This window comes from Pseudoalteromonas sp. 31A1 (assembly GCF_011378815.1).
In the GTDB taxonomy this organism is placed as follows: domain Bacteria; phylum Pseudomonadota; class Gammaproteobacteria; order Enterobacterales; family Alteromonadaceae; genus Pseudoalteromonas; species Pseudoalteromonas arctica.
Genome location: NZ_WTKY01000008.1, coordinates 57,672 through 142,714, shown reverse-complemented (window position 1 = coordinate 142,714; position 85,043 = coordinate 57,672). Strand labels below are relative to the sequence as shown.

At 40.3% G+C, this 85,043-nt stretch carries 73 protein-coding genes, 1 pseudogene and 1 riboswitch (1 of these 75 only partly in view); of the genes and pseudogenes, 39 read left to right on the top strand and 35 right to left on the bottom strand.

Annotated features, from left to right (window positions below; translation table 11 throughout):
- From GQR52_RS10155 to leuD, 5 genes and pseudogenes are all read left to right on the top strand, one after another.
- Positions 1-491: pseudogene (locus GQR52_RS10155) on the top strand (hypothetical protein); the annotation flags it as partial.
- Positions 492-1,084: 593 nt separating this feature from the next.
- Positions 1,085-2,638 carry a 2-isopropylmalate synthase gene (gene leuA, locus GQR52_RS10150; RefSeq protein WP_165728346.1) on the top strand — a complete coding sequence of 518 codons (1,554 nt, stop codon included), beginning with the start codon at positions 1,085-1,087 and terminating at the stop codon, positions 2,636-2,638.
- On the top strand, positions 2,635-3,711 hold the full coding sequence (gene leuB / locus GQR52_RS10145) for a 3-isopropylmalate dehydrogenase (protein WP_165728345.1): 1,077 nt from the start codon (positions 2,635-2,637) through the stop codon (positions 3,709-3,711). Before leuA ends, leuB begins: the two co-directional genes overlap by 4 nt.
- Positions 3,712-3,771: 60 nt before the next feature.
- On the top strand, positions 3,772-5,172 hold the full coding sequence (leuC, locus tag GQR52_RS10140; protein WP_165728344.1) for a 3-isopropylmalate dehydratase large subunit: 1,401 nt from the start codon (positions 3,772-3,774) through the stop codon (positions 5,170-5,172).
- Positions 5,172-5,771, top strand: a complete 600-nt coding sequence (gene leuD, locus GQR52_RS10135) for a 3-isopropylmalate dehydratase small subunit (RefSeq protein ID WP_010555450.1) — start codon at positions 5,172-5,174, stop codon at positions 5,769-5,771. The genes leuC and leuD overlap by 1 nt, the downstream gene beginning before the upstream one ends.
- Positions 5,772-5,862: 91 nt before the next feature.
- Here leuD and GQR52_RS10130 read toward each other — a convergent pair whose 3' ends face one another.
- Positions 5,863-7,362 (bottom strand): DUF3360 family protein, encoded by a 1,500-nt coding sequence (locus GQR52_RS10130; RefSeq protein ID WP_165728343.1) that lies wholly within the window; start codon positions 7,360-7,362, stop codon positions 5,863-5,865.
- Between the two features lie 418 nt (positions 7,363-7,780).
- On the opposite strand from GQR52_RS10130, the gene GQR52_RS10125 reads away from it, so the two are divergent.
- Complete coding sequence (locus tag GQR52_RS10125) at positions 7,781-8,767, top strand: hypothetical protein (protein ID WP_165728342.1); 987 nt, start codon at positions 7,781-7,783, stop codon at positions 8,765-8,767.
- Positions 8,768-8,854: 87 nt separating this feature from the next.
- Here the strand turns inward: GQR52_RS10125 and GQR52_RS10120 are convergent, their stop codons facing one another.
- Positions 8,855-10,480 carry an endonuclease gene (locus GQR52_RS10120; RefSeq protein WP_165728341.1) on the bottom strand — a complete coding sequence of 542 codons (1,626 nt, stop codon included), beginning with the start codon at positions 10,478-10,480 and terminating at the stop codon, positions 8,855-8,857.
- A gap of 303 nt (positions 10,481-10,783) precedes the next feature.
- On the opposite strand from GQR52_RS10120, the gene GQR52_RS10115 reads away from it, so the two are divergent.
- From GQR52_RS10115 to GQR52_RS10100, 4 genes are all read left to right on the top strand, one after another.
- Entirely contained in the window at positions 10,784-12,598 is a 1,815-nt protein-coding gene (locus GQR52_RS10115) for an assimilatory sulfite reductase (NADPH) flavoprotein subunit (protein ID WP_165728340.1), read from the top strand.
- A 61-nt stretch (positions 12,599-12,659) separates the two neighbouring features.
- The gene (cysI, locus tag GQR52_RS10110; protein WP_165728339.1) at positions 12,660-14,357 is read left to right on the top strand and encodes an assimilatory sulfite reductase (NADPH) hemoprotein subunit; all 1,698 of its coding nucleotides are present in this window, start codon (positions 12,660-12,662) and stop codon (positions 14,355-14,357) included.
- A gap of 43 nt (positions 14,358-14,400) precedes the next feature.
- Positions 14,401-15,141: a phosphoadenylyl-sulfate reductase gene (locus GQR52_RS10105; protein WP_007582191.1), complete on the top strand. Its 741-nt coding sequence runs from the start codon at positions 14,401-14,403 to the stop codon at positions 15,139-15,141.
- Between the two features lie 142 nt (positions 15,142-15,283).
- The gene (locus GQR52_RS10100; protein ID WP_008166491.1) at positions 15,284-15,832 is read left to right on the top strand and encodes a DUF4124 domain-containing protein; all 549 of its coding nucleotides are present in this window, start codon (positions 15,284-15,286) and stop codon (positions 15,830-15,832) included.
- On the opposite strand, the gene GQR52_RS10095 is transcribed toward GQR52_RS10100, so the two are convergent.
- The 4 genes from GQR52_RS10095 to GQR52_RS10080 all read right to left on the bottom strand — a co-directional run bounded on the left by GQR52_RS10095 (position 15,833) and on the right by GQR52_RS10080 (position 20,081).
- Entirely contained in the window at positions 15,833-16,087 is a 255-nt protein-coding gene (locus GQR52_RS10095; protein WP_165728338.1) for a hypothetical protein, read from the bottom strand.
- 133 nt (positions 16,088-16,220) lie between these two features.
- A complete protein-coding gene (gene acnA, locus GQR52_RS10090) occupies positions 16,221-18,965 on the bottom strand; it encodes an aconitate hydratase AcnA (protein ID WP_165728337.1) in 2,745 nt (914 codons plus the stop codon).
- Between the two features lie 202 nt (positions 18,966-19,167).
- Positions 19,168-19,596, bottom strand: coding sequence for a hypothetical protein (locus GQR52_RS10085; protein ID WP_165728336.1), 429 nt, complete (start codon positions 19,594-19,596; stop codon positions 19,168-19,170).
- A 101-nt stretch (positions 19,597-19,697) separates the two neighbouring features.
- Positions 19,698-20,081 (bottom strand): RNA-binding S4 domain-containing protein, encoded by a 384-nt coding sequence (locus GQR52_RS10080; RefSeq protein ID WP_165728335.1) that lies wholly within the window; start codon positions 20,079-20,081, stop codon positions 19,698-19,700.
- A gap of 257 nt (positions 20,082-20,338) precedes the next feature.
- On the opposite strand from GQR52_RS10080, the gene GQR52_RS10075 reads away from it, so the two are divergent.
- Together GQR52_RS10075 and GQR52_RS10070 are read left to right on the top strand one after the other, a co-directional pair.
- Entirely contained in the window at positions 20,339-20,626 is a 288-nt protein-coding gene (locus GQR52_RS10075; RefSeq protein WP_165728334.1) for a hypothetical protein, read from the top strand.
- Between the two features lie 56 nt (positions 20,627-20,682).
- Complete coding sequence (locus GQR52_RS10070) at positions 20,683-21,345, top strand: hypothetical protein (RefSeq protein WP_165728333.1); 663 nt, start codon at positions 20,683-20,685, stop codon at positions 21,343-21,345.
- A gap of 9 nt (positions 21,346-21,354) precedes the next feature.
- Here the strand turns inward: GQR52_RS10070 and GQR52_RS10065 are convergent, their stop codons facing one another.
- The 5 genes from GQR52_RS10065 to glnA form a co-directional block, all read right to left on the bottom strand.
- Positions 21,355-21,813 carry a cyclic nucleotide-binding domain-containing protein gene (locus tag GQR52_RS10065; RefSeq protein WP_165728332.1) on the bottom strand — a complete coding sequence of 153 codons (459 nt, stop codon included), beginning with the start codon at positions 21,811-21,813 and terminating at the stop codon, positions 21,355-21,357.
- 29 nt (positions 21,814-21,842) lie between these two features.
- Positions 21,843-23,228 carry a nitrogen regulation protein NR(I) gene (gene ntrC / locus GQR52_RS10060; protein ID WP_165728331.1) on the bottom strand — a complete coding sequence of 462 codons (1,386 nt, stop codon included), beginning with the start codon at positions 23,226-23,228 and terminating at the stop codon, positions 21,843-21,845.
- Positions 23,229-23,242: 14 nt separating this feature from the next.
- Positions 23,243-24,313 carry a nitrogen regulation protein NR(II) gene (gene glnL / locus GQR52_RS10055; protein ID WP_010554790.1) on the bottom strand — a complete coding sequence of 357 codons (1,071 nt, stop codon included), beginning with the start codon at positions 24,311-24,313 and terminating at the stop codon, positions 23,243-23,245.
- An 82-nt stretch (positions 24,314-24,395) separates the two neighbouring features.
- Positions 24,396-24,917 carry a DUF4124 domain-containing protein gene (locus GQR52_RS10050; RefSeq protein WP_024589531.1) on the bottom strand — a complete coding sequence of 174 codons (522 nt, stop codon included), beginning with the start codon at positions 24,915-24,917 and terminating at the stop codon, positions 24,396-24,398.
- Positions 24,918-25,030: 113 nt separating this feature from the next.
- A complete protein-coding gene (gene glnA / locus GQR52_RS10045; protein WP_024594310.1) occupies positions 25,031-26,437 on the bottom strand; it encodes a glutamate--ammonia ligase in 1,407 nt (468 codons plus the stop codon).
- Positions 26,438-26,944: 507 nt separating this feature from the next.
- Between glnA and typA the strand changes: the two genes are divergently transcribed.
- Together typA and GQR52_RS10035 are read left to right on the top strand one after the other, a co-directional pair.
- The gene (gene typA, locus GQR52_RS10040) at positions 26,945-28,768 is read left to right on the top strand and encodes a translational GTPase TypA (protein WP_024589533.1); all 1,824 of its coding nucleotides are present in this window, start codon (positions 26,945-26,947) and stop codon (positions 28,766-28,768) included.
- A gap of 252 nt (positions 28,769-29,020) precedes the next feature.
- On the top strand, positions 29,021-29,794 hold the full coding sequence (locus GQR52_RS10035) for a hypothetical protein (protein ID WP_165728330.1): 774 nt from the start codon (positions 29,021-29,023) through the stop codon (positions 29,792-29,794).
- Between the two features lie 262 nt (positions 29,795-30,056).
- Here the strand turns inward: GQR52_RS10035 and GQR52_RS10030 are convergent, their stop codons facing one another.
- The 3 genes from GQR52_RS10030 to GQR52_RS10020 all read right to left on the bottom strand — a co-directional run bounded on the left by GQR52_RS10030 (position 30,057) and on the right by GQR52_RS10020 (position 32,662).
- Positions 30,057-30,785, bottom strand: a complete 729-nt coding sequence (locus GQR52_RS10030) for a CBM9 family sugar-binding protein (protein ID WP_165728329.1) — start codon at positions 30,783-30,785, stop codon at positions 30,057-30,059.
- A gap of 67 nt (positions 30,786-30,852) precedes the next feature.
- A complete protein-coding gene (locus tag GQR52_RS10025) occupies positions 30,853-31,932 on the bottom strand; it encodes an MBL fold metallo-hydrolase (RefSeq protein WP_165728328.1) in 1,080 nt (359 codons plus the stop codon).
- Positions 31,933-32,005: 73 nt separating this feature from the next.
- Entirely contained in the window at positions 32,006-32,662 is a 657-nt protein-coding gene (locus GQR52_RS10020; protein WP_010554796.1) for a DUF2959 domain-containing protein, read from the bottom strand.
- 87 nt (positions 32,663-32,749) lie between these two features.
- On the opposite strand from GQR52_RS10020, the gene GQR52_RS10015 reads away from it, so the two are divergent.
- Positions 32,750-33,655 carry a virulence factor BrkB family protein gene (locus tag GQR52_RS10015; protein WP_007582159.1) on the top strand — a complete coding sequence of 302 codons (906 nt, stop codon included), beginning with the start codon at positions 32,750-32,752 and terminating at the stop codon, positions 33,653-33,655.
- Positions 33,656-34,093 carry a D-aminoacyl-tRNA deacylase gene (gene dtd / locus GQR52_RS10010; protein WP_024589537.1) on the top strand — a complete coding sequence of 146 codons (438 nt, stop codon included), beginning with the start codon at positions 33,656-33,658 and terminating at the stop codon, positions 34,091-34,093.
- On the opposite strand, the gene GQR52_RS10005 is transcribed toward dtd, so the two are convergent.
- On the bottom strand, positions 34,082-34,795 hold the full coding sequence (locus GQR52_RS10005; protein WP_007582154.1) for a fused MFS/spermidine synthase: 714 nt from the start codon (positions 34,793-34,795) through the stop codon (positions 34,082-34,084). The genes dtd and GQR52_RS10005 overlap by 12 nt on opposite strands.
- Positions 34,796-35,042: 247 nt before the next feature.
- Between GQR52_RS10005 and GQR52_RS10000 the strand changes: the two genes are divergently transcribed.
- Positions 35,043-35,936, top strand: coding sequence for a bifunctional GNAT family N-acetyltransferase/hotdog fold thioesterase (locus GQR52_RS10000; protein WP_024589539.1), 894 nt, complete (start codon positions 35,043-35,045; stop codon positions 35,934-35,936).
- Positions 35,937-36,008: 72 nt separating this feature from the next.
- Here GQR52_RS10000 and GQR52_RS09995 read toward each other — a convergent pair whose 3' ends face one another.
- The 5 genes from GQR52_RS09995 to dapA form a co-directional block, all read right to left on the bottom strand.
- Positions 36,009-37,043: a phospholipase A gene (locus tag GQR52_RS09995; RefSeq protein WP_165728327.1), complete on the bottom strand. Its 1,035-nt coding sequence runs from the start codon at positions 37,041-37,043 to the stop codon at positions 36,009-36,011.
- A 380-nt stretch (positions 37,044-37,423) separates the two neighbouring features.
- Positions 37,424-38,545: a succinylglutamate desuccinylase/aspartoacylase family protein gene (locus GQR52_RS09990; RefSeq protein ID WP_165728326.1), complete on the bottom strand. Its 1,122-nt coding sequence runs from the start codon at positions 38,543-38,545 to the stop codon at positions 37,424-37,426.
- 5 nt (positions 38,546-38,550) lie between these two features.
- Entirely contained in the window at positions 38,551-39,756 is a 1,206-nt protein-coding gene (locus GQR52_RS09985; protein ID WP_165728325.1) for a PLP-dependent decarboxylase, read from the bottom strand.
- Entirely contained in the window at positions 39,756-40,496 is a 741-nt protein-coding gene (locus GQR52_RS09980) for a 2,3,4,5-tetrahydropyridine-2,6-dicarboxylate N-succinyltransferase (RefSeq protein ID WP_165728324.1), read from the bottom strand. The genes GQR52_RS09985 and GQR52_RS09980 overlap by 1 nt, the downstream gene beginning before the upstream one ends.
- Positions 40,497-40,511: 15 nt before the next feature.
- A complete protein-coding gene (dapA, locus tag GQR52_RS09975; RefSeq protein ID WP_165728323.1) occupies positions 40,512-41,396 on the bottom strand; it encodes a 4-hydroxy-tetrahydrodipicolinate synthase in 885 nt (294 codons plus the stop codon).
- 190 nt (positions 41,397-41,586) lie between these two features.
- Positions 41,587-41,786, bottom strand: a riboswitch (Lysine riboswitch).
- A gap of 192 nt (positions 41,787-41,978) precedes the next feature.
- Here dapA and GQR52_RS09970 point away from each other — a divergent pair.
- From GQR52_RS09970 to GQR52_RS09945, 6 genes are all read left to right on the top strand, one after another.
- Positions 41,979-42,674: a DNA-3-methyladenine glycosylase I gene (locus GQR52_RS09970; RefSeq protein WP_165728322.1), complete on the top strand. Its 696-nt coding sequence runs from the start codon at positions 41,979-41,981 to the stop codon at positions 42,672-42,674.
- 11 nt (positions 42,675-42,685) lie between these two features.
- On the top strand, positions 42,686-44,095 hold the full coding sequence (locus tag GQR52_RS09965; protein WP_165728321.1) for a protein adenylyltransferase SelO family protein: 1,410 nt from the start codon (positions 42,686-42,688) through the stop codon (positions 44,093-44,095).
- A 389-nt stretch (positions 44,096-44,484) separates the two neighbouring features.
- Positions 44,485-45,540 carry an OmpA family protein gene (locus tag GQR52_RS09960; RefSeq protein ID WP_165728320.1) on the top strand — a complete coding sequence of 352 codons (1,056 nt, stop codon included), beginning with the start codon at positions 44,485-44,487 and terminating at the stop codon, positions 45,538-45,540.
- Between the two features lie 283 nt (positions 45,541-45,823).
- Complete coding sequence (acnB, locus tag GQR52_RS09955; protein WP_165728347.1) at positions 45,824-48,421, top strand: bifunctional aconitate hydratase 2/2-methylisocitrate dehydratase; 2,598 nt, start codon at positions 45,824-45,826, stop codon at positions 48,419-48,421.
- Positions 48,422-48,621: 200 nt separating this feature from the next.
- Positions 48,622-49,254: a 2OG-Fe dioxygenase family protein gene (locus GQR52_RS09950; protein WP_165728319.1), complete on the top strand. Its 633-nt coding sequence runs from the start codon at positions 48,622-48,624 to the stop codon at positions 49,252-49,254.
- Between the two features lie 9 nt (positions 49,255-49,263).
- On the top strand, positions 49,264-50,499 hold the full coding sequence (locus GQR52_RS09945) for a cysteine desulfurase-like protein (protein WP_165728318.1): 1,236 nt from the start codon (positions 49,264-49,266) through the stop codon (positions 50,497-50,499).
- A 19-nt stretch (positions 50,500-50,518) separates the two neighbouring features.
- Here GQR52_RS09945 and GQR52_RS09940 read toward each other — a convergent pair whose 3' ends face one another.
- Positions 50,519-51,223: a 2OG-Fe(II) oxygenase gene (locus GQR52_RS09940; protein ID WP_165728317.1), complete on the bottom strand. Its 705-nt coding sequence runs from the start codon at positions 51,221-51,223 to the stop codon at positions 50,519-50,521.
- Positions 51,224-51,256: 33 nt separating this feature from the next.
- Between GQR52_RS09940 and GQR52_RS09935 the strand changes: the two genes are divergently transcribed.
- From GQR52_RS09935 to GQR52_RS09905, 7 genes are all read left to right on the top strand, one after another.
- Positions 51,257-51,655, top strand: coding sequence for an acyl-CoA thioesterase (locus tag GQR52_RS09935; RefSeq protein WP_165728316.1), 399 nt, complete (start codon positions 51,257-51,259; stop codon positions 51,653-51,655).
- Between the two features lie 200 nt (positions 51,656-51,855).
- Positions 51,856-52,830 carry an aldose epimerase family protein gene (locus tag GQR52_RS09930; protein ID WP_165728315.1) on the top strand — a complete coding sequence of 325 codons (975 nt, stop codon included), beginning with the start codon at positions 51,856-51,858 and terminating at the stop codon, positions 52,828-52,830.
- A gap of 187 nt (positions 52,831-53,017) precedes the next feature.
- Positions 53,018-55,765 carry a TonB-dependent receptor gene (locus GQR52_RS09925; RefSeq protein WP_165728314.1) on the top strand — a complete coding sequence of 916 codons (2,748 nt, stop codon included), beginning with the start codon at positions 53,018-53,020 and terminating at the stop codon, positions 55,763-55,765.
- Between the two features lie 192 nt (positions 55,766-55,957).
- Positions 55,958-57,484 carry a tryptophan halogenase family protein gene (locus GQR52_RS09920; protein WP_165728313.1) on the top strand — a complete coding sequence of 509 codons (1,527 nt, stop codon included), beginning with the start codon at positions 55,958-55,960 and terminating at the stop codon, positions 57,482-57,484.
- A 12-nt stretch (positions 57,485-57,496) separates the two neighbouring features.
- Complete coding sequence (locus GQR52_RS09915) at positions 57,497-58,258, top strand: SapC family protein (RefSeq protein WP_165728312.1); 762 nt, start codon at positions 57,497-57,499, stop codon at positions 58,256-58,258.
- 52 nt (positions 58,259-58,310) lie between these two features.
- Positions 58,311-59,795 (top strand): SLC5 family protein, encoded by a 1,485-nt coding sequence (locus GQR52_RS09910; RefSeq protein ID WP_165728311.1) that lies wholly within the window; start codon positions 58,311-58,313, stop codon positions 59,793-59,795.
- Between the two features lie 324 nt (positions 59,796-60,119).
- Positions 60,120-62,252 (top strand): alpha-galactosidase, encoded by a 2,133-nt coding sequence (locus GQR52_RS09905; RefSeq protein ID WP_165728310.1) that lies wholly within the window; start codon positions 60,120-60,122, stop codon positions 62,250-62,252.
- 149 nt (positions 62,253-62,401) lie between these two features.
- Here the strand turns inward: GQR52_RS09905 and recG are convergent, their stop codons facing one another.
- Genes recG through asnC form a run of 3 tightly spaced genes read right to left on the bottom strand, consistent with a single transcriptional unit; the run spans position 62,402 to position 65,728 of the window.
- Entirely contained in the window at positions 62,402-64,483 is a 2,082-nt protein-coding gene (gene recG / locus GQR52_RS09900) for an ATP-dependent DNA helicase RecG (protein ID WP_024593435.1), read from the bottom strand.
- Positions 64,484-64,541: 58 nt separating this feature from the next.
- Positions 64,542-65,228 (bottom strand): tRNA (guanosine(18)-2'-O)-methyltransferase TrmH, encoded by a 687-nt coding sequence (gene trmH, locus GQR52_RS09895; RefSeq protein ID WP_024593434.1) that lies wholly within the window; start codon positions 65,226-65,228, stop codon positions 64,542-64,544.
- Between the two features lie 41 nt (positions 65,229-65,269).
- Positions 65,270-65,728, bottom strand: coding sequence for a transcriptional regulator AsnC (gene asnC, locus GQR52_RS09890; protein WP_002958822.1), 459 nt, complete (start codon positions 65,726-65,728; stop codon positions 65,270-65,272).
- Between the two features lie 197 nt (positions 65,729-65,925).
- Here asnC and asnA point away from each other — a divergent pair, with 197 nt between their 5' ends.
- Positions 65,926-66,921, top strand: a complete 996-nt coding sequence (gene asnA, locus GQR52_RS09885) for an aspartate--ammonia ligase (protein ID WP_101164414.1) — start codon at positions 65,926-65,928, stop codon at positions 66,919-66,921.
- Between the two features lie 49 nt (positions 66,922-66,970).
- On the opposite strand, the gene GQR52_RS09880 is transcribed toward asnA, so the two are convergent.
- The 5 genes from GQR52_RS09880 to gmk form a co-directional block, all read right to left on the bottom strand.
- The gene (locus GQR52_RS09880) at positions 66,971-68,578 is read right to left on the bottom strand and encodes a FapA family protein (RefSeq protein WP_007580013.1); all 1,608 of its coding nucleotides are present in this window, start codon (positions 68,576-68,578) and stop codon (positions 66,971-66,973) included.
- Between the two features lie 151 nt (positions 68,579-68,729).
- On the bottom strand, positions 68,730-69,122 hold the full coding sequence (locus GQR52_RS09875; RefSeq protein WP_007580015.1) for a RidA family protein: 393 nt from the start codon (positions 69,120-69,122) through the stop codon (positions 68,730-68,732).
- A 12-nt stretch (positions 69,123-69,134) separates the two neighbouring features.
- Positions 69,135-71,240 carry a bifunctional GTP diphosphokinase/guanosine-3',5'-bis pyrophosphate 3'-pyrophosphohydrolase gene (gene spoT, locus GQR52_RS09870; RefSeq protein WP_007580016.1) on the bottom strand — a complete coding sequence of 702 codons (2,106 nt, stop codon included), beginning with the start codon at positions 71,238-71,240 and terminating at the stop codon, positions 69,135-69,137.
- 388 nt (positions 71,241-71,628) lie between these two features.
- Positions 71,629-71,904 (bottom strand): DNA-directed RNA polymerase subunit omega, encoded by a 276-nt coding sequence (gene rpoZ, locus GQR52_RS09865; protein WP_007378835.1) that lies wholly within the window; start codon positions 71,902-71,904, stop codon positions 71,629-71,631.
- 125 nt (positions 71,905-72,029) lie between these two features.
- Positions 72,030-72,650 (bottom strand): guanylate kinase, encoded by a 621-nt coding sequence (gene gmk, locus GQR52_RS09860; protein ID WP_165728309.1) that lies wholly within the window; start codon positions 72,648-72,650, stop codon positions 72,030-72,032.
- Between the two features lie 249 nt (positions 72,651-72,899).
- Between gmk and GQR52_RS09855 the strand changes: the two genes are divergently transcribed.
- Complete coding sequence (locus tag GQR52_RS09855; RefSeq protein ID WP_165728308.1) at positions 72,900-74,372, top strand: NAD(P)H-hydrate dehydratase; 1,473 nt, start codon at positions 72,900-72,902, stop codon at positions 74,370-74,372.
- A 22-nt stretch (positions 74,373-74,394) separates the two neighbouring features.
- Here the strand turns inward: GQR52_RS09855 and GQR52_RS09850 are convergent, their stop codons facing one another.
- The 5 genes from GQR52_RS09850 to GQR52_RS09830 form a co-directional block, all read right to left on the bottom strand.
- Positions 74,395-74,826 (bottom strand): VOC family protein, encoded by a 432-nt coding sequence (locus GQR52_RS09850; RefSeq protein WP_165728307.1) that lies wholly within the window; start codon positions 74,824-74,826, stop codon positions 74,395-74,397.
- Positions 74,827-75,026: 200 nt separating this feature from the next.
- On the bottom strand, positions 75,027-75,440 hold the full coding sequence (rnk, locus tag GQR52_RS09845) for a nucleoside diphosphate kinase regulator (protein WP_010555031.1): 414 nt from the start codon (positions 75,438-75,440) through the stop codon (positions 75,027-75,029).
- A 193-nt stretch (positions 75,441-75,633) separates the two neighbouring features.
- Positions 75,634-77,280, bottom strand: coding sequence for a chaperonin GroEL (groL, locus tag GQR52_RS09840; RefSeq protein WP_165728306.1), 1,647 nt, complete (start codon positions 77,278-77,280; stop codon positions 75,634-75,636).
- Positions 77,281-77,328: 48 nt separating this feature from the next.
- Positions 77,329-77,616 carry a co-chaperone GroES gene (locus tag GQR52_RS09835; RefSeq protein WP_007580032.1) on the bottom strand — a complete coding sequence of 96 codons (288 nt, stop codon included), beginning with the start codon at positions 77,614-77,616 and terminating at the stop codon, positions 77,329-77,331.
- Positions 77,617-77,726: 110 nt separating this feature from the next.
- Positions 77,727-78,203 carry an FxsA family protein gene (locus GQR52_RS09830; RefSeq protein ID WP_007580034.1) on the bottom strand — a complete coding sequence of 159 codons (477 nt, stop codon included), beginning with the start codon at positions 78,201-78,203 and terminating at the stop codon, positions 77,727-77,729.
- Between the two features lie 178 nt (positions 78,204-78,381).
- On the opposite strand from GQR52_RS09830, the gene cutA reads away from it, so the two are divergent.
- The 5 genes from cutA (at position 78,382) to accC (ending at position 83,078) form a co-directional block, all read left to right on the top strand.
- The gene (cutA, locus tag GQR52_RS09825; protein WP_165728305.1) at positions 78,382-78,702 is read left to right on the top strand and encodes a divalent-cation tolerance protein CutA; all 321 of its coding nucleotides are present in this window, start codon (positions 78,382-78,384) and stop codon (positions 78,700-78,702) included.
- Positions 78,702-80,531: a protein-disulfide reductase DsbD gene (locus tag GQR52_RS09820; RefSeq protein WP_165728304.1), complete on the top strand. Its 1,830-nt coding sequence runs from the start codon at positions 78,702-78,704 to the stop codon at positions 80,529-80,531. Before cutA ends, GQR52_RS09820 begins: the two co-directional genes overlap by 1 nt.
- Before the next feature lie 228 nt (positions 80,532-80,759).
- Positions 80,760-81,212, top strand: a complete 453-nt coding sequence (aroQ, locus tag GQR52_RS09815) for a type II 3-dehydroquinate dehydratase (RefSeq protein WP_165728303.1) — start codon at positions 80,760-80,762, stop codon at positions 81,210-81,212.
- A 40-nt stretch (positions 81,213-81,252) separates the two neighbouring features.
- Positions 81,253-81,711 carry an acetyl-CoA carboxylase biotin carboxyl carrier protein gene (gene accB / locus GQR52_RS09810; protein WP_007580042.1) on the top strand — a complete coding sequence of 153 codons (459 nt, stop codon included), beginning with the start codon at positions 81,253-81,255 and terminating at the stop codon, positions 81,709-81,711.
- Positions 81,712-81,737: 26 nt separating this feature from the next.
- Entirely contained in the window at positions 81,738-83,078 is a 1,341-nt protein-coding gene (accC, locus tag GQR52_RS09805) for an acetyl-CoA carboxylase biotin carboxylase subunit (RefSeq protein WP_165728302.1), read from the top strand.
- Positions 83,079-83,308: 230 nt separating this feature from the next.
- Here accC and GQR52_RS09800 read toward each other — a convergent pair whose 3' ends face one another.
- Positions 83,309-84,010, bottom strand: coding sequence for a FadR/GntR family transcriptional regulator (locus GQR52_RS09800; RefSeq protein ID WP_165728301.1), 702 nt, complete (start codon positions 84,008-84,010; stop codon positions 83,309-83,311).
- Positions 84,011-84,196: 186 nt separating this feature from the next.
- Between GQR52_RS09800 and GQR52_RS09795 the strand changes: the two genes are divergently transcribed.
- Together GQR52_RS09795 and GQR52_RS09790 are read left to right on the top strand one after the other, a co-directional pair.
- On the top strand, positions 84,197-84,955 hold the full coding sequence (locus tag GQR52_RS09795) for an SDR family oxidoreductase (protein WP_165728300.1): 759 nt from the start codon (positions 84,197-84,199) through the stop codon (positions 84,953-84,955).
- Positions 84,956-84,958: 3 nt separating this feature from the next.
- Positions 84,959-85,043, top strand: the start of a protein-coding gene (locus GQR52_RS09790) for a 2-dehydro-3-deoxygalactonokinase (protein ID WP_165728299.1). Its footprint extends 866 nt past the window's final position; the window shows 85 of its 951 coding nt (coding positions 1-85); its start codon is at positions 84,959-84,961; the stop codon falls past the right edge of the window.

Genomic DNA, 85,043 nt, shown 5'->3' with positions numbered 1-85,043 from the left:
ACTCAGAGGAGTTGTTTTTACTCCCGGGCAATAAAGAATTTTTAGCCATAAAGCACGATGGCTTTTGGATACATAAGTTTAATGGTGAAGTGGTTCGCAAAGTTAATTTTGGTTTTCCTAAAGCGTGGGAAATGAAAAACCACCGTATTTCACCTGATGGTAAGTATTTAGCGTTTATGACTCACTTAAGGCCAAAAGCACATTTTCATTGGGTTAATATTGCTAACCCTGAAATAGAAAATTCGGAAGAAGGAACTGGCGGCGGGATAATTTTCTCTCCAGAGGAAGATTATCAATCAGAGTATAGAATAAAGCACTCGCAAGAACGTGATGAAAATGGGTTTTATCTTTCTGAGCGTGTCATCAGAACAAAAAAAATACTAACAGGTGAGCAAACAGAGGCGTTAGTTAAAGAAAAAGGAATCTGGGGCATGAGAACTTTAGTCCCAGTAGCAATTACTAACTTAGCAGTTCAAGATGTGAGGCGTTAACAATGAATGAATTAAGCAAAGGATCTGTAAGCCCATTGGTTTATTTACTAACTGGATATGTTGAAAATAATAAATCGATTCTATCGATATGCAAGTAGGCTCAATATAGCTCAAATCACTTTGACTATTTTGTCGATAAAGTGAGTAATGGCACTTTTTAATTATTAAACATGGGATTACTTTATAAGCCCAGATAAAAATAATAAAACTTATCTAATCGGGGATCACTTTAAAGCCGATTTGATTATGGTGACAAGAAGCGTGTTTGGTATTTTTAATCTTGTTATTTAAGGTTTATTGGTTTTTATTTTCTTTATGGTTGTGTTTTAAAGGTGTTTTGTGGAATTTTTATGCTTGCTTCTGTCGCTTTGTAATGTTAAAAATAGGCTTCACTGAACACACACACAAGAAAACAAGATGCATATTATTCGTTTAATTACACTAAAACTTAACCTCTTACTGCTATGGCAAGTAAGCGGGGATTAGTGTGTTTGCATCGAGTTAAACACTAAAAACCCCGCAATTGCGGGGTTTTTTTTATCTCGCGGCTGGGATTAATTGAAATTTGGGTAACATAGGAATGAGGGGCAGTTATGCAAGAGCAAGATAAAGTATGGATTTTTGATACCACCTTACGTGATGGCGAACAGGCGCTTAAAGCAAGCCTTACTGAAGATGATAAAATTCAATTAGCACATACAATTAGCCGCTTGAATGTGGATGTGATGGAAGTGGGTTTTCCGGTTTCGAGTCCTGCTGATTTTCGCTCGGTGCAACGTATTGCAACCGAAGTAAAAGGCCCGATTATTTGTGGTTTAGCACGCTCAGTTGCTAAAGACATTGAAGCCTGTGGCGAAGCACTTCGCACAGCTAAGCAAAGCCGTATTCATACTTTTATTGCTACAAGCCCTTTGCACCTTGAACATAAATTACGTATGAGCCTAGACGATGCAACGGCAATGGCTGTTAAATCAATTAAATTGGCACGTAACTACACTGATGATGTTGAATTTTCGTGTGAAGATGCCGGTCGTACGCCGCATTGGGATTTATGTAAAATTGTTGAGCAGGCAATTAATGCCGGAGCTTCAACTATTAACTTGCCAGATACCGTTGGTTTTGTAACGCCAGACGAATACGCCGCGATGATTCGCCATTTAATGAACAACGTGCCAAATATTGATAAAGCCCGTTTAAGTGTGCATTGCCACAACGATTTAGGTTTAGCAGTAGCAAACTCGGTGGCTGCAGTGCAAGCCGGCGCACGCCAAATTGAGTGTACTATTAATGGCATTGGTGAGCGTGCTGGTAACTGCTCGCTTGAAGAAGTGGCGATGATCATGAAAATGCGCCACGACCACTTAAAAGTATACACCGACATAAAAAGTGAAGAAATTTACCGCGCATCTCGTCAAGTGGCTAAAATTTGTAATATGCCAGTACAACCAAATAAAGCGATTGTTGGCGAAAACGCCTTTGCACATAGCTCAGGCATTCACCAAGATGGTGTATTAAAAGCGCAAAATACTTATGAGATTATGTCGCCAGAAAGCGTGGGTGTGCCAAGCAACCAATTAAATATGACTTCGCGTTCGGGTCGTCATGTTATTGAGCATCGCTTAGAAGAGTTGGGCTATCAAAAATCTGATTACGATATGGATGGCTTATATAAAAGCTTTATCGAATTGGCTGACCAAAAAGGCACAGTATACGATTACGACCTTGAGGCGATGATTTACTTTAATCAAATTAACGACAAAGACGAAAAATACCAATTAGAATTTGTTAACTCAGCCTCTAACTCACAATCGGTAGCAAGCTCTACTATTGGAATGCGCATTGATGGCGAAGCTAAACAAGAAGCCGCGACAGGTAATGGCCCAGTTGAAGCTTCGTTTGCAGCTATTGAGCGCTTAACCGGTATGAGCGTTGAAATGATTGAATACAACTTAGAAGCGACAGGCCAAGGTGCAAGCTCATTAGGGCAAGTAAATATAATAGCTAAATATAATGGCCGACCTTATCACGGTGCGGGCATTGCAGCGGATGTGGTTGAAGCGTCGGTACGCGCCATGATCCGTGTTTATAACTTAATTTATCGTGCACAGAAAGTGTCTGATTTAAAACAACAAAGGAAAGCAGGATGAGTAAAACAAACTACAGCGTTGCCGTATTAGCTGGCGACGGTATTGGTCCAGAAGTAATGGCAGCAGCAGAGCAAGTATTGGATGCTGTGAGCGATAAGTTTGGTTTTACCCTAAACCGTCAGCATCATGCAATTGGCGGTGCAGCAATTGATGAATTTGGTGAAGCATTACCACCAAAAACACTAAGTGCTTGTGAAAACGCCGATGCTATTTTATTTGGTTCGGTAGGCGGTCCTAAATGGGAAAACTTACCACCAAATGAGCAACCTGAGCGCGCATCGTTATTGCCGCTTCGTAAGCACTTTGGTTTGTTTTGTAATTTACGCCCTGCACAGTTATTACCTGCATTAAGTGCAGCGTCGCCACTTCGCGCAGATATTAGCGAAAAAGGCTTTGATATTTTATGTGTGCGTGAGCTTACTGGCGGCATTTATTTTGGCGAAAAAGGCCGCAGTGGTGAAGGCGCAGAAGAGTTTGCATTTGATACGCAAACATACTCACGAAAAGAAATTGAACGTATTGCACGCTTTGCTTTTGAAGCTGCAAAACTACGTAGTAACCATGTTACCTCTGTTGATAAAGCCAATGTATTAGCATCAAGCGTATTATGGCGCGAAGTAGTAACCGAAGTAAGCAAAGACTACCCAGGAGTAAGCTTAGATTACATTTACGTAGATAACGCCGCTATGCAGTTAGTTAAGCAGCCTAGCCAATTTGATGTATTACTTTGCGATAACTTATTTGGCGATATTTTGTCAGATGAGTGCGCCATGATCACAGGCTCAATGGGCTTATTACCATCGGCAAGCTTGAATCAATCGGGTTTTGGATTGTACGAGCCAGCAGGCGGTTCAGCACCAGATATTGCAGGTAAAGGCGTTGCAAACCCAATAGCACAAATTTTAAGTGCCGCATTAATGCTACGTTACTCGCTAGGGCAAGACGAAGCTGCACGCACCATTGAAAAAGCAGTAGCAGAAGCCGTAGAAGCAGGCGTTGGCACACCAGATATATATCCAAATGCAGGTTACAGCACAAGCGATGTGGCAGCAGCCATCGTTTCACGCATTTAATAACATATTAAAGTTGCAGCACCGTTATGCTGCAACTCAAACAGATTAGGGAATTAGCAAGTGGCCCAAACGTTATACGAAAAAATTTGGCAATCACATACCGTTGCCAGCATAAACGAGCAAACCGACTTACTTTATATTGACCGCCATTTAGTGCATGAAGTTACTTCTCCGCAGGCTTTTGCTGGTCTACGTGAAAAAAACCGTACTGTACGTTGCCCAGAAAAAACCTTTGCAACGATGGATCACAACGTATCGACTAAGAGCCGATCACTTGATGCGGCAAGCGAAGTATCTAAAAACCAATTAATGGCGCTTGATAAAAACTGTAAAGAGTTTGGTATTGTGCTTTACGATTTAAACTCAATTAATCAAGGTATTGTGCACGTAATGGGCCCAGAGCAAGGTATTACTTTGCCTGGCACAACCATTGTATGTGGCGATAGCCATACCTCTACGCATGGTGCGTTTGGCGCATTAGCGCATGGTATTGGTACGTCTGAGGTTGAGCATGTATTAGCAACGCAAACGCTACAGCAAAAAAAGGCGAAATCGTTAAAAATTCAAATTAACGGTGTATTGCGTCCAACGGTTACGGCTAAAGATTTAATTATGGCGGTAATTGGCAAGCTAGGTACCGCTGGTGGCACAGGTTATGTAGCAGAGTTTTGTGGTGAAGGCATTGAAGCGCTTTCAATGGAAGCCCGTATGACGCTATGTAATATGAGCATAGAAATGGGTGCAAAAGCGGGTTTAATTGCATCTGACCAAATTACTTATGATTACTTAAAAGGTCGTCCGTTTGCACCAAAAGGCGCAGATTTTGATGCAGCCGTTGAATATTGGGAAACATTAAAAACGGATGAAGGCGCACACTTTGATTTAGTTGTTGAGCTAAATGCCGACGACATTCAGCCGCAAATTACCTGGGGCACAAGCCCAGAGCAAGTAATTGGTGTTGATGAGTGCATACCCGATCCAGATAAAGAGCCAGATTTAATTAAAGCCGATGCTATTCGCAGCGCGCTTAAGTACATGGATTTAAAAGCGGGTGATAAATTATCAAGCGCGAAAGTAGACACGGTATTTATTGGCTCATGTACAAATAGCCGCATTGAAGATTTACGCGCAGCTGCAAAAATTGTTGAAGGCAAACATGTGGTAGCAGGCATTGAAGCGTTAATTGTACCGGGCTCTGGCTTAGTTAAAAAACAAGCCGAAGACGAAGGCTTAGCTGATATTTTTAAAGCCGCTGGCTTTGAATGGCGCGAACCGGGTTGTTCTATGTGTTTAGCGATGAACGATGACCGCCTAGGAGCAGGCAAGCGTTGTGCATCTACTTCTAACCGTAACTTTGAGGGCCGCCAAGGTCGTGGCGGGCGTACCCATTTAGTTAGCCCTGCAATGGCCGCAGCTGCTGCAATACATGGTCACTTTGTTGATATTAGAGGAGAAGCCTAATGAGCGTATTTTTTAGTGGCTTAATGGCCCCACTTGATAAAAACAATGTAGATACTGACCAAATTATTCCTAAGCAGTTTTTAACATCAACTAGCCGCGAAGGCTTTGATGCTGCATTGTTTTATGATTGGCGTTACCTAGATAACGACGAGCCAAACCCTGACTTTATTTTAAACCGCCCATGCTACCAAGGCGCGCAAATATTATTAACGCGCGACAACTTTGGTTGTGGCTCATCACGTGAGCATGCTCCTTGGGCGCTTAAGCAATACGGCTTTGAAGTGATTTTAGCTGAAAGCTTTGCAGATATTTTCTTTAATAACTGTGGTAACAACCAAATGTTAGCCATTGCGTTACCTGCCGACACGCTTGAGCAATTGTTTGTACTTAGCGAGCAGCACGACGATATTAACATTGAAATCGATCTTGAAAATCAAACACTAACAAGCAGTAAGTTTGCACCAATTAGTTTTGATATTAGTAAAGAGGTAAAAGAACGTTTGTTAAGTGGTTTAGACTTTATTGGTGTAACCGAAACGCTAAACCCACAAATTGATGCGTTTGAAAAACAACTAGCGACTGAGCGTTCTTGGCAGTAATTTCTTAACCTGTAATTAAGAATCACGTATTAAAAAGCACGGCAATTGCCGTGCTTTTTTATGGGTAAATATTAGATGTGGTAGCTAAAGGTTAATGCCTAAAGTCAGCCATTAACGCAGGTATACCGGGTAACATGCCTACAATTGCCATTACAGTGGTAAGTAACACAAACATAATAAGTGGAATCACCCAGCGGCTCATTTTAGTTAGCTCAGCGCTGCGCTCTTTACAGCCAATCAGCCCTAAGTTATCAAGTAACATAGTAAGCGACCAACCAAAAGCCGGATTAACTAAGGTCGAAGCAAATACCACAATAGCGGCTGATTGCGTTGTTTTACCTTCGCGCGTCATTTCCATGCCAGCTTCAAGTAGTGGGATAAACACGCCCACAATAAGTGCTACACAGAGCACAGGCTGCCAAATTGCTAAATCCATAGGGTAGCCCCATAAACCAGCAATAATACAAAATAATGCAGTTAAAATAGCGCCAGCAGGAATAGGGCGCTTAGCAATAGCGGCAGGCACAATATAAGTACCCCAAGACGAGGCAAAGTTAGCACCACCGGCAAGTGAGCCGAATGTTTGCCTAACCGATGCGCTTAGCATGGTGTCGTCTATATTCATTTGTACTTTTTCGGTGCGTTGCGGATAGCTTATTTTTTGAAATACTTGATGACCTAAAAAATCAGGTGACCACATAGCGACAGCAAGTACAGCGAAAGGTAGTACAACAACAAAGCTTTCAAGTGTTGGTAGGCCAAGCATCCAACCTGTGTTTTCGCCCCACCAGTATGCTGGGTTCATATTTGGTAAACCCGGTGCAGTATGAAACTCAAACGGTGCACCTAAAGCAAAGGCAACCACGCCACCAATAAGGCAGCTTAACGGTACCGCTAACCAGCGCTTTTTAAAGTGCTCTAAAAGTGCATACAATAAAATGGTGGCTAAAATAACAATAAATGCAATGTGTGCCATATCAATGGCTTCAGCCCAAGCAAACAGCTTTTTAACTTGCGAAATAGTGCCAATAAAGCCCAAATAAATAAGTAGTCCGCCACACACCCCTTTACTGGTTAGGCGCGCGAGCATACTTCCCCCTTTGGTTATGGCTAAAATAAATCCAAAGGCACCAATGAGTAAGCCAAATGCCATAGGATGGCCGCCAGCTGCAACTACAATAGGAATTAACGGAATAAGCGGGCCGTGAGTACCGGCTAAGTTGGCTGTTGGTAAAATAAAGCCTGAAAACAAAATTATAAAAATAGAAACAATGAGTAATTCGTAACGCACATTTTCTAAAACAAACGCATCGCCTAAACCAAGAGGTGCCGCGAAGGTTGCTGCAATAGCGCCCACCATAACCACTTTACCAATAGTGCCCGCCATTGCAGGAATGGTGTCTTCAAATTCAAATCGGTAATCTCTAAACGGTAAATTAGGACGCCAGCGCTTAGGCTGCATAATTTGTAATTCATGTTCGAGATACTCGTCGCGAGTATTAAACTCTGAACTCGGCTTGTGAAGTTGCTCGTAGCTTTGAGCATCCTTGTGCGTGTTTGATGGTGCATCACCGGGTGGTGTAGTTTGCATGCGTTCTCCTGCAACATTGTTGCTTAATCAAATAAATACGGCTTTTGTTAAAGCAAATGAATATTGAACATGCAGGGTAAATCAGCTCTTAGGCTGGGATGTATAGGCAAAAGGTCGTGCATGGTTGTTTTTAATACAGTTAATCTGACAATCAGCTTTACGTTAAAAATTATAAAACTACACAAAATGATTTAAAATTATTATAAATCAATGGCTTGTTTTTATTTTTAAAGAATTTGATCACTGTTTATAGCGGGAAGTAGTGTTAATGGCAGGTTATTATCCTTTAGTCTTAGTGGTTGTAAAAGTCGCTTTGTTTGAAAAGCTTATTGGTAGCAGCCGTTAATTTCGTTTTATTTGTGGTGAAATAATACTTCTGTTACTTTCGGATTGTTAATAACAACAATAAAGAATAGAGATGCAACTCAACTCCCCTAAATCAATTGGTATTTTACTTGGTACGCTTTACGGCATATTTATGCGGCTGTTTGTAGAGCTAGTCAATGCTTACAATTTAGGTAGCTTAGTCTCTATATCATTTATGTTTTTAGTGCCCGTTGCAATTGGTTATATTCGTATTCACTTTGAGTACAACGAATCAAAAACATTAACTAAAAGGCAAATGATCACGATTGCTTGGCAGCCTATTTTTGTTTTTTTATTTGTAAGTATAATTACTTTGCTTGAAGGGAGCATTTGTGTGGCAATGGCTTTGCCTGCTTTTATGTTTTTTGCCAGCATTGGTGGGTTACTTGCGGGCTTTGTTAGAAAACGTAAAATAAAAAAAGCGAATAGTTCTTTATTATCAATCGCGTTGTTACCTATATTGCTCTCACCTATTGAAGTTAACTTTTTACATTTATCAAAAACATACGAAGTAACAAATTCAATAGCTATTAACGCGCCCATCAATGTTGTGTGGCAGCAGTTAGCTAATGTGAGTGACATAAAACCACAGGAAGTGCCTTTTTCACTCACTCAATTAATTGGTGTACCAAAGCCATTAAGGGCAAGTATGAATGCTAGCGGTATAGGCGCTGTTCGCACAAGTACTTGGCAAAAAGGCGTTGTGTTTAAAGAAGTAATAACCGACTGGCAACCAAATAAACAGATGCATTATAGATTTGATATAGACCCAGATGCTATCCCCGATGACGCACTCGATAAACACGTAAAACTAGGCGGTGAATACTTTTCACCTCTTTACGGTGGATATGAGTTAAGTGAAGATAAAAGCGGCAATACGATTTTAACGTTAAAAACGACCGTGCAAGATAATACAAATTTTGGTGTTTATTCGCGAATATGGGGTGAGGTGATATTTCAAGATTTTCATCATTCACTTTTAACGTTGATGAAAAACAGAGCTGAAAAATCACTTATCGCAGCTGTTTCTTATAATTAGCTTAAACCATTGTGACTATAAAAAATATTACACGCTAAAAGTTAAAGCCTTTGCATTTGCAAAGGCTTTTGTTTTAACTGCTAACTTTTACCAGATCATTTCTACAAATTCAGGGTGGTCGATATACGGGTTACGATTACCTTGAAATTCAAAGGCTGCTTGGTTACGGTCAAGTTCCATTTGGCTTACAGGATCGCTGTTATGCCAGTTAAGCAGCATGGCTACAACCCAGCTTTCAAACACTTGGTTGCTTGAACCATTAAGTACAGCATTACTTGAGGTCGTTTTGGTTTGCCAAGTGCCTATTACATTTTCGTAGCGCGTTGCCATGTAAAAATAAGCGCGAGCAAAGTCACCTTTAAATTCGTCAATTGGCTCAAATACAGTACCTGAGTAATTTAATGAACTTGCGGCAGAACCTAATTTACTTCCGTTAGTTGATGTAAATGAAGCGCTTGCTACTTCACCAAATGGGAAGTTACTACGTTTTGAGTTTACATAACCGTCGGTTGCGTAAATATGATGCACATCTGAGTTCATTGGCTCAATAGTGCCGCCAAACCAGCTTTTAGGAAATGAATGTTCACGGTTGTAACAGCCGCCTTCTCCACTATAGTTACCACATTGATCGCTCACCGCAGCATAATTGTAGCTATCTGAGCCGTTTGGTTTTTCGCTATACATATCTAAAATGCTGTTATCGTTTTCAAAGTATGTATCACGTGCTGATGAGTCGTAAAAATTCCAAATAGCCGAGTAACCCTGTGCATTATGATCTTTAATAATATTATAAAGCTCAGTTTTTAGTGCATAACCCGATAACCCTTGAGCAGTAACATAGTAGCCAGTGGGTGTTGGGTTGGTCCCGCCGCCATCACCAGAGCCACTACCTAAAGTAAATGCTGTGCTGTCTGTATTATTAAAACTTGCACCGCTAGCAAATGTGGTAGAGCCTTGCTTAAGTGCATAACTGCCATTACCTGTTGAACAACACATGCCATCGCCGTAGCTGTCGTTAATAACAAGTGTGTAAGTTCCATCAGTTAGGCATATTTGCTCATCATACTGAGTGTTTGATGCGTAACCACTGCCGTTAGCAACAGCACTACCTTGATTGTTATTAACGGCCCAGCTAGTTTCGCTACCGTAATTATCGGTACTAAGCGTTAAGATGAGGCTATTGTCAGTACAGCTTGTTGATGCGCTGCCATCAGCGTTTGGTAAAAAGTTATCTACGTATACGGTTTCGCTGCCATCAAATCCACTTACATCGTAAAACCTAAGGCCAACACTAATTGTTTTATTACTGCTTGCTGTATAGCTATGGCTAACTGTTTGCCATTGGTTAGTTTGTGCTTGATTTGAATAGCCTTGATAACCATCTACATACAAGCGAGCTTTAATTTTACCTTCGGTGTGGTAAACATCAGCCGAAAAGTTATAGGTTTTACCTGCTTCTACAGCAACTTGTTGTAGTAAATCAGTGTTACTTTGCGATCCTGTTGTTACATTGACAGCAGCAGAGCTACTACCACTTTTAACTGTACTGGTTGAGCGAGATAAAGCAATTCCGCTATCTATCGTAGTCCATGCATCAGGTGTATTACCTGACCATTGTTCAAATCCGCCATTAGCTACATTGGCCATTACAGGTAATGAGCCAAGTAACAATGCGGTACTAAGTAGTTTATTTTTATATTTCCCGTGTAACATAGTTGTTCCTATTTTTATTTTGAATGAGGAATATACCCTACATTAGTTAGGTTACAAAATTGTTAATTTAAAGCACTGTAAAAGGCAATAATCGTCCTTTAATCTGTTTTTGAAGGTATTTTTATAAATTAATAACTAAATGGAATATCAAAGCAGATTCTATTCTTTTTTTATCTATGCAGAGCCCGTTATCCTACATACTTAGAAAACCTCAACAGATACGCTCTGGATGAGGTAAAACTCATTTTTAACAATACACAAAGTGTGTTGTGTTTAATTTTCAGGGTTATGGGGAATCGATTCATGTTGTTAGGTCAACTAAATGCTGCGGCAAGCCCGCTATCGCAAGATCAAGTACAAAAGCTGCAAGGTTTAGTGGCTGAACTTAATCCAATTCAACAAGCATGGGTAAGTGGTTACTTAGCTGCTAATGCTAACTCAGCTGCATTAGGTGCTCCTACTGCTGGCGTACCGGCTGCGGGTGATGCAGCAGCGCTAACTATTTTATATGGTTCGCAAACGGGTAACGCAAAAGGCGTAGCAAGCAAAATGAAAGAGCAGGCTGAGTCGCGCGGCTTAGCAGTTAAGCTTGTTAGCATGTCAGATTACAAACCAACAGCCCTGAAAAAAGAAAAGTTTTTAACTATCGTTGTATCTACTTACGGCGAAGGTGAGCCACCTGAGGACGCAGAAACACTTCACGAATTTTTAGCTACTAAAAAAGCGCCAAAACTAGACGATGTAAAAATAGCGGTCATTGGTTTAGGTGATTCTAGCTATGAGTTTTTCTGCCAAACAGCAAAAGACTTTGAAGAGCGTTTAAATAAACTCGGTGCGCAAACTATATATCAACGTGCTGATTTAGACGTAGATTATGAAGAAGAAGCTGCAATATGGATTGCGGGCGCAATTGATGCATTTGAACCTGATTTAAAAGCGCAACAAGATGCAGCTGGTGGCCAAGTTGTATCAATGCCATTTGGTGCACCAACAACAGCTTCAAGCCAATATACAAAACAAAATCCATTTGAAGCAGAGCTATTAACCGTTCAAAAAATTACCGGTCGCGACTCAACTAAAGATGTACGCCACGTTGAAATTTCACTTGAAGGGTCAGACATTACTTACACACCAGGTGATTCATTAGGTGTGTACTTTTTAAATGATGATGTATTAGTTGATGAAGTACTTACACTTACTCAAATAGATGCAACAAGCATTGTAAAAGTAGGTGATGAAGAGCTAAGCGTACGCGGCGCACTTATTGAAAAACTAGAGCTGACTCAGTCATACCCTGGTTTTGTAGAAAAATACGCAATAGCAACTGGTACGCCTGAATTATTAAAGCTTGTAGAAGATAAAGCCGCAATGCGTGCGTATATTGAACCTCGCCAAATATTTGATGTAATTCGCCAAAACCCTGCAAAAATTGATGCACAAACATTAGTAGATTGCCTACGTAAACTACAAGCTCGTTTGTACTCAATTGCATCTAGCCAAAGCGAAGTTGAAGACGAAGTACATTTAACTCTGGGCTTAGTTGAGTTTGATGCATTTGATAGCGAGCATTTAGGTGGCTGTACTGGTTACTTAACTCGCCGTGCTGAAGAAGGTTGTAAAGTTAAAGTATTTAGTGAACATAACGATAATTTCCGCTTACCAACTAACGATGATACACCGGTGATTATGGTTGGCCCTGGTACGGGTATTGCGCCGTTCCGTGCATTTTTACAAGAGCGTGACTCGCGTGAAGCACAAGGCAAAAACTGGTTGTTCTTTGGTAACCCACATTTCACTCAAGACTTTTTATACCAAGTAGAAATACAAGGTTATTTAAAATCGGGTTTACTTAACAAGGTAGATGTTGCATTTAGCCGCGATCAAGCCGAAAAAGTATACGTACAAGACAAGTTACGCAGTAACAGTAAAGACGTGTTTGAATGGTTAGAGGCTGGCGCCCACTTTTATATTTGTGGCGATGCAAATCGTATGGCAAAAGATGTACACAACGCCTTGCTTGATATCGTTAAAGAAAACACAGGTAAGAGTAACGAAGACGCAGAGCAATATTTAAAAGATTTGCGTAGCGCAAACCGCTATCAGAAAGACGTGTATTAATCACGTTTCTTATTTTATTTAACAGCTAACAGCCGTCACTGTAACAAATTTAGGATTTAAAATGAGCGAACAAGATAAAAACGTAAAACTTTCTGATAACGAACGTTTGAAAAGAGAAAGTAACTTTTTACGTGGCACCATAGAAAAAGATTTAACAGACGAAATTACCGGTGGTTTTACTGCCGATAACTTTCAGCTAATTCGTTTTCACGGTATGTACCAACAAGACGACCGCGATATACGTGGTGAGCGTGCTAAGCAAAAGCTAGAGCCGCTACATAACGTGATGTTACGTGCACGTATGCCTGGCGGTATTATTAAGCCAGAGCAGTGGCTAGCAATCGACAAGTTTGCAGATGACAAAACAAGCTACGGCAGCATTCGTTTAACAACGCGTCAAACGTTTCAGTTTCATGGTGTATTAAAGCCAAATATTAAAGGCATGCACCAAATGCTTGATAGCGTAGGTATAGACTCTATTGCTACTGCAGGTGATGTTAACCGTAATGTGCTTTGCACTACTAACCCCGTTGAGTCTGAGCTACATCAAGAAGCTTACGACTGGGCTGCAAAAATTTCTGAGCATTTATTACCTAAAACGAAAGCGTATGCCGAAATTTGGTTAAATGGCGAAAAAGCAGAAACCACAGAAGAGCCAATTTTAGGATCTAATTACTTACCGCGTAAATTTAAAACAACGGTAACCATTCCGCCTAATAACGAAGTTGATGTTCACGCTAACGATTTAAACTTTGTGGCAATTGCTGATAACGGCAAGCTAGTTGGTTTTAACGTATTAGTGGGCGGTGGTCTAGCCATGACTCATGGCGATACAGCAACGTATCCGCGTAAGGCTGATGACTTTGGCTTTATTACGTTAGAAGATACTTTAAAAATTGCAGAGCATGTTGTATCTGTGCAGCGCGATTGGGGTAATCGTTCAAACCGTAAAAATGCAAAAACTAAATACACATTAGACCGTGTAGGTGTTGATGTATTTAAAGCAGAAGTTGAAAAGCGCTCAGGCGTTACGTTTGCACCAAGCCGTCCGTTTGAGTTTACTCACCGTGGCGATCGTATTGGTTGGGTTGAAGGCATTGATGGTAAGCACCACTTAACGCTATTTATTCAAAGTGGTCGTATTTTAGACTATCCAGGCAAGCCGCTTAAAACAGGTTGTCGTAAAATTGCAGAAGTTCACCAAGGTGACATGCGTATGACGGCAAACCAAAACTTAATTATTGCTGGCGTACCTGCAGATCAAAAAGCCGTGATTGAAGAAATTGCTCGTAGCCATGGCCTGATTGATGACACAGATTCGCAGCAGCGTAAAAATTCTATGGCGTGTGTTTCACTGCCAACGTGCCCACTTGCAATGGCCGAAGCAGAGCGTTACTTACCAAGCCTAGTAGAAAAAACTGAAGCATTACTTGCTAAGCACGGTATACCCGATGACAGCATTATTATGCGCGTTGTAGGTTGCCCGAACGGCTGTGGCCGCGCAATGCTTGCAGAAGCAGGTTTAGTAGGTAAAGGCCCAGGTAAGTACAACGTTTACTTAGGTGGTAATTTAGAAGGCACACGTATTCCTAAATTGTACCTTGAGAACGTAGGCGAAGACGTTTACCTAGAAGCATTCGATAAGCTAATTGGCCAATGGGCTAAAGAGCGTAACGACGGTGAGTGTTTTGGTGACTTTGTTATACGCAAAGGCATTGTTGCTGAAGTAAAAGTATCAGTAACCGATTTTCACGCTTAATTAAATACCAGCGCTTTGGCGCTGGTGAGGTTTGGAATTTACCATGAGTGAATTTAAAAACATTTTACAGCTAGATAAACAAAGCCAAACGGCTATGTTAGCTGATGCTAATGGTTTACTAGCGAATATGAGCGCAGAACAGCGTGTTGCATGGGCGCTTGATAACTTGCCTAATACGGCTTTTTTATCATCTAGCTTTGGTATTCAAGCGGCAGTAATGCTGCATTTAATGACCTCACAACGTCCAGATATTCCCGTTGTATTAACCGATACAGGCTATTTGTTTCCTGAAACGTATCAGTTTATTGAGCAAATGAGTGAGCGTTTATCACTTAACTTAAAGGTGTATAGAGCGCCGCTTAGCCCAGCATGGCAAGAGGCTAAATTTGGCAAACTATGGGAGAAAGGCGAAGACGGCATTAAGCAATATAATCAGCTTAATAAAGTAGAGCCGATGACCCGTGCGTTAAAAGAAATAGAAGCGGGCACGTGGTTTAGTGGTTTGCGTCGCGATCAATCATCTACACGTGCTGATAAACAGTTTGTAGAAATTAGCCGTGGTACCGTTAAAGTGTACCCGATTATTGAATGGTCTAACCGCGACGTGTATCAGTATCTTACCAAGCACGATTTACCTTACCACCCATTATGGGAGCAAGGTTATGTGTCTATGGGAGACGTACATACAACACGTAAGTTAGAACCAGGAATGACAGAGGAAGAAACTCGCTTTTTTGGTTTAAACCGAGAATGCGGACTACACATGGATGGTGACGGTATTTAACGCGACTACGGTGTAGTTAAATTGCAAATAAAAACGCAGCTTCGGCTGCGTTTTTATTTTTTATTAGGGTACAAAAAATTGCCTAATTAAGTATTTTTTATTAGACTCAAGGCAATAAAGGATTAATTAAAGCAGGAACGCTATGAAATACTTTACCTACTTAGCTATATCAATCATGGCTATTGCAGTCATTTCTTTGTTTTATCTAAAAAAGCCTGACGGTCAAACATGGCTTTCTGCATCATCAATTAGCAGTGAATCTCAGCAAATTAAAGAAAAAATGGTTGCTCTTTCAAGCAATACTTTGGACCAAGCAGTGCAGGGCGTTAAGCAAGCAGGCGATAAAATTGCGAGCAGTATTTCTGATGAACCAATGCCTGAAAGTACTACCTCAAGCAGCAAAATTTTTAAGTGGCAAGACGAAACAGGCCAATGGCACTTTTCTGATACACCTAACCCGCATGTAAAAAGTATTGAAGTAAAACTCGATCCTAAAGATATTACTGTTATTGCTGCAGAAGACACGTCTATTTTAAATACCTCTCCAAGTACAAATACAATGTCGGCTGCACCAGAGGGGATCAGTATTTTGAACCCAGACTCTGTTAAAAAGCTATTTAATGATGCCGAAAATGTAAAAGACAAACTAGAAAAACGTAATAAAGAAATTAATAATTTAAGTGCACTTTAATTATTTAGAGTGCGTGCTTTTATGGTTTTTTAAATAACGTTTTTCGGCTTCCATCAATAATACGGTTAAATATATTTTAGTGGGAAGCGACAGCAGTACACCTACAGCAATGCATGCCGCGGCTATAATTATTCCTTTAATACCATGATTAACAGTGAAGTAACTCGACACAATTAAAGTGTGGCCAGTCACGATAAGGCACAACCCAAGCACTATTGATGTTTTAAGCAGCCTAATTATAATTGTTTGCGACATAGTTACCTCACTAATAGTCGCTATAGTGTAGGCACGCTTTAAATGCTTAGCATTGATTTAAGACAACAAACAGCACACATAAAAAAGCCCAGCTTAGTAGCTGGGCTTTTAAATGCACTAATTACAGCGCGTATTAATCAAGCATATTACGCAGTACATATTGTAAAATACCGCCGTGTTTGTAGTAATCCCACTCTTTAGGGGTATCAATACGTACATCAGCACTCAAGGTTACTTTTTTACCTTCGGCATTGGTTGCAATAACGGTTACTTCATCGGTTTTATCGTACAAGCCATCAATATCAAATTGTTCTTGCCCTGTTAACCCGTGTGACTCGTAGCTTTCACCTTCTTTAAATTGCAGCGGTAATACACCCATGCCAATTAAGTTAGAACGGTGAATACGCTCATAGCTTTGTGCTACAACGGCTTTTACACCAAGTAATAGTGAGCCTTTAGCCGCCCAGTCACGAGATGAACCTGTACCGTACTCTTTACCCGCTAAAATAATAAGTGGAGTATTATTTTTTTGATACTCCATAGCAGCATCGTAAATGCTTGCTAAATCGTTTTCTGGTTGCGTACGTGTTACGCCGCCTTCAGTACCTGGGGCAAGTAAGTTTTTAAGGCGAACATTGGCAAACGTTCCGCGCATCATTACTTCGTGATTACCACGGCGTGAGCCATACGAGTTAAACTGCGATTTTTCTACACCTTTCTCTTGCAAGTATAAACCTGCTGGCGCTTCTGCTTTAATAGCACCCGCTGGAGAAATATGGTCAGTGGTTACTGAATCCCCAAGCTTAGCTAAACAACGTGCACCTTCAATAGTAGGGATGCCCGGTGGTTCTACTTTCATACCATCAAAAAATGGTGCTTTTTTAATGTAGGTAGAAGCATCGTTCCAATCGTAAAGTTTGCCATCCGGTATTTTAATTTGCTGCCAGCGGCTATCGCCTTCGTAAACGTTAGCGTAGCTTTTTTCAAACATTTCTTTAGTTACTGTTTCTTTAACTAGGTCACTAACTTCTTTAACACTTGGCCAAATGTTTTTAAGGTAAATATCGTTACCGTTAGCATCTTGCGCAAGGGGTTCGTTGTATACGTCAATATCTGTTCTGCCGGCAATGGCGTAAGCAACAACAAGCGGAGGAGACGCTAAAAAGTTCATTTTAACATCTTGGTGAATACGCCCTTCAAAGTTACGGTTACCCGATAAAATAGAACTAACCACTAATTTGTGCTTTTGAATGGCATCTGATATTTCAGTTGGAAGTGGGCCTGAGTTACCAATACAAGTTGTACAACCGTAGCCAACAAGGTTAAAACCTAAGCTTTCTAGGTCATCCATCAAACCTGCTTTTTCTAGGTAATCAGTAACTACTTTAGAGCCTGGCGCAAGTGATGTTTTAACCCAAGGTTTTACATTAATGCCTAACTGTTTTGCTTTTTTAGCGACTAAGCCTGCGGCTAAAATAACACTAGGGTTAGAAGTATTAGTACAGCTGGTAATTGCAGCAATTACACATGCGCCATCGTTTAGCTCAAACTCTTGGCCTTTAAATTTAACCTTAGCGGCACCCATAAACTGCGCTTCGTCTACTGGCTCATCTGGATTTGTTGCTGGGCCTTCACTTTCAATACGAGCTTGTTCTTCATCGCTTTTATCGCGACGAGCCATACGCTCATCCTGAAAGCCTTTTAAATGATCGCCAATAACTTTGCCAGCTTCGTTTAGGGCAATTCTATCTTGTGGACGTTTAGGGCCTGCAAGGCTTGGTACAACATCGTCTAATTTAAGCTCGAGTGTATCGGTATAGTTAGCTTCGTCGCCATCGTTACGCCATAGGCCTTGATGCTTAGCATAATCTTCAATCAGTTTTAGGTGGTTTTCGTCGCGGTTTGTTAAGCGAAGGTAGTTAATGGTTTCATCATCAATCGGAAAAATACCACATGTAGCACCGTACTCTGGTGCCATATTAGCAATGGTAGCTCTGTCTGCAAGTGGTAAGTCAGCAAGGCCGTCACCATAAAACTCTACAAATTTACCCACTACGCCGTGGTTACGCAGTATTTCGGTTACTGTTAACACTAAATCGGTTGCGGTCGTACCTTCAGGTAAACGGCCGCTTAGCTTCATACCTACTACTTGTGGAATGAGTAAGCTAATTGGCTGACCAAGCATGGCTGCTTCAGCTTCAATACCGCCTACACCCCAACCAAGCACACCTAAGCCATTAATCATGGTGGTGTGAGAGTCAGTCCCTACAAGCGTATCTGGGTAAGCGAATTTTTTGCCGTCGCGCTCTTCATTAAAAACAACGCGCGCTAAGTATTCTAGGTTTACTTGGTGAACAATACCGGTTGCTGGTGGCACTACTTTTAAATTATCAAAAGCGGTTTGTCCCCAACGTAAAAATTCATAACGTTCTTTATTTCGGTCGTATTCAAGTTTTGCATTTAAATCAAATGCACCCTCATTACCGTATCCATCTACCTGCACTGAATGGTCAATAACTAGTTCTGCGGGTGATAACGGATTTATTTTTGCAGGATCGCCACCTAGCTTTTCCATTGCGTCACGCATCGCGGCTAAATCAACAATAGCGGGTACGCCGGTAAAGTCTTGCATAACTACGCGAGCGGGGGTAAAGGCAACTTCAGATGCAGGTTTCGCTTGAGGGTCCCAATTAAGGAGGGCTTGAATGTCTTGTTCTTTAATATTTGCGCCGTCTTCGTTACGAAGAAGGTTTTCAAGTAATACTTTTAAGGAGAAGGGCAATCGTTTCGCTTTGTCGCCAAGTCCTTTTAGAGAATGAATATGATATTGCTCACCATTTATTGTGAGCTGATGTTGGGTATCGAAACTATTATTCATTATTTGCCCCTTTATGAATTAGAAAAATATTTTGAAGAGTGACCTCTGTAGTGTTCGAATTGCAAAGTACATACCAGTGTAAAAAATCGTGTTTAGAGAACGAATTTTATACAGTTAATATAGTAGAGATGATGCTGAAAAGTTTAATTTCAAGAGATGATTTGAAAGAGGTAGGGTCAAAAGTTATTTCGACCCTTATTAATTACTGTAACCAACCTTGTTGCTTACCTTTAATACTTAAACAAAGTAGATATATGGCAATTATGATTACAAATATAGGCATAAATACAGCACTTGTACCAAGTAGCTCAATACTGTTTATGACCACAAAATTATAATATTGCTGAATTAAAATAGCGCTGAGCGATAGCGCAAAAGTAGGTGTTGCCAGCGCGTTTTTAGCAAGTAAAAAAATACAACCCAAAGTGCTTCCAAATACAGCTATAGCAAATGCAATAGTTGACCAAATAGGAGCGTTAGAGTAGGCAGCTTGTTGATCTAGCGGAAGTTTATCTATCATTTCGGGTGTCATCATTATGTGCATAGCAAATGCAATAACGCCAAGTAAGTTCCATACGAGTGCCGCCCATACAGCGGGCTTAAACCAATTTTTAGGTGTTTTAACAGACATTTTATAACCTTGTTTTTATTATTATTAACTAGGTTATTAAAGAGTAAAAAGGCCAACTATACAAGTTGACCTTTTTATATAAAAAGAGGGTTTTTAAATGCTTAACCAAACGAAATAGGACGACGACCTGTTTTATCATCTACTTTTGGCTTTTTAGTTCGCTTGCGCTTAGCTTTAGCTGGCTGATTTGTTGGCTGTGGTGCAGCTTGCTTTGACTCTGTTTGAGTGTGTACCGCAGGTTTTTCTGCAGGAACTGCATCTTCACTTAACGCTAGTTGAAAAAACTCACCATCGAATTCTAGTACATCGCCACTGTATAATTTTTTCCGCTTTATTGTACAAATTTCATGGTTAACACCCACATAGCCTTCAGTAATTAGGTTTTTAGCTTGGCCGCCACCTTCAACTAAGTTTAATACTTTTAATAATTTACAAAGCTCAATCGGCTCTTCTTCTAACTCTATTTCTATATATTCTTCGTTCATATTTGCTCTCGGTGGGGGTAACGCACAGGCTTTAGTATAAAGGCTTACAGCGACTTTTGCACCAAAGCAAGTAACTTTAGATAGCGGTAATACACAATTAGTTATGAAAGTTTTTAGGTATTTTATCTGTCTTTAAAAAAACTGAAGCAATTAAAAGTTAAGCTTCGTTGCAATCTTTTTTACGTATGGCTCGCTAATTGCTAAAACTCTGGCGGATTAATCAATGTGTAATGAATACATATAAAACGGAGTAGAAAATGGGCGTAAGATTAGCAATGAAAAAAGAGCTAATGGGCTTAGATAATTCAGATATGCTGACCGCAGACGATGTTAGGTCACATCTTACTAATCAAGTAAAAGAGCAAAAGGAAAATGCTGAACGTGGTTTTTCTGTGATTTCAAAATTTAACGATCACCATAGCCGCTTAGTGAGTGGCGATATGAAAAAAAAATCGGTACTTGAATTTCAACGCCATCGCTTATTTAAAGAAGTTTTATACACTCGTAAAAGTGTTGATGCGTGGTTAAATAGCCAAATTAGCTGATTTGCTATTTATCAAAAATCAAATAGACTACACTTGTAATCTATCTGAGGTTGATAATGAAAAATATAGTTTTAGTGTGCTGGGTTATTTTACTAAGTGCGTGTCAGCAGCCAACTGTGTATGTTTATACACAAGCATTGAATGCAGATCAAAAGCAGCAGCTAGAAACTAAACTGGCTGCTCAAACTCTACCTTATAAATACCAAAATATTGCAGTACCAAAAGCATATAAAAATGCGACGTTAATAGTCTCTTATAACGACTTTGGTAGCGGGCAGCTAGAACAGTTAACGCTAATAATGCAAAGCATGGGATTTGAGCCTGACATTATTTACAGCAAAGCAGAGAATCATTATTACACTAATGGAAATATAGGTTTTTATTTACGTTCAGCTTCACAAAGCACCGAGCTAAGTATGCCAAGTATTATGCTTACAACGGGTTGCTTAAACGATAGATATAACAATATGCGCGTTTCATTTGACGAAAAAAAGGCGCAATTTACATTACCAAGTAGTGCTAAAGTGGTGTTGGATTGGGAGCGTATTGAACCGTACTTAGTTATTTATTATCAAAATACATCGCAATCTTATACGCGTACTACGCCAAAAATAAGCACACCTTTTGGGCAAAAGCCGTCAGATACTTTTATTTACAATACACATATAAACAAACCAGATTGGCTTAACTGTTCATTACAAATTGTTTATATGGATTGAGTGATAAAGTTAACCGTGGGCTTCTATATGCTCGCTAAGTTTTGCAATACGCAGACTCATACCTTCTATAATTCGGTCTTTAATTTTTTCACGGATAACGTTAGGTAAACGGGTGAGTGCCTCAGGGGTAATGGCAAGGACTATACTGTCGGTTTTAGCGCGTGCGCTAGTGCTACGCTCTCGGTTATTTATAAAAGCGCCTTCACCTATAAATTCACCAGGCTCAATAGTACCCAGTTCTAGCAAATGATTATGTTTAAATACTAACAACGCACCGCTAAGTACAATATATAAGCGCTTGTCGTTATCGTATTGCTTAAATAAAAACTGATGCTGGCTTACTAAATATAACAGGCCGAACGACTCCAATAAGACTTGGCGCTCGCTGAGCGTAAATTCTTTAAAAAAGTGCAGCCTGTTTATAATTTCCATTTGTTTGAATAATGGAATATGTTCGATTAGCTTCATCAATAACCAAATGTGTTAAAAACGTTTAATTAGCTAATATTGCGCTCTTTTAATTTTCGGGTCAACGTGTTGCGTCCCCAACCAATTTTTATAGCGGCATCTTGCTTATGGCCAGAGCAATTAGCCAGTGCCGTTTTTATTAAGCGGGTTTCTAGCTGAGCTTGAATGTCAGGCCAAATATTTTCTTTGCCTTGTTTAAGTTCTTGATTAAGCCATTGCTGAAACGCATCTAACCAATCACCTTCTTCTTGAGCTGGTGTGGCATCAAGAATTTCAGGCGGTAAGTCTTGCTCGCTCACAAGCTCACCCGGTGCCATAACTGTCAGCCAGCGACATGTGTTTTCTAATTGGCGCACATTGCCTGGCCAATTAAATAAACGTAACTGCTCAGTTGCTTTAGGGCTCAGTACTTTGCTTTCTACCTGCAGCTCTTTAGCGCTTTTATGTAAAAAGTGTTGCGACAAGCTTTCTATATCTTCAGTACGTTCTCGAAGAGCAGGTAAACGTAGGCGCACAACATTAAGACGATGAAATAAATCATCCCTAAATTTGCCCTGCTTAACTAAATCTTCAAGGTTTTGATGCGTAGCCGCAATAATACGTACGTCTACTTTTATACTTTGATGACCACCAACGCGATAAAATTCACCATCGGCGAGTACGCGCAATAAACGTGTTTGCACATCAAGTGGCATATCACCAATTTCATCTAAAAACAGTGTGCCACCATTGGCTTGCTCAAAACGGCCTTTACGTACGCTGTCAGCACCGGTAAATGCGCCTTTTTCGTGGCCAAATAACTCTGACTCAACAAGCTCTTTTGGAATGGCTGCCATGTTAAGTGCAATAAATTGATTTTCTTTACGTGGGCTATGATTGTGCAGCGCACTGGCGACAAGTTCTTTACCTGTTCCAGATTCGCCATTTATTAATACGCTCATGCTGGAGGCCGATAGCTTACCTATCGCTCTAAATACTTCTTGCATGGCGGGTGCTTCACCAATTATATGCGCACTTTTTGGTGGAGCTTGCTTACGCTTAGTTTTTTTAGTGGAATTTGCTCTGCATGCGCTTTCGACTAGTGCTACCGCTTCGTTTAAATCAAACGGCTTAGCTAGGTATTCAAAAGCACCTTTTTGAAATGCATTAACGGCAGAGTCTAAATCTGAATGCGCGGTCATTATAATAACGGGCAATCCAGGGTTTTGCTCTGCAATAAGTTCAAGCAACGCCATACCATCCATACCTGGCATTCGTACGTCCGAAACTAAAACAGTAGGTTGGCTAAACTTCAATGCGCTTAATACATCTTGCGCGTTAGAAAAGCTTTCTGCGTTAAACCCTGCACGGGTTAGTGCTTTTTCGAGTACAAATCGAATAGAAGCATCATCATCTACAAGCCAAACTGTTTTCATGCAAACTCCAAACATTAATCTGCAAAGGGCAGATAGATATTAAATTCAGTATGTCCAGGCCAGCTATCACATTCTATATAGCCATCATGTTGATCAATCAGTGTTTGCGCTATTGAAAGGCCCAACCCAGAGCCACCTTCTTTATTGGTGATCATAGGGTAGAACAGTGTTTCGCGTACACTGGGATCAATACCTGGTCCGTTATCAGATATTTGGATCAACAAGGCTTTTTTAGGTGCTTTACCCGGGCGACGATGCTGATGATTTATGCGGGTTTTTATTGTTATTTCACCGCCATCTACAAGCGCCTGTTGGGCATTTCGAACAATGTTTAATACCACTTGCTGAATTTTGCCTTGATCAATGTATACATCAGGAATACTCGGGTCGTAATCTTTAACTAAGCTAATGTTAGAACAATTATCTAACGTACTTAGCCTTGCAACTGATTCAAGTGATTGATGTATATTGCCATACGATTTTTGAGGAAGTTGATTGGGCCCCAAAAGCCTATCTACTAGCTCGCGTAATCGGTCGGCTTGCTCAATGATGAGCTCAGCACATTGATCTCTTTCTTGTTGATCAACCTCATACTGCAATAACTGCGCCGCTCCGCGAATTCCACCTAAAGGATTTTTAATTTCGTGAGCTAACCCTCTAATTAGGTTTCGGGCAGCTTGATATTGATGCATTTGATTAGACGCTTGGTCGTGCTTAATTTCGTCATCGGTTTGGCGCCACTCAAATAAAATATAAAGCGAGCCATTAAACTTAATTTGTCGTGTACTTACGGCTACTTTTGCATGGCGAGAATCGCTAAAAACCACGTCAGCTCTATGCTGCTGGCAATCTACGCCTTCAACTAGTGAGTATTGTTCTATACGCTGTAAATCGATTGAATGGTAGTTAAAAAGGCTATCAAACGGTTGATCTAATAGGCGCTTATTACCAAGGCCAAGCAGCTCGCTGGTACTGGTATTGGCATATACAACGGTGAAGTTTTTATCAAGTAACATGATAGCGGTTGTTTGATTTTGCCAAATGGCATCGAGTAGCTCAGGGCTAAAGTTTTTATTATTAATCATAGCTGCACCATTTTAGTGCGTGGATGTTTGCAAGCAAGTTATATGGTTAAATACACTGCTGCACGTTTAGTAATGCCCCAATTTAGTTACCTAGGTTTAGCCCTTTTCGGTGCATAAAAAATATGCAGGGTTCGCTTGTAGCAATAACTTGGTTTTTACTATTAAAAAGCTTTAATTGTAGTGTGTGCTGACCACGTTCTACATCTCTAATTGCAAAGGTTGAGCTGTCACTGGCTGGGCCGTGTGCTTTACCATCAATAAAAAGTTGTATAGTAAAACCAGTTTCAAAGCGTGGTTTTATTCGGCTAGTTACATAAACAGTGCCGGTATTTTCACGAATAGTCTGGTTATGATCAGGTGAGGAAATAGCAATACTAAAGGCCGCTTGTTGAGGCTGAGGTTGCTCGTCAAAAATGTCAGTATTTGTTGCAGGCATATTAAGATCTTGGCTGGTGAGCTTTACCTCTTGGGCCCCTTTATGAGGGGTGTCTGAGAACACTAATACGCCATTTTTATCTTTCCAAGCGTATATTTTTGTTTCACCGGCATAACCATAATTACTTAATCCTAAAGTAATTAATAGTAATAAAATCTTGTTATTCACTCTGCAGCCCTGCATTTTTATCGGTAACTTAACTTTAGTGGAGATTGACTAATTTTACCATTAAAAAAGCCCGCAAAGCGGGCTTGAGAACACACATATTTTTTACAGCTTAATTAACAGCTGTAGTACATTTCAAACTCAACTGGGTGAGTTGTCATGTTAAGCTTTTCAACTTCTTGAGACTTAAGTGAGATGTAAGCATCGATTAAGTCATCAGTGAATACGCCACCTTGAGTTAAGAATTCACGGTCTGCGCTAAGTGCAGATAGTGCTTCGTCAAGTGATGCTGCAACAGTTGGAATTTCTGCTGCTTCTTCAGCTGGTAAGTCGTATAAATCTTTATCCATAGCATCGCCAGGATGGATCTTGTTTTTGATACCATCAAGGCCAGCCATAAGCATTGCTGAGAAAGCAAGGTATGGGTTAGCAGTTGGATCCGGGAAGCGTACTTCAATACGACGACCTTTTTCAGATGGAACCACTGGGATACGGATTGATGCAGAACGGTTACGTGCAGAGTATGCAAGCATAACTGGTGCTTCAAAACCTGGTACTAAACGTTTGTACGAGTTAGTAGACGCATTTGCGAAAGCGTTAATTGCTTTAGCATGCTTGATGATGCCGCCAATGTAGTAAAGCGCATCTTCAGAAAGGCCGCCGTACTTATCGCCAGCAAAAAGGTTAACACCGTCTTTAGCTAAAGACTGGTGACAATGCATACCAGAACCGTTATCACCAACAACTGGCTTAGGCATAAACGTTGCTGTTTTACCGTATAAGTGAGCCATGTTATGGATAACATATTTCATTTCTTGAATTTCATCCGCTTTTAATACCATTGTATTAAAGCGAGTAGCGATTTCGTTTTGACCTGCTGTTGCTACTTCGTGGTGATGTGCTTCTACTACTTGACCCATTTCTTCTAGAACTAGACACGTAGCTGAACGCCAATCTTGGAAGTCATCAACTGGAGCAACAGGGAAGTAACCGCCTTTAACACCTGGACGGTGACCAGTGTTGCCATCTGCATATTCTTTATCTGAGTTCCAAGCAGCTTGCTTAGAATCAATTTTGTACATAGAACCAGACATATCTGATTTGTATTTAACATCGTCAAATACGAAAAATTCTGGCTCAGGGCCAAATAAAACAGTGTCTGCAATGCCTGTAGAACGCATGTAATCTTCAGCACGCTTAGCAACAGAACGCGGGTCGCGCTCATAGCCTTGTAGTGTAGAAGGCTCTACTACGTCACAACGTAAAATTAATGTCGCTTCTTCAGTGAAAGGGTCTAGTTTGATTGACTCAGGAACTGGCATTAATACCATGTCTGATTCGTTTATGCCTTTCCAGCCTGCAATTGAAGAACCGTCGAACATTTTACCGTCTTCGAAAAAATCTTCATCAACTTGGTGATGAGGAATCGATACATGTTGCTCTTTACCCTTAGTGTCAGTAAAGCGTAAATCAATGAACTTGACGTCATTTTCTTTAATAAAATCTAAAACCGATTGTGACATGTGTCCTCCAACTATTGGGTTTTGTTATTGCTGCATAATTGCTTTGGTATTTACTAAGCTGATTTTGTGCCATTATTGTAACTGGCTGTTTATAAATTAAAAAAATATCATTGCATCAAAATGGAATATATAAACGCACCATATTGGTGCGTAAATATTCCATTTCGGTGCAAAATTTACAGAGCGTAATTTGTTGTTAATTTAATCAGCTGAAATTAGCATAACCTAAATGTAAAAGAGTAACAAAAAGATCGGAAAAATAGCCAAAAAGACTGTTTTTCAAAAAAATATTGAAATTTAATTCATATAATTGTCATATATAAAACAGATACTTAGTAAAAGTATTGAGAAAGTTTTAAAATATGTATTGGATAAACTTTCATCCATGTCATTAATGAGGGATAATATGCGCCCTTTTAAATCCTATGCTGGGACATCTCGCGAAAGCGTGGATGAGTGCGTAGATCTTGCAGGATCATTGAGAATTTAATTTCTCTGAGTAAATATATGAGCATCGAAAAGTTAAGAAATATAGCGATTATCGCGCACGTTGACCACGGTAAAACAACTCTGGTTGACAAACTACTTGAGCAATCAGGTACATTAGAAACACGCGGCGGTAACGAAGAGCGCGTGATGGACTCAAACGACATTGAGAAAGAACGTGGTATTACCATTTTGGCTAAAAACACAGCCATCTCTTGGAACGACTACCATATCAATATCGTAGATACTCCGGGACACGCCGATTTCGGTGGTGAAGTTGAACGCGTACTTTCGATGGCTGACTCAGTATTATTACTTGTTGATGCTCAAGAAGGTCCAATGCCACAAACGCGTTTCGTTACGCAAAAGGCATTCGCGCAAGGCTTAAAGCCAATCGTAGTTATCAATAAAATTGATAAGCCAGGTTCACGTCCTGATTGGGTTATGGATCAAATCTTTGATTTATTCGACAACCTTGGCGCAACTGACGAACAGTTAGACTTTAAAGTAATCTACGCTTCAGCTATCAACGGCTGGGCAACACTAGATTTAGACGAGCCATCAGACAACATGGAACCTATGTTCAAGATGATCGTTGACGAAGTATCACCACCGGATGCAGATCCTGAAGGTGACTTCCAAATGCAAATTTCTCAACTAGATTACAACTCTTATGTTGGTGTAGTTGGTATTGGTCGTATTAAACGTGGTTCTGTTGCTCCTAACCAACAAGTTACTATTATCAGTGCTGATGGCACTACACGTAATGGTAAAATTGGCGCAGTACAAAGCTACCTAGGTCTTGAACGTATCGAAACTGATAGAGCTTACGCTGGTAACATCGTAACTGTAACAGGTATTGGTGAGCTTAAGATTTCTGATACAGTTTGTTTCCCAGGAAACGTTGAAGCATTACCACCATTAAGTGTTGATGAGCCAACTGTAACAATGACATTCTCTGTAAATAACTCACCTTTCTGTGGTAAAGAAGGTAAGTTTGTAACGTCACGTAATATCCGTGAACGTTTAGACAAAGAATTAGTACACAACGTAGCACTTCGCGTTGAAGATACTGGTAGCCCAGATAGCTTCCGTGTTTCTGGTCGTGGTGAATTACACCTAGGTATCTTAATCGAGAACATGCGTCGTGAAGGTTACGAGCTTTCAGTTTCTCGTCCAGAAGTTATCTTACGTACTGTAGATGGCGTTCTAGAAGAACCGTTTGAAACAGTTACTATTGACTGTCAAGACGAGCATCAGGGTTCTGTTATGGAACAAGTTGGCCTACGTAAAGGTGAACTTACTAACATGACTCCAGATGGCAAAGGCCGTATGCGTTTAGATTTCATGATCCCTAGCCGTGGTTTAATTGGTTTCCAAACTGATTTCATGACGCTTACTTCGGGTTCTGGTCTTATGTACCATACGTTCGATCATTACGGTCCTCACAAAGGTGGCGACATCGGTGTTCGTAAGAACGGCGTAATGATTGCAAACGCAACGGGTAAAGCACTTACTAACGCATTATTCAACTTACAAGAACGCGGCCGTTTATTCATCGGTCACGGTGTTGAAGTATACGAAGGTATGGTTATCGGTATTCATAACCGTGATAACGACCTTACAGTTAACGCCCTTAAAGGCAAGCAGTTAACTAACGTACGTGCATCTGGTACTGATGAAGCGCAAACGCTTTCTCCACACCTTAACTACTCACTTGAGCAAGCGCTTGAGTTCATCGATGATGACGAGCTAGTTGAAGTAACTCCACTAAACATTCGTATTCGTAAGCGTTACCTTACAGAAAACGAACGTAAACGTGCAGGTCGTGGACCAAAAGCATAATCTATTAATTTAGAATTATGATTTTAAAAGCCGCTGTATTGCAAAATACAGCGGCTTTTTTGTGTTTGGAAAGTCAATCCAAATGTCAACGTTAAGAGTTCTACTACTGGGTGATCAATCACTAAGGCTATAGGATTGGTAAATTTATAATATTAAAATTAATTTTTAGATATAGATGATAATATTGCTAGTAAAAGTAGGATACTTCAAAGTTAGAAAATTATATTCAGTTTGCTATGAGAGAGCGCGCGAATGGAAACGATTGAGGAAAAAGTTACTAGATTCAGAACATATAATAGGACTATGATTGCAGCTGCTTTTTCAAAACCAAATCGCCGGCATCAAGGTATTCCAGCTAAGCTATTATTATGCTCAGTCTTTGATTCTCTCTCGATTGCTGCTTTTCCGAATGAAAATAAAGTAGGTCATCGATATCGAAAAACGATATCAGAGCATTCTGGTTGGGAACATAATAATAGAGTTAGCTTATTACAGCTCTGTAGTGTTTTAGAAAGCCACCCTCAATTACCAAGTTCATTCTTGACCCTTAATTCTTGGGCTAAATCAGAGAAAAAGAAACGGTTTTCTAATTCAAATAGCCTGCTATCAATTAACAAAGGGCTAGAGTTAGATCCAACTTTTGAGGAACTTTTAGATAAATGGCCGAAGCAAAAAAATAAGCACCCAGAAACACTCGATAGATTATCTCCAGAGAGGTTCACTCATAAGAATTTGCTCTACATGTATCGGAATAAACTTGCACACGAGTTTAGATTGCTAGGCAATGGTGCTGAATCGCCTTTCAGAGTTGAATTTAAACCTTATTATCAAGAAGTATCAACTGTAACCGATTTGAGCTCTATGGGTGGATTAGTATCCACAAAGACATGGAGACTAGTCTACCCAATTGGCTTTTTTGTGAAAATTGCTAAGAATAGTCTCGAAAGTATATGTATTGAGTACAACTCTAAAGGGACTAGCCCTTTCCTTAATTATAAAGAGAGCGACTTATGGTTAGAGCAATAATAGCTTTACTATGAGAACTTTTTTTCGTTTAAAGTTATCGACTTCTTCAATAGTAATATAGGAATATCTCTAAAAGCGCAGCGCCTCTTTGTGAATAATTTACTTAAAGATTTTTTGCACAAGGAGAAGGGAATGAGAAGTGAAAGAGGGAGAACTGAAACAGCCGATAATGCGAAGTATCAATGTTTGTTGGTGGGATGTTTTTGCGTTGGGTTTCGCTTCGCTCAACCCAACCGACTTCAATTATTTTATTGGTAGTTACTTACTTTTTAGGGAGTAGGGTGATTTTGCCAAATACATCTGCGTCTATAAATCCACGGTTTCTGTCACCATTTACTGGCTGTACTTCGTGTGAACCCATAAAGTGTTCGCGCACTTTGCTGCCGTCGTTATCGCAATACGCTAACATAAAGCCAATGACTTGTTTTTCGCTCAGTGTAATTGGTGTATTTACAGCGCCTTCTTTGTAGTCGTTAGGGTAGAGCTTTATCGCTACTTCCCACGTGATGTTAAAAGGTGCAGCGGTGTTGCGCTTCCAGTTACTGACTAGGTGGTCGGTGTACAAATGGGCTTTTTTATCAGGGCCGTAATCGGCAGCTTGGTTATCAAGGCCAATGTGGTACGCCAAAGCGGTGTGATTAAATTGGTGGTTTCCGCCCGATGCATCGCTGTCTATAAACACTTCTAGCGCATCGTCATCCCAATATTTATAGGTTGGATCGGCGTGTGTATCAATTAAAACGTCATCCACAATATCGGCTTGTAGATATAAATAGTTTTGATCCCACAGTAAACGATAACGCCCTTTAAAGTCGGCATCGCTTGATGGCAGTGTGCCATCCATTAAATAAGGCATATCGTGCCAAGCGGCTTTATCCCATGCGCTTTCTGATACGCCATCGACAGTAATTGGGGTTGATGTATGTTCAACATCAATAGCCATTGCTGGCGTGCTTAATAAAAAGCTTAAGGCGAGTGCTAATTTTTTCATTAATTTCTCAATTTTATTGTGTGCTTGTCTTAATGTAATAACAATCTTAAAACAGCTAAGTAAATAGTTACAGTGAAATACTTTCGCCTTCGTTTAAAATATACAGCGGTGTTTTAGCATCCATTTTTTTAACCATGTGTAATAAACGTAGCAAAGCAGAGTGGCTAGTATGGTCGCCCATTTTCCAGCTAGAGTTACCGTATCCCCAAGGAATCATTACTTTGCAGTTAAGTTCTTGTGCTGCGTTGAGCGCATCCTCTGGTGTGGTGTGAACGTAGCGATAAAATTTACCACTTTCTTTACTGTAGTAAGATGCGATTGGTATTAAGCACACATCTATATCGCCATATTTTTGCTGTATGTCTTTAAAGTGTTTTGAGTAGCCCGTATCGCCTGCAAAAAATAAGGTACTGCCGTTTTGTTCAAGCAGCCAGCCATTCCATAAGTCTTTATTGTTATCTTCGTAAATAAGGGGCACCAATACACGAGCGCTAAAATGATGAGCTGGCACGGCATTAATAACTAAGTCGTCAATGTTGGTTGTTGAGTACCACGGCATTTCGGTAATATTAAAACCGCCGGTAGGGAAGTTGTCGGCCATACCGAGTGGTGTTAAATAGCGAGGTTTACTGCCAATGCTTTGTATGTCGGTCTTATTAAAGTGATCGTAATGAATATGTGAATACATTACCGCATCAATATTTTCCAGTTCTTGCTCACTAGGCCAAGCGCCTGCTTTACGATAAATACCACCGCCGAGTTTAAAGCCAAGTGCGACTGGAGAATCAAACTGATTTTTTACCGGATCAAACAGCACACTTTGCCCATTTGGAGTGTTAATTACAAAACTAGCGTGGCCAAGCCAGCGTACGGTATAACCGGTGCTAAGTTGTGGTTTAGTTTGCTGGCCTTGGTACTGGCAGTTTTCGCTGCCGGTTTTGCATAGTAAGTCTGGGTGGGCTGGGTAGCAGTTTTCAGTGCAGGTAGTGGGATATGTTTTTTCACCTGTGTATAAATTTTTATAACGACCGTTCTTATCATTAATAACAACAACTGAGTCAGAGCTGGTAATACGATTAATATTATTAGGTGCACCGCAGGCAGTTAGTATACATAAGAGCATTGTTGCGGTTAAAAAGCGTTTCATTGTAAATCCCTTTTAGCATGCCTTTAACATAAAAAAGCCTGCAATTAAGCAGGCTTGTTAAAGTAACAAATAATTAGCCAGCGCTATTCATTTGTTCAATAAATTTGTTTGAATCGGCAATCGATTTGTTCATGTCGTTCATCAACAATTGAATATCGCGCTTAAGGTTAGTGAATTCACCTTTAATAGCCGATACCGCTTGTGCATTTAAGTTATGCTTTAGGTATAAAACGTTATCATGAAGCGAGGTTAATACTGGCTCCATTTTACTCTCTGCGCTGCGCATTGAGCGTAATAGCTGATCAAATTGACGCTTAGTCGCGGCTAGCTTTTTGCTGCTTTCACGCTTAAGTGATGCGCTTTTGTATTGCTCTAGCTCATCGCCCCACTCATCAAATAGCGCTTCTGCCACGTCTTCTACTTTATTGATGTTAGTTGACACTTCGTTAGCGGCATTTAAGCTCGACTCGTAATCATCGTTTAGTTGATTGTAAGTGTCTTGTAGTTCGCCACCATTAAAATCGATTAGAGTAGTTAAGCGCTCTAGTGCCGATTTAAATTCTTCTTGTGACTCTTGTTGCGAGTCTTTGGTTTCTTCTACGCGGTCAATTAGAATATCGCGTTTGTGAACACCCACTTTTTCCATCGCAGAATAATAAGCTGATTGGCAGCCAGTTAAAGTAAGTGTTACTACAAGCATTGAAACACTGAGTAATGTTTGTTTTTTCATTTGAATTCCTGTTTACGAGCGTTAGTGCTGTAAATTATGGCGCTGATTGTTATTATAATCAAAACTATATAAGCACAAGTCAATTGTATGAATGATAAGCTCTCACATTACAAACAGCAAGTTAAGTCCTTTATACGCCAGCAACCTGGTTGGTGGATGCAGTATTTTAATCGTTGTATAGACGATCAAATAACGGTTAATGCAGGTTACCTTGCTTACGTGACACTTCTTTCTTTAGTGCCATTAATTGCGGTGGGTGTTGCTATATTTTCAGCCTTTCCGGGCTTTGAATCTACTCGCATGGAAATTGAGAGCTTTTTGTTTACCAACTTTGTCCCTACCTCTACCGATGTTATTAGAGAGCATATTAGCTCCTTTGCGGGCAATGCCAACCAAATGACGGCGGTAGGTATTGGCTTTCTAGCTGCAATAGCCTTGCTGTTAATACGTAATGTAGATGCCACATTGAACCGAATTTGGCGCATAAAGAAAAAGCGCCCAATGATGATCTCATTTGCTGTGTACTGGATGGTTTTGAGCTTAGGGCCTATGTTGCTCGGTGCCAGTATTGGTGTTACCTCTTATATTGTATCTTTGGTGTCGTTTGCTGATCAGGGAATTCCGGGGTTTAGCGGGTTTTTGTTAAAGCTATTGCCGTATGGAATTTCGATGGTGGGCTTTATTATGCTCTACACCTTAGTGCCTAATACACGGGTGTCGTTTAGAGCGGCAATACCTGGCGCTTTTTTTGCGGCACTTTTATTTGAGCTGACCAAAAAAGGGTTTGCACTTTATATTAGTCATTTTCCGTCGTACGAAGTTATTTATGGCGCAGTAGCAACCATTCCTATTTTATTTGTATGGGTGTATTTGTCGTGGGTCGTTGTTTTGCTTGGCGCTGAATTTACTGCGTGCATTAGCCCAAATGATATTCCAGAAACACCAGAGCTTGAACTAGAAGATGATGAACCAGCAGTAAAGGACACAGTTTAAATGCAAGGTTTAATACAACGTGTAAAGCATGCCAAAGTAGAAATTAACAACCAAGTGGTAGGCGAAATTAGCCAAGGTATATTGTTGTTGCTGGGCGTTGAAAAACACGACGACAAACAAACGGCCGATAAGCTTTTACACAAGGTAAGTAATTATCGTATTTTTACTGACGAAAACGACAAAATGAACCTAAGCCTTAAAGATATTAAAGGTGAGTTACTTGTTGTTTCGCAATTTACGCTAGCGGCTGATACTAAAAAGGGTATGCGCCCTAGTTTTTCATCTGCGGCAACGCCAAGCCAAGCTAACGAGCTTTACGAATACTTTGTAGCTCAAGCTAAAGAGTTGGGGCTTACAATAGCCACAGGTGAGTTTGGTGCTGATATGCAAGTAAGCTTGTGTAACGATGGGCCCGTTACGTTTAACTTATCTGTTTAAGTTTTTGGTTACCACGACAATATGATTTACATAGCCCGTAATTTTTTGCGGGCTAACATTACAACCAAATACATCGAGTAATAGCTGCTGAAGTTGCTTTAATTGCGACTCATGCTGCGATAAAAAGTTAATAAATAGCACGCCGTTGTTATTTAAAGCCGAGTAGATTTTTTTATAAAATGCCTCTTCAAATAAAAATCGAGGCGCGTCTATTTGGCTAAATAAATCTAGAATAATCCAATCAATATTTTGCACACTTTCTAAAATCTGTTGCGCATCGGCGCACAGCAGTTGCTCATTCTTATTTGACGAAAAAAACTGGGTATAGCAATCAATAATATCGGCGTTTTTTTCAACCGATGTTATTTGTGCTTTAGGGTATTTGTGTTGTAAATAATTACGAATTGCACCGCCGCCAAGGCCGAGTTCTAACACTTTTTGTGGCGGCTTAAGAGCTTGCCAGTGCTTATCTAGGTACAATAAGTGTGGAAAAAGTAATAAATCCGGGTTATTTAAATCAATAACAGATTGAAGAGTGTCGTTAATAAGTAACCAGCGTAACTGCTCGTGCTCACGTACTTGAATGTGATCGCCACTGCATTTATGCCAATAGATTAACTGACCAATGCTGTGGCTATTTTCAATAAATTGATCGCTCAGCAAACCCGTCAGTGAATTTATATAATTGATTTTTTCAGTCATATTCTCAGCATAAACTAGCAACGTTAAAGCGCAATGGCCTTTGTCATTATTTTTTTACGTTATTTTACAGCCATCACCAAAGTCGTATTTGCAGTTTTTTTAAGATGGAGTATGGTATTTGCCATAATAATGCCAATCAATTTAATTATTTTATTTTTTTAGCTTGGTAGATAACCAATACTATTAGTATAGCGCCGTAGCCTTTTTTTGACTTTTATTTACGGCTTATATAACAACAGGAGTATGTATGTTTCAGGTAAGCACCCCACAAAGTAGCGAAGATTGGCAAGCGTATTACCAATTGCGTTGGCAGGTATTACGCGCGCCTTGGGGCGAGCCTCGTGGCTCTGAACAAGACGATATGGAACAAGACTCTGAGCACCGCTTTATAAAAAATAAAGAAGGCGAAGTACTAGGCGTAGCACGTTTGCACTTTAACAGTCATGAGCAAGCACAAGTGCGTTACATGGCCGTTGCTGAAGGGAATCGTAATCAACATATTGGTAGTCGTTTATTACATGAGCTTGAGAAAATAGCATGGACACAAAATGCTGATGAACTGGTTTTATTTGCTCGCGAACGTGCGCTTGAGTTTTATAAACGCCATGGTTACGAATTAAAAGAAAAAGCGCACTTAGCGTATGGCGATGTACAACACTTTAAAATGGTAAAGCAAAAACCGTGTGAGCCAGGCTGGTTCCGTCATCCAAATTGGACGCAAGTACTACAAAATACGTGGCGTGAGTCTATTCCAATTAGTGACGCGATGGGTATTAAGGTAGAAAGCTATACCGATTGGCAATTTACAACCAGCGCCGACCTAGACGCTAACTTAAACCTACATAACACCATGTTTGCAGGCTCTATTTATAGCTTGGCTACGCTAACAGGTTGGGGCGCTACGTACTTAGCACTTAAAGAAGCTGGGCTTGAAGGTAATATTGTATTAGCCGATGCTAACATTAAGTACTTAAAACCGCTTACTACTGACCCACGTGGCTGTGTTGATATACAAACCTGTAAGGGCAAGTTAAGCGATTTAGAAACCGATGGTAAAGCAAGTTACGTAGTGCCAGTAACTATTTACGATGGTGATAACGTGGTTGCCGAATTTGAAGGACAGTTTGTAGTAAAAAAATAACTGTTTAGCTGTTCAAAACACAAAAAAGCCAAGCGATGCTTGGCTTTTTCGTGCGTAAAACTTAGGGAAGTATCACAGCAGATCGGTTAATAATATACCTACACCAATACGTTCTACATCCGCATTGTAATCAATTAAGCTTTCGCCATAACCGTTAAAGTATTGTGCATAACCACGAACGCGGCCCCATAAAGGAAACGACCAGTCGAGTTGAATTGCACCACGATTATCTGAATTTAAGTTGTTACGTGTCATAAAGCTAAATTCATGGTCATGAAAACGATACGCGCCGCTAAACTCAAAGTAACCCATGTATTTATATATGTCTGGGTTGTCGTCGCCATTGGCTTCTAAAATATCTTCTTTTTCGTCCTCAGCTATTCGGTACCAAGGTTTAAAGCTAAAAACAAAGCCTCTGTTTTCCCAAATAAAGTCTGCATAAATACGGTTCCACGAACGTGAGTTTGGTTGGCTTCGACCATTTGACTGATGCGAAATACCTAAAGCAATTGCCATTTCGTCGCCCCATAATACGTTTTCTGGGTCGAGGTAATTTATCCAAAATATCTCTGGTTCGTAGTTGGTCTCACGAAATGGAGAAGAAATTTCTGAGTTATAAAGCTGCCAATACGATTGCAGTGTAAAGCCAAAAAATATGGCTTGGTCTTTATCCGAAAAATCATCGTAAAGAGGCACTTTTATCGATAGCTGGTATTTTGCTTCTAAGTTGTCGAGCGGTTCACCGTCGTTGTCGTCGGTTAGTGCATCAAAGCCATCAAATGGGCGATCGTTTGGGTGTGATACGTACGAAAGCGGTAAAATATAGTTACGCTTATGTGGCGTAATTACATTTCTATTTTTTTTACCTACTTCTTCACGAGCTTGGCGTTTATCAAGCGCGGTAAGTTGTTTGTTTTCTTCAAGAGCTGAACACTTTTTACGAAGATCGTCTAATGTTTGTTTACCATCCCCGCCAATTACTTCATTTAAAATACACTGCTTTACAAGTTCGATGTCGTTGTCTTGCTCATTTGTAGCAACTTCTTCTTGTGCGAAGGTAGCTGTACTTATTAAGGCAGAAAGTGTGATCCAGTGGCGCCAGCTCATTGTAATTCCTTGTGGGTTCGGGTTGTGTTGTATGCGTTAATTTAATTATAACGTCTTTTTACATATGTAACGGTGAACTTTTACTGAATTTGTATTTATAACGAGGACACTACGTATACAAAGTAAATATAGATCAGAAAAAAAGCGGCCTAGGCCGCTTTTTTAATGCAAATTAACTATTTTAGTTAATTTATACCAATTTTATTAAAAACATGATCATTCTAGCGTATTAAATAACTCACTAACTACGTTAAAAATTATTTATATAGAACAACTATGTACCATAATTTTAGCCTTGTTATTAAGCTATTTTCTTATCGCTATAATAGATCACTAATTTAATGCAATTGGTATTACTCTCACGCAATGAGAAGGGTGAGCTAAAGCTCAAATATGTTAGTAAAAAACTTATAAAGTTCGGTGCCTTGGTTAACACTCGCCGAGGCAAAGTGCAAAATGGCAATTGCATCGCAATCGAGAGTAAGTGTTTGCAGTGGTTGCTCGCTTAAGTAGCGCTCCATGCGTAAAATATTAGCAATAGGCTCACCGGATTTAATGTGCCCACCAAGTGGGGCTATGTATTCAACCATGCCGCCAATGGGGGCGTAATAAGCAAAGTAGTTATCTAAATTACATGCATAGCGAGTGATATTAGCTGGCGTATGTGGTGCGTTTTGTAAAACACCTTTGTGATTTAAGTAACTTAAAATGCTGTTAGCATCGTTTAGTGCTTCTTTTAAGTCTATTTTTTCTTGGCTGCCTAGCTCTACAGTAAATGCTTCTACAGGTATTGATAATTCACGACCTTGCTCGCTAAGTGCATCACTTAAATGCCACCATGGGCAAAAGTTAGCTTCATCCATAGCACCGTCAAAATCACTAGGAATAAGCAATACATGCTCAATATTAAAGTAACGTGCGCTGTCGGTTGCATAGGTTGGGCAGTACAAATGCTTGCTTGAAATAGGGCCTGTGTGTAAATCGAGTACTATATCAGCCTGATGAGCGAGCTTTTGTAAGTTAAGCGCAATGCGTTTACCCGTATTAAGTAAATAAGCCGGGCCGTTAAGTTTGCTGTCTACTTCGTCAATAAGCGCCTGTTTGAAGTTACTTTTTAATGTAGCGTCGTCATACTGGGTATGATTTTGTGCAAACTGTGCCACTAAATTTTTATTGTAGTGATACATGCGATTCCAATTAGTGCCCGTAATCGGATCGAACCTGCCAAGGGTAAACTCGCCAGATTTTTGATTACAACCAATCGGATTTGCATAAGGTACAAGGGTAATATCGCCACTAAGGTTAAGATGTTTTAATTGCTCAAGTAGCTGAAAAATAACAGCGTTGCCTTGTACTTCAGCGCCATGCATATTGGCCTGAACATAAACACTAGGCCCTGTGCCATCGCCTTTTAAACGATAAACAGGAATTGTAAGCGGTAAGCCGTTTGCAACTTCCCCTACTACAATGTTCTCTTGGCTGATGTGTGTTGTATTACTCATGCTTATTACCTTAAGTAGTGGCTGGCATTTTCGGCTTGGCGAACACAGGTAAGTTCACCGTTTTGCAATGTGTACTCGCCGGCGAGCTCATGGCATAAAAAATACGGCATACTTTCGGTAAAGCCGTAAGCACCGCATTGGCTAAATACTAGCCAGTCGTGCTCATTTAAATCGCTTGGTAAGTTATGTTCACCCAAGCAATCAAGCGCTGTACAAAGTGGGCCGTATAAAGTGACCGCTTGAGTTTTAGCACTGGATTCACGCAGTAACGCAGCAGGAAAATCTTGGCTGGTAACAGCAGGGCGTAATAAATGATTTATGCCACCGCTCAAAATAACCTGTTCTTGGTTATAGTTTTGTTTGCGCTCTACCACTGGGTTTGCGTAATGACCACATTCGCCTACGGCATAACGGCCAAGCTCCATCCATAACTCTTCTACACCCGCATCATGCTTTATTTTAGCGAGAGCAGCTATTAAGTCATCCCAATCAAGCGTTGCTTCATTTTGTGTATAAGGAATGCCTAAACCACCGCCTAAATCTAAAATTTTAAGGCTAATATTTAAATCGTTGGCAAGTTGGCTAAGGGGGGCAATCATTTGTGACCACAAGTCGCTTAGCTTTTGTGTGCTAAGCATGTTGCCCCACTGAAAAATATGCAAACCATCAAAACTAAGAGCTGAATAATCAGATATATTTAAAGCTTGCCACTCATTACAACCCAAACCAAACGGCGTAAGGCTGTCGCCGCCCAGTGGATTTTTTTCACCTTCAGGCCAGCGTAATTGCACTCGCAGTAACACTTGTAACTGCGTATTTTGCAGTTGCGCTTGTTGGTTTAACCAACGTACTTGATTGAGGCTTTCGGCTACGAATATACGTACTCCGCGCTCAATAAAGTGTTTAATTTGTTTAGGGCTTTTTGCAGGCCCTGTGTTGAGCACGCGCTGTGAGCTAATACCTTGTGCTAGCACTTGCTCAAGCTCACCTTTACTTGCTACGTCAAAATTAAAGCCAGCACTGTCTAAGCTTTGAATAATTTTAGACAGTGGATTTGCTTTTACCGCGTACCACAGTTTTACATCGGTTTGCGCAACTAAACGTGCAAGATGCGTGTTTAGTTGATCTAGGTCGTAAACAAAAAAAGGTGTATCAAGTTGTTGTGTAATTGTATTTACAGCGGTTTTGATAGGCGTGCTCAAAAAGCTCATTATCGTAAAACCTCTTCTAGCAATAACGATGCATCGCTTTTCTCGTCGCGGTATTTAACAATTAACGCACACGACATGCTTAAGCCTTGCTCGCGCGCCCACTCGTTTGACGCAGGGCGAGAGCCTGGTATTACGATCGCGAATTCTGGGATTGGCTCGCCTTTATCGAGTTGGCGCTCGTTTACGCAGTCGTATACCGGAATAGTTGCTGATAAACGCACGCCTGGGGCAAGTACTGCGCCTTTTTTAATGACTACGCCTTCAACAATAATACAGCCAGCGCCAATAAAGGCGTCGTCTTCTACAACTACTGGGCTTGCACCAATTGGCTCAAGTACACCACCAAGCTGCACTGCAGCACTTAAATGTACGTTTTTACCTACTTGTGCACACGAGCCAACTAATGCGTGGCTATCTACCATTGTGCCTTCGTCGATGTATGCACCAATGTTTACATACGCTGGTGGCATAATAATCGTGCCTTTAGCAACATAAGCACCACGGCGAACACTAGAGCCACCCGGCACCATACGTACGCCATCGTCAGTACTAAATTCTTGCGGAGCTAAGTTATGTTTATCAACAAAACCACCTGCAAACTCAGTATTAGTGCCATTTTTGAAGGCATCCAAAATGCCTTGTTTTACTTCTACGTTAGCTTGCCATTGGCCGCTTTCGTTTTGTGATGCTGCGCGTACTGCGCCCGATTCTAAATTATTTAATAGCTCTAACCAGCTCATTATAAAAACCTGTATTTAATGCCAAGATAAAATGGTGTTGTTTGCAGTTGTGATGCAATCGGTTTGAGTTAACTCAAGGTGTGTTAAAGGTGGACGAAGTTGCGGGCTGCTTAAGCGACCTTGCAAATGCATCAATACCTTTACGGGAATAGGGTTTGCAACAGCAAATAGGCTATTAATAGCGCTTGACCACTGGGCAAATAAATTAGGGTGTTGACCACTTAAGCTGCGTTTAACAAACTCGTGAGTTTGTGCGGGCCATGCATTTGCAGCTACCGACACCAAACCTTTTGCGCCAGCTTGAGCAAAATAAGGCATTAGCGCATCGTCGCCACTAAAAATAGCTAAATTAGGCGCAGCTTGGCGATAAGCTTCAAACTGAGCAATGCTGCCGCTCGCTTCTTTTAACGCCCATAAATTTTTATTATTTTGTAAGTTTTGAATTGTTGCCGTTGGAATGCTAATAGCACTTCGACCGGGTACGTTATAAAGCATACACGGGTGAACACTTGCATTAAGTAGGCTTTCAAACCAATGGGTTTGACCTATAGCACCGGGTTTTGCATAAAGCGGCGAGCCAAGTAAAAAGCTATGAATAGGTAGTGTATTACAGTAGTTAACCCACTCAATTTGTTGCTTTAAGTTACTACCGCCCACAGCAACCATGAGTGGTACTGCTGGTTTTAGCTGGCATACGTGTTCAACAATGGCTTGTTGCTCTTTTAGCGTTAGTGCTAAACCTTCGCCCGTACTGCCAAGTAGTAAAATACCGTTATGTGCTGCTTCTTGATCGCTAACCAGTTTAGTTAACGTGTTGTAGTCAACATCGCCATGTTGATCAAATGGCGTTACGAGCGCGGTCCACAATGAGTAGTCGTTTAAATTGAAGTTGTTGATCATCTCTCACGAACTTATAATTTGTACCAACTTTATTAAAAACGTGATCATTTTAGCGATAACTAATTTAATGCAATTGGTATTATTCGAAGAGTTAAAAAGCTTTATGGAAGGAGCCGCATTAACGTCGTTCGAACTAATAATTCGAAGAGCGAATGGGCTTAAAATAATAGGGCGCACGGCCTTAATATTTAAGACCAGAAGCTCTCCACCAAACTAATAAGCTGCTTTTATAAGCAGCTATTGGTGACAGTCGCTAGGGTTCAACCTAGTCGCCCGAAATAAACACCTCGCAAAAGTGGTTACTTCTCGGCGTTAATTCCCCTCACGTATGCTCACTGGAGTTTGCGCTCCTAACATACGCTACCTGAATAACGCACCTCTTCTAGCCCTTTACACCTGTTTGTAGAGTAAAAACTTACAAACCTGTGCAATTTAAATAGGGTAATTACGGCGATTAAAGCATTTTAGCCGTCTAGGTGTCAAGCGACTAAATGCATATTCATTCATCCATAATGGGAGTGGTTACGTATTGGGTGCTTTTCTCGTACACTAGCAATATAAGTAGTGAGGTATTTAATTAGTATGGAAAAATTTAGCGATATTTATAAGCGAGCGGTAGAGCGAAAAGGCTCCGAAAAAATGCTTAAGTTATTACTTGCAAAACCGCTATCTAAAAAACAACTAAGCACGTTAAGTGACGACGATTGGCTTGAGGAATTTACTCGAAAAGTATTTCAAAGCGGCTTTTATTGGTCAGTCATTAATAATAAGTGGCCAGGCTTTAGAGAGGTTTTTTGGAATTTTAGCGTTGATAAGTTATTAATGATGCCACCTGATATGCTGGAACAAAAAGCAACGGATGAGCGAATCGTTCGTAACTATAAAAAAGTAAAAACAATTACCGAAAATGCTTACATGATCCACGAAATAGCAGGGGAACATGGCAGTTTTAGCCAGTTTGTCGCTAATTGGCCAGCAGACGATATTATTGGTTTATGGGCGTATTTAAAAAAACATGGTTCGCGTTTAGGCGGGAATACAGGACCTTATGCGCTACGAGCACTTGGTAAAGATACTTTTTTACTATCACGCGATGTAGAGAATTACTTACGTGCTCATAAAATTATAGACGGCGGCTTACAAACTAAAAAATCACTGAGTGCTGCCCAAGCTTTTTTTAATGAAATGCAAAAGCAAAGCGGCTTAAGTATGCAAGAGTTAAGTTTAATTGTTGCTTATGGCGTTGGTGACAACCGTGTTGGTATAAGTCAGCAATAATAGGAATTACCATGAAATTAGTGCCAAGATACACAGACATTACGGAAAACTTTGCGATAGAAGATTTCCCTGCAAGCGTTGCCTCTCCTCAGTTATTGCTGTGGAACGAGAGCTTAGCAAAAGAGTTTAATATTAACGTTGCAGCTGATTTGCGTGCTAGCACTTTTAGCGGTAACGAGAAACAGGCGATTCCTGCGGTAGCACTTGGTTACTCTGGGCACCAATTTGGACATTTTTCACCACGTTTAGGCGATGGGCGAGCGCATTTATTGGGCGCTATTAATGATGATAAAAACCAGTTGTGGGATATTCAATTAAAAGGCTCTGGTGCTACTCCTTACTCAAGAGGGGGAGATGGACGTTGTGCTCTTGGTCCTGCTATTCGTGAATACGTAATGAGCGAGGCAATGCATGCACTAGGCATTAAAACCACACGCTGCTTAGCGGTTGTTGGTAGTGGTGAAACGGTTTATCGTAATCCACCACAAGCAGGTGCCATAGTGACTCGTTTAGCAACGAGCCATATTCGTGTTGGCTCATTTCAATATTTAGCGACGCAAGGCGATGTTGAAGGGCTTAAAAATTTAGCTGATTTAGCTATTGAACGACACTACCCAGAAATAACAGATACAGGGCCACAACGCTATTTAGCCTTTTTAGGCGCTGTAATTAAAAGCCAAGTTGAATTGGTGGTTAGTTGGATGCGCGTTGGTTTTATTCATGGAGTAATGAATACCGATAATACGCTAGTAAGCGGAGAAACCATTGATTACGGCCCCTGCGCCATGATGAATAATTTTGATTTTGACACCGTGTTTAGCTCTATCGATAAACAAGGTCGTTATGCCTTTGGTAACCAGCCTAATATAGCTAACTGGAACTGCGCACGCTTAGCTGAGAGCTTAATACCGCTTATTAGTGATGATGACGAGCAAGCTGTTTCGTTAATGACGCCATACATTAATAGCTTTGCTGAGCAGTTTAATGCTGAGTTTACGGCTATGTGGGAGAAAAAAATGGGCTTGCGTGCAAAAAATGCAAGCGGAAGTGAGTTAATTGCAGAGTTATTAACGCTATTAAAAGATAACCAGCTCGACTACACCAATACCTTTGATGTGCTTACTGAATCCTTAAAAGGAGAAACAGTAGTACCCGAGTCGCTAATCGAATGGAGAGCTAAGTGGGTAAACTTAACTGACAATAATAGTTATGAAGTAATGAGAGCGGCAAATCCTCGTGTAATTCCTCGTAACCACATGATCGAAAAAATAATTGCAGAGTATAATGCTGCAGGGTCTAGTGAGTTACTAAAGCGCTTTATGAAAATAGTGGGAAATCCGTATTCTGATGACGAAAAGCTATCAGAATTTCAGGCTGCACCGATAAATGATAATGATTACCAGACTTTTTGTGGTACTTAATTACTAACCTTGAATATAACTACATGATTAAAAAGAGTCATTTTTTAATCAAAAATGTGCATATATGTAGGGGAATGTTAATTCTGGTGGTATTATGCGCCGAATTAAAGCCAAGCAATATTTCTTTGCATTTCTGAGAGCATTTAATTTAATTGCTCTCACATTCCTTGTTCAGTACTAATTTACAAAAAACTACTATATTTATTTTTCAATAAAGTTTTAATTTCGCCTATAGTAAGTGGATGTGTGTTGTGACAGGGCATTAAAAAATTTATAAACTTTATTTTTCGTTAAGTATTGATTAACAAAGGCTCAGTTAGTCTATATAAAACTGATTGAGCTAGTATCGATTAGCTACAATTTTAAATTGTTCAAATGGGAAGAAAACAATGAAATTAAAATCACTTACAATTGCAATCGCGTTGGCTGCAACTAGCGCATCTACATTCGCTGCTGATAAAGAGCCTGGTTTCTACATTGGCGCATTTGGCGACTACTACGACGCATCTTGGAAAAACATGCGTGATCAAGCTGGTCTTGACGTAAATGAATCAACTGGCTGGGGTGTAGAAGCTGGTTACCGTTTCAGTGACTACTGGAGCGCACGTCTTGAATATGCAGATATGGATTTTAATGCTTTTGATAAAGTTGCTGGCAACCGCAATAATATCGATGGCGAGCGTTACGGTATTGATGCTCTTTACCATTTAAATGGCGGTCCTTTCTACGGTCTTTTCGGTATTAAAGAAATTGATGTAGTTGATGACAACACATTCTTAAATGCAGGTGTTGGTTACCAACACTTCATTACAGATGGCTTATTTGTAAATGCTGAAACAGCTGTATACCAAGGTCTTGACCGTGGTTACACAGATGTAGGCGCTAAAATTGGTATTAACTACTTATTTGGTCAAAATTCAGCTCCTGTAGAGCCAGTTAAACCAGCTCCTGAAGTTGTTGAAGTGGCTGTAGCTCCTTTAGATAGCGACAACGACAACATTGCTGATGCAGATGATAAGTGTGCTAACACACCTATGACTGATGCAGTTGATGGCACTGGTTGTACTTTATATGAAGACAAAGAAGTAACTGTAAGCTTATTAGTGACTTTCCCTAACAATGCTTCAGCAGTATCTACTCAGTACTTAAATGATATTGAAAAAGTATCTGCATTCTTAAAAGAGTACCCAGATACAACAGTACTTTTAGAAGGTCATACTTCTTCTGTAGGTAAAGCAACTTACAACAAATGGTTGTCTAAAAAGCGTGCTGACGCAGTAGCTAAGCAATTAGTTTCTGAAGGTATTGCTAAAGACCGTATTACTACAGTTGGTTTAGGTGAAGAGCGTCTTAAAAATGATGCTAACACTAAAGCTGCAAACGCAGAAAACCGTCGTGTAGAAGCGCATATCAAAACTATCAAAAACGTTAAAGTTTTACGTTAATTAAAATAGTTTGTAATAAAAACCCAGCTTAGGCTGGGTTTTTTTATGTCTGCAATTTAGTTAATAGTAATGATTATTACTTAACAAACATTCATGAAAATAGATTTTACTACAACTACTATTCATAGTATTTATAATCGGTATAATCAGTTGCGTAACTGGATGGATTTTCATCTAACTATAAAAGCTTTATAATCACGCGTTAGAATACTATAAGTATTGGGTAACTTATTTGCGCATGAAGCGCTACCGAATACTTTCACGTCACCAAGAGGGCAATATTGTGCTACAAGATTATCGTAAACACGTAGAAGAGCGTGCCGCGTTAGGTATCGTACCAGCGCCATTAGATGCTCAGCAAACAGCTGATCTTATTGAATTAATAAAAACTCCACCGGCAGGTGAGGAAGAATTCATTTTAGATTTATTCATCCACCGTATACCAGCAGGTGTTGATGATGCAGCTTATATCAAAGCAGGCTTTTTAGCCGCTGTATCTAAAGGTGAAGCTAATTCTCCGCTTGTTTCTAAAGAAAAAGCGGCAGAATTATTAGGTACAATGTTGGGCGGTTACAATATCGCGCCAATGATTGACCTACTTGATGACGAAACACTTGCACCAATCGTAGTTAAAGGCCTTTCAAATACATTACTTATGTTTGATGCGTTCTACGATGTAGAAGAAAAAGCAAAAGCGGGTAACACATTCGCTAAGCAAATTATCGAGTCTTGGGCAAATGCAGAATGGTTTACTAATAAACCAGCTGTTGCTGAAAAGATCTCAGTTACTGTATTTAAAGTAACTGGCGAAACAAATACTGATGACTTGTCACCTGCACCAGATGCATGGTCTCGTCCAGATATCCCACTTCATGCTTTAGCAATGCTAAAAATTGAACGTGACGGTATTACACCTGATAAAGCGGGCGAAGTTGGTCCAATTACTCAGCTTGAAGAATTAAAAACGAAAGGTTTACCACTTGCTTACGTAGGTGATGTTGTGGGTACGGGTTCTTCTCGTAAGTCTGCAACTAACTCTGTACTTTGGTTTATGGGCGATGATATCCCGTTCGTACCAAACAAGCGTGTTGGCGGTGTATGTTTAGGTAATAAAATTGCTCCAATCTTCTTCAATACAATGGAAGATTCAGGCGCATTACCAATCGAATTAAATGTTGATGAGCTTAACATGGGTGAGCAAATCGACATTTATCCGTACGAAGGTGTTGTTAAGCAACATGGTACTGATAAAGTGATTTCTACTTTTGAGCTTAAATCTGATGTGATTTTAGATGAAGTTCGTGCTGGTGGTCGTATTCCACTAATTATCGGTCGTGGTTTAACTGATAAAGCGCGTACATCTCTTGGCTTAGGCGCAACTGATACATTTAAAGTACCAACAGCAACAGAAGTTTCTGATAAAGGCTTCACACTAGCGCAAAAAATGGTTGGTAAAGCATGTAACGTTGCAGGTATTCGTCCAGGTCAGTACTGTGAGCCTAAAATGACAACTGTTGGTTCGCAAGATACAACAGGTCCTATGACACGTGATGAACTTAAAGATCTAGCATGTTTAGGTTTCTCTGCAGATTTAACTATGCAGTCATTCTGTCATACATCAGCTTATCCTAAGCCTATCGATGTAAGCACTCACCATACGCTTCCTGATTTCATCATGAACCGTGGCGGTGTTTCACTTCGTCCAGGCGATGGTATTATTCACTCGTGGTTAAACCGTATGTTATTACCAGATACCGTAGGTACTGGTGGTGATTCACATACACGTTTTCCATTAGGTATTTCATTCCCAGCAGGTTCGGGTGCAGTAGCATTCGCAGCAGCAACGGGTGTTATGCCACTTGATATGCCAGAATCTATTTTGGTTCGTTTTAAAGGCGAAATGCAACCAGGTATCACGTTACGTGACCTTGTTCATGCAATCCCTTACTACGGTATCAAGCAAGGTTTATTAACAGTTGAGAAAAAAGGTAAAATTAACGAATTCTCTGGTCGCGTACTAGAAATTGAAGGCGTTGAGCACCTTACTGTTGAGCAAGCATTTGAATTATCAGATGCATCTGCAGAGCGTTCTGCTGCTGGTTGTACAGTTAAACTTTCTAAAGAGTCTATTTCTGAGTACCTTGAGTCTAACATTGTTATGCTTAAGTGGATGATCTCTGAAGGTTACGGCGATGTACGTACGATTGAACGTCGTATTACTGCAATGCAAGATTGGTTAGCTAACCCAGAACTAATGGAAGCTGACGCTGATGCAGAGTATAAGCATATCGTTGAAATTGATTTAGCTGAGATTAAAGAACCTGTTCTTTGTGCTCCAAATGACCCAGATGATGCGCGTCTTCTTTCTGATGTTGCTGGCGAGAAAATTGATGAAGTATTCATCGGTTCTTGTATGACTAACATTGGTCACTTCCGTGCTGCTGGTAAGTTGCTTGATGGCTTTAAAGGTCAACTTCCAACTCAACTTTGGGTTGCTCCACCTACTAAGATGGACAAAGACCAACTTACGGAAGAAGGTTACTACGGTATCTTTGGTCGTGTTGGCGCACGTATCGAAACTCCAGGTTGTTCACTGTGTATGGGTAACCAAGCACGTGTTGCAGATAAAGCGACTGTAGTATCTACTTCTACACGTAACTTCCCTAACCGTTTAGGTAATGGCGCTAATGTATTCTTAGCATCATCTGAGCTTGCTGCAGTAGCCGCTATTTTAGGTAGATTACCAACATCTGCTGAGTACCAAGAATATGCAGCGAAGATCAATGCAACGGCGTCAGATACATACCGTTACTTGAACTTCCACCGTATGCCTGCTTACACTAAAAAAGCAGACAACGTGATTATTCAACAAGCTGTATAATTTTTAGAGTTTGTTTAAAAACCCGCTTCGGCGGGTTTTTTATTGGCTAAAATAAATATTAGATAGTTAATGCTCTATTTTATGGTTTATTACATTGAATTTAGCTAATAATTAATTTAAATATAAATAATAAAGCAAAAATTCCTTTCTATATGCATTAAAATCCTCACCAATATTCTCATTATTTTAGGCGAGATTTTATGACAGCATTAAACAACCAGAATTTACTGCAACTACGTTTTGTTAACCAAGCAAATATTGATTTGGTTAAGCCTTCTTTTGATAACCTGCCTGCTAATCCTTATGCAGATGGTGCCTTTCGTAAACGTCGTTACTCAGTAGTTAAAATGCAAAATGGTGAAATAAAGTTACAACAAACCAAAGCATTTGTTCAAGACGATTCAATTAATACTTTTCAGGGTAATGTAGAGCGTACTTACGAAAACCTAGCGCAAAGTTTACTTGAGTCAGAAGGCATGAAAAGCATTGTGAATGAGTTTCGCCAACTTACCGGTATTGATGAAGAACGTGATATTGAAATCCATCAATTCCGTATGCTTGCCATTGATAGCGATACACCTGCAGCGCCAGAAGGCGTGCATCAAGATGGTTTTGACCATGTATGTATATGCGGTGTTTCTCACGAAAATTTAGAAGGCGGCGAGCTACTTGTATATGAAAACAAGCAAGCTGAACCGTGTTTTAAAATGGAAATAAAAGACGGCATGTTTGCATTAATAAATGACCGTCAAGTGTGGCATAACGCAACACCGATGAACAAAATTGATGCTAGCAAACCAGGTTACCTGGATTGCTTTGTATTAACGTCTTAAGGAATAAGCATGAATATAACGCAATTACGTGAGCAGTTTCCTGCATTGATGCAAAACGTTGATGGTAAATCGCCAATATTTTTAGACGGACCAGGTGGCTCGCAAGTACCAACATCGGTGCTTAATGCGATGACCGCTTATTTAGGTCATTATAATTCGAACCTAGGTGGCGCGTTTTTCTCAAGCGATAAAACCGTTGAATTGATGGCGAATGCGCGCCAAGCAGCCGCTGATTTACTAAATGCGCCTAGCTCACAACAAATTGTGTTTGGTCCAAACATGACCAGCCTTACGTTTAGTTTTAGTCGTGCTATTTCACGTGACTGGCAGGCTGGCGATGAAATAATTGTAACCAATGCTGATCACTTCTCAAACGTGTCGTCGTGGCAACAAGCAGCTGAAGATAAAGGCGTTAAAGTTAACACCGCACTTATTAACGAAGCTGATTGTAGCTTAGACATGGCGCAATTTGAGAGCTTATTAAACAGCAATACTAAGCTTGTAGCGGTAACTTACGCTTCAAATACCACAGGTTCAATTAACAATATCAAACGTATAGTAGAGCTTGCTCACGCTGTAGGCGCACTTGTTTATGTTGATGCGGTACATTACGCACCACACGAACTAGTAGACGTACAAGCACTTGATTGCGACTTTTTAGCGTGTTCTGCGTATAAGTTTTTTGGTCCGCACTTAGGTATGGTATACGGTAAAAAAGAGCATTTAGACGGGTTTACACCTTATAAAGTAGAACCCGCTAAAGACGTAGCGCCAGGACGCTGGGAAACCGGCACACAAAGCTTTGAAGCTATGGCTGGTTTTATTGCGGCAGTTGATTACATTGCAGCAATTAGCGAACTTGACGACAGCCATTCACGCCGCGAAAAGCTAAGTATTGCCTTTGCTAAAACTAAACAGCACGAAATGGCCCTTAGTGAGCACTTTTTAACGCGTTTGGTAAATTATCCGCGTATTAAATTATTTGGTATTGATGACTTTGATCGCTTAAACGAGCGCACACCTACTTTTGCTTTAACGTTTGAAGGGCTTGAGCCACGTGAAGTGTCTGAATTTTTAGGTAAGCAGCATATTTGCGTGTGGGATGGTAATTTTTACGCACAAGGTTTGTGTAAGCAATTAGGTGTGCTTGATAAAGGCGGTGTAGTGCGCATTGGTTGTATGCATTACAACACGATTGCTGAACTTGATAAGCTATTTGACTTATTTGATGAACTACTCGGTTAATCATGTAAGTTTTGGTGCGCTAACTCTTTGGCGCACCGTATATTTGTTCTGCGCGGTTAAACAGTACCCACGAGGTTAAAATATATTTATCGTTTGATACTGGCTTATTACCTCTATGAGTATGTGTAAAGTAGCCTGGGGCTATTACCATAGTGCCTTTTTTTGGGGCTATTTTACGATTTTGATAGTAAAACTCTGTTTCACCACCTTCTTCTACATCGTTTAAATAAAACATAAAGAGCAACACGCGATGCAACGCCTCGTTATGCTGTAACTGAGGGTAAACCTCACTGTGCCAGTAAGGATAGCCACCTTTATTTACTTCGTATTTTTGCGCCTGAATATTACCGAGTCTAAAAATTTGCTGAACTAGCAAAGGTAATTGCGGTTTGCCTACTTCTTCAAAATTCTCTTGGGTTAAATCGACTACGTCACCTGTTTTTGGGTGATAGACCTTTAAACCAAACGCCCCAATCAGCATAAAAATATGCTCCTCAACATACTTAAAAACATGCTGTGCAGTCATTTGTTGTATGTGTTTTAATTGTTGTGCATATTCGGGGTGATTGTTTAGGTGTAGGTCGTGGCTGTCTTTTTTCTTTAAGTCGACACCGCCCGATGTCACTCCTTGTTTTACATGCGGGCTTTGCGCAAATATGGTAATAAATTGATCGCAAAATTCATCGCTTAATGCGTTATCAACAACGCGTATAAAGTCCGTCATGGTTTACCTTTATATAATTATTATTGGATTTTTATGTTTATTGAAAAAGTGATGCCGCGCTTTAGCGAAACAGATGCACTCGGACACATTAACAATACCGTACTCCCAGTATGGTTTGAAGTCGCACGTGGACCTATTTTTAAGTTTTTTACACCGGACTTAAATCCACACGATTGGAAATTGATTATCGCCAAAGTTGAAGTATCATTTGTCGGTGAATTATTTTACGGCCATGAGGTAACAGTTAAAACGTCTGTAGAGCACATAGGCACTAGCTCTTTTACGCTGAGACAAGAAGCGTGGCAACACGATAAATGCTGCGCAATAGGTAAGGCCATTATGGTGAGGTACGACTTTATTGCTAAATCAAAGCAAGCACTTAGCATTGACGAAAAAGCAGCGCTTAACGAGCATATTTACCAAAGCAGTTAACCTTACGAGGCTTATATTTTACATAAGCCCATACTGAGCTGAATTATTGTAAATATATGATGGCAACTGTAATTTTTTGTCGAGAAATTTTAACGTATTTAGATTGAGTTACAGGCTTCAATTATATACTATTTATATTATATATTGTTGCGCCGTTATAACAGGAAATGTTAATTCGGTAATTTGATTGGAGAATGCGTGTGACATCTATTGCCAATAACCAACCTTTACAAGTTATTCAGCTCAATGATGGTCAAAATTTAACAGCTGAAATTTTGCCATTTGGCGCAATAATAAAAAGCATTAAATTTAAAAAACAAGAAATGACGCTTAGCGTCGATGATCCTCAATACTATCTTGAAAACCCATTTTATCTTGGCGCCACAGTAGGTCGATACGCTAATCGCATTGCAGGGGGGCGTTTTAACTTATCTGGTACGCAGTATCAATTAGAAGCAAATAATGGCCCTAATAGCCTGCACGGCGGTGTTAAAGGCTTTAATAAAGTACTTTGGCAAGTAACTAAACAAAGTGAAAGTGAAGTGGAGCTTTATTATTGCTCACCCGATGGCGAACAAGGGTTCCCCGGTGAGTTGCAGGTTTGGCAAACGATTAGTGCTAAAAACGGCGAGCTTACTCTGAGCTTTAAAGCGATAACTAACAAAGAAACACTCGTTAATTTTACTAACCATTGTTATTTTAACCTTGATGGCAGCGAATCAATTAATGAACATTGTGTACAAATTAACACTAATCACTATCTTCCTATCGATAAAACCAGTATTCCACTCAATGAAGCCGCATTAGCTACAGGTACCTGCTTTGACTTTACTAAATCAGCTCAAATTGGTGAGGCATTAAGCGCCGCACATTCTCAGCTAGAAGCTGGCAATGGTTTTGATCACTGCTATATTTTTAATGATGACAGCAGTTTAAAAACGATGGCTACGTTAACTTCGCCACACACGAAGGTTAATTTAACACTTAAAAGTACGCAGCCAGGTATGCAGCTTTATACCGCTAACTTTGTAGGCGCGCCATTTAAAGCACGTCAAGCTTTGTGTTTTGAAGCGCAAAATTGGCCTGATGCGCCAAATAGAGAAAATTACCCTAAAGCTAATTTATTACCGGGAGAGGATTACGAACAGGTTATTATTTACTCTTTTTCTGAGTGAATACAGCATTGCAATGTTAATTTAAAGAAAATTAAAAGCAAAAATACAGTGATTAAATGATGCTCATAATTAAGGAAAAGGTTGCACTTTTTATCGGTTTAAAGTATTTATAATATAAATAGTATTTGAAACTATATACACTACCACAACGACACAACGACTACACACAATCAGGAGTTTTTAAAAAATGATAATTAACAATAAGTTATCGTTCAACAAGAAAACCGCGATCAGTATTGCTATTACTGGCATATTGGCAAGCGGAAACGTTGCAGCTCAAGGCGCTGAAGGCAATACGCCTACAGTAGTAAATGAAGATGTTGAAGTTATCGCAGTAACGGGTATCCGCAGCAGTTTACGTTCATCAATGTTAGATAAAAAAGCATCTAATGTTGTTACAGACGGGATTAAAGCAGAAGATCTTGGTAAATTTCCTGATTTAAACGTAGCAGAATCTCTGCAACGTATTACAGGTGTAGCAATTGACCGTAGTGGTGGTGAAGGCCAAGCGGTAACTATTCGTGGCTTTGGTCCACAATTTAATACTGTACTTGTTAATGGTCGTCAAATTGCGACAGACAGTGCAGGTCGTGAATTTAATTTTGATGTATTAGCAGCAGACCAAATCACCGGTGCTGATATTTATAAAAGTAATACAGCAACACTTCAAGAAGGCGGCATTGGTGGTACGGTTAACGTAACTACAGCACGTCCTTTTGACTTTGGTGGTTTACATATTTTAGGTTCAGTTAAAGGTATGTACGAAAGCCTTTCTGAAGAAGTATCTCCATCAACATCATTCTTAATAAGTAATACGTTTAACGATGATAAGTTAGGTGTGCTTTTTGCCATCACTAATCAACAACGTAAACTTCAAAATAACCAAATTTTAACGGCAGGTTGGCGCGGCGGCCAAACAATCTCTAATCCAACAGATGGTGTATTGTTTGAAAATGCCTACATTCCGCGTAACTGGGATCAAGTTGTTGATGAGCAAGACCGTGAACGTACAAACGCAAGTTTAGTATTGCAATACGCACCATCTGACGATGTTACGATTACTGTTGATGGTATGATTTCAAAATTTGAAGTTGATTCAACAGTACGCGATTTAGCATCTTGGTTTGAACCAGACCGCGTAGGTAGCGCAACGATTGATCCAGAAACAGGTACTCTTTTAACTTTCTCTCAAGACGTTGGTTTAGGCGCACCAAGTGGTGACCCTGCAAGTGACTTTGTATCACATACACGTAACTCACGTGATGTAACTAATAAAGCATTTGGTATTAACGTTGATTGGCAAGTAAATGATTCATTAAAAGCAAAATTTGATGTATCTCGTTCAACAGCCGAAAATGACCGTGCAGGTACTGACCGCTTTAACGTTGTCGGTATTATTAATAGTTATACTTTTGACGGTACAGGCAGTATTCCTACTGTACAGCATGATGGCTTTGAAAATGGTTCATTGCCAGATCCAAGCCTTGCCCGCCTTCACTATAACGAAGTGGGTCTACAGTTTACTGATGAAGATGAAATTACTGAAGTAAAAGCTGATTTTGAATACGTGCCAGATAAAGGTCCAGTAGATCGCATTAACTTTGGTGCTTATCGTCAAGAGCGTGAAAAATCAAGCTTCCAAGTTTATGGTACCCAATGTCAGTTCTGTGGTTACGGTACTGAAGCACCACTTGATGCAATTGATTTTGAAGCTTACCAAGCAAGCAACTACTTCCCAGGCTTAATCGATACATTCTACACCTACGACGGTGATAAAATGCTTGATTACCTAGCCGATCAAGGTTTCCCAGTAGAGCCAACACTACAAAATAACCGTTACACAATTAACGAAGATATCACTAGCTTATACATGGACTTTACGCTTGGTTTTGACCTAGCTGATATGCCAGTAACTGTTAATTTAGGTGCACGTTACTCAGAAACTGATATTGAAGTAGCTGCAGTACAAAGCTTTATTAGCGATGTAGTGCCAACAACTGATGCAACATTATTTGCTAACGTATTTGGCCCAGCAACGAACATTGAACAGGGCACTAGCTACTCAAACTTACTACCATCTTTGAATGTTAAGTTAGAGCTGCAAGACAATATGATTTTACGTTTTGCAACGTACGACAGTATTACTCGTCCAACGATGTCTCAATTATCTCCTGCTACTACATTTAACGAGCCACGCCGTCAAAACTTAACAGCAAATGGTGGTAACCCTGCACTTAAGCCATTCCAGTCAGAAAACTGGGATATTTCTTACGAGTGGTACTACAACGACGCTAACTTATTTAGCTTTGCAGTATTTAGTAAAGAAGTCGATGACTTTATTGTTACGCTAACAGGTGAAGAAACATTTGAAATGGCTGACCGCTCAGGTCCTGGTTTTGCGTGTACCACTTGTACAGGTCAAGCAGATGATGAGCTTAATGGTAGCTCAGAAATATACACAGTAACTCGCCCTCAAAATGGTGAGTCAGCTAAAGTAACTGGCTACGAAGTAGGTGTGACGCACATATTTGAAAATGGCTTTGGTATTATAGCCAATGCGACTGTCGTAGATAGTGACATTAGCGTAGGTGCAGACACCACACAAACATTTGCACTTGAAGGTTTAGGCGATTCACAAAACTTAATATTATTTTATGAGCAAGATAACTGGCAAGCACGTGTTGCATTTAACAACCGTGAAGGTTTTTTACGCTTAGTTGATAATGGTTTTAACGGTGAACCAGTGAACGTAGAAACTTACGGTCAGTGGGATATTAGTGCAAGCTACGATATTAACGAAAACTTCACTATTTTTGCTGAAGGCATCAACATCACTGAAGAAGAGTTAGTACAAACGGGTCGTTTTGCTAACCAAATCTATTCGGTTGAAGATAATGGCTCACGTTACGCGTTTGGTATTCGCGGATCGTTTTAATTAATGCTTGAGGCGAATTTCTCGCCTCTTGTTTCATTGCAGCACTTTGGTGCTAATACCAATTAGGTTGATTTAGCAGTAATGTATGTTAGTTAACCTAATTGGCTAAAATGAAACTACATTAAATCAAAATGCCCTAACGGGCATTTGTTGTATAAAACGTTATCAAAAATACTCAAAGAGTAGTCCATTATGAATAAAGCAATAAAAACAGTAGCGGTAGTTGGCGGTGGTACAGCAGGATGGCTGAGCGCTGCAATTATAGCTTCGTATCACCAAGGTCAAAATGGTGACGGCTTAAAAGTGATATTGGTTGAATCGTCAGACATTCCAACAATTGGCGTAGGTGAAGGTACCTGGCCCACGATGAAAAACACGCTTCAGCAAATTGGTTTACGTGAAGTTGACGTGTTTAAAGCCTGTAATGCCACTTTTAAACAAGGTGGAAAGTTTGTAAATTGGACTCATGGCAATAATGACTTTTACTACCATCCATTTACTGTACCGCTAGGCTACGGCCGTATAGATTTAGCCCCTTATTTAGATAATGTTGAAGACTTTGCACAGCAAACAAATTTTCAACATGATATTTGCGAAGCAAGCTTAGCCCCAAGAGGTATATCGCAAGGTGAATATCAAGGTAATTGTAATTACGCTTATCACTTAGATGCCGGCGCTTTTGCCGAAATGCTTAAACAGCATTGTAAAAGTAAGCTTGGTGTAGATCATATTATTGGTACTGTTGATCAGGTAAAGCTTGATGACGATGGTGCAATAAATGAGCTTACTCTAAAAGATCAAACCCGCACCATAAATGCCGACTTATACATAGACTGTACTGGCTTTTCATCATTGTTATTAGGCCAAGCGCTTAACGTACCGTTTAAAAAAATGGACCACGTGCTATTTAACGACAGCGCATTGGCTATGCAAGTTCCTTACGATGAAAACGATGAGTCTTTGGCGAGCCACACCATAGCAACAGCGCAAAACGCTGGATGGATTTGGGATATTGGTTTAACGCACCGCCGAGGTGTAGGGCATGTTTATTCAAGCAAATTTTTATCAGACGATGAAGCAGAGCAAAACCTAAGAGACTATTTAGGAGATGCAGCAAACGGTTTAACTGCCCGTAAAATCAACTTTGAATCAGGATACCGTGAGAAGTTTTGGCATAAAAACTGTGTTGCCATTGGTATGTCGGCAGGGTTTGTAGAGCCGCTTGAAGCTACCGCCATTATGCTTGTTGAAATTTCAGCACGCTTTGTTGCTGAACATATGCCAGCAGATACCCAAGTAATGCCTATTGTAGCTAAGCGCTTTAATGAGCAGATGGATTATCGTTGGCAGCGTATTATCGACTTTTTAAAGCTACATTACATGCTAACCAAGCGCCCAGAACCTTACTGGCAAGCACATGTACAGCCTGATACTATTCCAGAAACCCTGCAAGAAGACTTACTTCTTTGGGGAAGCCGTGGCCCGCTTATTCAAGATTTTCATGGCGCATTAGAGTTATTTCCAGCCGCCAGCTATCAGTATGTTTTGTACGGTATGGGCTTTAAGCCTGACTTTACTAAACAAGCGTATTTGTATTCACAAGACGCGCAAGCTAAACAAATAATAGAACGTAACAGCCAGCTTACACAGCAGATGTTGCAAACTTTACCACCGCACCGTGCTTTTATAGAGCAGTGGTTAGCAGCTAACCCAGTTTAAGGATGTGTAACTATGGCTATTAGTGAACTAGTAAACACCAAACACCAAACATTAAAAATTAACCCCAATGCCGCTGTTGAATACGCAAAAACACAGCATTTAGTTAATTTAAGAGCAAATGAAATAGCAAAAGCAGCCTGCGATTTACCTGTTTTTTTAGCACGTAACGCACAAAATGGCAGCTATACAGTATCAGCGTTAACAAGCTTTAGTGCTGGGCAAAGTCTATTGGTAAATAACAACCAATGGCAGGCACTTTACACTCCGGTATGCATGCAAACCCAGCCGCTTTACTTAATGACTCGAGAAGCAAATAGTAGCGATTATTTTATTGCGATTGATGAGCAAAGCTTAGCCGTAAACACCGAGCAGGGTGAGTCACTATTTGATGCTAAAGGTAACCCAAGTTTATTTTTAAGTGCACAGCAAAAGTTGTTAGAAAGCGATTTAAAAAATGATTACCAAACGTATCAATTTACCCAAGAAGTTGCGCGTTTAGGACTCATTAAAAACATAGATATTGTATTGCAGTTTGAACAAGGCGAAACCCAAACCATTCAAGGTTTGAGCACCGTTGATGAAGACAAACTGCAAACATTAGATAGCAATACCATTGCAGAACTACAAAAGCAGGGTTACTTAAGTGTGCTTAACAGCATGCTCATTTCACTGTTTCAGTTAAATGCATTGGTAAAGCTGCACAACCAACGTCCCGAACTTATGCCTTTAAAGCAGATTAAGTTAGAACTAAGTCGAGATGCGCACGCGCTGTAGCGTGCATTTTTTATTACCCAGACATTGCGCATAACGCGCAGGAGACACACACATGTCAGATAACATTTTACAGCTGGTGGTTTTTGTTTTTGTCACCGCTTTAATTGGTGGCCTTACTTATTGGAAATGCCGAGGCCAAAATCGTAATAACGGACAAAGCCAAACCAAAGAGTATTTTTTAGCGGGCGGTGGCCTTACTTGGATGTTTGTTGCAGGTTCAATCACATTAACTAATTTAAGTACTGACCAACTTGTAGGTATGAATGGTAACCAAATGGCTTTGCTTGTTTGGTGGGAGCTTGCCGCTATTATAGGGTTGATTATTTTAGCCAAAGTATTCATCCCTGTTTATTACAAATACAACTGTACAACCACCACAGAGCTTTTAGAAAAGCGCTATAACAACAAGCATATTCGCGCTGTTATTGGTGGGTTGTTCTTTTTAGGTAATGCACTTATTTATATGCCAGCGGTAATCTACTCTGGTGCGCTGTTTATGCAAACCATGTTTAAAGTTGATATTCCGCTTATGTATATTGCCACCGCCTTTGCCATTCTTGGTGCTGTTTATGCCTTCTTTGGTGGTCTGCGTGCAGTTGCAGTATCGGATACTTACAACGGTATACTTGTACTCGGTATGGCTGTTTTAGTGGTGTTTTTAGCACTTAATGCAATTGATTATGACTTTACGGGTATTCCAGAAGAACGTTTAACATTAATTGGCGATGCTGATTCACCTATTCCTTGGCCAACACTTTTAACCGGTATGATCTTCATTCAAATGTATTACTGGGGTACTAACCAAACAATTACGCAGCGAGCAATGGCAGCGCCTAATGTTAAAGAAGCGCAAAAAGGTATATTTGCAGCGGCGGGTATTCGCTTTTTAATCGTCCCTGCAATCGTGGTATTACCGGGTATTATTTCGTTTAAGCTTTATGGTGATATTGGCGACGCCGCTTATGGTCGAATTGTGGGTGATGTAATGCCAGCATGGTTAACCGGTGTATTTGCAGCGGCAATGGCTGCAGCAGTACTGTCTACTTACAACAGCTTATTAAACTCAGCAACCGCATTGTATGTATGTGACATTCACGAAGCATATTTTAATAAAGAGCCAAGTGTTGTAAAGCTAAGTGGTTACGTAACATTGCTACTAACAAGCTTAACACTGGTACTTGTACCAATTTATCAGCAAGCAGATAGTATTATTAACTTACTACAGCAATTAAATGGCTTACTAAGTATGCCTATATTCTCTATTTTTGTAGTGGGATTATTGTTTAAAAATGTTGATGCACGTGCGGGTATTGCAGCAGTAATTTTAGGTGTTGTAATGTACGGCATGCTTACATTTGCAAGCTCACCACTACATACTGATATTCATTACATTCACTTAATGCCAATTACACTGATTGTATGTGTGGCTTTTGCATTAATAGTAAATAAAGTGGTGTTTGGTTTGAATGCACAATGGGCAGGTAAAACATCTGAACTTGATGACGCAGGACAAGCACAAGCACAAGTACAAAAATAACGTATAAATAATTTAAGCTGACAAAATCGGTCATGGGACAACTCTGGCCGATTTTTTTATATGTATAAGAAATTAGTAACAGCACTTTAAAGTTAAGGTTGGTTTATAGCTTTTTGCTACAGTGGTACTTCCAGTGAGTTTATCTAACTATTTGCGATGTAAAGACTATCAAAACCCAATTTATATGATATATACTATTATTATTGAATGTCACCGTCTGATAGATTGTGCCTCAAAGAACGAGAGACACATTAATACTTAGTATCACTAAGTTACTTTCGTTATATTTATAACTCACACAATGAACAAGAGGATAGGAAAATCATGGCCGACACTAAATCATTTTATCGATTAGACAGTGTAAACAGCACCGTTATTTTCGACTGCCAGAGCAAAACACCGGCGTTACTGTACTTTGGTAAACGCCTATCTGAGCAAACAACAGAAACAATGCTAACTCAGCTTGCTACCCGCCAAGAAGTAAAATGTGCCGTGGTTGAAGAAGCGCCTATTTCTCTATCTCCGTTATTAGGCGAGGGCTTTACTGGTGCGCCAGGGCTTGAGCTAGTAAATGATTCAATCGCATGGTCAGTAGGGCCACAACTTCAAGAAGTACGTGAGCCTTCAGCTGCAACACTTGAATTTGTAAGTGTAGATAAACTTCGTGGTATTGAAGTAGTGCACAGCATCACGCTTGATAAAAACACTGACGTATTGAGCGCGCATACCGTATTAACTAATTTAGGCGATTCGCCATTAAGTGTTAACTTTTGCGCGGCGCCAACATTCCAGCTGCCAGATAGCGTAAGTAAAATAGTAAGTTTTGAAGGTCGTTGGTCAAACGAATTCCAACGTCAATCAGTTGATTTAGTCTTAGGCAGCTTTGTACGTGAAAACCGTAAAGGTAAAACATCACACGATGTATTTCCTGGTTTATTAGTGCATAACGAAAATGCAGGCGAGCAGCACGGCGAATGTTACGGCTTTCATTTAGGTTGGAGTGGTAATAATAAACTACGCGCAGAGCTTTTAGCTGAAGGTCGTCGTTACGTGCAAATGGGTGAGTTATTATTACCTGGTGAGCTTACGCTTGCTAAAGGTCAAACGTATCAAAGTCCGAGCATTTATGGCTCGTTTTCGAGTGAAGGTTTTAGTGCGCTTTCTCGTAATTTTCATCGTTTTGTTAAAGCTAATTTACTTAGCCAAGCACAGCGTGAAAAAACACGTCCTGTGCATTACAACACATGGGAAGGCATATACTTCGATCACGACGTAGACACGCTTAAGCAACTAGCCGACAAAGTAGCGCCGTTAGGTATTGAGCGTTTTGTACTTGATGATGGTTGGTTTAAAGGTCGCCGTGGCGACAACGCTGGGCTAGGTGATTGGACAGTAGATTACAAAATCTACCCAGATGGTTTATCGCCAGTAATCGACCATGTAAACAGTTTAGGCATGGAGTTTGGTATTTGGTTTGAACCAGAAATGGTTAACCCAGATAGCGATTTATATCGTGCACATCCTGATTGGGTTTTAGGTTCTGAGAACAACGAACAGTTAAGCTTTAGAAATCAGCTAGTGCTTGATTTAACTCGCACAGAAGTTGTTGAGTACTTATACAAAGCGATTGACGACATTTTAGTTGAATACCCAACTATTAAATACATTAAGTGGGATATGAACCGCGATATTAATCATGCGGGTAATTTTGATGGTAAGCCAGCAGTACACCAGCAAACATTAGCACTTTATCGTCTAATTGACCGTATTAAAGCGGCGCATCCTGGGCTTGAAATAGAAAGCTGTTCGTCAGGTGGTGCACGTGTAGATTACGGCGTACTTGCACACACCGACCGTGTATGGACGTCAGACTCTAACGATGCGCTTGATCGCCTTGAAATACAACGTGGATGTTCGTTCTTCTTCCCATCGTCGGTTATGGGGGCACACGTAGGTCCGCGCGATTGTCATATCACAGGGCGTAATGTAAGTATTGAAATGCGTGCTGCGGTATCAATGTTTGGCCACATGGGAATCGAAATGGACCCACGTGAGCTGAACGATCATGAATACAATGCCCTTAAAGCGGCAATAGCGCTTCATAAAGAGCATCGTGAGTTTATTCATAGCGCCGATTTGTACCGCCTTGATAGCGACGATTTATCAATTAACTTTGGTTTAATCGACGAGCAAAAATCAAAAGCGTTGTTTGCTTATAACAGCGTACGTGAAACACCGCGTACAGCGCCTAATAAGCTTCGTTTTGTTGGTCTAGATGGCGATGCGCAGTACACACTTAATTTAGTGTGGCCGGTTAAATTTGAAGAGTATCGTCCGTCTTCTATTGCTGCGGTAAATGGTCAAGCATTTACAGGTGAAGCGTTAATGCAGTTTGGCTTACAAATGCCAATTTCATTCCCGCAAACATCACTTATTTTTGAGCTTAACAAAGCTTAAATTTAATATAATTAGTATGATATGTATTGTCAGCTCTATATTGTTTAGGGCTGACTTTTTTATATCCTCAAAATGCTAACGAATAAATTTAGCACCTCTAATTTAGCATCGCTAACTTAGTAGACTCAAAAATATCGAAAATAGAGTGGTTACGCTTGCGCGTAATTTTGCTTATTACCTAACCAGCGCTGAATTAGCGGATCAACAACCTCTGGATGTTGCTTAAGCATTTGCTGTGCAATTGGCCTAACTTGGTTGAGTATGTGCTTATCGCGGGTAAGATCGGCAATTTTAAATTCGGCTAAACCCGTTTGTTTTGTACCGAGTACTTCACCTGGGCCACGAATTTCTAAATCGCGCTCTGCTATCACAAAACCATCGTTACTATCGCGTAGTACTCCTAATCGCTTTTGAGCGGTGTGAGACAACGGTGCGTGATATAAAAGCACACAATGCGATGCCGTAGCGCCACGGCCAACTCGCCCACGTAACTGATGCAGCTGTGCTAAGCCTAAGCGCTCAGGGTTTTCTATAATGATTAAGCTCGCATTAGGGACATCTACACCAACTTCAATAACCGTAGTGGCAACTAAAACATGTATATTGCCTGCTTTAAACTCGCTCATAATGGCTTGTTTTTCAGCTGATTTCATTCGCCCATGTACTAAACCTACGTTTAGCTCTGGTAATGCTTCTTTTAACTGTAGTGCGCTGTCCTCCGCTGCTTGGCATTGCAGTACTTCAGATTCATCTATAAGTGTACATACCCAATAAACCTGTCGACCTTGCTCGTTACACGCTAATTTAACGCGGGCAATAATATCGTCTCTGCGAGTATCTGGAAGTGCTACTGTTGTGATTGGCGTACGCCCAGGTGGTAACTCGTCAATCACAGAGGTTTCTAAGTCGGCATAGGCTGTCATAGCGAGCGTACGTGGGATAGGTGTTGCGGTCATAACTAGTTGATGAGGGTAACAATCACCAAACTTACCCTTTTCGCGTAGTGATAAACGCTGGTGGACACCAAAGCGGTGTTGTTCATCAATAACGATAAGCACTAAGTTATTAAACTTAACTTCATCTTGAAATAAAGCGTGAGTACCTACAATCATTTGGGCTTCACCAGAGGCTATTTTTTCAAGTGTTGCAACGCGCTCTTTGCCTTTTGTTTTACCGCCAAGCCAAGCAACTGTTATACCTAGTTGATTAAACCACGTTGTAAAATTAACACCATGTTGCTCTGATAAAATCTCTGTTGGAGCCATTAAAGCTACTTGAAAGCCCTGCGCAATGGCTGTTAGTGCACTAAGTGCTGCTACTAGGGTTTTACCTGAGCCTACATCGCCTTGTACTAAACGCATCATTGGATACGCGTGTTGCATGTCACCTTTAATTTCAGCAACTACGCGGCTTTGCGCATTTGTGGGTGCAAAAGGAAGTTGCTCTAAAAATTGGCTTTCTAATGTGTTTACCGGATTTAATGCCACGGCTTTAACTTGTTGCCCTTGCTCTCGTACTTTTAATAAGCTGAGGTTTTGAGCAAGTAACTCCTCAAATACAAGGCGCTGTTGAGCAGGGTGAGTACCTTGCTCTAATGCAGTTACGTCAACATCATTTGGTGGGCGGTGCAGTAATAATAAGGCGTCACTTAGCGGCATATTTGATGGCTGCCACTGTGAAGGCAGTAGTTCTTCTACTGAGTATTTATTTAGTAAATCAATGGCCTGTTCGCTTAAAGCTCTAATCGATAGTTGCTTTAAACCTTCGGTTGTTGAATAAACGGGCGTTAATGTTGTCGCTACCGGCTGCTCGTTAGAGGTATCGCTGATGCTGTATTCAGGATGACTCATTTCAAAGCCAACGCGGCCACGGCGCACTTCACCAAAACAACGTATTATTTTACCAGCGCTAAATGCGTTTTTTTGTGCGGCGGTAAAATTAAAAAATCGTAGTGTTAGCCTGCCAGTACCATCATTGATTTGGCAAACAAGCATGCGCCTTTTACCAAACGTAATTTGGCTTGTTTCAATTGTTGCTTCAACACTTACGTGGCTATGAAGTGACAACTCGCTAATCGCGTATAAGCGAGTGCGATCTTCATAGCGAAGTGGCAAATGAAAAAGCATATCTTGCACAGTTAAAATACCTAGCTTTAACAAACGCTCAGCCATTTTTGGGCCGACCCCTTTGAGCTCTGTAATTGGGTATTGATTTAAGCTAGGTTTAGACAAAGTGTATCAATCTTATTATTTGTGAGTAGGCTAAGTGTACTTACAGAGCTTTAGTCCATCAAGTATGTTTTAAAGCTTGCCAAAATTGCTCGTCAGCGACTATTTCGCCGTTTTCATCAAGTGCAGGATAAGGTAATTTTTTTTGTTTACATTGCCTTGCGATAATAGGGTGGCAGCCTTCAAAGTAAAGTGGATGTTTAACTTCGGCGCTCAGCATATCTCTATTATATAAACCAGCCAGCTCGCGTTGGCGCTGTGCTTCAAACAATATTAGCGCAGCAGCAACCGAAACATTTAGTGATTGCACCATGCCTTGCATTGGAATAATAATATTTTGATCGGCATATTCTAGGGCTTTTTCTGATATCCCTGTTTTTTCTTGTCCAACAATAATAGCCGTTGGCTTGGTGTAATCTACTTCTCTAAAATCAACGGCATCTTCTGATAGATGAGTCGCTAATATTTGTATTTCTGGATTGCGTTCACGCATTGCAGTAACGGCATCATCAATATTTCTATGTAAGTGCGTCTCTAGCCAGTTTTTACTGCCACCTGAGGTATTATTTGTTAGCCATTTTTGCTTTTCAGGCCATACAGCATGTACATGATGGCAACCAACCGCATCAGCACTTCGTACTATTGCAGATAAGTTATGGTGTTTGTGCACGTCTTCTAAACACACGGTTAGGTCTGTTTGACGGCGCGAAAGTACGTCTTTGATTCTTTGATAGCGAGTTTGCTGCATGGTTATCCTCTTTTTTCGGCAATTATACGAGATTTTTGCAGTTAAGGCATTACCGTACGGCTAATTGGATTTTGTAGAGAAATAAGTGTTTCTGTTGACTGAATGGCTTCTATTGCCTGTATTTTATTAATCAGCACATCTTGTAAGTGATCAATGGACTTTGTCATTACCTTTATAAATATGCTGTAGTTACCTGTTGTGTAATAAGCCTCTACCACTTCCTCCAATGCTTCTAGCTTTATAAGCGTTTGCGGGTAATCACGTGCGTTATTTAAATTAATACCTATAAAGCAGCATACATCGTAGCCTAGCTGTTTAGTATTAATCGTTAATTGGGTGCCTGTAATGATCCCTGCTTGCTTCATTTTTTCAATTCTTACGTGAATTGTCCCTGCGCTTACATTAAATCTTTTTGCTAATTCGGCATACGCGGTACGGGCATTTGCCATTAACGCATGAAGTATCTGTTTATCGAGATTATCGATTAAATAATTTTCCATTATATTTTTCTCATAAAATTATCGAATATATGGTTTTTATACCACTTAATTGATGGTTTTTATATATTAAAGCTATTTTTGTTATGGGATGTTGAATTAATCCTTTAAATCGTTACATTAACTTCATTAAGGGCGTTAATTAGATCGCTTTTTATCAATTAAGCAAGTAACAATAACTGGGAATGAGGCCAATTATTATGAGTTCACACTATGTGCAGCAACAGCAGCAAATAAGTAAAGTTAAGCAATTTTTTTCACAACAACTAGAAACCCAACTTGGGCTGGTTGAGGTTCAAGCCCCAATTTTGGCTAAGGTTGGCGACGGCACGCAAGATAACTTAAGCGGACATGAAAACGCAGTTGCTGTAAATGTGAAAGCGATTACAGATAGCCGCTACGAAGTGGTGCATTCACTGGCTAAGTGGAAACGTAAAACACTGGCAACTTATGGCTTTAGTGTTGGTGAGGGTATTTACACTCAAATGAAGGCTTTGCGCCCAGATGAAGATTCATTAAGTCCTATTCATTCTGTATATGTTGATCAGTGGGATTGGGAAAAAGTAATTAGCGAAACGACAGAGCGTTCGCTGGCAACACTAAAGCAAACTGTTCAATCTATTTATAAAGGGATAAAAGAGACGGAAGCTTTTGTAAGAGAGTCTTATGGCTTAACGCCTTTTTTACCGGACGATATTAAGTTTGTGCACAGTGAAGAGCTACGTAAAATGTATCCTGACTTTAGTGCTAAGCAACGCGAAAAAGCCATTGCACAAGAATATGGTGCTGTATTTTTGATTGGTATTGGTGGCGCGCTTGGAGATGGCAAAATTCATGATGTAAGAGCCCCAGATTACGATGATTGGTCTACGCCAACATGCGATCAATATATGGGTTTAAATGGTGATATTTTAGTATGGAACCCAGTACTTGAAGATGCATTTGAAATATCATCAATGGGTATACGTGTAAGCCCTGAGGTTTTAAAAGCGCAGTTAAGTACAACTGGAGATGAAGACCGCTTAGAGTTTGATTGGCATAAAGCGCTACTACAAAGTAAATTCCCCCAAACAATTGGCGGTGGAATAGGGCAGTCTCGCTTGGCTATGCTATTGCTGCAAAAGCAGCATATTGGCCAAGTACAAGTGGGTGTATGGCCAAGTCAAACTTATGATACGGTAAGTGGCTTACTTTAAATTGTAAAAAAGTGAGTTAATTTGAGTGCTCAATAGAGCACTCAATTTTTTAGTGTGTTTTAAACTCTATTTCAATTTTATTATTTAAAAGTTTAACGTTGCACGGAGGGTAATTGCGGATCGTTTTAAGTACTTTATCAAAAATATGAATCTCTACGCCTGAATGCAAAACAGAATTCACCGTTAAATTAGCGTCGCTAAGTAAATCGTGTAAGTCGTGATCTAAGTTTGAAAGACGTTTTTCTAATAGCTCTGCTTGCTCACAGTAATGTTTCTGAGTAGCTCCAATTTTAGTAATTAATATTTTCTTCTTTTCGGCATCCTTCACTAAATCAGTTTTTTCTAGCGCTGCTTGCAGCGTATCTAATTGTGCATCTGTTTTAGCTAAGTCTTTAAAGCAATTATCAGTATCCGCTGTTATTTCAGCGCCAGAAGCCGCTAGGTTAATAATCATTTTAGCGCCTGATTCATTCCCTATTTCGCCAGCAATGAGAGTTGTTGCATCAAGTATTTCACCACCAAATATTTTACCCTTAGGTAAGTCGGATTGGCCTACTTGCAGTAAGCGCTTAGCTTTTATTACACAATGGCTTGTTTGGCGATCAATAAAAATATTATTTGCATCGAGGTAACAATACTGTGAGTGAGATACATGAATATCACCTAGCGCAATTAGCTTGCAAGAAAGTGACTTACTATCCATTTTTTGATGGCCAATAATGCCTTGTTTAACCGTGATGTTTCCTCCTGCAGTAAGCTCGCCTGATTCAACCGTGCCAAATATAGTAATATCGCCTTTGGCAGTTACTTTCATCCCTGGGTCTATATTGCGAGTAACAATAACACTGCCTTGGAAGTCAATATGGCCGCTTTTTACATTTACATCTGAAATGGTAAAAATATCGTCGACACGCATACCATTATTAATTTCAACCGGAACACCAGCAATAGTAGAGACTAACTCAAGCGGATTCATTTTTGATATTTCAGTGCCTTCGCCTGCCACTAATTGTTTATTTTCTCCGGGTTTTGCGGGCAGTATGTCACCTATTACGGTAAAGCCTTCTTTACCGGGGGTTGCTGGTTGCTGGCGAATAAGCACAGAGCCAGGCTCTACGCTTGCAAGCTTGCCAAAGTCGCGCATGTCCACACTGCCATCTTCTTTGAGCTTGGGCGCTTTTAAACGGTCTTTTAAAGTCTCTACGGTTGTTATTAGTTTAGTGGCTAAACCATCGCTTGGGAGCCTACCTTTAGCTAATATCCCCTTAACGACAGATCCCGCAGAGTGTTCAGATTGTTTTTGTAGCAGCTGTTCTAAAAAAGCTTGTTTATACCCACGCACAATACCTGCTTTAACGAGTTGTTTTTTTGCATCTTCTAAGCTTAATAACTTTCCACCTTGGGCAAGCGTTAGCTCGCCAATGGCCAGCATTTTATCGTCGCTAATTGTTACATTTAAAGTGGCATTGTGTTTTGTTGCTACAACGAGAGTTTGTTGTGTGTTTTCGTTTTTAAAAAAATCATTAATAGCGTCATGATCTATTTTACAGTCGCAAAAGGCTGACTTTTCGAGAGCCTCTAAAATAAATGCAGCGCTGGGAGGAATATGCTCTTTTACATCAAGTAAAACATTTCCATTGTTGGCAAGCTTAAACACGAGTTAATCCTTTTTTACTACTTAAGTTAAGTTTGTTTTTTAAAACACAACTACAGATTGCTAGAAATTTACATTTGAGTCAAGAAGTCAGATAAAACGAAGTGTGGAGCGAAAAATAAAGGCTATAGAGAAGCTCTATAGCCTGTAATACTTAATTGGTAGAAGGTAATTCCATTATTCCGTCTATTTCAACTTGTGCACCTTTTGGTAGTGCACGAACACCTAATGCAGCTCTAGCTGGGTAAGGTTGTTTAAAGTATTGGCTCATCACTTCATTTACAGTGGCGAAGTTAGATAGATCAGTTAGGTAAATATTGATTTTAACTAAATCGTGAATTTTTCCGCCTGCTTCTTCACATACCGCAGCAATATTTTTAAATACTTGATGCGTTTGCTCGCTAAAATCTTCTGAAATCATTTCCATCGTTTCTGGAACTAATGGAATTTGACCAGATAAATAAACAGCGGTACCTACTTTAACTGCTTGGCTATAAGTGCCAATAGCTGCAGGTGCTTTGTCGGTAGAGATAAATGCTTTATTCATGTGTTTCCTATTTTATTTTTTACGATAGACTTTTTGTACATCAGGCATAACGCGAATGCGGCGCATAATGTTAGCAACGTGGATACGGTTTTTAACGGTAACCCCTAAATCTATCACGTATAAATTACTTTCTTTTTCATCGGTGGCAATTTCGACAATATTGGCTTGGGTTGTAGCGACAACATTGGTTAGCTTAGCTAACGCGCCTTGATGGTTAATAATTTCAACTCTCAGAGCTGCAATATATTCTTTTTCTGGGTTATCGTCCCATTTTACAACTAAGTATTTAGAGCGCTCATTTTCCCAACCACGAATATTTTTACATTCTTGGCGGTGAACGGTCAGGCCCTTACCTTGGCTTATATGAGCCGTAATGGCATCGCCTGGTACAGGTCGGCAACACTTAGAGTAATTCACTAACATGCCTTCAGTACCAATAATGGTCGCTTTAGCTTGGCTTGTTATATCAGTTAAATCGTCATTGTCATTTTGCAATAAGCGCTTGGCAATTAACATACTCATTAAGTTACCAGAGCCAATTTCTACAAGTAATTCAAGAAGCGTAGTTAGTTCGTGCTCTTCAAGTACTCTCGCTATATTTTCATCAGCAATGCTATCTAGTTTGTTTTCGCCTAATGCCGAATCAAGTAAACGGCGCCCTAAAAGCATGGCTTCTTCATGATGCTGGCTTCTAAGGTAATTACGAACACCCAAGCGTGCTTTACCAGTAACAATAAAGTTTAGCCATGTTGCATTAGGGTGGGCACCTGAGCTTGTTATTATCTCTATGGTTTGCCCTGTATCTAATGGCCGACTTAAAGGATGTGGCTTGCGATTAACGCGAGCGCCTACACAAGTGTTGCCTACATCAGTATGAACCGCATACGCAAAATCGACTGCGGTAGCGCCCATTGGTAGCTCAACAATACGACCATCAGGTGTAAATACGTAAATTTCTTCTGGGAATAGCTCAGTTTTTACGTTTTCAATAAATTCAAACGATGAACCCGCACTTTGCTGAAGTTCTAATAAGCTTTGCATCCATTGGCGAGCACGTTGCTGCGAAGTATTACCTGCACCATCACCTGATTTTTTATACATCCAGTGCGCCGCTACACCTTTGTCGGCCATCTGATCCATATCGTGAGTACGAATCTGAATCTCAACAGGTATTCCGTGTGGGCCAACTAATGAAGTATGAAGCGATTGGTAACCATTAGTTTTTGGTACAGCAATATAATCTTTAAAGCGTGTTTCTATAGGCTTATAAAGACTATGAGCCACACCTAATACGCGATAACACGTATCCATAGAATCAACTGCAATTCTAAACGCGTAAATATCCATAACTTCGTTAAATAGCAGTTCTTTATTAAGCATTTTTTTATAAATACTATATAAATGTTTCTCACGGCCTGACACAGTCGCTTTAATGCCTGACTCTTCAAGACGTGCTTCTATTTCATGTTGGATATTAGTGATAACTTCTTTGCGATTACCACGTGCTTTAGCTACTTCAGATTTAAGTGCGCGATGACGCATAGGATATAAAGCTTGAAAACCTAAGTCTTCAAGCTCATTTTTAATATCGTGAATACCTAAGCGGTTTGCTATTGGCGCGTAAATCTCAAGCGTTTCACGTGCTATTCTGCGGCGCTTATCTGGGCGCAGTGCCCCTAAAGTACGCATATTGTGCGTTCTATCAGCAAGCTTGATTAAAATAACTCGAATATCCTGAGTCATTGCCATAATCATTTTGCGGTAGTTTTCAGCTTGGAATTCTTTTTTATCTTTAAAGCTGAGCTTATCGAGCTTACTTACACCTTCAACGAGTTCTGCCACAGTTTCGCCAAAAATTTCGGCTAAATCTTGTTGGCTAAAATCAGTATCTTCAATTACATCATGCATTAGCGCGGCCATGAGCGTTTCATGGTCAAGATGCATGCCTGCAAGAATTTGGGTTACTTCTACTGGATGAGTTATGTAAGGTTCGCCACTTGAGCGAGTTTGTCCTTCATGGGCCTCTCGGGCTACCACGTAAGATTTTTGAACCAGCTCTACATCAGCAGCGGGCAAGTATTCTGAAATTTTCTTTTTAAGACCTTCAAAAAGATACATTCACACTCCAATGTTCTAGGGCCTGTTGACCTTTCAGGATTAAAATTTGTTCAATCTAGGGGCGATTTAATCGCGGCGCGAGGTTTTTAGCCTAGCGGGCTAAGTAAAAATCGAGCAACAAAGAGTAAATTGCCCCTAGGCAGAACCCTTTGGGCAGCGCATGTTTTGCATTTATGCTGCGTTATCGCCTACTTATGGGAAATAACCACACTACATAGGCTCTGCCTTGCCTAAATACCAAGCATACTGCTGCAAATTTAACCTCGAAAGATAAAAAGGCCCTAGTGAAGCAAATTAGGTAAGCTACGAATATACGATGAAATGAAAGGATTGCCAACGGCTATAGTAGAAATACTGCGCCGTTGGCTAAATCAGACCGGGAGGTCGATTATTGGTTGCCACCAACAATGGCAGCAACAGCAGCTAATTCTGCTGCTTCTTGGTGTTGTTGTTCTTCACGGTCAATTAAGTCCATTGAAGCGCTATCAACTAAACCTAATTCAATTTCACGTAAAGCAACTACCGTTGGCTTATCGTTTTCAGGGTCTACTAGTGGAGTTTTACCACCAACAGCAATTTGGCGGGCACGACGAGCCGCAACTAAAATTAAGTCAAAACGATTACCAACTGCATCTACTGCATCTTCAACTGTTACGCGGGCCATCACAGTACTCCAAAAATAATTTAAAAGCAAAGACGTAGTTTACTCCAAGGAGCCACTTTCGCCAATAGCCAGTGTTCAATTTTTATCAGTTTTACTTGCCTAAGCCTAATTTAAGTAGGCTTAAATTATTTAAGCAGACTATTTAGTAAAACTTGATGACGATCTTCTTGCGCTTTTAGTGTTAAGCGCTGAGCCATTACAATCATTTCTATGTCGGCAAGTGCGTCCTCAAAGTCATCATTAACAATTACAAAGTCGTATTCATTATAATGTGATGTTTCAGATTGTGCTTTTGCCATACGAGAGGCAATAATCTCAGCCGAATCTTGGCCACGGTTATTTAAGCGTTGTTCTAGTTCTTCTTTTGAAGGCGGTAGAATAAAAATAGTTTGTACGCTTGGCATAATTTTGCGCACTTGCTGAGCGCCTTGCCAATCAATATCTAAAAACACATCAATACCCGCATCAAGTTGCGACTCAATAGCCTGCTTTGATGTGCCGTAGTAATTATCGAATACTTGAGCCCATTCAAAAAAGTCATCTTTGGCAATAAGCGCTTTAAATTCGTCTGTAGATACAAAGTGATAATGCACGCCATTTTCTTCACCTGGGCGAGGGGCGCGAGTTGTATGTGATACAGATACTTTCATGTCAGCGTGTTTTTTTAATAACGCATTGATTAAGCTTGATTTACCAGCACCAGAAGGGGCTGACAAAATAAATAAGTTACCGCGAGTTTGTGCCATGCTTTTCTCTACCTAAAAATAAACAGGCTTGGATTACAAGTAAACCAAGCCTTTAATTAACTGCATTGTACTTTAATTAGCTCACCTTGCTCAAGTTAGACGTGCTCAAGTGAGTCATGCTCAAATTGAAGTGGCAGTGTTTTACTAAGTTAGACTTTAAATAAAATTGCAGTTTAAATTCGTCAACAGAACTAGCCGCTAGATATAAGTATTTGATAAGGTGAGGTATCACCTAGTAAAGGAGCCTCTATGCTTAATAAAACCTTATTTACCGCACAACAAGTAAGAGACAATGAAGCTTTAGCGGCTAAAAATAGTCATTGTGATTTATTTACCCTAATGCAGCGTGCAGGCGAGGCTGTATATAAGCAATGGCAGTTATTTGAACAGCATACATTAGTCATTGTTGGCCATGGTAACAACGCTGGAGACGGTTACGTTGTAGCTAGGCTTATTATGCAAGCAGGTAAAGAGGTAACAGTATGCGCAGCTGAGCCTAATAAAGTATTAACCGGTGATGCTGCAAAAGCGCAGCAGCTATGGGTAGAAGCGGGTGGGGTGGTTTCTCATTTTACAAAAGATGCTCTTAATGAGTGCGATATCGTTATTGATGCTCTACTTGGTACTGGCCTTAAAAGCACCGTGCGCGATAACTTTGCGGGCATAATTAAAGCGGTAAATAACAGTGGTAAGCCCGTAATAAGCATTGATATTCCATCAGGCATTGAGGCGAATACAGGGCAACCTTTAGGGTGTGCAGTTCAAGCGACTTCAACCGTTACTTTTGTGGGTATTAAGCAAGGGCTGACAACGACGGCAGGTAAACAATATAGCGGTAAGTTAGTATTTGATGACTTAGCAATTGGCGATGCGTTTATTCGTATTGCTCAATCATCAGGTACTCTGATTAATATCAATAGCTTTAAAGGAATAGCCACGCGGGCAATCAATAGTCACAAAGGAAGCCACGGTAAACTTTTATGTATTGGTGGCAATCAAGGTACTGCAGGTGCAATTAGGTTAAGTAGTGAAGCAGCTCTTAGAACGGGTGCTGGCATGGTAAGAGTGTATACACACGAAAGCTCAATAACGCCTATTAGTATTGGCAGACCAGAACTTATGGTAAGCAGTAATAACTTACATCAAGCGCTAGAGTGGGCAAGCTGCGTTGTTATTGGCCCAGGGCTTGGGCAAGACGAGTGGGCACAACAAACATTCGATGAAGTAATGCAATATTGCCAAAACAATAAAATGCCATTGGTTATAGATGCAGATGCCCTTAATTTACTGGCTAAGAAAGCTTCATCATACACGTTAGAGCAATGCGTACTTACTCCACATCCCGGCGAAGCTTCGCGACTGCTAAGTGTTAGCACCAGCGACATAGAATCAGACCGCTTTAATTATGCCCGCCTTTGCGCTAAACGCTATAACGCGACTTGTGTATTAAAAGGCGCAGGAACATTAATAGATAATGCCCAGCACACGTGGGTATGTGAAGATGGCAACCCGGCATTGGCCGTTGGCGGCAGTGGCGATGTACTTACTGGTATTATTGGTGCCTTACTTGCTCAAGGTTTAACTATTGATGAAGCAGCACTCTATGGTGTAACACTGCATGCTAGAGCCGGTGATATCGCCAGTGAGCGAGACGGGCAAAGGGGAATGCTACCCAGTGATTTATTTTCAATTGTCAGAGAGTTAGTTAATAAAGTGACGTGAGTTTAAGCGCCACTCTATATAACTAACTATTAAGCTGCAGTAAATCCCACTTTGTACCATATAGGTCTTCAAAAACCACTACGGTGCCATAGGGTTCTACTCGAGGCTTTTCGTTAAATGTAACGCCTTTAGAAAGCATTAAATTATAATCTCGCCAAAAGTCATTGGTATGCAAAAATAAAAACACGCGCCCACCCGTTTGATTACCAATAGCGCTGATCTGTTCGGGTGTTGTGGCTTTAGCAAGCAGTAGATTAGTCCTGCTCGAATTAGTCCCATTTGAACTAGCCCCGTTTGAATTTGGAGGTGAAATTAACACCCAGCGTTTACCCTCTCCTAAATCAGTATCCTCCACTAACTCAAAGTTAAGCTTTTGAGTATAAAACTCAATGGCATCGTCGTAGTCCTTAACAACTAATGCAATGCTGCCGATATGCTGTTGAACGTTAGTCATGTTTAGCTCACTCCGTACTATTAAATAAATGTGCTTTTTATCATATTAGTAAATGATTACGCAGGGTATATGCCCCCAATATGTAACTTAGTTATAGGTATAAATTAAACAGTATCAATCTGCTTTATAATAAAAAGCAAAACCCAGCTGAGGCTGGGTTTACTTTAAATCGATTTTTTAGTACTAAGTGCATAAAGTGTTTATCTGTGTAATTCACCAGCACGTTCTGGTTGATAGGTTACTTCTTTTATTTTTACCTTTATTAAGCCGCCACTCGGTTTAGGCCACTCAATTTCGTCGCCTTGGTTTAGCCCAAGTAATGCGCTACCAACGGGTGATAATATCGATATTTTATCGCCGCTAGAGTCACTGTTCTTTGGGTACACCAAGGTTAACGTAAATTCTTCTTTAGAAGACTCAACAATAAAGTTTACAGTTGAGTTCATCGTTACAACTGACGATGGCATATCTTTAGGTTCGACTATTGTTGCTCGTGCCAGTTCAGCTTCCAATTCTTCTTTGTTAGCAAAGCTACCTGCAGGCAATGATTCCATTAAGTCATACAATCTATCTGCATCGAGTGATGAGATGATTAGTTCAGGTTTTTTATTCATCTTAATATCCTTAATAATTTTTAATAAATAAAATTAACTCTGAGTATGGCTTGGCATGCATTTAAGAAGCAAAGGGATACGCGAAGTCATTTTATTAATTAGCCACACCTGTGGCTTTTACTTTATTTGTGCCCAATAGCTAAAAACCCAGCCGAAGCTGGGTTTTTATTTGAGCTAGGTGTTTAGGGGATGATTACATCATGCCGCCCATGCCACCCATTCCGCCCATGCCACCCATATCAGCGCCACCAGCTTCATCTTTTGGGATTTCAGCTACCATTGCTTCAGTAGTGATCATTAGACCCGCAATAGACCCTGCAAACTGTAATGCAGAGCGTGTTACTTTAGTTGGATCTAGGATACCCATTTCAATCATGTCGTTGTATTCGCCAGTTGCTGCGTTGTAACCAAAGTTACCTTCGCCGCCTTTAACTGCGTTAATTACAACTGATGCTTCTTCGCCAGCGTTAGTTACGATTTGACGAAGTGGTGCTTCCATTGCACGAAGTGCAACTTTAATACCGTGGTTTTGATCTTCGTTGTCGCCAACTAAATCTACCAGCTTGCTAGCTGCACGTACAAGTGCAACGCCGCCGCCAGGTACTACGCCTTCTTCAACCGCTGCACGAGTTGCATTTAATGCATCTTCAACGCGGTCTTTTTTCTCTTTCATTTCCATTTCAGTAGCAGCACCTACTTTGATTACTGCAACACCGCCAGCTAATTTAGCCATGCGCTCTTGTAGTTTCTCTTTATCGTAGTCTGATGTTGCTTCTTCGATTTGTGCTTTAATTTGTGAAACACGACCGCTAATACCCGCTTCTTCACCAGCACCATCAATGATTGTTGTATCATCTTTAGTGATAATTACGCGCTTAGCTGTACCTAGGTCTTCAACTGTTGCTTTTTCAAGCTCTAAGCCGATTTCTTCAGAAATAACAGTACCGCCAGTTAATACAGCGATATCTTGTAACATTGCTTTACGACGGTCGCCAAAACCAGGTGCTTTAACTGCTGATACTTTAACAATACCGCGCATGTTATTAACTACTAATGTAGCTAGTGCTTCGCCTTCAAGGTCTTCTGCGATGATTAGTAGTGGTTTGCTTGCTTTAGCAACCGCTTCTAATGTTGGTAATAATTCGCGGATGTTAGATATTTTTTTATCTACAAGTAGAATAAATGGGTTATCTAGTTCAACAGTGCCTTTTTCTGGGCTGTTGATGAAGTAAGGAGATAAGTAACCACGGTCAAACTGCATGCCTTCAACAACATCTAGTTCGTTTTCAAGTGATTGACCTTCTTCTACAGTAATAACACCACTGTTACGGCCTACTTTTTCCATTGCTTGTGCAATGATGTCGCCAATCTCTTTATCAGAGTTAGCTGAAATAGTACCTACTTGTGCAATTGCTTTAGTATCAGAACAAGGAACAGATAACGCTTTAAGCTCTGCAACAGCAGCAATAACTGCTTTGTCGATGCCGCGCTTAAGATCCATTGGGTTCATGCCCGCTGCAACAGCTTTAAGGCCTTCATTAACAATAGACTGTGCAAGTACTGTAGCGGTAGTTGTACCATCGCCGGCTGCATCATTTGCTTTAGATGCAACTTCTTTAACCATTTGTGCGCCCATGTTTTCAAACTTGTCTTCAAGTTCGATTTCTTTTGCTACAGATACACCATCTTTAGTGATAACTGGTGAGCCAAATGATTTATCTAGTACAACGTTACGGCCTTTAGGACCTAATGTAACTTTTACTGCGTTTGCCAGGATGTTTACGCCAGTTAGCATTTTAGCGCGTGCGTCACCTGCAAAAAGTACTTCTTTTGCTGCCATGTTTTAAATTCCTCTAAATTCTTAAATGTTTATAAACGAAAAGTAGGTTTAGCCTACAATGCCTAAAATATTATCTTCACGCATGATCAGGTACTCTTGACCTTCGATCTTTTCAACTTTTTCAACATATGAGCCAAATAACACAGTGTCACCGGCTTTAACTTCTAACGCTCTCACGTCACCGTTTTCTAAAACGCGACCATTACCTACGGCTACAACTTCTCCGCGAGTTGATTTTTCAGCTGCAGAGCCAGTTAATACAATACCGCCAGCAGATTTTGTTTCTTCTTCTAGACGTTTAACGATTACGCGATCTTGTAAAGGACGAATGTTCATGTTTTTTAGTTCTCCTAACAGTTTCTGAACAGTACAGAAAAAAGCTTTTCTAATTTGCATTCATTAATGGGGGTGGAGTGTAAAATTCCAAGAGAAAAAACGATAAATTTTTAATCTTTTCTCTCATACTCGCCGTCAATAGTTGTTGGTCGTTCCATTTGCCCTTGCTCTCGTTCAGCATGTTGCTGCCCAGCAAACGGCGATGGCCCTTGTTGCATACCTGCGCTCATTCTAACAGTTGCTTGGCTAGCAAGGCCTGCAGCCAATTTGTTACGAATTGCAGGGGTTAATAATAGTAATCCAAATACGTCTGTCATAATGCCAGGGGTAAGTAATAATACACCTGCAATTACCACGCATATTCCGGTAAATAATTCTTTGGCTGGCATTTGCCCTTGCGCCATTTGCGCCTGTACATTTTGCAGCGCACCCATACCTTGTGTTTTAACCATTTTGGCTCCTAAAATCGCAGTAATAACAACAAGTGCAATTGTTGCAAATCCGCCAATCACGTCGCTTACTTGAATCAGCAAGGCGATTTCGATAATAGGGATGATAATAAACAACACAAATAAAAATCTAAACATAGCGCTCTCTAAATAATGACACTCAAAAGAGTTGATGAAATATAAATGAGGGTGACGAGGTCTCTTTTCAAGGTTAGGGCATAGGTATCGTCATTTTACTGATATTTTAGCGTCTACACATTGTATCGGCTATCAGATACTATGAAGCTAGACACTGTTAAATAAGTATAGGTTCATAATGACTACGCATTTTAAAATGATTTTTACGACCTGCAAAGACGAAGCAGAAGCACGCAGCCTAGCAAGGGCGTTGGTAGAAAAAAAGCTAGCAGCTTGTGTAAATATTTTATCTAACATGGGCTCTGTTTATATGTGGGAAGGCGAAGTGGCAGAAGCAACTGAAGCCAAACTACTTATAAAAACGAAAGCAGACAAAATGAACGATGTGTTTTTAACAATAAAAGAGCTACATAGCTACGAAGTGCCAGAGATTCAGGTTGTAGAAGTTTCTACGGGAAATTTGGCGTATTTTAATTGGATGGACGAGGTACTGAATTAATGCGTTTTTTCTTTTTATTGTTGGTTACATTATTAACCGTACCTGTAAAGGCTGCGACTAATAATGTGCTTGGTGATCTACTTGGGCCTCCTCAACACACTTTTTTACCTGTAGACCAAGCGTTTGTATTTGACTTTGATCAGCAAGGCAGCACCTTGTTTGTAGGTTGGGATATAGCGTCAGACTATTATTTATATAAAAAGAAAATAGAAATCATTGCCAAGGGCGCAAACATTCAAGTAGGTGACTCGGGTAGTGGCGAAATTATTGAAGATGAATTTTTTGGTAAAACAGAAGTCTTTTTTAATACCGCGAGCGTTGTTAGTAAGTTAAGTAATATTACTGAGGGAGCGGTTGTTAAAGTTCGCTATCAGGGCTGTGCAAAAGCAGGGCTTTGTTATCCACCAGAAGTGATTAGCATTCCACTTAGTGTAATTAGTGGCGCACAGATTAAAAATGTAGATCAAAATAGCGCTACAGATGAAGCGGCAACAGCGCAAAGTACATTTGCAGCACTCAACGAGCCAACGACTGAACCTACAACAAATTCGGATGATACCGAAAAAGAACTGACTTTTACTGAGCAATTAGCCAGTCAGAGTTTAATAACTAATTTACTCATATTTTTTGCTGTTGGTGTAGGCCTTGCTTTTACGCCGTGCGTATTTCCAATGTTTCCTATTTTGTCGAGCTTAATTGCGGGTCAGCAAAACCTTTCAACTAAAAAAGCGTTTGCGTTGTCGTTTGTATATATACAAGGCATGGCAGTTACCTATGCAGCGCTTGGCTTAGTTGTTGCTGCGCTTGGTGGGCAAGTGCAGGGGTATTTACAACATCCATTTGTGTTAATCAGCTTTAGTTTATTATTTGTATTGCTCGCTATGTCGATGTTTGGTTGGTACGAAATTAAACTGCCAAGCAGTATGATGAGCAAGCTAACCCAAGTAAGTAACAACCAAAAAGGCGGCAACTACGTTGGCGTATTTTTAATGGGTGTACTTTCGGGATTAATAGCATCACCTTGTACTACTGCGCCACTGTCGGCGGCGCTCTTATTTGTAGCGCAAAGTGGTGATTATTTAGTCGGTGGTTTAACACTGTACGTGCTTAGTTTAGGTATGGGATTACCATTGTTATTACTTGGTACATCTGGCGGTAAACTACTGCCTAAAGCGGGTGGTTGGATGGAGCAAGTTAAAACCTTGTTTGGTTTTGTGATGCTCGTTGTGCCGCTTATATTACTTGAGCGACTAGTAAGCGCCGACATTATATTATTAATGGCAGGTGTGCTTGCATTAGCAACAGCACTGTACTTACATCATTGGCAAAGTAGCCAGACACAAAGCAAGTTGAAAACTGCATTATGGTTTGCTGCAACTCTATTAGTTATTACAGGCTTTACGTTAACTAAAAACTATTTTTGGCCAGTACAATCTGTACAGGTAAGCTCGCAAAATAATGAGTTTAAACAGGTTGCTGATTTAGCAGAACTAAAAGAAGCAGTTGCACAAGCAAACGACGAAGGTCGAATGGTTATGGTCGATTTGTATGCCGACTGGTGTGTGGCGTGTAAAGAGTTTGAACATTACACCTTTCCTGATGCCAAAGTGCAAAGTGAGTTTAGCCACTATCAGCTTATTCAAATTGATTTAACTGAGAGTGATAATAAAACAATTGAGCTAATGGAAGAGTACACGGTGTTTGGTTTACCTAGTATTTTGTTTTTTAATACTCAAGGACAAGAGCTTAGTACGCAGCGCGTAACGGGTTTTTTAAATGCTGAGGACTTTGCTAAACACCTAGCAGTTGTGCGCGCCAGCGCACAATAATAGTGCAATAGTGCCACTTGAATTGACTAAGTGGCACCTTCTTAATTCTTCTTATATTTGTACCCACGACACTGATAAGACCAGTATTTTGCTGCTATTTACGTCGAAATCACTATAATAGTTGGTTAACGTGAGAAATTGTTGCTACATTGCTTTTTCTGCTTACTTAAAAGTGAAAAACTAGTTAGTAACCGCTTAACTCATTACTTATAGGATATATCGCGTATTATGGCTGCAAAATTAAACCTTTTAGTTATAAATGGTCCAAATTTAAACATGCTTGGTAAACGTGAACCGGATAAATACGGTTTTCAGACGCTAAGTGAGATTATGGAGGAGCTAACCAGTGCTGCTAATAGTCTAGATGTTGAGTTAACGCATTTTCAAAGTAATAGTGAGCAAGCACTCATCGAACGAATTCACAATGCTTGGCAAGCGGTTGATTACATAATAATTAATCCTGCTGCATTTACGCATACTAGCGTCGCATTACGTGATGCACTGTTGAGTGTTGATATTCCTTTTTTTGAGGTGCACTTAAGTAATGTGCACGCGCGTGAAGCCTTTCGTCATCATTCGTATTTTTCTGATGTGGCACAAGGCGTAATATGTGGATTAGGTGCAATGGGTTATCAGGCAGCATTAAACGCCGCTGTTAACCGGTTGCAAAGCGCAATTTAATTTAAATTAACACACAAACAACTTACAGGCGGGTCGTGTAATGGATATTCGCAAGATAAAGAAGCTTATCGAATTAGTAGAAGAATCAGGTATTGCTGAGCTAGAAATCACTGAAGGTGAAGAATCAGTACGTATTAACCGTAACAACATGAGTGCAGGCCCAGGTTACCCGCAATTTGCTCCACAGCAATATGCACCAGCGCCAGCAGCACCAGTTGCAGCGGCTCCTGTAGCTGTTGAAGCAGCAGCACCAGCAGAACCTACTGGTCATCAAGTTAAATCACCAATGGTTGGTTCTTTTTACTCTGCGGCTTCTCCAGAAGCGCCAGCATATGTAGAAGTTGGTCAGCAAGTTAAAGTTGGCGATACACTTTGTATTATCGAAGCTATGAAAATGATGAACCAAATTGAATCAGATAAAGCCGGTACAGTAAGAGCTATCTTAGCTGAAAATGGCGAGCCAATAGAATTTGATCAACCTCTATTCATCATTGAATAATAGCGTAACCTAAAAGGCCAACTCTAATGTTAGATAAAGTAGTCATTGCAAACCGAGGTGAAATTGCACTTCGTATATTGCGCGCCTGCAAAGAGCTTGGGATCAAAACGGTTGCTGTGCATTCAACGGCAGATCGCGATCTTAAGCATGTATTGCTTGCAGATGAAACCATCTGTATTGGTAGACCATCAGCAACTGAAAGTTATTTAGATATTCCGCGCATTATTGCTGCGGCTGAAATAACTGACGCTGTAGCGATTCATCCTGGTTACGGTTTCCTTGCAGAAAATGCTGATTTTGCCGACCAAGTTGAGCAAAGTGGTTTTGTATTTATCGGTCCTCGTGGCGACACTATTCGCCTTATGGGTGATAAAGTGTCTGCTATTGCAGCAATGCGTAAAGCAGGCGTTCCATGTGTTCCTGGCTCTGACGGTCCAGTATCAGATGATAAAGAACGCAACATGCAAATCGCTAAGCGTATCGGTTACCCGGTAATCATCAAAGCCGCTGGTGGCGGTGGTGGTCGTGGTATGCGTGTTGTTCGCAGCGAATCTGAACTTATTGATTCAATTGCATTAACACAGCAAGAAGCTAAGCAATTCTTTGGTAATAGCATGGTTTACATGGAAAAATTCCTTGAAAACCCACGCCATATTGAAGTTCAAGTATTAGCCGACGGCCAAGGTAATGCAGTACATTTAGGTGAACGTGATTGTTCTATGCAACGTCGTCACCAAAAAGTAGTTGAAGAAGCGCCAGCACCAGGAATTACTGCTGAAACGCGTAAATTCATTGGCGAGCGCTGTACACGTGCATGTATCGAAATTGGATACCGCGGTGCAGGTACGTTTGAGTTTTTATACGAAAACGGCGAGTTTTACTTCATCGAAATGAATACACGTATTCAGGTTGAACACCCTGTAACTGAAATGGTTACTGGTATCGATTTAGTGAAAGAGCAATTAAAAATTGCAGCGGGTCAGCCTTTATCATTCACTCAAGACGACGTTGTTATTCGTGGTCATGCTATTGAGTGTCGTATTAATGCTGAGGATCCTGAAACGTTTATTCCTTCACCGGGTAAAATTACACGTTTCCATCCTGCTGGTGGTTTAGGTATTCGTTGGGACAGCCATATTTACGCTGACTACACGGTTCCACCACATTACGATTCAATGATTGGTAAGTTAATTACTTACGGTGAAAACCGTGACGTAGCTATTGCTCGCGCGCGCAATGCACTTAACGAGCTGGTAATTGACGGAATTAAAACTAATACTCCTTTGCATAAGAGAATTCTTGCAGATGAAAACTTCAAAAATGGTGGTACTAACATCCACTATCTTGAGAAGAAATTAGGATTATAATTCGAGCCTAAAAAGGTGTTTTATCTCAGTTAATAACCAGAGTTATTAATCTGATTTAAATAATTAAAAATCCGATATCAGGTGACTGATATCGGATTTTTTAATGCCTGTAATCCTGTAATCCTGTAATCCTGTAATTTAAGTCTTATAGGCAATAAAAAAGTCCATAAAATATACTGCAAAGAGTAAATTCGATGGACTCAATATTTATATAATATGTTGAACCAACATTACACTAATTTAGATTCAATTAACTGTAGTGCTTCTTCTAAAATTGTTTCTACTGCTTTTTTAGCGCGCTCAGGATCGCGTGACTTTATGGTCTCTAAAATATCAGCGTGCTTAGCAACATCTGCGCCCGGTACACCTTTAATGTGGTTTGTATAGCGGATACTTACTCTAAGGGCTGTACTAATAAACTCAGTTAACTGTACAAAAAAGCGATTGTTACTGGCCACTAATATGCTGGTATGAAAAGCAATGTCGGCTTCTAGTGGGTCGTCCAAGCCTTCGTCAGCTTCAGCCATACGAGCTAAGGCGTTATCAATTTCAGCGAGCTGTTCAGCAGTGGCATTTACTGCTGCAAGCGCGGCTGCTTGTGGCTCAAGCGCAACACGTACTTGAGTAAACTCTTTTAATAATGATAAAGATGGCTTACTGCTTAAAATCCAACGCAGTACGTCGGTGTCAAACATATTCCAGCTACTTTCTGGTAGTACGCGAATACCTTGCTTAGGACGAGATGAAATAAGTCCTTTAGCAGAGAGCATTTTTACGGCTTCGCGAGTAGCACTGCGACTCACATCGTATTTTATACATAAATCGGCTTCAGAAGGCAGGCCTTCGCTTACAGGGTAAACACCACGCACAATAGCAAAACCCAAATCGTGGGTTAATTGTTGTGTTAAATTTTGACGAGGTTGGCTTTTCATTGCGCAGGATTCCGAGTTGATATATTGCTTTATTATATATCATATATCATATTAATGTACTTAAGGATATGATATAAAGTTTTAATTGGCTAATTATTTTAGCACAGCGTTTTGGTTCTTTATAACGTCTATTGGCGTTTTTAATAAGCAAAACACTATTGTAAGTTGTTGTTTGGAGAGTTTAATTTGGACACCCTAGCTCAATATCATAGTATTTCTGGCAAAGTTGTTTTTATTACCGGTGGTGCATCAGGCATTGGCAGAGCAATGGTTAAATCCTTTGTAAACCAAAATGCAAAAGTAGCGTTTATTGATATTGATGATAAGGCTGCACAGTCGCTTATTAGCGAATTACCCGATGCAAAATTATGGTACAGACAAGTGGATGTTACTGACTCGCATGCACTTCAGCAATCACTTGTAGATGCATGCGCCGCTTTTGGTGCAATAAATATATTAATTAATAATGTAGCGAACGACCGCCGCCAAGCAAGCGAAGACGTTACAGTGCAAGACTGGGATCAGTGCTTACAAATAAACTTAAACCCTGCTTTTTTTGCTTCTCAAGTTGCTATGTCTTTTATGAAAGATGATAAGGCGGGCAGTATCATTAATTTTAGCTCTATTAACGCGATTATGGGTCAGCCACAAATGGCCGGTTATGTAACAGCAAAAGCAGGGTTAATTGGTATGACTAAGGCACTTGCACGCGATTATGGCGAGTTTGGTATTCGCGTTAACGCTATTTTACCAGGGTGGGTTGCCACCGACCGTCAGCTAGCAAGTTGGTTTACCGAGGAAGAGCAAGTTAAGTGGATGGAAGCCATGGCGCTTAAAAAATTAGTAACACCTGAAGATGTTGCTAATCTGGCACTCTTTTTAGCCGCCGATGAAAGCAGTATGATTACCGGGCAAAGTATTAAAATTGACGGTGGGAGGCTGTAAAGTTTGGCTACTTCATCTCTTTTTATTGCCGTTGACTGGGGCACAAGTCATTTACGCGCTTATTTGTGCGAAGTACAAGCACAGTCAA

Bases quoted from the DNA above. Each gene is read 5' to 3' on its own strand.
- GQR52_RS10095 (WP_165728338.1), bottom strand. From the start codon at position 16,087: ATGTCGCAAACAATTATAATTAGGCTGCTTAAAACATCAATAGTGCTT.
- GQR52_RS10035 (WP_165728330.1), top strand. From the start codon at position 29,021: ATGGAAACGATTGAGGAAAAAGTTACTAGATTCAGAACATATAATAGG.
- rpoZ (WP_007378835.1), bottom strand. From the start codon at position 71,904: ATGGCCCGCGTAACAGTTGAAGATGCAGTAGATGCAGTTGGTAATCGT.
- GQR52_RS09910 (WP_165728311.1), top strand. From the start codon at position 58,311: ATGTCAGATAACATTTTACAGCTGGTGGTTTTTGTTTTTGTCACCGCT.
- trmH (WP_024593434.1), bottom strand. From the start codon at position 65,228: ATGCAGCAAACTCGCTATCAAAGAATCAAAGACGTACTTTCGCGCCGT.
- GQR52_RS09800 (WP_165728301.1), bottom strand. From the start codon at position 84,010: ATGAAAAGCCAACCTCGTCAAAATTTAACACAACAATTAACCCACGAT.
- GQR52_RS09835 (WP_007580032.1), bottom strand. From the start codon at position 77,616: ATGAACATTCGTCCTTTACAAGATCGCGTAATCGTTAAACGTCTAGAA.
- dapA (WP_165728323.1), bottom strand. From the start codon at position 41,396: ATGATCAACAACTTCAATTTAAACGACTACTCATTGTGGACCGCGCTC.
- asnA (WP_101164414.1), top strand. From the start codon at position 65,926: ATGAGTTCACACTATGTGCAGCAACAGCAGCAAATAAGTAAAGTTAAG.
- GQR52_RS09970 (WP_165728322.1), top strand. From the start codon at position 41,979: ATGGAAAAATTTAGCGATATTTATAAGCGAGCGGTAGAGCGAAAAGGC.
- GQR52_RS10005 (WP_007582154.1), bottom strand. From the start codon at position 34,795: ATGACTGAAAAAATCAATTATATAAATTCACTGACGGGTTTGCTGAGC.
- GQR52_RS09925 (WP_165728314.1), top strand. From the start codon at position 53,018: ATGATAATTAACAATAAGTTATCGTTCAACAAGAAAACCGCGATCAGT.
- GQR52_RS10065 (WP_165728332.1), bottom strand. From the start codon at position 21,813: ATGAAGCTAATCGAACATATTCCATTATTCAAACAAATGGAAATTATA.
- GQR52_RS10125 (WP_165728342.1), top strand. From the start codon at position 7,781: ATGCAACTCAACTCCCCTAAATCAATTGGTATTTTACTTGGTACGCTT.
- cysI (WP_165728339.1), top strand. From the start codon at position 12,660: ATGAGCGAACAAGATAAAAACGTAAAACTTTCTGATAACGAACGTTTG.
- glnA (WP_024594310.1), bottom strand. From the start codon at position 26,437: ATGTCACAATCGGTTTTAGATTTTATTAAAGAAAATGACGTCAAGTTC.
- GQR52_RS10115 (WP_165728340.1), top strand. From the start codon at position 10,784: ATGTTGTTAGGTCAACTAAATGCTGCGGCAAGCCCGCTATCGCAAGAT.
- leuD (WP_010555450.1), top strand. From the start codon at position 5,172: ATGAGCGTATTTTTTAGTGGCTTAATGGCCCCACTTGATAAAAACAAT.
- GQR52_RS09935 (WP_165728316.1), top strand. From the start codon at position 51,257: ATGTTTATTGAAAAAGTGATGCCGCGCTTTAGCGAAACAGATGCACTC.
- typA (WP_024589533.1), top strand. From the start codon at position 26,945: ATGAGCATCGAAAAGTTAAGAAATATAGCGATTATCGCGCACGTTGAC.
- spoT (WP_007580016.1), bottom strand. From the start codon at position 71,240: ATGTATCTTTTTGAAGGTCTTAAAAAGAAAATTTCAGAATACTTGCCC.
- glnL (WP_010554790.1), bottom strand. From the start codon at position 24,313: ATGATTAATAATAAAAACTTTAGCCCTGAGCTACTCGATGCCATTTGG.
- groL (WP_165728306.1), bottom strand. From the start codon at position 77,280: ATGGCAGCAAAAGAAGTACTTTTTGCAGGTGACGCACGCGCTAAAATG.
- GQR52_RS10070 (WP_165728333.1), top strand. From the start codon at position 20,683: ATGAAAAATATAGTTTTAGTGTGCTGGGTTATTTTACTAAGTGCGTGT.
- GQR52_RS10020 (WP_010554796.1), bottom strand. From the start codon at position 32,662: ATGAAAAAACAAACATTACTCAGTGTTTCAATGCTTGTAGTAACACTT.
- GQR52_RS10080 (WP_165728335.1), bottom strand. From the start codon at position 20,081: ATGAACGAAGAATATATAGAAATAGAGTTAGAAGAAGAGCCGATTGAG.
- GQR52_RS10030 (WP_165728329.1), bottom strand. From the start codon at position 30,785: ATGAAAAAATTAGCACTCGCCTTAAGCTTTTTATTAAGCACGCCAGCA.
- aroQ (WP_165728303.1), top strand. From the start codon at position 80,760: ATGGCTGCAAAATTAAACCTTTTAGTTATAAATGGTCCAAATTTAAAC.
- GQR52_RS09995 (WP_165728327.1), bottom strand. From the start codon at position 37,043: ATGAGCTGGCGCCACTGGATCACACTTTCTGCCTTAATAAGTACAGCT.
- GQR52_RS10100 (WP_008166491.1), top strand. From the start codon at position 15,284: ATGAAATACTTTACCTACTTAGCTATATCAATCATGGCTATTGCAGTC.
- accB (WP_007580042.1), top strand. From the start codon at position 81,253: ATGGATATTCGCAAGATAAAGAAGCTTATCGAATTAGTAGAAGAATCA.
- GQR52_RS09940 (WP_165728317.1), bottom strand. From the start codon at position 51,223: ATGACGGACTTTATACGCGTTGTTGATAACGCATTAAGCGATGAATTT.
- GQR52_RS09960 (WP_165728320.1), top strand. From the start codon at position 44,485: ATGAAATTAAAATCACTTACAATTGCAATCGCGTTGGCTGCAACTAGC.
- GQR52_RS09875 (WP_007580015.1), bottom strand. From the start codon at position 69,122: ATGAATAAAGCATTTATCTCTACCGACAAAGCACCTGCAGCTATTGGC.
- GQR52_RS09965 (WP_165728321.1), top strand. From the start codon at position 42,686: ATGAAATTAGTGCCAAGATACACAGACATTACGGAAAACTTTGCGATA.
- GQR52_RS10000 (WP_024589539.1), top strand. From the start codon at position 35,043: ATGTTTCAGGTAAGCACCCCACAAAGTAGCGAAGATTGGCAAGCGTAT.
- cutA (WP_165728305.1), top strand. From the start codon at position 78,382: ATGACTACGCATTTTAAAATGATTTTTACGACCTGCAAAGACGAAGCA.
- GQR52_RS10015 (WP_007582159.1), top strand. From the start codon at position 32,750: ATGAATGATAAGCTCTCACATTACAAACAGCAAGTTAAGTCCTTTATA.
- leuA (WP_165728346.1), top strand. From the start codon at position 1,085: ATGCAAGAGCAAGATAAAGTATGGATTTTTGATACCACCTTACGTGAT.
- asnC (WP_002958822.1), bottom strand. From the start codon at position 65,728: ATGGAAAATTATTTAATCGATAATCTCGATAAACAGATACTTCATGCG.
- GQR52_RS09855 (WP_165728308.1), top strand. From the start codon at position 72,900: ATGCTTAATAAAACCTTATTTACCGCACAACAAGTAAGAGACAATGAA.
- GQR52_RS09950 (WP_165728319.1), top strand. From the start codon at position 48,622: ATGACAGCATTAAACAACCAGAATTTACTGCAACTACGTTTTGTTAAC.
- GQR52_RS10120 (WP_165728341.1), bottom strand. From the start codon at position 10,480: ATGTTACACGGGAAATATAAAAATAAACTACTTAGTACCGCATTGTTA.
- leuB (WP_165728345.1), top strand. From the start codon at position 2,635: ATGAGTAAAACAAACTACAGCGTTGCCGTATTAGCTGGCGACGGTATT.
- GQR52_RS09985 (WP_165728325.1), bottom strand. From the start codon at position 39,756: ATGAGCTTTTTGAGCACGCCTATCAAAACCGCTGTAAATACAATTACA.
- GQR52_RS09915 (WP_165728312.1), top strand. From the start codon at position 57,497: ATGGCTATTAGTGAACTAGTAAACACCAAACACCAAACATTAAAAATT.
- GQR52_RS09980 (WP_165728324.1), bottom strand. From the start codon at position 40,496: ATGAGCTGGTTAGAGCTATTAAATAATTTAGAATCGGGCGCAGTACGC.
- GQR52_RS09905 (WP_165728310.1), top strand. From the start codon at position 60,120: ATGGCCGACACTAAATCATTTTATCGATTAGACAGTGTAAACAGCACC.
- GQR52_RS09945 (WP_165728318.1), top strand. From the start codon at position 49,264: ATGAATATAACGCAATTACGTGAGCAGTTTCCTGCATTGATGCAAAAC.
- GQR52_RS09820 (WP_165728304.1), top strand. From the start codon at position 78,702: ATGCGTTTTTTCTTTTTATTGTTGGTTACATTATTAACCGTACCTGTA.
- acnA (WP_165728337.1), bottom strand. From the start codon at position 18,965: ATGAATAATAGTTTCGATACCCAACATCAGCTCACAATAAATGGTGAG.
- dtd (WP_024589537.1), top strand. From the start codon at position 33,656: ATGCAAGGTTTAATACAACGTGTAAAGCATGCCAAAGTAGAAATTAAC.
- ntrC (WP_165728331.1), bottom strand. From the start codon at position 23,228: ATGAAAACAGTTTGGCTTGTAGATGATGATGCTTCTATTCGATTTGTA.
- GQR52_RS10085 (WP_165728336.1), bottom strand. From the start codon at position 19,596: ATGTCTGTTAAAACACCTAAAAATTGGTTTAAGCCCGCTGTATGGGCG.
- gmk (WP_165728309.1), bottom strand. From the start codon at position 72,650: ATGGCACAAACTCGCGGTAACTTATTTATTTTGTCAGCCCCTTCTGGT.
- GQR52_RS09990 (WP_165728326.1), bottom strand. From the start codon at position 38,545: ATGAGTAATACAACACACATCAGCCAAGAGAACATTGTAGTAGGGGAA.
- GQR52_RS09920 (WP_165728313.1), top strand. From the start codon at position 55,958: ATGAATAAAGCAATAAAAACAGTAGCGGTAGTTGGCGGTGGTACAGCA.
- GQR52_RS10105 (WP_007582191.1), top strand. From the start codon at position 14,401: ATGAGTGAATTTAAAAACATTTTACAGCTAGATAAACAAAGCCAAACG.
- rnk (WP_010555031.1), bottom strand. From the start codon at position 75,440: ATGAATAAAAAACCTGAACTAATCATCTCATCACTCGATGCAGATAGA.
- GQR52_RS09830 (WP_007580034.1), bottom strand. From the start codon at position 78,203: ATGTTTAGATTTTTATTTGTGTTGTTTATTATCATCCCTATTATCGAA.
- GQR52_RS10130 (WP_165728343.1), bottom strand. From the start codon at position 7,362: ATGCAAACTACACCACCCGGTGATGCACCATCAAACACGCACAAGGAT.
- GQR52_RS10025 (WP_165728328.1), bottom strand. From the start codon at position 31,932: ATGAAACGCTTTTTAACCGCAACAATGCTCTTATGTATACTAACTGCC.
- GQR52_RS09850 (WP_165728307.1), bottom strand. From the start codon at position 74,826: ATGACTAACGTTCAACAGCATATCGGCAGCATTGCATTAGTTGTTAAG.
- accC (WP_165728302.1), top strand. From the start codon at position 81,738: ATGTTAGATAAAGTAGTCATTGCAAACCGAGGTGAAATTGCACTTCGT.
- GQR52_RS10075 (WP_165728334.1), top strand. From the start codon at position 20,339: ATGGGCGTAAGATTAGCAATGAAAAAAGAGCTAATGGGCTTAGATAAT.